The 112850-nt window shown below is 69.5% G+C and carries 105 protein-coding genes and 3 pseudogenes (1 of these 108 running past the window's edge); 49 read left to right on the forward strand and 59 right to left on the reverse strand.

Translation table 11 applies throughout. The features are described from left to right. The first annotated feature begins 218 nt into the window (after positions 1–218). Positions 219–1853: a fucose isomerase gene (locus ACTWQF_RS28760; RefSeq protein ID WP_443282624.1), complete on the forward strand. Its 1635-nt coding sequence runs from the start codon at positions 219–221 to the stop codon at positions 1851–1853. A 35-nt stretch (positions 1854–1888) separates the two neighbouring features. Here ACTWQF_RS28760 and ACTWQF_RS28765 read toward each other — a convergent pair whose 3' ends face one another. Next, positions 1889–2986, reverse strand: coding sequence for a winged helix DNA-binding domain-containing protein (locus ACTWQF_RS28765; RefSeq protein ID WP_443282625.1), 1098 nt, complete (start codon positions 2984–2986; stop codon positions 1889–1891). 263 nt (positions 2987–3249) lie between these two features. Here ACTWQF_RS28765 and ACTWQF_RS28770 point away from each other — a divergent pair, with 263 nt between their 5' ends. Next, entirely contained in the window at positions 3250–4254 is a 1005-nt protein-coding gene (locus tag ACTWQF_RS28770; RefSeq protein WP_443282626.1) for a helix-turn-helix transcriptional regulator, read from the forward strand. A 5-nt stretch (positions 4255–4259) separates the two neighbouring features. On the opposite strand, the gene ACTWQF_RS28775 is transcribed toward ACTWQF_RS28770, so the two are convergent. Then, positions 4260–5042 carry an LmeA family phospholipid-binding protein gene (locus ACTWQF_RS28775; protein WP_443282627.1) on the reverse strand — a complete coding sequence of 261 codons (783 nt, stop codon included), beginning with the start codon at positions 5040–5042 and terminating at the stop codon, positions 4260–4262. A 599-nt stretch (positions 5043–5641) separates the two neighbouring features. Then, complete coding sequence (locus ACTWQF_RS28780; protein ID WP_443282628.1) at positions 5642–6577, reverse strand: LysR family transcriptional regulator; 936 nt, start codon at positions 6575–6577, stop codon at positions 5642–5644. A gap of 83 nt (positions 6578–6660) precedes the next feature. Here ACTWQF_RS28780 and ACTWQF_RS28785 point away from each other — a divergent pair, with 83 nt between their 5' ends. The 3 genes from ACTWQF_RS28785 (at position 6661) to ACTWQF_RS28795 (ending at position 8958) form a co-directional block, all read left to right on the forward strand. Beyond that, positions 6661–7590: a DMT family transporter gene (locus tag ACTWQF_RS28785; protein WP_443282629.1), complete on the forward strand. Its 930-nt coding sequence runs from the start codon at positions 6661–6663 to the stop codon at positions 7588–7590. Then, on the forward strand, positions 7560–8063 hold the full coding sequence (locus tag ACTWQF_RS28790; RefSeq protein WP_443282630.1) for a YbaK/EbsC family protein: 504 nt from the start codon (positions 7560–7562) through the stop codon (positions 8061–8063). Before ACTWQF_RS28785 ends, ACTWQF_RS28790 begins: the two co-directional genes overlap by 31 nt. A gap of 253 nt (positions 8064–8316) precedes the next feature. Further along, the gene (locus ACTWQF_RS28795) at positions 8317–8958 is read left to right on the forward strand and encodes a flavin reductase family protein (protein ID WP_443282631.1); all 642 of its coding nucleotides are present in this window, start codon (positions 8317–8319) and stop codon (positions 8956–8958) included. Positions 8959–9189: 231 nt separating this feature from the next. Here ACTWQF_RS28795 and ACTWQF_RS28800 read toward each other — a convergent pair whose 3' ends face one another. The 4 genes from ACTWQF_RS28800 to ACTWQF_RS28815 form a co-directional block, all read right to left on the reverse strand. Continuing rightward, on the reverse strand, positions 9190–10170 hold the full coding sequence (locus ACTWQF_RS28800) for an immunity 49 family protein (protein WP_443282632.1): 981 nt from the start codon (positions 10168–10170) through the stop codon (positions 9190–9192). A gap of 82 nt (positions 10171–10252) precedes the next feature. Continuing rightward, entirely contained in the window at positions 10253–10495 is a 243-nt protein-coding gene (locus ACTWQF_RS28805) for a transposase (RefSeq protein ID WP_443282633.1), read from the reverse strand. Positions 10496–10538: 43 nt separating this feature from the next. Then, positions 10539–11228 carry a DUF899 domain-containing protein gene (locus ACTWQF_RS28810; protein WP_443282634.1) on the reverse strand — a complete coding sequence of 230 codons (690 nt, stop codon included), beginning with the start codon at positions 11226–11228 and terminating at the stop codon, positions 10539–10541. 229 nt (positions 11229–11457) lie between these two features. Next, entirely contained in the window at positions 11458–11880 is a 423-nt protein-coding gene (locus ACTWQF_RS28815; RefSeq protein WP_443282635.1) for an arsenate reductase ArsC, read from the reverse strand. A 94-nt stretch (positions 11881–11974) separates the two neighbouring features. Here ACTWQF_RS28815 and ACTWQF_RS28820 point away from each other — a divergent pair, with 94 nt between their 5' ends. The 4 genes from ACTWQF_RS28820 (at position 11975) to ACTWQF_RS28835 (ending at position 14632) form a co-directional block, all read left to right on the forward strand. After that, positions 11975–12283 carry an ArsR/SmtB family transcription factor gene (locus ACTWQF_RS28820; RefSeq protein ID WP_443282636.1) on the forward strand — a complete coding sequence of 103 codons (309 nt, stop codon included), beginning with the start codon at positions 11975–11977 and terminating at the stop codon, positions 12281–12283. After that, positions 12280–13380 (forward strand): ACR3 family arsenite efflux transporter, encoded by a 1101-nt coding sequence (gene arsB / locus ACTWQF_RS28825; protein ID WP_443282637.1) that lies wholly within the window; start codon positions 12280–12282, stop codon positions 13378–13380. The genes ACTWQF_RS28820 and arsB overlap by 4 nt, the downstream gene beginning before the upstream one ends. A 54-nt stretch (positions 13381–13434) precedes the next feature. Then, positions 13435–13776, forward strand: a complete 342-nt coding sequence (locus tag ACTWQF_RS28830; RefSeq protein ID WP_443282638.1) for an STAS domain-containing protein — start codon at positions 13435–13437, stop codon at positions 13774–13776. 61 nt (positions 13777–13837) lie between these two features. Next, complete coding sequence (locus tag ACTWQF_RS28835) at positions 13838–14632, forward strand: ABC transporter permease (protein WP_443282639.1); 795 nt, start codon at positions 13838–13840, stop codon at positions 14630–14632. Between the two features lie 34 nt (positions 14633–14666). Here ACTWQF_RS28835 and ACTWQF_RS28840 read toward each other — a convergent pair whose 3' ends face one another. After that, entirely contained in the window at positions 14667–15854 is a 1188-nt protein-coding gene (locus tag ACTWQF_RS28840) for a GTP-binding protein (protein ID WP_443282640.1), read from the reverse strand. A 69-nt stretch (positions 15855–15923) separates the two neighbouring features. Beyond that, positions 15924–16637, reverse strand: a complete 714-nt coding sequence (gene aztA, locus ACTWQF_RS28845) for a zinc ABC transporter ATP-binding protein AztA (RefSeq protein WP_443282641.1) — start codon at positions 16635–16637, stop codon at positions 15924–15926. Between the two features lie 49 nt (positions 16638–16686). On the opposite strand from aztA, the gene aztB reads away from it, so the two are divergent. The 5 genes from aztB to ACTWQF_RS28870 all read left to right on the forward strand — a co-directional run bounded on the left by aztB (position 16687) and on the right by ACTWQF_RS28870 (position 21595). Next, positions 16687–17565 carry a zinc ABC transporter permease AztB gene (gene aztB, locus ACTWQF_RS28850; RefSeq protein WP_443282642.1) on the forward strand — a complete coding sequence of 293 codons (879 nt, stop codon included), beginning with the start codon at positions 16687–16689 and terminating at the stop codon, positions 17563–17565. Further along, complete coding sequence (locus ACTWQF_RS28855; RefSeq protein ID WP_443282643.1) at positions 17562–18797, forward strand: hypothetical protein; 1236 nt, start codon at positions 17562–17564, stop codon at positions 18795–18797. Before aztB ends, ACTWQF_RS28855 begins: the two co-directional genes overlap by 4 nt. Before the next feature lie 8 nt (positions 18798–18805). Continuing rightward, on the forward strand, positions 18806–19747 hold the full coding sequence (gene aztC, locus ACTWQF_RS28860) for a zinc ABC transporter substrate-binding protein AztC (protein WP_443282644.1): 942 nt from the start codon (positions 18806–18808) through the stop codon (positions 19745–19747). 89 nt (positions 19748–19836) lie between these two features. Continuing rightward, complete coding sequence (aztD, locus tag ACTWQF_RS28865) at positions 19837–21027, forward strand: zinc metallochaperone AztD (RefSeq protein WP_443282645.1); 1191 nt, start codon at positions 19837–19839, stop codon at positions 21025–21027. A 253-nt stretch (positions 21028–21280) separates the two neighbouring features. Then, a complete protein-coding gene (locus ACTWQF_RS28870) occupies positions 21281–21595 on the forward strand; it encodes a DUF1330 domain-containing protein (RefSeq protein ID WP_443282646.1) in 315 nt (104 codons plus the stop codon). Here the strand turns inward: ACTWQF_RS28870 and ACTWQF_RS28875 are convergent. The 6 genes from ACTWQF_RS28875 to ACTWQF_RS28900 all read right to left on the reverse strand — a co-directional run bounded on the left by ACTWQF_RS28875 (position 21592) and on the right by ACTWQF_RS28900 (position 26569). Then, positions 21592–21798 (reverse strand): hypothetical protein, encoded by a 207-nt coding sequence (locus ACTWQF_RS28875; RefSeq protein WP_443282647.1) that lies wholly within the window; start codon positions 21796–21798, stop codon positions 21592–21594. The genes ACTWQF_RS28870 and ACTWQF_RS28875 overlap by 4 nt on opposite strands. A gap of 81 nt (positions 21799–21879) precedes the next feature. Continuing rightward, positions 21880–22137 (reverse strand): hypothetical protein, encoded by a 258-nt coding sequence (locus tag ACTWQF_RS28880; RefSeq protein WP_443282648.1) that lies wholly within the window; start codon positions 22135–22137, stop codon positions 21880–21882. Positions 22138–22411: 274 nt separating this feature from the next. Then, entirely contained in the window at positions 22412–23362 is a 951-nt protein-coding gene (locus tag ACTWQF_RS28885; RefSeq protein ID WP_443282649.1) for a tocopherol cyclase family protein, read from the reverse strand. 2 nt (positions 23363–23364) lie between these two features. Continuing rightward, on the reverse strand, positions 23365–24450 hold the full coding sequence (locus ACTWQF_RS28890) for a polyprenyl synthetase family protein (RefSeq protein WP_443282650.1): 1086 nt from the start codon (positions 24448–24450) through the stop codon (positions 23365–23367). Continuing rightward, positions 24447–25547 (reverse strand): prenyltransferase, encoded by a 1101-nt coding sequence (locus ACTWQF_RS28895; protein ID WP_443282651.1) that lies wholly within the window; start codon positions 25545–25547, stop codon positions 24447–24449. The genes ACTWQF_RS28890 and ACTWQF_RS28895 overlap by 4 nt, the downstream gene beginning before the upstream one ends. After that, on the reverse strand, positions 25544–26569 hold the full coding sequence (locus ACTWQF_RS28900; RefSeq protein WP_443282736.1) for a methyltransferase: 1026 nt from the start codon (positions 26567–26569) through the stop codon (positions 25544–25546). Before ACTWQF_RS28900 ends, ACTWQF_RS28895 begins: the two co-directional genes overlap by 4 nt. Positions 26570–26912: 343 nt before the next feature. Between ACTWQF_RS28900 and hppD the strand changes: the two genes are divergently transcribed. The 3 genes from hppD (at position 26913) to ACTWQF_RS28915 (ending at position 30241) form a co-directional block, all read left to right on the forward strand. Continuing rightward, on the forward strand, positions 26913–28073 hold the full coding sequence (gene hppD / locus ACTWQF_RS28905; protein ID WP_443282652.1) for a 4-hydroxyphenylpyruvate dioxygenase: 1161 nt from the start codon (positions 26913–26915) through the stop codon (positions 28071–28073). A 114-nt stretch (positions 28074–28187) separates the two neighbouring features. Next, complete coding sequence (locus tag ACTWQF_RS28910) at positions 28188–28937, forward strand: demethylmenaquinone methyltransferase (protein WP_443282653.1); 750 nt, start codon at positions 28188–28190, stop codon at positions 28935–28937. Beyond that, positions 28934–30241 (forward strand): geranylgeranyl reductase family protein, encoded by a 1308-nt coding sequence (locus ACTWQF_RS28915; protein ID WP_443282654.1) that lies wholly within the window; start codon positions 28934–28936, stop codon positions 30239–30241. The genes ACTWQF_RS28910 and ACTWQF_RS28915 overlap by 4 nt, the downstream gene beginning before the upstream one ends. Positions 30242–30335: 94 nt before the next feature. Here ACTWQF_RS28915 and ACTWQF_RS28920 read toward each other — a convergent pair whose 3' ends face one another. The 5 genes and pseudogenes from ACTWQF_RS28920 to ACTWQF_RS28940 form a co-directional block, all read right to left on the reverse strand. Further along, positions 30336–31031 (reverse strand): hypothetical protein, encoded by a 696-nt coding sequence (locus ACTWQF_RS28920; RefSeq protein ID WP_443282655.1) that lies wholly within the window; start codon positions 31029–31031, stop codon positions 30336–30338. A 259-nt stretch (positions 31032–31290) separates the two neighbouring features. Then, entirely contained in the window at positions 31291–32385 is a 1095-nt protein-coding gene (locus ACTWQF_RS28925) for a hypothetical protein (protein WP_443282656.1), read from the reverse strand. Continuing rightward, positions 32382–32627: a hypothetical protein gene (locus ACTWQF_RS28930; protein WP_443282743.1), complete on the reverse strand. Its 246-nt coding sequence runs from the start codon at positions 32625–32627 to the stop codon at positions 32382–32384. The genes ACTWQF_RS28925 and ACTWQF_RS28930 overlap by 4 nt, the downstream gene beginning before the upstream one ends. A gap of 213 nt (positions 32628–32840) precedes the next feature. After that, positions 32841–32996: pseudogene (locus tag ACTWQF_RS28935) on the reverse strand (SAM-dependent methyltransferase); the annotation flags it as partial. A gap of 199 nt (positions 32997–33195) precedes the next feature. Beyond that, positions 33196–33624 carry an SRPBCC family protein gene (locus ACTWQF_RS28940; RefSeq protein ID WP_443282657.1) on the reverse strand — a complete coding sequence of 143 codons (429 nt, stop codon included), beginning with the start codon at positions 33622–33624 and terminating at the stop codon, positions 33196–33198. A 219-nt stretch (positions 33625–33843) separates the two neighbouring features. On the opposite strand from ACTWQF_RS28940, the gene ACTWQF_RS28945 reads away from it, so the two are divergent. Continuing rightward, positions 33844–34335, forward strand: a complete 492-nt coding sequence (locus ACTWQF_RS28945; protein ID WP_443282658.1) for an HIT family protein — start codon at positions 33844–33846, stop codon at positions 34333–34335. Between the two features lie 105 nt (positions 34336–34440). Continuing rightward, entirely contained in the window at positions 34441–35649 is a 1209-nt protein-coding gene (locus tag ACTWQF_RS28950) for an MFS transporter (RefSeq protein WP_443282659.1), read from the forward strand. A gap of 169 nt (positions 35650–35818) precedes the next feature. Here the strand turns inward: ACTWQF_RS28950 and ACTWQF_RS28955 are convergent, their stop codons facing one another. Then, the gene (locus ACTWQF_RS28955) at positions 35819–36223 is read right to left on the reverse strand and encodes a winged helix-turn-helix transcriptional regulator (protein WP_443282660.1); all 405 of its coding nucleotides are present in this window, start codon (positions 36221–36223) and stop codon (positions 35819–35821) included. Between the two features lie 61 nt (positions 36224–36284). Between ACTWQF_RS28955 and ACTWQF_RS28960 the strand changes: the two genes are divergently transcribed. The 9 genes and pseudogenes from ACTWQF_RS28960 to ACTWQF_RS29000 all read left to right on the forward strand — a co-directional run bounded on the left by ACTWQF_RS28960 (position 36285) and on the right by ACTWQF_RS29000 (position 48852). Then, positions 36285–37142 carry an MBL fold metallo-hydrolase gene (locus ACTWQF_RS28960; protein WP_443282661.1) on the forward strand — a complete coding sequence of 286 codons (858 nt, stop codon included), beginning with the start codon at positions 36285–36287 and terminating at the stop codon, positions 37140–37142. 375 nt (positions 37143–37517) lie between these two features. After that, positions 37518–38692, forward strand: a pseudogene (locus ACTWQF_RS28965) (Gfo/Idh/MocA family protein). Further along, positions 38689–39747 (forward strand): PmoA family protein, encoded by a 1059-nt coding sequence (locus ACTWQF_RS28970; RefSeq protein WP_443282662.1) that lies wholly within the window; start codon positions 38689–38691, stop codon positions 39745–39747. Before ACTWQF_RS28965 ends, ACTWQF_RS28970 begins: the two are co-directional and overlap by 4 nt. Positions 39748–39957: 210 nt before the next feature. Then, complete coding sequence (locus ACTWQF_RS28975) at positions 39958–41214, forward strand: ADP-dependent glucokinase/phosphofructokinase (RefSeq protein ID WP_443282663.1); 1257 nt, start codon at positions 39958–39960, stop codon at positions 41212–41214. A gap of 342 nt (positions 41215–41556) precedes the next feature. Continuing rightward, positions 41557–43065: a hypothetical protein gene (locus ACTWQF_RS28980; RefSeq protein WP_443282664.1), complete on the forward strand. Its 1509-nt coding sequence runs from the start codon at positions 41557–41559 to the stop codon at positions 43063–43065. Between the two features lie 109 nt (positions 43066–43174). Further along, positions 43175–44482, forward strand: coding sequence for an AAA family ATPase (locus ACTWQF_RS28985; RefSeq protein WP_443282665.1), 1308 nt, complete (start codon positions 43175–43177; stop codon positions 44480–44482). A gap of 143 nt (positions 44483–44625) precedes the next feature. Next, on the forward strand, positions 44626–45870 hold the full coding sequence (locus tag ACTWQF_RS28990; RefSeq protein WP_443282738.1) for a vWA domain-containing protein: 1245 nt from the start codon (positions 44626–44628) through the stop codon (positions 45868–45870). 217 nt (positions 45871–46087) lie between these two features. Then, complete coding sequence (locus ACTWQF_RS28995) at positions 46088–47725, forward strand: serine/threonine-protein kinase (protein ID WP_443282666.1); 1638 nt, start codon at positions 46088–46090, stop codon at positions 47723–47725. A 281-nt stretch (positions 47726–48006) separates the two neighbouring features. Beyond that, the gene (locus tag ACTWQF_RS29000) at positions 48007–48852 is read left to right on the forward strand and encodes a hypothetical protein (RefSeq protein WP_443282667.1); all 846 of its coding nucleotides are present in this window, start codon (positions 48007–48009) and stop codon (positions 48850–48852) included. 162 nt (positions 48853–49014) lie between these two features. Here ACTWQF_RS29000 and ACTWQF_RS29005 read toward each other — a convergent pair whose 3' ends face one another. Further along, on the reverse strand, positions 49015–49608 hold the full coding sequence (locus ACTWQF_RS29005) for a hypothetical protein (RefSeq protein ID WP_443282668.1): 594 nt from the start codon (positions 49606–49608) through the stop codon (positions 49015–49017). Between the two features lie 374 nt (positions 49609–49982). Between ACTWQF_RS29005 and ACTWQF_RS29010 the strand changes: the two genes are divergently transcribed. Together ACTWQF_RS29010 and ACTWQF_RS29015 are read left to right on the forward strand one after the other, a co-directional pair. After that, positions 49983–50441: a hypothetical protein gene (locus ACTWQF_RS29010; RefSeq protein ID WP_443282669.1), complete on the forward strand. Its 459-nt coding sequence runs from the start codon at positions 49983–49985 to the stop codon at positions 50439–50441. After that, entirely contained in the window at positions 50438–50872 is a 435-nt protein-coding gene (locus ACTWQF_RS29015) for a MerR family DNA-binding protein (RefSeq protein WP_443282670.1), read from the forward strand. Before ACTWQF_RS29010 ends, ACTWQF_RS29015 begins: the two co-directional genes overlap by 4 nt. 98 nt (positions 50873–50970) lie before the next feature. Here ACTWQF_RS29015 and ACTWQF_RS29020 read toward each other — a convergent pair whose 3' ends face one another. Both ACTWQF_RS29020 and ACTWQF_RS29025 read right to left on the reverse strand, forming a co-directional pair. Beyond that, positions 50971–51327 (reverse strand): hypothetical protein, encoded by a 357-nt coding sequence (locus ACTWQF_RS29020; RefSeq protein ID WP_443282671.1) that lies wholly within the window; start codon positions 51325–51327, stop codon positions 50971–50973. Between the two features lie 10 nt (positions 51328–51337). Then, positions 51338–51448 (reverse strand): annotated as a pseudogene (locus tag ACTWQF_RS29025) (cytidine deaminase); the annotation flags it as partial. A gap of 74 nt (positions 51449–51522) precedes the next feature. Between ACTWQF_RS29025 and ACTWQF_RS29030 the strand changes: the two are divergent. Further along, on the forward strand, positions 51523–52317 hold the full coding sequence (locus tag ACTWQF_RS29030) for a class I SAM-dependent methyltransferase (RefSeq protein ID WP_443282672.1): 795 nt from the start codon (positions 51523–51525) through the stop codon (positions 52315–52317). A 59-nt stretch (positions 52318–52376) separates the two neighbouring features. On the opposite strand, the gene ACTWQF_RS29035 is transcribed toward ACTWQF_RS29030, so the two are convergent. Further along, positions 52377–53276 carry an alpha/beta fold hydrolase gene (locus ACTWQF_RS29035; protein ID WP_443282673.1) on the reverse strand — a complete coding sequence of 300 codons (900 nt, stop codon included), beginning with the start codon at positions 53274–53276 and terminating at the stop codon, positions 52377–52379. 85 nt (positions 53277–53361) lie between these two features. Between ACTWQF_RS29035 and ACTWQF_RS29040 the strand changes: the two genes are divergently transcribed. Next, the gene (locus ACTWQF_RS29040; RefSeq protein ID WP_443282674.1) at positions 53362–53937 is read left to right on the forward strand and encodes a CGNR zinc finger domain-containing protein; all 576 of its coding nucleotides are present in this window, start codon (positions 53362–53364) and stop codon (positions 53935–53937) included. A 178-nt stretch (positions 53938–54115) separates the two neighbouring features. Here ACTWQF_RS29040 and ACTWQF_RS29045 read toward each other — a convergent pair whose 3' ends face one another. The 5 genes from ACTWQF_RS29045 to ACTWQF_RS29065 all read right to left on the reverse strand — a co-directional run bounded on the left by ACTWQF_RS29045 (position 54116) and on the right by ACTWQF_RS29065 (position 57972). Beyond that, positions 54116–54490, reverse strand: a complete 375-nt coding sequence (locus ACTWQF_RS29045) for a hypothetical protein (protein ID WP_443282675.1) — start codon at positions 54488–54490, stop codon at positions 54116–54118. 189 nt (positions 54491–54679) lie between these two features. Then, positions 54680–54985 (reverse strand): SCO5918 family protein, encoded by a 306-nt coding sequence (locus ACTWQF_RS29050; RefSeq protein WP_443282676.1) that lies wholly within the window; start codon positions 54983–54985, stop codon positions 54680–54682. A 112-nt stretch (positions 54986–55097) separates the two neighbouring features. Then, positions 55098–56606 (reverse strand): DEAD/DEAH box helicase, encoded by a 1509-nt coding sequence (locus ACTWQF_RS29055; protein WP_443282677.1) that lies wholly within the window; start codon positions 56604–56606, stop codon positions 55098–55100. 378 nt (positions 56607–56984) lie between these two features. Beyond that, positions 56985–57188, reverse strand: a complete 204-nt coding sequence (locus ACTWQF_RS29060; RefSeq protein ID WP_443282678.1) for a cold-shock protein — start codon at positions 57186–57188, stop codon at positions 56985–56987. Positions 57189–57615: 427 nt separating this feature from the next. After that, the gene (locus ACTWQF_RS29065; protein WP_443282679.1) at positions 57616–57972 is read right to left on the reverse strand and encodes a MerR family transcriptional regulator; all 357 of its coding nucleotides are present in this window, start codon (positions 57970–57972) and stop codon (positions 57616–57618) included. A gap of 764 nt (positions 57973–58736) precedes the next feature. On the opposite strand from ACTWQF_RS29065, the gene ACTWQF_RS29070 reads away from it, so the two are divergent. Continuing rightward, positions 58737–59177, forward strand: coding sequence for a hypothetical protein (locus tag ACTWQF_RS29070; protein WP_443282680.1), 441 nt, complete (start codon positions 58737–58739; stop codon positions 59175–59177). Between the two features lie 326 nt (positions 59178–59503). Here ACTWQF_RS29070 and ACTWQF_RS29075 read toward each other — a convergent pair whose 3' ends face one another. From ACTWQF_RS29075 to ACTWQF_RS29130, 12 genes are all read right to left on the reverse strand, one after another. After that, entirely contained in the window at positions 59504–60970 is a 1467-nt protein-coding gene (locus ACTWQF_RS29075) for an amino acid permease (protein ID WP_443282681.1), read from the reverse strand. Between the two features lie 365 nt (positions 60971–61335). Next, positions 61336–62964: a PucR family transcriptional regulator gene (locus ACTWQF_RS29080; RefSeq protein WP_443282682.1), complete on the reverse strand. Its 1629-nt coding sequence runs from the start codon at positions 62962–62964 to the stop codon at positions 61336–61338. A 186-nt stretch (positions 62965–63150) separates the two neighbouring features. Further along, a complete protein-coding gene (locus tag ACTWQF_RS29085; RefSeq protein WP_443282683.1) occupies positions 63151–63315 on the reverse strand; it encodes a hypothetical protein in 165 nt (54 codons plus the stop codon). 65 nt (positions 63316–63380) lie between these two features. Continuing rightward, positions 63381–64259 carry a quinone oxidoreductase family protein gene (locus tag ACTWQF_RS29090; RefSeq protein WP_443282684.1) on the reverse strand — a complete coding sequence of 293 codons (879 nt, stop codon included), beginning with the start codon at positions 64257–64259 and terminating at the stop codon, positions 63381–63383. Positions 64260–64295: 36 nt separating this feature from the next. Continuing rightward, positions 64296–65249 (reverse strand): MFS transporter, encoded by a 954-nt coding sequence (locus ACTWQF_RS29095; protein ID WP_443282685.1) that lies wholly within the window; start codon positions 65247–65249, stop codon positions 64296–64298. Beyond that, complete coding sequence (locus tag ACTWQF_RS29100) at positions 65227–65481, reverse strand: hypothetical protein (protein WP_443282686.1); 255 nt, start codon at positions 65479–65481, stop codon at positions 65227–65229. The genes ACTWQF_RS29095 and ACTWQF_RS29100 overlap by 23 nt, the downstream gene beginning before the upstream one ends. 177 nt (positions 65482–65658) lie before the next feature. Beyond that, the gene (locus tag ACTWQF_RS29105; RefSeq protein WP_443282687.1) at positions 65659–66399 is read right to left on the reverse strand and encodes a VOC family protein; all 741 of its coding nucleotides are present in this window, start codon (positions 66397–66399) and stop codon (positions 65659–65661) included. A 527-nt stretch (positions 66400–66926) separates the two neighbouring features. Next, positions 66927–67682: a hypothetical protein gene (locus ACTWQF_RS29110; protein ID WP_443282688.1), complete on the reverse strand. Its 756-nt coding sequence runs from the start codon at positions 67680–67682 to the stop codon at positions 66927–66929. Positions 67683–67855: 173 nt separating this feature from the next. After that, positions 67856–68473, reverse strand: a complete 618-nt coding sequence (locus ACTWQF_RS29115) for a hypothetical protein (protein ID WP_443282689.1) — start codon at positions 68471–68473, stop codon at positions 67856–67858. A 117-nt stretch (positions 68474–68590) separates the two neighbouring features. Next, the gene (locus ACTWQF_RS29120; protein WP_443282690.1) at positions 68591–68869 is read right to left on the reverse strand and encodes a hypothetical protein; all 279 of its coding nucleotides are present in this window, start codon (positions 68867–68869) and stop codon (positions 68591–68593) included. Between the two features lie 86 nt (positions 68870–68955). Beyond that, a complete protein-coding gene (locus ACTWQF_RS29125; RefSeq protein WP_443282691.1) occupies positions 68956–69384 on the reverse strand; it encodes a hypothetical protein in 429 nt (142 codons plus the stop codon). A 242-nt stretch (positions 69385–69626) separates the two neighbouring features. Then, positions 69627–69890, reverse strand: a complete 264-nt coding sequence (locus ACTWQF_RS29130; RefSeq protein WP_443282692.1) for a hypothetical protein — start codon at positions 69888–69890, stop codon at positions 69627–69629. 142 nt (positions 69891–70032) lie between these two features. On the opposite strand from ACTWQF_RS29130, the gene ACTWQF_RS29135 reads away from it, so the two are divergent. Then, positions 70033–70209, forward strand: a complete 177-nt coding sequence (locus ACTWQF_RS29135; RefSeq protein ID WP_443282693.1) for a hypothetical protein — start codon at positions 70033–70035, stop codon at positions 70207–70209. Between the two features lie 292 nt (positions 70210–70501). On the opposite strand, the gene ACTWQF_RS29140 is transcribed toward ACTWQF_RS29135, so the two are convergent. Continuing rightward, the gene (locus ACTWQF_RS29140) at positions 70502–71326 is read right to left on the reverse strand and encodes a methyltransferase domain-containing protein (protein WP_443282694.1); all 825 of its coding nucleotides are present in this window, start codon (positions 71324–71326) and stop codon (positions 70502–70504) included. A gap of 525 nt (positions 71327–71851) precedes the next feature. Between ACTWQF_RS29140 and ACTWQF_RS29145 the strand changes: the two genes are divergently transcribed. Beyond that, entirely contained in the window at positions 71852–72532 is a 681-nt protein-coding gene (locus ACTWQF_RS29145) for a DUF899 family protein (RefSeq protein ID WP_443282695.1), read from the forward strand. A 111-nt stretch (positions 72533–72643) separates the two neighbouring features. Here the strand turns inward: ACTWQF_RS29145 and ACTWQF_RS29150 are convergent, their stop codons facing one another. Together ACTWQF_RS29150 and ACTWQF_RS29155 are read right to left on the reverse strand one after the other, a co-directional pair. Then, on the reverse strand, positions 72644–73501 hold the full coding sequence (locus tag ACTWQF_RS29150; protein ID WP_443282696.1) for a maleylpyruvate isomerase family mycothiol-dependent enzyme: 858 nt from the start codon (positions 73499–73501) through the stop codon (positions 72644–72646). 221 nt (positions 73502–73722) lie between these two features. After that, positions 73723–74499: a GntR family transcriptional regulator gene (locus ACTWQF_RS29155; protein ID WP_443282697.1), complete on the reverse strand. Its 777-nt coding sequence runs from the start codon at positions 74497–74499 to the stop codon at positions 73723–73725. 129 nt (positions 74500–74628) lie between these two features. Between ACTWQF_RS29155 and ACTWQF_RS29160 the strand changes: the two genes are divergently transcribed. The 4 genes from ACTWQF_RS29160 (at position 74629) to ACTWQF_RS29175 (ending at position 79176) form a co-directional block, all read left to right on the forward strand. Beyond that, the gene (locus ACTWQF_RS29160; protein WP_443282698.1) at positions 74629–75951 is read left to right on the forward strand and encodes an MFS transporter; all 1323 of its coding nucleotides are present in this window, start codon (positions 74629–74631) and stop codon (positions 75949–75951) included. A 71-nt stretch (positions 75952–76022) separates the two neighbouring features. Beyond that, positions 76023–77321 (forward strand): L-fuconate dehydratase, encoded by a 1299-nt coding sequence (locus tag ACTWQF_RS29165; RefSeq protein WP_443282699.1) that lies wholly within the window; start codon positions 76023–76025, stop codon positions 77319–77321. A 59-nt stretch (positions 77322–77380) separates the two neighbouring features. Continuing rightward, complete coding sequence (locus ACTWQF_RS29170) at positions 77381–78409, forward strand: zinc-dependent alcohol dehydrogenase (protein WP_443282700.1); 1029 nt, start codon at positions 77381–77383, stop codon at positions 78407–78409. After that, positions 78406–79176 (forward strand): SDR family oxidoreductase, encoded by a 771-nt coding sequence (locus ACTWQF_RS29175; protein WP_443282701.1) that lies wholly within the window; start codon positions 78406–78408, stop codon positions 79174–79176. Before ACTWQF_RS29170 ends, ACTWQF_RS29175 begins: the two co-directional genes overlap by 4 nt. Before the next feature lie 323 nt (positions 79177–79499). Here ACTWQF_RS29175 and ACTWQF_RS29180 read toward each other — a convergent pair whose 3' ends face one another. Next, a complete protein-coding gene (locus ACTWQF_RS29180; RefSeq protein WP_443282702.1) occupies positions 79500–80990 on the reverse strand; it encodes an arabinose isomerase in 1491 nt (496 codons plus the stop codon). A gap of 56 nt (positions 80991–81046) precedes the next feature. Continuing rightward, the gene (locus tag ACTWQF_RS29185; RefSeq protein WP_443282703.1) at positions 81047–82420 is read right to left on the reverse strand and encodes an MFS transporter; all 1374 of its coding nucleotides are present in this window, start codon (positions 82418–82420) and stop codon (positions 81047–81049) included. A gap of 293 nt (positions 82421–82713) precedes the next feature. Here ACTWQF_RS29185 and ACTWQF_RS29190 point away from each other — a divergent pair, with 293 nt between their 5' ends. After that, positions 82714–86814 carry a glycosyl hydrolase gene (locus ACTWQF_RS29190; RefSeq protein WP_443282704.1) on the forward strand — a complete coding sequence of 1367 codons (4101 nt, stop codon included), beginning with the start codon at positions 82714–82716 and terminating at the stop codon, positions 86812–86814. Positions 86815–86844: 30 nt separating this feature from the next. On the opposite strand, the gene ACTWQF_RS29195 is transcribed toward ACTWQF_RS29190, so the two are convergent. The 3 genes from ACTWQF_RS29195 to ACTWQF_RS29205 all read right to left on the reverse strand — a co-directional run bounded on the left by ACTWQF_RS29195 (position 86845) and on the right by ACTWQF_RS29205 (position 90818). Continuing rightward, positions 86845–87837, reverse strand: a complete 993-nt coding sequence (locus ACTWQF_RS29195; RefSeq protein WP_443282740.1) for a LacI family DNA-binding transcriptional regulator — start codon at positions 87835–87837, stop codon at positions 86845–86847. A gap of 250 nt (positions 87838–88087) precedes the next feature. Next, positions 88088–89662 carry a sodium/proline symporter PutP gene (putP, locus tag ACTWQF_RS29200; RefSeq protein ID WP_443282705.1) on the reverse strand — a complete coding sequence of 525 codons (1575 nt, stop codon included), beginning with the start codon at positions 89660–89662 and terminating at the stop codon, positions 88088–88090. A gap of 463 nt (positions 89663–90125) precedes the next feature. After that, complete coding sequence (locus tag ACTWQF_RS29205; protein WP_443282706.1) at positions 90126–90818, reverse strand: haloacid dehalogenase type II; 693 nt, start codon at positions 90816–90818, stop codon at positions 90126–90128. Here ACTWQF_RS29205 and ACTWQF_RS29210 point away from each other — a divergent pair. Next, positions 90804–91451, forward strand: a complete 648-nt coding sequence (locus ACTWQF_RS29210; protein WP_443282707.1) for a CGNR zinc finger domain-containing protein — start codon at positions 90804–90806, stop codon at positions 91449–91451. The two genes, ACTWQF_RS29205 and ACTWQF_RS29210, sit on opposite strands and share 15 nt — an antisense overlap. Positions 91452–91466: 15 nt before the next feature. Here the strand turns inward: ACTWQF_RS29210 and ACTWQF_RS29215 are convergent, their stop codons facing one another. The 5 genes from ACTWQF_RS29215 to ACTWQF_RS29235 are packed head-to-tail and all read right to left on the reverse strand — an operon-like array spanning position 91467 to position 97471. Continuing rightward, positions 91467–92894, reverse strand: coding sequence for an MATE family efflux transporter (locus ACTWQF_RS29215; protein WP_443282708.1), 1428 nt, complete (start codon positions 92892–92894; stop codon positions 91467–91469). An 8-nt stretch (positions 92895–92902) separates the two neighbouring features. After that, positions 92903–93928, reverse strand: a complete 1026-nt coding sequence (locus ACTWQF_RS29220) for a cysteine synthase family protein (protein WP_443282709.1) — start codon at positions 93926–93928, stop codon at positions 92903–92905. A gap of 39 nt (positions 93929–93967) precedes the next feature. Beyond that, a complete protein-coding gene (locus ACTWQF_RS29225) occupies positions 93968–95395 on the reverse strand; it encodes a Y4yA family PLP-dependent enzyme (protein ID WP_443282741.1) in 1428 nt (475 codons plus the stop codon). A 23-nt stretch (positions 95396–95418) separates the two neighbouring features. Next, positions 95419–96444: an ornithine cyclodeaminase family protein gene (locus tag ACTWQF_RS29230; RefSeq protein ID WP_443282710.1), complete on the reverse strand. Its 1026-nt coding sequence runs from the start codon at positions 96442–96444 to the stop codon at positions 95419–95421. 31 nt (positions 96445–96475) lie between these two features. Then, a complete protein-coding gene (locus tag ACTWQF_RS29235; protein ID WP_443282711.1) occupies positions 96476–97471 on the reverse strand; it encodes a TauD/TfdA family dioxygenase in 996 nt (331 codons plus the stop codon). Between the two features lie 305 nt (positions 97472–97776). On the opposite strand from ACTWQF_RS29235, the gene ACTWQF_RS29240 reads away from it, so the two are divergent. The 4 genes from ACTWQF_RS29240 to ACTWQF_RS29255 are packed head-to-tail and all read left to right on the forward strand — an operon-like array spanning position 97777 to position 102738. Then, positions 97777–99315, forward strand: coding sequence for an ABC transporter substrate-binding protein (locus ACTWQF_RS29240; RefSeq protein ID WP_443282712.1), 1539 nt, complete (start codon positions 97777–97779; stop codon positions 99313–99315). After that, positions 99312–100337, forward strand: coding sequence for an ABC transporter permease (locus ACTWQF_RS29245; protein ID WP_443282713.1), 1026 nt, complete (start codon positions 99312–99314; stop codon positions 100335–100337). The genes ACTWQF_RS29240 and ACTWQF_RS29245 overlap by 4 nt, the downstream gene beginning before the upstream one ends. Next, the gene (locus ACTWQF_RS29250; RefSeq protein WP_443282714.1) at positions 100334–101182 is read left to right on the forward strand and encodes an ABC transporter permease; all 849 of its coding nucleotides are present in this window, start codon (positions 100334–100336) and stop codon (positions 101180–101182) included. The genes ACTWQF_RS29245 and ACTWQF_RS29250 overlap by 4 nt, the downstream gene beginning before the upstream one ends. After that, a complete protein-coding gene (locus ACTWQF_RS29255; RefSeq protein WP_443282715.1) occupies positions 101179–102738 on the forward strand; it encodes an ABC transporter ATP-binding protein in 1560 nt (519 codons plus the stop codon). Before ACTWQF_RS29250 ends, ACTWQF_RS29255 begins: the two co-directional genes overlap by 4 nt. A 93-nt stretch (positions 102739–102831) precedes the next feature. Here the strand turns inward: ACTWQF_RS29255 and ACTWQF_RS29260 are convergent, their stop codons facing one another. After that, complete coding sequence (locus tag ACTWQF_RS29260) at positions 102832–103401, reverse strand: hypothetical protein (protein WP_443282716.1); 570 nt, start codon at positions 103399–103401, stop codon at positions 102832–102834. Positions 103402–103604: 203 nt separating this feature from the next. On the opposite strand from ACTWQF_RS29260, the gene ACTWQF_RS29265 reads away from it, so the two are divergent. Then, positions 103605–104147, forward strand: coding sequence for a hypothetical protein (locus tag ACTWQF_RS29265; RefSeq protein WP_443282717.1), 543 nt, complete (start codon positions 103605–103607; stop codon positions 104145–104147). Positions 104148–104462: 315 nt separating this feature from the next. Here the strand turns inward: ACTWQF_RS29265 and ACTWQF_RS29270 are convergent, their stop codons facing one another. Beyond that, positions 104463–105239: a sulfite exporter TauE/SafE family protein gene (locus tag ACTWQF_RS29270; protein WP_443282718.1), complete on the reverse strand. Its 777-nt coding sequence runs from the start codon at positions 105237–105239 to the stop codon at positions 104463–104465. A 407-nt stretch (positions 105240–105646) separates the two neighbouring features. Further along, positions 105647–106684 (reverse strand): D-alanine--D-alanine ligase family protein, encoded by a 1038-nt coding sequence (locus ACTWQF_RS29275; RefSeq protein WP_443282719.1) that lies wholly within the window; start codon positions 106682–106684, stop codon positions 105647–105649. Positions 106685–107052: 368 nt separating this feature from the next. Between ACTWQF_RS29275 and ACTWQF_RS29280 the strand changes: the two genes are divergently transcribed. Beyond that, the gene (locus ACTWQF_RS29280) at positions 107053–108453 is read left to right on the forward strand and encodes an alpha/beta fold hydrolase (RefSeq protein WP_443282720.1); all 1401 of its coding nucleotides are present in this window, start codon (positions 107053–107055) and stop codon (positions 108451–108453) included. A gap of 160 nt (positions 108454–108613) precedes the next feature. Here the strand turns inward: ACTWQF_RS29280 and ACTWQF_RS29285 are convergent, their stop codons facing one another. Beyond that, positions 108614–110281 carry a PucR family transcriptional regulator gene (locus ACTWQF_RS29285; RefSeq protein ID WP_443282721.1) on the reverse strand — a complete coding sequence of 556 codons (1668 nt, stop codon included), beginning with the start codon at positions 110279–110281 and terminating at the stop codon, positions 108614–108616. 281 nt (positions 110282–110562) lie between these two features. Between ACTWQF_RS29285 and ACTWQF_RS29290 the strand changes: the two genes are divergently transcribed. Next, complete coding sequence (locus ACTWQF_RS29290) at positions 110563–111828, forward strand: aspartate aminotransferase family protein (RefSeq protein ID WP_443282742.1); 1266 nt, start codon at positions 110563–110565, stop codon at positions 111826–111828. Further along, on the forward strand, positions 111825–112850 hold the beginning of the coding sequence (locus tag ACTWQF_RS29295) for an FAD-binding and (Fe-S)-binding domain-containing protein (protein WP_443282722.1). It continues 1869 nt past the right edge of the window; only the first 1026 of its 2895 coding nucleotides appear in the window; the start codon lies at positions 111825–111827; the stop codon falls past the right edge of the window. The genes ACTWQF_RS29290 and ACTWQF_RS29295 overlap by 4 nt, the downstream gene beginning before the upstream one ends.

Raw genomic sequence — 112850 nt, forward strand, 5'->3', positions numbered from 1 at the left:
TCCTACGCCTGTCCGGCGAGGACCGGGGGTTTGGGGGCGGAGCCCCCAACAACGGGAGAGGGCCCAGGGCTGGGCCCTCTAGCCACCGCCGCCCCCAACCCACCCGTCAGAGGGTTGGGCCCTCAAGCCACCGCCGCCCCCACCCACCCCTCAGAGGGCTGGGCCCTCAAGCATTGGAGGCGGCGTGAACCAGGCCCGCATGACGTAGGGAGACCGCGATGACAACGTACCGCCTGCCCCAGCTCGCCCGGCGGCCTGCCGCCGAGCCGCACACCGTATACACCGTGGCCAGCGGCGACCTGCGGCCGGCCGCAAACGTCACCTGCTGGCCCACTCAGGAGAAGCTGGAGAGCGACCTGGCCGCGGCCCTCACAAATCTCGGCTGGAAGGCCCGCCGTGGGCACCAGGTCGACCCGGACAAGGGACATGGCTTCATCGACAGCCAGCGGGCCGGTATCGAGGTCTTCAAGACCCTGCCCGAGGACGCCCCGCTGATCGTCGTCGAGGCGGTCTGGCAGTACAGCCACCATGTCCTCGCCGGTCTGCGCAGCCACCGGGGACCGATCCTGATCGTGGCCAACTGGAGCGGTGAATTCCCCGGCCTGGTCGGCCTGTTGAACCTCGCGGGCAGCCTCACGAAGGCGGGACGGGACTACTCCGTCCTGTGGAGCGCCGATTTCACCGACGACTGGGCACGCGAGGGTCTGCGTACGTGGCTGGAGACCGGGACCGTCACCCACGACACCAGCCACGTGAGGCCCCTGCCGCCCCTGCCACAGGATTCCGAGACGGAACTGGGCGTGGCCCTCGCGCGGCAGCTGGCCGAGGAGAAGGCGATCATCGGCGTGTTCGACGAGGGCTGCATGGGCATGTACAACGCCATCATCGACGACGAGCTGCTCAACCCGCTCGGCATCTACAAGGAACGCCTGTCGCAGAGCGCCCTCGTCGCCGAGATGGGGAAGGTCTCCGACGAGGAGGCCCAGGCGGTCCGTTCCTGGCTCGACAGCGCTGGAATGACCTTCCACACCGGCACCGACGAGGCAACCGAACTCACCGACGCGCAGCTGGTCAGCCAGTTCAAGATGTACATTGCCGCGCTGCGGATCGCCGACGACTTCGGGCTGGACGCGGTCGGTATCCAGTACCAGCAGGGCCTCAAGGACACCGTCCCCGCGAGCGACCTCGCCGAGGGCCTGCTCAACAACGTCCGGCGCCCGCCGGTCCGCAGCCGCGACGGTGCCCGCGAGCTCTACGCGGGCGCGCCGCTGCCGCACTTCAACGAGGTGGACGAGGGCGTCGCTGTCGACTCCCTGGTCACCAACCGCGTCTGGACCGCGATGGGCCTCGACCCGGCCACCACGCTGCACGACATCCGCTGGGGAGAGGAGTACGAAGGGCGCTTCGTCTGGGTCTTCGAGATCTCAGGCTCGGTGCCCGCTTCCCACAACGGCGGCTACGACAAGTCGTACAGCATGCGCCAGCCCCCGATGTTCTTCCCCCTCGGCGGCGGCACCCTCAGCGGTGTGTCCAAGCCCGGGGAGATCGTCTGGTCGCGGGTGTTCCTGATGGACGGCCGTCTGCATGTCGACCTCGGCCGCGCCACCTCGGTCGAGCTGCCCGAGGAGGAGACCCGGCGCCGGCTCGACGCCACCAACAACCAGTGGCCGATCATGCACGCGGTCCTGCACGGCGTCACCCGCGACCAATTCATGGCCCGCCACCGCGCCAATCACCTCAACGTCGCCTTCGCACCTGACGCGACGACCGCCGACAAGGCCCTGCGCGCCAAGGCGGCGCTCTTCGCCGAGTTGGGCGTCGAGGTGCACCTGTGCGGCGACGTCCTGCTGTAGCCGTATCCCGGGGACCGGACCTCGCCGTGGATCGCTCAGCGGGCAGACGCGGCGATCCGTACGCGGTGGCTCTCGTTGTCGGAGAGGAACGACGCCAGTTCCCGTCCCTGTTCGGCGACGGCGGTGCGGTCGGCTCTGGAGAAGCGGTGCAGCGGGGCGACGGTCACGGTTCCGGACTCGACGGTCCAGGTCGCGGCGACCCGGCCGTCGACCAGGACGACGCGAGCGCCGGCGACCGACAGGCCGCGATGGGCGTCGTCGATGATCCGGCTGCGGTCGTGGTAACCGAGCAGCGCGTTGTCGAACGCCGGCAGGAACCGCACCGGGGCGGGAGTGCCGGGGTCGGGACGCGGCCCGTCGGGGAGGTCCAGCAGTTCGCGGCCTTGCTCGTCGCGGAAGGCGACCAGCTCCTCCCGTATCGCGGCGACCGCGGCCGGCAGTCCGGCGAGACCGCACCAGGCGCGCAGGTCGGCCGAGGCGGCCGGACCGAACGCGGCCAGATAGCGTCGTACCAGCGTCTGCCCCACAGGATCGGAGCCGTCAGCGGCCGGCGGGGCGATCTCGCGCCCCAGCCAGGAGGAGAGCAGGACGTTGCGCACTCCCGCCTTGGTACGCCACAGCCCGCGCGGCGGCAGTTGGACCATCGGGAGGGCGGAGACCAGCAATTCGCCCAGGGCCCGCGGCTCCGGCGCCGGCCAGCGGTCGCCCAGCGCCCGCGCGAGTTCGGTCATCGAGCGGGGCTTGCCGTCGGCCATCACCGCCCGCCCTGCTGCGGCGAGTTCGTCGAGATCCACCCCTTCGAGCTCGCGACGGTAGACCCCGAGCACCCGCTGGCGCAGCATGGGATCGTGGCGGGCGCGCCAGGCCAACGCGTCGTCACCGGTGACGAGATGGACGGTGCGGCGCATCAGATGGGTCCGCACAACGCTCCGCCCGGTCAGGAGGTCAGAGAGGACTGACGGGTCGAACCCGCGCAGCCGCGCCCAGAGTCCGACGAACGGTTCCTGCGGTTCCTGTGCTTGCAGCCCGCCGAGGTGTGCGACGGCGTCGAGGGCAGGCATGTCGGCGCGGTCGAGGAGCAACTGCCGGGCGAGCGTCGCGCGGTTGAGCGCCCGGGCGTCGAGAACGGTCACCGGATCACCACGTCGTGCCCGTCGGCCGACTGGGGGAGCGCCGCTCGTGAGAGGGGCCGGCCCCGGGTGTATGCGCTGACGATGTCCATGGCTCCTGCCTCTCGGTTCCTCTTGTCCGGGCGGCTGGGCGGTTTCAGCCCGGTCCGGCGGTCCACAAGGCGTGAGGACGATCACATGGATCGGCTTGTCCGGCCCTGCTCGGTGAGCACAGTCGCAGCAGAAGCGGTCACGTTGTGGCCGCTTTTCGGGGCACCATGGGGATCATGCAGAAGACCTCAGCGCGGCTGCTGTCGTTGCTCTCGCTGCTCCAGGTGCGCCGGGACTGGCCGGGGGCTTTGCTGGCCGAGCGGCTGTGTGTCAGCCCGCGCACTGTGCGCCGCGATGTCGACCGCCTGCGGGAACTCGGCTACCCGATCATGGCGAGCAAGGGCCCCGACGGCGGATACCGGCTCGGTGCCGGTACGGAGCTGCCCCCGTTGCTGTTCGACGACGAGCAGGCCGTCGCCCTCGCTGTCGCACTGCAGAGCGCCGCCGGCACCGGTGCCGGCATCGAGGAAGCCGCGGCTCGCGCGCTGAACACCGTGCGGCAGGTGATGCCCGCACGGTTGCGCCACCGGATCGACACCCTCCAGGTGACCGCCGTGGGGCGGCCCACGGCCCGGCCGACCCCGCAGGTGGACAGCAGAGTGCTCATGGCGCTCAGCGCTGCCGTCCACGCTCGCGAAGTGCTGCGCTTCGACTACGCCTCGGCCTCCCCGTCGGGAGCCGGTCAGGACAGCACCGGACCTCCACCTCGCCGGGCGCAGCCCCACCACCTCGTCACCTGGAGTGGACGCTGGTACCTCGTGGCCTGGGACCTCGACCGTGAGGACTGGCGCATTTTCCGCGCCGACCGGATCTCCCCGCGTACCCCCACGGGGCCCCGCTTCACTCCGCGCGAGGTGCCCGGAGGCGAGGTGGCCGCCTTCGTGGCCGACAGGTTTCAGGGCTCCGACGGCCCGGACGACTGGCCCTGCCGCGGCGAGGTGATCCTCGATCTGCCTGCCGCTGCCGTATCCCGTTACGTCCACGACGGACTCGTCGAGGAACTCGGCCCGGACCGCTGCCGACTCGTCCTGGGCTCGTGGTCATGGCCCGGCCTGGCCGCCACCATCGGCAGGTTCGACGCCGACATCGAGGTCGTCGGCCCGCCTGAGCTCAGACACGCCTTCGCGCACCTGGCCCGCCGCTACGCCGACGCCTCGGCCGGCGGCCCCACCGGGGTGTGACCGGCTCAGGCGTCCCGGCTCTTGGTGTCCCCGGCCCCGTGCCCGGAGGAGGTGTCCGTGTCCGTGCCGCCGGAGGCGTGCAGGATGCTGGGGGAGAACCGGAAGCTGAGGGCGAGCCCGTCGCGGGTGGCTTCGGCACCGGTGGGCCGCACACCCTTGGGCAGCGGGCCGAGACCGACGGTGCGCGGGCCGAGCTGGTCGGCGAACTGGTCCATGCCGGGCAGCGAGGTGAGTGTACTGATCTTCATCTGCTGACCCATGACGCGGACGCTGTCCGGGGTGACGGTCAGGCCGTTCGGGGCGGCCTTCACCGTGTTCAGCACGGTCATGGGGATTCCGAGGCCGCCCACGGGGCCGGAGAGCGTGAGGTGGCTGCCGTCCGTGCCGGGCTTCATCCCGCGCACCTGTTTCGGCAACTTCTTGGCGATCTCGTCGTAGCCCACGGTGACGGTGGCCGACCCCGAAGTGGCGCTGCCGTCGGTGGACACCCCATGCAGGGAGGCGTCGACGCCGAAGGACGTCCCCTCGTGCTGGACTCTGTCGGCGCTGATGCGGAGCGTGCCGACCCGGCCGGTCAGGGTCTTCAAGCCGGCCAGCGGGTCCGTGAGCTCCGCCTGCACCCCGGTGGCCTTACCACCCAGCCGGCGCTGGGCCTCTTCGGCTGCGCGCTCCTGGGCCTTGTGTTCGACCAGGGCGTTGGCGCCGCCGCCCGCTGCGACGACGGCAGCAAGCGCAGCGGTGGGGACGAGGACGGTACGGCGGATCTTCATGGGGGGTGGTACTCCCATCTGGGACAGGCTGCCGGGGCCGTGGCGCCTTGGCACCGGCCCGGCCAGGACCGGGCCCGCAGCGGTTGCGCAGCGGGCGCGGGCGGTCGAGGGGCTCGGGGATCGCTGTGGGGACCGACAGCGGCGTCGGTGTCGGCATCCGGCGTCATGGGCGGAAACCGTCGCCGGGTGAGCCCGTGGCCCTGCCCGGCGGAGTGCCGGAACGCCGGGCCCGGCGGGCCGGCGTCGCACCTGTGCGCCGGCTTTCGGGTCCGCAACCGGTGGCTGCCGGAGCGAAAGGGGCACTTCGGGCGAGTATGCCATGGCATGGGCCCCACACCATGCGGGCTGCGTCACACGGCCCGGCACCCGTTCCGGTGCGGCACCGACCGCCTACGGAACGTGGCGGGTGGGCAAGCACGGCAGTGGGAGACGCGCTCCGTCAGGGGCGCGGGGAACTGCTCCCCCTGGGGGCACCTCCCAGCGGTAGCTGGGGGACTCCGGCCGGGAGGCGCCCCCACCCAGCCACAACGGGCCCGCAGTCCGCACGCAGCGGGTACGGGCAACCCCTTTCCGGAACAAGGGAGGGGCGGGCCAAGATCCGCCGGCCGCCCCCGCGATCACGGGCGCCCTGCGGTCCCCGGGGCGGTTTCCGGGCCGTCGCCGCTGACGGCTGCCGCTGCGCGCAGCAGCTCGGCGAGGACAATGCGTACCGCCTTGCGAGCTGCGTGTTCGGGCCGATGGAGTGCGTCGACGTGGCGGCGGGCGTGGACGCCGGAGAGGGGCCTGAGGACCACCGCGGGGTGCGGGCGTGCAGTCCAGCGGGGCATCAACGCGATGCCGCCGCCTGCGGCCACCACCTCGGACACCACGGCGAACTCGTTGATGCGGTGGGCGATATGGAGCCGCCGGTCGGCAGCGGCTGCGACGGCCTCGACGGTGGCCATCAGCGGGAAGCCGTCATGGACGGTGATCCAGGGCTGGTCGGCCACGTCGTGCGGGGTCAGGCGGGCCTTGTCCGTCAGCGGATGGCCGACGGGCAGCGCGATGTCGAGGGGCTCGTGCAGCAGGGGCGTGGCCGACACGGTCTTCGGCCAGGCCGGTGAGTGGTCGAGCCGGTGGCCGAGGACGATGTCGTAGTCGTGGGCCAGCGGCGGGAAGTCCTCCTGGGAGACGTCTTCGTCGGCGAGCGCGATGCGAGGTGCCCCGGGGAAGGCAAGGCCACGCACGAGGCGGGGCCACAGACCGGCGGCGGCGCTGTGGAAGGCCGCGACCGACACCACACCGTCCGGCTGGTCGAGGAACTCCTCCACGGCGTGCCGGGCGCGGGCCAGGGCCGTCTCGACGTCGATCGCTGCGGCGGCCAAAGCCCGTCCGGCGGGCGTGAGTACGAGCCTCCGGCCCTCGCGCTCGGTGAGTGGGACGCGGACCGATCGCTGCAGCAGTCTCAACTGCTGGGAGACTGCCGACGGCGTGACCATGAGCGCCTCTGCCACCGCGGTGACGCTGCCCAGTTCGCCCAGCTCTCGCAGAACACGCAGCTGCCTCTCGTCCATGGAAGACATTGTAGCTTTGCTACATCGATGATTGAGTAGGTGGTACTTGGCTTCACTGTCCTGGTCAGGGCAGCGTTGTGGGCATGCCTGAAGCACGTCGTACCGATGTGGTGCTGTTGCTGGTCGCGCTGGTGTGGGGCTCCAGCTATCTGACGGCGAAGTCCGCCGCTGAAGCCGCCCCTGTTCTGGTGGTGCTGTTCCTGCGCTACCTGCTCTCGGCCCTGGCCGGCATCCCCCTCGTATTCGCCGCCACTTCCCGTCCGCGCCCCCGGTGGACGCGGGAGGAGATCAGGCTCGGGGTGATCCTGGGTGTGTCCCAAGCGGCCGTCCTGGTCCTGGAGATGTACGGCGTGGCACACACCAGCGCCGCCAATGCGGGGCTGCTCATCAGCCTGACTCTCGTGATCACCCCGCTGCTGGACCGCACGGGCCACGGCCGGCTGCCGCCGCGGTTCTTTCTCGCCGCAGGCTTGTGCGTGCTGGCGGTCGGCCTGTTGACGTCCGGCCATGGCCTCGACGCACCGGGCATCGGCGACCTGCTGATACTGGCCGCGGCTGTGGTCCGCGCAGCTCACGTCGCCCTCGTTGGACGGCTCACCACCGGCCGCGCCCTGCGCCCGCTCCAACTGACAGCCGTCCAGACGTCGGTGGGGTCGATGCTGTTCCTCGCGCCTGCTGCAGCAGACCTGCGTGTGCTGGAGGGCGCCGGTGCCGCAACCTGGCTCCAGCTGGCCTATCTCGCCCTCTTCTGCAGCCTCTTCGCCTTTCTCGCCCAGACCTGGGCCGTCCAACGCAGCTCCGCCAGCCGCGCCAGTCTGCTGCTGGGCACCGAACCCGTCTGGGCTGTCGCCGTCGGCCTTGCACTGGGAGGCGAACACCTCACCGTCTCCACCGCCTTCGGCGCACTCCTGATGGTGACCGGCACCTACTGGGGCCAGGTCATCGAACGCTCCCACCGCACCCGCAAGGAAGGGAACGCCCTATGTCCCACGACGACACATACCGCCGTCTGATCTCCCTGCTCGACGACACCGCGACCCCCTACCGGCTCATCGACCACGTCCCCGAGGGCACCACCGAGACGGTGAGCGCGCTCCGCGGCCATCCCGTCTCCCAGGCCGCCAAATGCCTTGTCCTGCGGGTCAAACTCGACCGGCGCACCACGCGCCATGTGCTCGTCGTCGTCCCTGGCGACCGGCGCGTCGACCTGGATGCCGTCCGCGGGTTGTTCGCCGCCCGCTACGTCGGCGTCAGCGATGCGGCCACCGCCGAACGCCTGGCTCGGGCGGTGCCCGGCACGGTGCTGCCCTTCAGCTTCGATCCCGACCTCGAACTCGTGGCCGACCCGGAGGTCGTCACCCAGCCACAGCTCTACTTCAACGCCGCGCGCCTGGACCGGTCACTGGCCATCGCGGGCCCGGACTACGAGAGGCTCGCGCAGCCCCGAGTGGAGAAGATCGCCGGGCCACCGGCATCGGCCGGATAGCGGTCGTGTTGCGCAATGCTCCCGGGCAGCTGTAGTTGGCCAAGCTCGGGCTGAATGCGGAAGACGTCGAACGGGAGGTCTTGTCCGACTGCCGGATCCTGCTCGCAGCGGAGAAGCGCGCCTGCCTCACCGTGCCGCCGGTCGCGAGCCGCCCAGTGCGGCGTCCGATTCCCGCCGGAACGGGAGGAGATGAGGGACCACAGTGGTGCGCGGTCCGTCCGAGTGAGCGGGCGGCCTAGGGAAAGGCGGGGACGTGCACAAGGCCGTTGATGTGAAGGTGCTCTATTTCGGGACGCCGGTGGTATTGATCGGTTCACGGAACGAGGACGGGTCGGCGAACGTGGCGCCGATGTCCTCGGCATGGTGGCTCGGCGACTCCTGCATGCTGGGGATGGGTGACGACTCCCAGACGACGGCGAACCTGCGGCGTGAACGCGAGTGCGTGCTGAACCTGGCGTCCTCGTCGATGGCCGACACCGTCGACCGGCTGGCACTGCTCACCGGCAGCAAAGAGATCGCGGACTACCGCCTCCGGCAGGGTTATCGGTACGAGCCCGACAAGTTCGCGGTAGCCGGACTGACCGAGCAGGCCGCCGAACTGGTCCGGGCCCCACGTGTGCTGGAGTGCCCGATCCAGCTGGAGTGCGTCGTCGAGGCGCACTACCCGTTCGGTACTCCGGAGCCGATCGCCACCGCGTTCCAGGTGAGGGTGGTGCGAGTCCACATCGAGGAGGAACTGGTCATCCCCGGCACGCACTACATCGATCCGGTCGCCTGGGACCCGCTGATCATGAAGTTCTGCGAGTTCTTCGGCGAAGGCCGAAACGTGCGCCCCTCGCGGCTCGCCGAAGGCTGGAACATGCCGCACGCGTTGCGGGATGCGGCGGTCCACTAGGCCGTGTCTTTCGGATCATCGCGAAAGACACGGCCTGAGGCTCGGCGCCGTCGGGGCTACCGGGGTCGCAGGGCGTGGAGATCCGGCAGATGGCGTTCGCCGACGTGGGGCAGGGTGGTCTTCCGTCCTTGGCTATCGCACAGACGTACGCGCTGCCTCGGTGGGGACGAGTCCGTCTCCACGACGATGTCCTGGATGTCGGGCCAGGCCCACTTCCGCACCCCGGGTGGCCTACTTGGCGGCCCAGCAGCCCAAGTTGTTCCGGTTCCCCTCCGCCGCCCGGCGCGGCGCGTCCGGCGATCCCAGCAGACCGTACGGCAGATACCCGGACCGGACACCGAGTTCCCACCCATGGACCTGGACGGCGAGGCAAGCCAGGGCGAGGGTGCCGAGGGGGAGGAGGGACCGGGGCGCGGGATCACCGGAATCGGCCTCGACGCTCTCCCGGTACGCGACCAGCCGGGCGACGAGGGCGTCCTCGAAGGCGTGCTGGTCGTCGTCGAGGAGTACGCGGAGCAGCTGCTGGTCCGCGCTCAGCGCGTCGCCGACCTCGTCGAGCCGCCGGGCGGCCTCCGTGCGCTCCCCGGCGTCCGGCTTGCGCAGCGGAACCGTAGGCCAGTCGCGGGGCAGATGCCCGGCCGCCTCGGTGAGATAGGGGCACAGGGCGTCCATGGCGGCGAGGTCGGCGGGGTCGGAGACGGAGGTGTACCGGTTGTAGGGCACGCCGTCACGGATGGCGGGCGCGTAGTCGCCGCGCAGCAGCGGCCCGGTGTCCCACACATGCCCGCTGACGACACACATCTCGAACATGTCGAGCCAGGTCCGCGCGGTGGGCGCCTCCTGGACGACGTCCCGGAAGGTGATGGGCCCGTCCCCGAACTCGTCGTCGTCCGGGTCCGTGCTGATCCGCTCCCCGACGAGGGGGAACCGGAGTTCCTGGTCCCCGTCCGGGAAGCACATGATGCTCAGCACTCCGTGCACACACTCCGCGGCGGTGACGGCGACCGTGCCGGCCGCAGCGTCGAGCCCCGGCTCCGTCACCGTTCGCGCGGCGACATGGTCGAGCAGTTCGTCCGCCATGGCCCGGATCAGCGTCGGCGAGATGCTGCCGTACCGCAGCGAGTGCCACCGCGTGTAGGCCCGCCCGTCGATGTCGTCGAGCGCCTCGGCCAACCGCTGCTCGCCGACCTGATGGCATTTCACATTCCGCACGTACCCGTCCCTCCATGCACTCCACGACTGGACGAAGCACGTTATCAACGGGCACTGACAGCACTAGGAGGCTTTGTTTGGATCATCTCGCGGACCAGAGAAAGATGCCCGCAATGTGTAGTCCGGCTAGGTAGATGGTCGCGGTCTTCTCATAGCGGGTGGCGAGGCCGCGCCACCGCTTGAGGCGGTTGATGCACTGCTCGACGGCGTTGCGCTGCTTGTAGGCAATCGCGATCACCTCTCGGTGGTCCCGCCACCGGCCACCCCGCTGCGGCGTCCGGTCCGGGAGTAACGGTTCGATCCGCGCCCACTGCGCGTCGGTCAACGGCGCACCCGGACCAACGGCGAGCTGAAACCGACGAAACTGCCTAGACGGTGTCCGGGCCGTAGAGCGCGGCGATGTCTTTGGCGGTGGCCCACCGGCTGTAGGTGGGCGCCTGCGGCCAACCGTCGGGCGAGTCCTGCCACTCCTCCTGCCGCCCGTACGGCAACAGGTCGATCAGCGCGAAGGTGTGACTGAGCTGCTCGGTGCCACGGCCGTTGGTGTGCCAGGTGCGATAAACGGTGTCGCCATCGCGCAAGAACACGTTGATGGCGAATCCTCCGCCGGGCGGTGCGCCGACGTCGGCACCGAACGGGCTGTTCGCGGTGGAATACCAGGCCATTTTGTTCCCGACCCGCCGCTTGTAAGCGAGTGCCTCGTCGATCGGGCTCTGGGTGACGATGACGAACCGGGCATCGTAGTTGTCCAGGAACTCCAACCGTGTGAACTGCGAGGTGAACCCCGTGCAGCCCGGGCACTGCCACTGCTTGCCGGGGAACCACATGTGGTTGTAGACGATCAGCTGCCTCTTGCCTTCGAAGATGTCCGCCAGCCGAACCGGTCCGTCCTCGCCCTCGAGGGTGTAGTCGGGCATCCTGACCATCGGCAGACGGCGGCGCTGGGCGGCGATCGCGTCGAGTTCGCGGGTCGCGGCCTTCTCCCGAACACGCAGTGCTTCGAGCTGACGCTGCCAGGTGTCGGCGTCGACGACGGGCGGTAGTGCGTTGGTGCTCATGGTCCCTCACTGATCATGTGCGCAGCTTGCGGTGTGTAGGTGTAGACCCCGCCCGGTCGTCGAACTCATCGGTGGCCGGCCATTCCGATCGGAAAAGCCGCGGAACGAGAACCCGCATAGTCGCCCCCCGGAGCGCGCCCACGCGGCGGAGCCGCATATCAACACAGCCCCGCGCCCCCTGCGGGGCGCAGCTCCTATGGCAGGCACGCATGGCAAGCCGCTGTCTTGCTTACGGCCTGTCCTGGGTGATTTCGGCGATCAGGTCATCGACCAGGGTCTTGATCCAGTCGCGGATCGGGCGGACGGCTTCGACGCCCTGACCTGCGGGGTCGTCCAGTTTCCAGTCCAGGTAGCGCTTCCCCGGAAAGACCGGGCAGACATCACCGCAGCCCATCGTGATGCACACGTCGGACTCCTTGACCGCATCGGCGGTCAGCACCTTCGGGGTCTCGGCGGAGATGTCGATACCGACCTCCCGCATGGCCTCGACAACCGCGGGATTGACCTGGTCGGCGGGTGCGGAGCCGGCGGAGCGGACCTCGACACGGTCGCCCGCGAGGTGGGTCAGCCAGGCGGCGGCCATCTGGGAGCGGCCGGCGTTGTGGACGCAGACGAACAGGACGGACGGCTTGGAGCCGGAGGTCTCGGGCATGGAGCTGCTCTCTCGTCGGCCGGCGGGCGGCTCCTGCCACCCCTGACATCACCCCGCGCGGTATCAGCGGCAGATGATGTGAGAATATCAGCGCATGCTGACTTCAGCCGAACCTGATGTGATCCGGGTGCTGGGCGACCCGCTCCGGTGGCAGATCGTGAACCTGCTGGCGCGGGAGACGCTGTGCACCACGCACCTGGTCGAGGAGACCGGCGCGAAGCAGACGAACCTGTCGAACCACATGAAGGTGCTGCGCGAAGCGGGCCTGGTGGAGACCGAGCCGTGCGGCCGCTTCACCTACTACAAGCTCAAGCCCGAGGTGCTGGCCCGTCTGTCCGGGCAGTTCGCCCAGCTCGCCGAGTCCGCCCGTGGCGCTGCCGAGAACAAGAGGGCCTGCCCGTGACCACGACCGATCCCGCCGCCCAGACCGCCCCGGACCCGGCGGGGGATGATTCGGTCGTCAAGAAACTCTCCACGCTCGACCGCTACCTGGCGGTGTGGATCGTGCTGGCCATGGCCGTCGGTCTGGGTCTGGGCCGGGTCGTCCCGGGGCTGGGGGACGCCCTGGCGGCGTTGGAGATCGGCGGCATCTCGCTGCCGATCGCGATCGGCCTGCTGGTGATGATGTACCCGGTGCTGGCCAAGGTCCGCTACGACAAGCTGGACGTGGTCACCGGCGACCGGAAACTGATGGTTTCCTCGCTGGTCATCAACTGGCTCGTCGGCCCGGCGGTGATGTTCGCGCTGGCGTGGACCTTCTTGCCGGACCTCCCCGAGTACCGCACCGGGTTGATCATCGTCGGGCTCGCCCGCTGCATCGCCATGGTGATCATCTGGAACGACCTGGCCTGCGGCGACAGGGAAGCAGCGGCCGTCCTGGTCGCCCTCAACAGCGTCTTCCAGGCGCTCGCCTTCGGACTGCTGGGCTGGTTCTACCTCGACCTGCTGCCCCAGTGGCTCGGCCTGGGCAACGGGCAGGGCCTGGAGGTGTCCGTGTGGCATATCGCGCTGAACGTGGTCATCTTCCTCGGCGTCCCGCTGCTGGCCGGGTTCCTCACCCGGCGCCTCGGTGAGAGGAAGGTGGGCCGGGCCGTCTACGAGAACCGTCTGTTGCCGAGGCTCGGGCCGTGGGCGCTGTACGGGCTGCTGTTCACGATCGTCGTTCTCTTCGCCCTGCAGGGGAAGACGATCACCTCGCAGCCGCTGGACGTGGCCCGGATCGCGCTGCCGCTGCTGGTGTACTTCGCGGTGATGTTCTTCGGCACCTTCGCCCTGGGCAAGGGCCTGGGGATGGCCTACGACCGTACGGCGACGCTGGCGTTCACCGCTGCGGGCAACAACTTCGAGCTGGCCATCGCGGTGGCCATCGCCACCTTCGGTGTCACCTCCGGGCAGGCCCTGTCCGGGGTGGTGGGCCCGCTCATCGAGGTTCCCGTGCTCGTCGGGCTGGTCTACGTCTCCCTGGCCTGGCGGCGGAAGTTCTCTCTCCGCACCGGGTGAACCCACAGTGCGACGATAGAAGCAGGGAGCAGGCCGATCGATGAGGAGGCCGCTATGGCAGGCGGGTTCCACTTCACCTTGGCGCCACGGCCGACCGTGTCCGTGACGATGATCGACGGACGGCGCGCCGAGCTCGTCTTCGCCGGTGATCTCGGTGCCGAAGTACTCCGGGAACTGGAGGAACAGCTGAGCGACCCGCGACTGCTCACGGCGCGTGAGTGGGTGGTGGACATGAGCGGAGTCACCCGGCTCGACCTCGCGTGTGCCTACGCCCTCCTCCGTGCGGCTGTCGAACGTCCTGAGACCGCGAAGCTCGTGGTTCACGGGGCACGGCGCGACGTTCAACGGACTCTGCGCCATGCCGGCATCGACCGGCTCCAGGCTTTCCCCGAGTGAGTGAGCGGGCGCTCCTCACCGTCGGATGCCCGGATCGGACGACCGGAAGATAACCTGCACCATGCAGCTGAGTGCAGCCTCCCTCCTGCCGGTCAACGCGACGCTTGCCGGGCTGCTCGTCGCGCTCCTCCTCGCGGCAGCCGGAGCGGCCGCCCTCTTCCATCTCTCCCCGGACGGCGTGCGTACCCACCGCGCCCGGCAGATCCTGTTCGCCGGTACGCGGGGTGCGCTCCAACTCGCGGCCGTTTCCGTGGTCATCGTCTGGGTGGTCCGCTCCCGGGTCGCGACCGTCGCCTTCCTGATGCTGATGCTGGGCGTGGCCGTACGGACCGCCGGTCGCCGCATCACCCGCGACCGGACATGGTGGACGACGGCCCTGCCCCTCACCTCGAGCGTGCTGCCGGTCATGGCGGCGCTCCTGGCCACCGGCCTGATTCCCCTCGACGGCATCGTGCTGATCCCGGTCACCGGCATCCTCATCGGCGGCGCGCTGAGCGCGACCGTGCTGGCAGGGCGCCGCGCCCTGGACGAACTGAGACTGCGGCACGGCGAGGTGGAATCGGGCCTGGCGCTGGGCCTCACCGAGCGGGACGCCCGGATGGAAATAGCGCGCCCCGCCGCCTCCGAAGCGTTGATCCCCGGCCTTGACCAGACCCGCACAGTCGGACTGGTGACCCTCCCAGGAGCCTTTGTCGGCATGCTCCTCGGCGGCGCCGGCCCCCTCGCCGCGGGCGCCGTCCAACTGTTCGTCCTCGTCGCGCTGCTGGCGGTCCAGGCCGTGGCGGTGGCACTCACCACCGAACTCATCGCCCGCGGCCAACTGCGCCCTCCCCCGCAGGAGCCCGACCAGTCGTGACGCACACACATCCCGCACTCGCCGGGAGGGCGGATCAGAGCAGATCGTTGTCGGTGAAGAAGGGGTCCTCGGCGCCGAGCCAGTGCTCCTGCCCCAGTGCCAGCTCCTCGTCGGTCAGCAATGCCGCGTCCAGGGCTTCGCGGATCCGGGAAGCGTCCAGGTCGAGGCCGGTGAAGGTGATCTCGTTGCGGCGCTCTCCGAAGTAGTCGTCCCAGAACCAGGAGGCGGCCGTACGCCGCTGTGCCGACACGGCCTCCCACAGCTGCGGCCTGTCCGCCTCCAGCCATGGGCCCGCTTCCCGCAGCTCCAGGTGGGCACCGGCCGAACGCCAGGTCACCACGGAGTCGGGGCGGTTGGCCAGCCACAGATGCCCATGGCCGCGTACGACCCCGAGCAGCGCGACGGAAAGGGCCTCGGCCAGCCGTCCGGGATGCACCGGGTGGCGGGCCCGCCACAGGACGGAGCCCACACCGTGGCTGGTGCCGTCTCGCACATGCGGCACCGCCACAGGGTCCAGGCGGGCCCGCCACATCTCCTGAGGGTCGTACGACACCGGCCGCAGAGCGGCGGACGGCAGCCCCGCCGGTTCGGCACCGTCGTGGGTCACCACCCCGGCGCGGCCGTTGAGGTGCCGGATCAACGAGGCGACCCCGGGTGCGAGCCGCCCCTCCGTGCCGGCAGGCGAGCGCACCACGACGGTGTCCGCCATCTCCACCTGCGCAGCCGCGGCCTCGGCCCGGGTCACGGGCTCGCTCGCCGTCCAGCCGTTCCATCTGCGCACCGCCCGGTGAACGCAGCTGATGTCCGCCATGAAGGAGCTCGGATCGACACTGGTCAGCACGGGACCCGCGACGTAGTGGGTGCCGAGCGAGCCGGTCGCTGTCCTGTCGCGCCACAGCTCCAGCACGAAGGGCAGCGTGTCGAGGTGCTCGGGCAGCGCCAGGACGACGGCGTGAGGGCGGTGCGGCGCGCGCCCGATCGAGAGCAGGTCCTCACGGACGATCACCGCAGGTGCGCCGGTCGCCCCGCGCGACGCGACGTCCCGAATACGCGCGTCCGTCCCACGCAGCAGCCGCTGGACGACCGGATACCCCTCCGGCCTGTTCTGCAGCGAGACGGCCAGGGCCAGGGCGTTCGGTGAAGCGTGCAGCACCTGGTCCACCAGGGCGCCGCGCGCCTCGGGGGAGTTGCCGGACACCACGCTCAGAAGGATCTCGGGCACGTTCTCTCCGTCAAGGGCTGTGGCTGTGGCTGTGCTGGGGGTGTGGTGCCGGGGCGGCGGCGGGGCGGGTCATGGTGCCTCCGGGAAGTCCCAGACCCGTCGCAGTGTGCTGTCGGTGAGGACATCCTTCGGCTTCCCCTCCTCGATGAGCCGCCCTTCCTGAAGCAGCAGGCAGTGGTCGGATTCCCGGGCCGCGTGGAGGTCGTGAGTGGCCTGGACCACCGTCACCCCCTCGGCCGCGGCGGCGCCGAGCACGGTGGAGATGCTCTCCCGCGCCGCCATGTCGAGGCCCGTCGTCGGCTCGTCCAGCAGGAAGAGCTCGGCCTCCTGGGCGAACCCCTGGGCGACGAGCGCCCGTTGACGCTGCCCGCCCGAGAGCTCGCCGAGCTGTCGTTCGGCCAGGTCGAGGATGCCGAGCCGGTCCATGCTGTCGCGCACGACGGAGCGGTCCCGGGCTGTGAGCCGCCGCCAGGCGCCGCGGTGCGCCCATCGGCCCATCGTCACCGTTTCCCGGACGGTGAGCGGGAGGGTGTCGGCAACCGCGCTGCGCTGCACGACGAAGCACGGGCGGGAGGTGCTCCTCCTCTCGATGGAGCCGGAGGTGAGTGGGCGTACCCCCGCCAGCACGCTCAGGAGCGTGGACTTCCCCGAGCCGTTCGGCCCGACGACGGCGGTGGTCGCCGACCGGGGGATGGACGCGGTGAGTTGGCGCAGCACCGGACGCCGGGGATATCCGGCGGCGACGTCGCGCAGCGTGACCTCGTACGGCCTGGGATGTGGCATGTCCTCCCCTTGTTGTTATGACAATCGTTTTCACTATAGGCTCCCGGCCATGGAGTGGTTGACCGGCCCGTTCGAAGTGGCCTTTGTCCAGCGGGCCTTGTGGAGCGGGATCCTGGTTTCGCTGATCTGCGCCACCACGGGCACGTGGGTGGTGCTGCGAGGCATGACCTTTCTCGGCGACGCCATGGCGCACGGGATGCTGCCCGGCGTCGCCGTCGCCTCCCTTTGCGGAGGCAACCTGCTGATCGGTGCCGCGGTGAGCGCCGGCGTGATGGCCTGTGGGGTGACGGCTCTCGGGCGCTCGCCCCGGCTCTCCCAGGACACCGGGATCGGCCTGCTGTTCGTGGGCATGCTGTCGCTGGGCGTGATCATCGTCTCCCGGTCGCAGTCCTTCGCGGTGGACCTCACCGGATTCCTCTTCGGCGATGTGCTCGCGGTGCGGGAGCAGGACCTGGTCGGCCTCGCCGTGGCGCTCTGTGCAGCCGTACTCGTGTCCGTGCTGGGGTACCGCTCATTCCTTGCCCTCGTCTTCGACGAGCGGAAGGCGCACACCCTCGGCCTGCGCCCTCGCCTGGCGCACGCGGCCCTGCTCGGGCTCGTCACGCTGGCCGTCGTCACGTCGTTCCACGTGGTCGGCACGCTGCTGGTCTTCGGGCTGCTGATCGCCCCACCGGCGGCGGCGCTGCCGTGGTCCCGGCGGATTCCGGCGGTGATGTGCGGTGCGGCGCTGTTCGGTGTGGCTGCGACCTTTACCGGGCTCCTTCTCTCCTGGCACCTCGGTACGGCTGCCGGAGCGACGATCGCCGCGGTCGCCGTCCTGCTGTTCTTCCTCTCCGTGCTCGTTTCCAGGATCCGGAATCGCCGAGTGGAGTACGCGCAGCCCACCCCCGCAGTCGAACAGCGAAGGGAATACGAGCACTCATCATGATCTGGAACCGAAAGAAGGCCGGGCCGGCCTCCGCCGCGGTCCTCTCCCTGGGGCTGCTGCTCGCGGGCTGTGCCGACCAGGGCGGCGACCCGGGCAAGGAGAGAAAGAAGTCCGCGTCGTCTTCGAAGCCGCACGGGTATGTCGCCGGAGCGGAAGAGGCCGCGGAGCAGCAGTCCCGCCTCGTACTGGCAGACAGCGAGAGCGGCACTCTCAAAATTCTCGATCTCATCGAGGGGAAGACCAAGCCGCTGGGCAGGACGGCCAAGGGTGCGGAACTGGTCACCGACGGCCGGTTCGCCTACGCCAATTCGCGCAGCGGCTCCAAGGTTTTCGACAGCGGCGCGTGGATGGTCGACCACGGAGACCACATCCACTATTACCGGGCCAAGGCGCACGGCCTCGGCACGGTTCGGGGCAAGAAGACGGAACACGTCTACAGCAGTCCGTGGCTGACGGCCTTCACCTTCACTGACGGCACGGCGCGGCTGGTGGACCATGCGCGGCTGGAAAAGGGCCGTATCAGTTCCACCGCGACCCTCGACGAGGTCGATCGGGGCCCCGTCGTTCCCTTCAAGGAGAATGCTCTCGTTCCGGTCGCCGGGCCCGGCGGGGACTCCGTCGTGGAGGTACGCGATCGGAAGGGCAGGAAGAAAACCTCCCTCGACGCGGAGTGCCCGGAACTCCGCGGTGCCGCGGTGACGCGGACCGGTGTCGTCTTCGGATGTGCCGACGGAGCGCTGTTCGTGACGGAAAAACAGGGGAAACCCCGCGCGGAGAAGATCCCCTTCGGCCGGAAGGTGCCCGACAAGGAGCGCCCGGACTCCTTTCGCAGCCGCTCGCTCGGCACCACGCTGACAGCGCGAGCTGGCGACAAGGGCGTGTGGGTCCTGAACGTGGCCGAGCGCGACTGGAAGCTGATCGAGACCGGACCGGCGGCAGCGGTGAACAGCGCGGGAGAGGGAACGCCGCTCCTGGTGCTGGACGACTCCGGCACGTTGAAGGGGTACGAGATATCCGACGGGAAGGAGATCGCGAGTAAAAGGATCCTTTCCGGGTCGTCAAGCGCGAAGAACACCTCCCGCGCGGTCATCGAAGTCGATGCCAACCGCGCCTACGTCAATGACGTAGCGGCCAAGAAGGTGTACGAGATCGATTACAACGACGATCTCCGCAAGGCCCGTTCCTTCTCCCTGGACTTCGCGCCCTCCGAGATGGTGGAGACAGGACGTTGAGGGCCGCCATGAGCACCGAGCCCCCGGACAGACGCAGTACGGCAGCAGGCGTCCTCCTGCTCGTCTGCGTAATGCTTGCCGGCCTGACGGGATGCTTCGGCACCAAGGAGGGGCGTCCCACCGTGGTGGTCACCACCAACATTCTGGGCGACGTCACACGCAAGGTCGTCGGCGACGAGGCCGACGTGAAAGTACTCATGAAGCCGAACGCGGACCCGCACTCCTTCGGTGTCTCAGCCGCCGAGGCCGCCCAGATCGAGAGCGCCGACCTGGTCGTCTACAACGGCCTGGGCCTGGAAGAGAACGTGCTGCGTCATGTGCAGGCGGCCAAGGAATCGGACGTGCCCACGCTCGGCGTCGCCGACGCGGTGGAACCCCTCGCTTACAGAACGGACGAGACGGCGGGAAAGCCCGACCCGCACTTCTGGACCGACCCCTCCCGGGTACGCAAAGCGGTCGGGATCATCGGTACCGCAGTCGCCGAACATGTCGACGGGGTCGACAAAGGCGCCGTCAAGGCCCAAGCCACTTCTTACGGGAAGAAGGTCGGGCAACTCGGCGCGTGGATGAAGCAGCGCTTCGACACGATTCCGAAGAACGGGCGGAAGCTGGTGACCAACCACCATGTGTTCGGGTATCTGGCCCGGCGATTCGATTTCCAGGTGGTCGGCACGGTGATTCCGAGCGGCACGACTCTGGCTTCGCCCAGCGCTGCCGACATGAAGTCGCTCACCACCACCATCGAGAAGGCCGGAGTCAAGGCGATCTTCGTCGACTCCTCACAGCCGGACCGTTTGGCACGTGTACTCAAGAAGGAGAGCAAGGTCGAGGTGGCCGTGATCCCGCTCTTCTCCGAGTCCCTCACGGAAAAGGGCAAGGGTGCCGCCACATACCTGCAGATGATGCGCTCCAACACGAAGGCGATAGTGCGAGGACTCGCCAAGCCCTGAGGGACTCGCCAAGCCCTGGCGCCACGAACAGAACAACACGCCGGTCCGCCGACCTCGGTTCGGCGGGCGAAGAAAGGAAGTAAGAGGCCATGAGCAGCAGTTCGCGCGTCCGCAGAGCGGCGACCTTCTCCGCGTTCCTTTTCACCTCGGTCGTCATGACGGCTTGCGGTGCGGAGGACACCGACAAGACGTCGTCCGCGAAGAACGAGGGAAAGCAGTCCGCCGCAGCGGTCAAGGACCCGCTCGCCGTCACACACGACGGCGGGATATACGTACTCCACGGTGAATCCCTCAAGGTCGTCAAGGACGTGCCGCTCAAGGGATACAACCGGGTGAACCCGGCAGGTGACGACAAGCACGTCATGGTGTCTACGTCGAAGGGTTTCCGGGTGCTCGACACGGCCCGGCAGAAGCTGACGGAGACCGAGTTCAAGGGAGCGGAGCCCGGCCATGTGGTGCAGCACGCCGGGAAGACGATGCTTTTCACCGACGGCACGGGCAAAGTGAGGATCTTCGACCCGGCCGAACTTGACAAGCCCGAGCCGAAGGTCGATACCTACACCTCGGCCTCCCCGCATCACGGTGTCGCTGTCGAGTTGGAGAACGGCGAACTCGTCACCACCCTGGGCACCGCCAAGAAGCGCAAGGGCATCCTCGTGCTCGATAAGAAGCGCAAGGAGATCACGCGGAACGAGAAATGCCCCGAGGTGCACGGCGAGGCAACTGCCAAGGACGAGGCGGTGGTCATCGGCTGCGAGAACGGCGTTCTCCTCTACAAGGACGGGAAGATCACCAAGATCGACAGCCCCACCGAGTACGGAAGGATCGGCAACCAGAAGGGCTCGGAGAAGTCCCACATCGTTCTCGGCGACTACAAGCAGGACCGGGAAGCCGAACTCGAACGTCCCGAAAAGGTTTCCCTGATCAACACCAAGACGGGCAAGCTGAGCCTCGTCGACCTGGGCACCAGCTACAGCTTCAGGTCCCTTGCCCGCGGCCCGAAGGGCGAGGCCCTGGTGCTGGGCACGGACGGGAAGATCCATGTCATCGACCCCGAGGCGGGCAAGGTCAGCAAGACCCTCCCGGTCGTGGACAAGTGGCGCGAGCCCTTGGACTGGCAGCAGGCGCGCCCGGAGATCTTCGTACGTGACGAGACGGCCTTCGTCACCGACCCCGAGCAGAAGAAGCTCTACGCGGTCGATCTGAACTCCGGGAAGAAGAAGGCGACCGGCACCTTCGACAAGAAGCCGAACGAGATCACCGGAGTCGTGACCGAGTAGCCGGCACGCCGCGCCCAGGCCGCCCGGTGGGGGCACGGATTTCCGACAGCGCAACTCGACGGGGTGCCCAACTGTCGGCACCACCGCCGCACCGCGGCGGAAGCGGAAGAGGGGCGGCTTCGACGGGGGCCGCCCCTCCGGGTGACCAGACGTCCTGGGCTTGTTCGCCGTCTGATCAACTGCTGTGATCATCTCGGGTGAGGTGAAGAGTCTTCGCCTGTACACGCGGTGTCCAAAGGAAATGGAGAACCCCATGGGCGCTTATGCCATCGTCAACGTCGATGTGCTCGACGAAGAGGCCGGACTGGCGTACGCGTCCGTGGCCCAGAAATCCATCCTCAGCCACGGCGGCCGTTACCTGGTCGCGGGCCCCACGCCAGAGCCCGTCGAAGGCACTTGGGACTCCTCCCGGATCGTGGTCATCGAGTTTCCCGACATGGACCGGATGCGGGAGTGGTACGACTCTCCCGAGTACCGGCGGGCCCGGGAGATACGAGAGGGCAAGGTCCGGGTGGGGATGCTGTTCGTCGAGGGCGCGCCGCCCGAGGGCTTCGCCCTCCCGGCCTAGGTGGTCCGGGCGAGCGCGGTGGCGACCGTCGCGGCGATGGGCAGGCCCGTGTGGTCTTCGATCCCTCCCCACTGCCCGTTCGGGTTGACCTCCAGGAATACCCATCCTTCCGCGGTGATGAGGAAGTCGAAGGCCCCGAACCGCAGTTGCGGCGCTCCCATCAGCGCCGTGACCCCGCACCGCACCTCATCGGGTACCGGCACGACTTCGTATGGCAGTGCCGGATAGTCCGACCGCCAGTCGAGCCGGGCGGCATCGCCGGCCCCATGGATTGCTGCCGCTCGTCAGGAGTCTTCGGGCTCCAGCTCGAACGTGAAGTAGATGCTCAGCGTGTAGGGCTCGTCCTCGTCGTGAAAGTAGTCCCACGAGACGTCCACCAGGAAGACGTTGTGATCCCCGACCCACTCCTGGGCCTTCCTGAAGGCTCCCGCGGCAGTTGTGGCAGGGAACAGCTTCCTGGCGATGGGATGCACCTGGGACTCGGCGTCCGAGTCGTCGAAGTCTTCCGGAACGTCGAGGCAGAGGTCAGGATCGAGCTCCATGGACTGCGCCCTTCCAGTCGGCTACCGGTACGAGTCGCGACAGAGGCTGATCCTCTGAGCAAGACGCCCGGTAGGACCGCAGCACACCCGGGAGGGTTGCTCTTGCGACTAAGGGGCTGCGTTTGCGTGCCCCGAAGCGGGGGCGCGGGGCTGGAATCACCGCTCCCTGAGAGTTGCGGGCTCCACCAACACGACCAGGGACTCCGGCAGACACGCGTTGCCGCGCGTCACCGCCCCGAGGCCGACGTTCCCGTTGTGAGCGCCGGCCTCCCACTCAAGAAGAGTGGGGTGCTCGGCCCCTCTCCAGGCTGGCGAGGCGGGAGGTTCCCGCGTACAGCGGCTTGCCGTCGCGGTCGACCTCCAGCCGGATCTCGCCCGTCAAGTGCTGCTCGGAGCAGCCGAGACGGTGCGGAGTCACCGAGGGGATGGGCAGCCTCAAGAGCGGGTCGCCCGCTCCCTCGCCGGTCAGACGCACCCGGTGGCGTAGGCCGACGGCCGTAACGTACCAGCGGTCGGCCCGCACGCCGCCCCGGACGACTGCCGCTGGCGGAAACAGATCGATGCGGCTGCCCCCGAGATCCAGCACGAGGCCGCCCACGGGCACCGTGCAGCGCCCCCTCCCCAGCAGACCTCCGGCGAAGGCCACCCCGACGTCGGGGCGGTCGAAGCCCTGGGCCTGGCCCCACCACCAGGCGGGCGGAAAGCCGCGTCCCCAGGACTTCTCGGCGTATACCTGGCAGCCCGTCAGTTCCCAGCGCTCGTCCCCCAGCCGCGCGGCACCCTCGGCCCGGGCGTCGAAGAGGTAGGGGTGCCAGTAGTGATTGAGCCATGGCACCAACGAGAAGAGCCCGGCAGCGGGCAGCAGGGTACGACGCCGGGTGCGGGGAAGCAGGGCCACCTCCAGATCCACGTCCGCCAGGGAGACCTTCAACCGGTCCCGTACGAAGGAGAACGCGGGCGCCGCATGGATGCCGAAGCGGTCGCTGTCCGCCCATGCGCCGTCGAGCGTCGCGGACCGTACGAGTGAGAGGGGACTCGCGGCTGCGACCACTGTTCCCCAGGAGCGGCCGTGCCGCTGGTTGATCCCACAGGCGACCAGCAGCACCCGGCGCAGCGCCGTATCGGTGAATCGCCAGAGGTAGCCCTCCATCAGCGACCGGTGCGAGGGAAGCGGGTCTCCCCAGGGCAGGTCTGCGCCGGTGCCACGCCACCACGTGCGCAGCATCTCTAGGAGCCCCGCCGCGTCAGATAGGCGGCCATGGCGGCGAACCGCCCGCGCACGTCGGCGGGCATGGGCACCGCCGCGAGCATCCGAAGTGCCAGTTCCCTCTGGTGTTCCGCTTCCCTGCGGGTGGCCTCCTCCCCACCGGCCTCGCCGATCAGCCCCAGGGCCTCGGGCAGGACCTGCCGGGTGAGGGGGGTGTCCTCACGGGTCAGCAGCTCCCGCAGGCGCGCGGCAGCGGGCGTATCCCCCGTGAGTGCGAGGAGCACCGGAATCGTCTTCCGCGCCAGGAGAAGGTCGTTGCCGACAGGCTTGCCCGTGCGCCGCTGATCACCCCACAGACCGAGGATGTCGTCGGCGCACTGGAACGCCACGCCCATATGGCGGCCGAAGGCGGCAAAGCGTGCCACCTGCCGCGGTCGGCCGCCCGCGAGCAGGGCCCCCAACGCCGCCGCGCAGGCCAGCAGCGCTCCCGTCTTGCCCTTGGCGGCAGCCCGGTACTCGGCGACCGATACCGCATCCGGACCGGCCCAGGGCCGCTGGACGAAGCTGAGGTCCCTCACCTGCCCGTACATGGTGGCGAGGAGCGCGCGGTTGAGCAGTGCGGCCCCCGCGGCCGAGCGGTCGTCGCGCCGCCGCAGCAGAGCCTCCATGGCCAGCACGTGGAGACTGTCACCCGCCAGCAGGGCCGGGCCGACCCCGAACCGCTTCCACAGCGTGGGCCTGCCGCGGCGGGTGGCGTCCCCGTCCGTGATGTCGTCGTGGACCAGCGTGAAGTTGTGCACCAGCTCGATCGCGACGGCTCCCGGTACGGCACGCTCGGACGGTGCGCCCAGTGCCTCGGCGGCGAGATACGTCAGGGCGGGCCGTACCGCCTTCCCGCTGTCCGGCCCTGCTCCGGACGCGGCTCCTGCCCCGTCCGCCGCGCCTGTGTGCTGCCACCCGAACTGATAGGCGCCTGCCGGAGCCAGCGGGCCGGGCAGGCGGCTGACGGCTTCCCGAAGCGCGGGCTGCGTCCGCCGGCGGGCGTGCTCGCACAACTGCTGGGCAACCCGGATGTCGGAGGGAGTCGCCCCCGCCGCGGTGGTCATGCCCGCTCTGCCTGCCCTTCGACCGGAGCAGGCCCTCCGGGCCGCGCGTACGCTGCCGGCCGACGGCGGGCAGCCAGTGCCGTACGCGTCAGCCACCACGCGAACACGACGGTGGTGCCGACCGCGATGGTGACCCACGGGGCGGGCGCCGGGCTGCCCCGCAGCGAGAGGTCTGCCAGGAGCGCGACCATGGTGCCGCAGGTGGTCAGCGGCAGCTGCATGGACGCCCAGAACGTGACGTTGTCCGCCCTGCGCCGCTCCGCCATCGCCCCGGTGCGCAGAGCGTGGAGTACGTGGAGTCCGGCCGGAGCACAGGCCAGCTGAGCCACCGCAACCACGAGCGGCAGCTCTCCCGCTGCGGCCAGGACCAGTACTCCGGCGTACAGCACGCCCTGACCCGTGGCGTACAGGCGGGTCAGTCTGCGGGGACCGAGGGCCGACGCGAGCGTGCGTTTGCCGACGAGCCGGTCGCCCTCGATGTCGGCGAGGTTCATGATCAGGCAGCGCAGCACCTGGAGTACACAGACGAGCGCTGTGCACCACAGCAGCAGCGGCGAGAGCGAACCGGACTGCAGCAGCGCGGCCAGCACCGGCCCCATGCCGTACAGCACGCCCGCGCACGTCACTTCCCCAAGGGCGTGGTAGTTCAGCCGGAGCGGCGGCGCCGTGTAGAACCACGCCAGAGCCATCAGCGCGACGGCCAGGAGCCGGGTGGCCGGCGTCGGCATCGCGGCGGTCAGCGCGATACCGGCGAAGAGGGTCACGAAGGCGGAGGCGAGGCTCACCGTGGGGCTGAGCAACCCGTCGACCAGGGTGCGGCTACCGCCCGTCCAGGAAGTGGGGGAGGGGTTGGCCCGGTCGGCTTCCAGGTCGAAGTACTCGTTGCAGAAGTGCGTCATCAGATGGGTCGACCAGGCGAAGCCCAGCGTGAGCAGATACCAGGGGAGCGAGAAGCCCCCGCTCGCATGGACGGCCAGCGTGACGCCGAAGCCGGTCACCATCATGCTCTGGAAGAGGAACTTGACGCGGGCCAGCTGAAGGAAGGCGGCCAAAGTTCCCGGGGCCGCGGACGCGCCGGTCGGCTCCGGCGGGCTCATGGGGCCTCTTTGGTGGCCACGATGATTCCGTGAGGCGTCCAGCCGGGTACGGGGAAGCGCTCGACGGCTCCGAATCCGGCCTCCCGCAGACACCGCTCGTGCAGCCGCCAGGGATAGATCATGCCGCCCTCGGCGGGCAGCGCGGCGAAGTAGACGCTGTCCAGGGCCGCGACGAGCGGGCCGTCGCCCTCGTCGTTCGACATGGAGTTGAAGATGACCACCCGGCCGCCCGGGTCGAGCGCGGCGTGCGCCTTGCGCAGCAGCGCCGTGTTCTGCTCCGGTGTCCAGATGACGAGCTGATGGGCGAACAGCACACAGTCCATGCCCGTGGGGAACGGATCGACGAACATGTCGCACGGCTGGACGAAGACCCGTTCGGACAGTCCGGCCCGAGCGATGCGGGCTGCCGTCATTCCGGCCGAGGTCGGGATCTCCAGCACGGTGACCTCGAGGGCGGGATTGTGCCGGGCCAGCGCGATGGCGTTGACCGCGTCACCGCCGCCGCAGTCGAGCAGCCGACGCGTGTGCGTGAGATCCAGTGTGTGGACCAGATGGGTGTTGGCCAGCTCGGACCAGGACTTCATATAGCGGTAGAAGACCGACTCCAGTCGCGGGTTGCCGCTCAGCCGCCGGTAGAGGTCGGGCTGGTCCCCGGGGATGCGGCGCAGGCCCACGTTGCTGTTCCGCCGCAGCGATTCGGCGAAGTCGGCCTGCCCCTCGTACACGATCTCCTGCTCGAAGGCGACGGTGTCGCTGATCTTCTGCCAGGTGCCGTCAGCGCGCAGTGACGCCACGAGGTCGGCGATGCGGTAGTGAGAGCCCTCCTTGACGGTCAGACCGAGCGCGGTGCACCCCAGCAGCAGGATCGCGCAGGCCCGCTCCTGAAGTCCGAGCTGTTCGCGGATCTCCACCTCCGGCAGGGGGCCCCGCTCCGCCAGAAGGTCGACCAGCCCCAGCTCGCAGGCCGCGCTCAGGTACTGGAAGGCGGCGTGGCCGAAGAGGACGAACGACAGGCGGTCCATCGTCAGTGGGGGGACCGACGGGGCGGAGACGTGGCCAGCAGCGCTCGGCCGCGTGGTCGTCGAGGAGGTCACGTGGAGCCCTTCTTCTTCGTGGTCCGGGTCATCGGGAGGCACGCACAGCAGGGACCGAATTCCACGGCCCGGCAAACAATTGCAACCAGAAGCCATCGCTAATCACCCGCTGGGCCTGCGGCGTCAAACATTCACTTGGCTGAGTGACGGCACCTCGCTGACACCCTCGTGGTGACCGGTATGCCGCCCGGTGGAACGTACGGTCGGTGCATGCGGTCGCATACCGCCCGGCATCTCCACGCCGCCTGACGCAGTGCAAAGGACCACGAACATGGAACTCCAGGCCACGGTTCCCGCAGGTGAGATGTCGCAGCCCCGGACGGAATCCACCGGAAACCGCCCATGCGACCTTCTGGGTATCGACCACATTCGGCTCTGCGTCGGTAATGCCAGGCAGGCGGCGCACTTCTACGTCAACGCCTTCGCCATGGAGGTGACTGCCTATCGGGGAAACGAGACCTCGCACAACGGGCTCTCGGAGTATCTGCTCAGCTCGGGAGAGGTGCGTTTTCTCCTCACTGGTGGCGCGTCCCCGGACAGCACCGCCGCACGGTGGGCCGCAGCTCACGGGGACGGGGTCAGCGATGTCGCGCTTCAGGTGCGCAACCTCGAGGAGGGCCTGGCGTACGCGGCCGCGGCCGGGGCGACCGTGCTCGAAGAGCCCACGGTGCATGCCGACGAATTCGGCCAGGTCCGGACCGCCGCGATCGCCACGTACGGGGAACTGCGGCACACCCTGGTGGAGCGCGACTCCTACGAGGGGCTCTTCATGCCCGGTTTCGGCCCACCGCCCGTCGTTCCCGCCCCCTCCTCGCCGCCGCTTTTCCACCAGGTGGACCACACCGTCGGCTGTGTGGAGTTCGGCCTCATGGACAGATGGGTGGACTTCTACCGGCGCGTGCTGGGCTTCTCCACGATGGCCGAGTTCGTCGGGAAGGACATCGCGACCGAATACTCCGCGCTGATGAGCAAGGTCGTCGCCGACGGCACGGGAAAGGTCAAGCTTCCGCTGAACGAGCCCGCGCCGGGAAAGAAGCGGTCCCAGATCGACGAATACCTCCAGTACCACCGCGGGCCGGGCGTCCAGCACATCGCGCTGGAAACCCACGACATTCTGGCCGCCACCGACGCCCTGCGGGCTGCGGGAGTGGATTTCCTGGCGACCCCGGACGCGTACTACGACGATCCCGAACTCCGGGCCCGGATCGGGGAAGTCCGCGTGGACGTCGCCGAGCTGCGTGAGCGCGGCGTACTCGTGGACCGGGACGAGGACGGGTATCTGTTGCAGATCTTCACCCGCCCTCTCGTCGACCGACCGACGTTCTTCATCGAACTGATCGAACGGCACGGCAGCCAGGGCTTCGGCAAGGGCAACTTCAAGGCCCTCTTCGAAGCGGTCGAGCGGGAGCAGGACCGGCGGGGAAACCTCTAGCCGCGCCGCTTGCTGCGCTTGCTGCGGGGACGGGCGTACGAACCGCCGTACGGACGTGCCGGGCCTGCCGGACCTGCCGGCTGTGTCAAACGCTGACGAACCAAGGAGCTGCGGATGAGCCGTGCGACCCTCGCGAAGGACCCGGACGAGGTCACTCGTATGTTCGACGAAGCCGCCGGCCGCTACGACCGGACCAACACCCTGCTCTCCGGTGGCCAGGACAAGCTATGGCGTGCCCGCACCCGTGCAGCGCTCGCGCTCGCGCCGGGCGAAAGGTGCCTGGACGTCGCCTGCGGCACCGGGGTCTCCACCGAGGAACTCGCCCAGTCCGGCGCCACGGTCATCGGAATCGACCGGTCGCCCGGAATGGTGGCCTGCGGTGCCGCCCGCTCCCTCGACCTGCGGGTCGGGGACGCGTTGGCGCTGCCCTTCGAGGCGGCCACATTCGACGCGGTGACCATCATGTTCGGGCTGCGCAACGTGGTCGACCCCGGCGCGGCCCTGCGGGAGATGGCACGGGTGACCCGGCCCGGTGGACGGCTCGTCGTCTGTGAGTTCAGCCATCCCACCTGGACACCTTTCCGCACCGTGTACCTGCGGTATCTGATGGGCGGCCTGCCCTGGATCGCCGACCGGATCTCCAGCAACCCCGATGCGTACACCTACCTGTCCGACACCATCCGCGCCTGGCACGACCAGCGCTCACTCGCTGCCCTGATCCGCGAGGCGGGGTGGACGCGGGTCGCCTGGCGCAACCTGACCGGCGGCATCGTCGCGCTGCACCGCGCCCTCGCCCCGGCCGAGGAGCCCGCGCCCCAGGACACGCACAGGTACGAGCAGCGGCACGAGGAGTCCCCCGTATGACGGGGCCGGACCGGGCAGCCCAGGTGATCGTCGTGGGAGCGGGACCGGCCGGATCGACGGCCGCCTACCACCTGGCCCGCCAAGGGGTGGAGGTGGCTGTCCTGGAGAAGTCCGGCTTTCCCCGGGAGAAGGTCTGCGGAGACGGGCTGACACCGCGGGCCGTACGGCACCTCGTACGGATGGGCATCGACACCTCCGCTCCCGGGTGGAGCCGCAACCGCGGACTGCGGTTCGTCTCGCGCGGGGTCACCCTGGAGGTGGACTGGCCGGAGAGCAACAGCTTTCCGGGCTACGGCCTCACCCGCATCCGCCACGACTTCGACCAGCTCCTCGCCGAACGCGCCGTCGCCGCCGGTGCCGTACTGCATACGGAGACCAAGGTGACGGCACCGTTGCGGGATGCGGCGGGCCGTATCACCGGTGTCAGTGCGGACTGCGGGCCTGACGGGGTGCCACGCGACCTGTATGCGCCCGTGGTGATCGCGGCCGACGGTGTCGCTGGGCGGCTCGGCCTCGCCATGGGCGTCACCCGGCTGGGGAGCCGCCCCGTGGGTACGGCCGTTCGCCGCTACTACCGCAGCCCCGCCAAACACCTGGACCCGTATCTGGAGTCGTGGCTGGACCTGCGCCGTCCCGACGGCCACATCCTGCCCGGATACAGCTGGATCTTCCCGCTCGGCGACGGCAGGGTCAACGTGGGTCTCGGGGTCCTCAACGACTCCCGCACCGGCACCACCGACGTCCGTAAAATGCTGGCTCCCTGGCTGGAGCGGACTCCGCAGGAGTGGGGACTGCGCGGGGAGGAGCACGCGGACGGACCGCTGCGCGGCGCGGCACTGCCCATGGGGTTCAACCGGCTGCCGCACCACCACGAGGGACTCCTGCTCATCGGCGACGCGGGCGGCATGGTCAACCCGTGCAACGGCGAAGGCATCGCGTACGCCATGGAAGCCGGAGAACTCGTCGCCGACATCGTGGCCCAGGCCGTGAGCCGCCCCGCAGGCCACTCCCGGCACCGGATGCTGGAACAGTACCCCCGGGAGATCGCCACTCGGCTGGGCCGCTACTACCGGCTGGGCCGCGTCTTCTCCTCCCTCATGGCCCGCCCGCTGTTCACCTCGCTCGTCACCCAGAACGCGGTGAAGTCGCCCCGCGTCATGGGCGCCATGGTGCGGCTGCTGTCGAACCTGTCCGACCGCCCCGGGGCCGACGCGGTGGATCACCTGGTCAACACCCTGGTACGGGTGATTCCCGGGGACAAGGAGCTCAGGCGCGGCGCCCACGGGGCCGGCGCAGAGCGCTGACGCGAAAGAGCCGCGCCTCAATGGAATTTGCCCGAGAGCGCCTCCCGCTTCGCGTGACCCGCTCCGCGGCCGCGGTCGTCGCGCTGCCTCATCGTCAGCTGTCGGGGAGCACGACGGCGAACAGTCGCTCCGTGCCGTGCCGCTCGAAGTCTCCCTCGTCCTGCATGTCCATCTTCACCGGCGGCTCCAGGCCACGCAGGTCGGCGAGGATCGCTTCGTCCGACAGGCCGGATATCGCCGCGGCGAGGTCCGCATCGTCCGTGCCGCGCAGCTCGGCGACCGGGGTCCCGGTGGCCTTCACGTCCTGGTCCCAGACCGATTCGCAGGGGAAACGTATGTCGAAGTCGTCTGCCTCGGATTCCGCGTTGGCGAGGGCGTCGCGGGCGTAGTCGACGAGGAACTCCGGGAGGGAGCGGGCGCAGTACACCCAGGTGTTGAAGAAGTCCGCTGACTGGGAGAACACCGCGCCCCAGGCGCCGGTTCCGGGGTCCCGGTCGACGAAGAAGGTGTCACCGGTGGCCAGTTGGAGGATGACGCGGGCCGTCTCGCCGGGCCCCCATGACCACTCGCTGCCGATGGCGTTGCGGCCCGGGTCCAGCACCAGCTGGTCGTACTTCCCCATCCGGATGCCCGTCGTTGCCCGCAGTACGGCCCGGATGTCGTCGGGCAGCGACGGCTCGGCGGCGGTCAGCTCGGCGTCCGTGGCGCCGGGCTCCAGCGTGAAGACATCGGGCAGGCGCCGTTCCAGCTCGCGCAATGCCTCGATCGCGTCGTGCGCGGTGACGGTCATCGTCGTCCCCCTCGTTCGATGCGGCACCCGGGGGAGCATACGGACCACCTCCAACACGCCCCCGCACCGGAGGACGCCCGGGCGGTCGGCCCCACCGGTCAGGTCTCCAGGTCGCTCGTCGGCGACAGGACGCGAACTGACGCAACTCGAACGCGTCACGTATCGGCGCTCTCCCGAAGGAACGGGCCGACTACGACGCCACTACGGCCGCATCGACCGGTTCCACTGGGCCGAGCGCTCACGGGTAGCCTCGCGGCTCTTACGGCATGCTTCGTGGGGGTGTGGGACTGGGACCCGGTCTGGGCGCAGGGTTCGCCGGCGGGATCGGTTCGGCGGGCGTGGGGTCGGTTTCCCAGGGCCGCAGGGGCATGGCGGTGTTGAGGAACTCCTGGTTCTTCATTGCCCATTCCGGCATCGGATTCTCGGGGTTGAGCTTTCCCCAGTTGTTGTTCTTCTCCCTCTCACCCAGAGCTTTCTCCCACTGTGCCAGGTCGCTGCCCTGGTACAGCTGGGTGAGCATCGGCACGTCGTAGCGGATGTTGTAGTGCCCTCGCCCTTTGTCCTCGGTGACCTTGGAATACGCGCCCATGATCGCGGCGATGTACCGGATCGACCCCTCATCGGTGCGGAGCAGCGACTCCCGTTCCGACACGCTCCTGCGCGGGAGATATCCCCGTTCCTCGACCTGATTGACGAGGGGAAAGTCGACGTGCACCTTGCCCGGCCCGAAGGACGCCTGCTTCACTATGCGGCCGATCCCCGAGCCGGCGAGATTCTGGGCGGGGATCGCCTTCACGTTCTCCATTGCCTCCCAGGCGATCGCGGCGGCAATCGCCTGCGGGGAGATGTTCCATTTCCGCGCTTCCTTGATGATGGTTTCCCTGTGCGCGTCCATCCAGCTCAGCACCGCGTCTTCCTCGCGGGTGAACGGTGTGCCGTCGGGATGCCGCCGCCCGGCGCGGGGCAGGAAGTTGGCGTCCCAGAGTTCGATGGACAGGTTCGCCGGGTCGCCAGGAGGCGGCTGGCCCGGCTGGGGCGTGGGCGTGGCGGTCTCGGGCAGCTCCCAGTAGGTGCCCGAAACCGTGCACAGCTTTGCACCGCTGCGCTGCTGCTGCATCGCCTGCACCCGGCTCTGACGTGTTTGCAGCTCGGTCGCCTGGTCCCGGACCCGCCGCGCGACCTCGCGGAGCCGTAACGCGGGGGAGGTGTCGATATCGAGCCTGACGATTTCCTCCCACAGGTCCCCGGCGAGTTGTTCGAGCAAGAACGCGGCCCGTGCGTGTCTGCTCACCAGGTGGTCGAAAGCCGGCTGTTTGACACCGGAGAAGTTGGGATTGCCCGCCGGGTAGGTCACGGCTTCCCCGGCATGGTCTCGAGCTTCGCCTTGGCGTCCTGCACCGCCTTGGCCAGCTGGGTCTGTAATTCGCGCTGGTCGGCACGTACGGTGTCATGGAAGCGCCGGGCGACCGGCCCGACCCAGGCATCATCGTCCATGGCACTGCAGGACGCTTGCAGTGCGTGCCAGCAGTCGTCCGAAAGTCGCTGGATGCGGGCCACTGTGCGCTGTGCCTCGCGGTACGCGTAGTCGTCGGTCATGTGGTGTCCCCTCCCCCTGTTCTCCCTGTTTCTCAAGTTATGTCCGACGTGACCGCGCGTCATCCAGTGCTGGTTTGACTCGGGAATCAACTTTGGCGGTATGCCGGGGGAGAGGGAGAGCGGGAGGCCGCCGACCGTCGGGCCGCCGGCAGCGCAGCGTGGGCGGTCGGCCGCCAACCGGCTCCGACACGAGGGGATACCAGCGGAGGGATCCGCTTCGCCGGTCAGCCTCGCGAGGTCGTCGATCGGCCACCGGTAGGCCGTCGCCACTTTGTGGTCGAACGCCGTGACCGGCTCACCCTCCGACTCGAAGAAGCCGAGCAAGAGATGGCCGCCAGACGCGAGTACCCGGCGGAACTCGGCGAAGTGCTGAACGTGAACTCGGCCGCCCCGAACCGTCGCAGACCTGCGCAATCGCGAGCAGCTCCTCTCCGGGGGCGCGGGACGATCTGATGCGCGGCTTCCTCTCACGTGACAGTCCCCTTCGCCCGCGCGCCCGGGTGAGCGCCGTGGGGCGAGAGTGAGCCGGCCGTGGGCACTGACTCTCGCCCCATGCGGGGCAATACGCTCAGTTGGGGGCCAGAGCCTCGGCGGATTCCAGCAGCTCCTTCAGCCGGGCCAGGTCGGCGGCGACCAGGCCGGCGTCACGCTCGAAGTCGGCGTCGCTCATCTCCGGCTGTCGGCGAAGGGTGAACACCACCTCGCTCCCCGTGCCGTCGGCGATCACGCGGACCGGGTTGTAGATGGTCTCCCCGGAGGGCAGCGTGACGTCGTGGTCGAGCACGCCCAGCTCGTTACGGGGCGCGAAGGTGACCACGACCCGCCCCATGAGAGAGGACTCCGCGACCCATTGAGCGTCGATCTTCTCGATGGAGCTTCCCAGCCCCTGGGCCCACGAGGGCACGTTGGCCGGGTCCGACGCGTAGGCGTAGACATCGTCGACGGGGCAGTCGATACGGACGCTGAGGTGACGGGATTCCTTGCCTGTGCTGTTCATGGCGCTGACGGTAACGGGCCACCGTCACCGTCCTCTTGAACGAATCGGACTCGCAGCTCCACCGGACGGATCCCGGCGAGGCACCCGTCCTGACCCCACCGAATGTTTCTCCAACACGATCTCCAACGGCATGCCGACACGCTGGCGTCGCCGTCGGACTGTTCCGGTCATGTTTGTCGCGTACGGACCCGGATGACTCACCGCCATACGATTTCTGCCATGACGGCAACCAGTTGTTATACGTGCGCCCAGGAAGCCCGCTTCGACGATCTGCCACTGCGCGAGCGCATCGTCGTGGACCAGCATTGGCGGGTGGCCCATGCTTTCGACACGGCACTTCCCGGGTGGCTGGTGCTGGTGCCTCGTCGCCATGTCACGGCCATCCATGAGCTCACCGACGCGGAGGCCGAGACGCTCGGAATGTGGCAGGTCAGGCTGTCTCGGGCTCTGCGCGATGTGACTGGGTGCGTCAAGACCTACGTTGCGCAGTTCGCCGAGGTCGAAGGGTTCGCCCATGTGCACTTCCACGTCGTACCGCGGATGAGCGACCTTCCCCAGGAACTGCGCGGACCTCGTGTTTTCGGGTTGCTCCGGCAGCCCGAACGGCAACAGGTGTCTGGCGACGTTATCGATGAGACGGTGCAGTCCCTACGCACCAACCTGCTTTCCGACCCCCACACTGCGTCCAATGCGGCACTTGGGACTGGCTGAGGAACGGCCAACTGGTCGGTGGGTCGCGATCGTATGTACGTTGAACCGGCTCGGTCGTGAGGCGGGCGGCACAGGTGTGACGGGTGAGGGGCGGGAAGGCGCCGTATGGCCACGAGGCGACCGGTTCCATGGCACAGGTCGGCGGTGCTCGGGGCCCTGATGTTGGCCGCCTTCACGTTCAACACTGCGGAGAACCTGCCGATCGGCCTCCTGGAGCTCATCTCCGAGGACCTGCGGGTCTCTGTGTCAGCGGTCGGCTACCTGGTCACCGGTTACGGCGTGACCGTCGCCGTGGCGTCCCTGCCGCTGGCCTACGTCACGCGGGCCATGCCCCGACGTCATGTCCTTACAGGACTGCTGGCCGCGCTCGTCATGTCCAGCATGGTCGCGGCGGTGTCCACCTCCTACTGGCCGCTGCTCGCGGCGCGGCTGCTGACCGCGCTCGCCCAGGCGCTGTTCTGGGCCGTGATGGGGCCGGTGGCGGTGAGCCTCTTCCCGCCCGAGGCCCGCGGGCATGTGGTCGGGGCGCTGTCCGTCGCCGGTTCGCTCGCCCTCGTGGCCGGTGTCCCCGCCGGGACCTGGCTGGGTCAGCAGAGCGACTGGCCAGTTCCAGTCGCGGTGTTGGCGGGTCTGGGGCTCACCTCCCTCGTGACGATCGCCGTCCTGCTGCCGACCTCGCGTCCGGAAGAAGGGCACGCCGCCTACGGAACCGATCCCGACGCCCGCCGGTTCGGGACCGTCCTGGCGGCCGGGACCCTGTCCGCCACGGGGGCGTTCGCGGGATACACCTACATCGTGAAGTTCCTGGGCGACGTGAGCGGGTTCGCCCGCAGCACGGTCAGCGCCCTGCTTCTGGCTTTCGGCGTTGCGTGTCTGGCCGGGGTGAGCATCACCGGGGCGCTGCTGAACCGCTTCCCGTACTCCGCACTGATCGCTGCCGTGGCCACGCAGGCGGCGGGCATGCTCGGCCTGTACGCGGCCGGCACCGATCCCGTGGCTGCGGTGGTGTTCCTTGTGCTGGTCGGCGGAGCACTCGGGCCGGTGTTCATGGCCACCCAGAACGCGATGCTGCGCTGTGCACCGGGCCGCACGGACATCGCACTCGCGGCCAACTCCGGTGCCTACAACGCCGGTATCGCGGCGGGCGCCGCGGTCGGGGGACTGGTCCTGCCGCTCACCGGCGTGCGGGGCACCTTCCTCGTGGGCGGCCTGTTGACCGTCGCAGCCTGCGCGGTGCTGCTCTGCGAGCGGCTGCTGCCTGAGGGGCGTCGTCGTCATAATGCCATGGCCACATCAGGAGTGAGGCAAGCGTGACGGCGCCATTGTGAGCGGGGCGGGTCCCGGGCGGTCGGGCCGCGCCCCTGCCCAGAGCGCTCGGGCTGTCGGTGCTCCTCCAAAGCTCTTCGAGTAGGGGGTGCCCACAAGGCGCAGGGTGGCAAGCGCAGCCCCCCATGCCGGGTACGCAAGAGCCGCCGAAAAAGCCCTAGCTAGCCGCGTCCCGCCGCGCCGCGCCCCACTCCCACAGGCTCCGCACCACCGGTTCCAGCGCCCGGCCCTGGGCCGTCAGGATGTAGCGGACCCGCGGAGGCCAGCCGGGGGTGCGGTGGCGCTCGACAACGGCCGCACTGGTCAACTGGGCCAGCCGGTCGGAGAGGACCTTGTCCGAGAGGGCGGGCAGTGCGGCGGACAGCTCGGAGTATGTGGCCTCACCACGGCGTAGGAACTCGCGGAGTACCAGCGGCGTCCATCGGCCCGCCAGCGCGGCAAGGGTGATGTCGACGGGGCAGCGCGGTTCGTGGCCCGGCGGAACGAGGGCGCTGTCCGGACAGTCGGCCAGCGGGCCGCCACTGCCGCCCGGCCGTGCGTGTCCAACTGTTTGGTGAGTCACGAAAGCCTCTCCTAGCGTCCGTCGTGAACAGCCCGCCCGCTTCTCTCCAGGGGGCCCAGCCATGCGCATCCACCACCTCAACTGCGGTTCTCTCCGGGAGATTCCGCCGCTCGGCGAAGAGCCTGCGGTAGGTGTCACGAACCGCGAACCGGCCGCCGTCTGCCATTGCCTGCTCATCGACACAGGCGAGGACGGACTGGTCCTGGTCGACACCGGCCTCGGCACCGCCGACCGGCAGCACCCCGAAGGGCGGCTGGGCGCGGACTGGGTGGCCTACGCCCAGCCTGCGCTGGACCCCGAGGAGAGCGCGCTGCGGCAGATCGTCCGCCTCGGGTACGCGCCGCAGGACGTACGGCACATCGTCCTCACCCACCTGCATCGCGACCACACGGGAGGGCTGCCGGACTTCCCTCACGCACGGGTGCACGTGCACCCCGACGAGTACCTGGCCGTCACGGACCCCGCGGTACCGCACCACAGGCACAGCCTCGACCGCTTCATGCAGGCCCACCGGGCGCACGGCCCACTGCTGACGCCCGCACCCGTGGAGGAGCGCCCAGAGTGGTTCGGCTTCCGGGGAGTGGCGCGCCCGCAGGGCCCGGCGTGCGAGCTGCTGCTTGTGCCGCTGCCCGGCCACTCCGCGGGACACGCGGGTGTCGCCGTACGCGACGGCGACGGCAGGTGGCTGCTGCACGCGGGCGACGCATACATGTATCACGGCGAGATCGAGCACACCCCGCCCCTCTCCCACCCCGTTCTCGAACCGGTCCAGCAGGGAGCGCAGACCGACGCCGCGGGTCGCCTCGCAGCCCGCGACCGACTGCGTGACCTCCGCCGCGACCACGCGGAAGAGGTCACCGTCTTCAGTGCGCACGACCCCTGGGAGCTGGCCCGCCTCGCCACCCTCGCGGGCGGTTGATCCTCGACGGAGCCTGTCCTGAACGCCGACCGAGCCGGGGCAGCAGAGGGCTGCGCAGGGCTGCACCCCACCGGTTTTTCCCAGGTGTGTCGGCGGAGTTGGCAGGTGGTGCCGGCGCACGGACAGGCCGGGACTGGAGGGGCGGACGGGACGGGAGGGGCGGGGGTGCCGCAGGCAACGGTGCCGAACACCAAGGGAGTTGAGTCGTTTCAATCTCTAGTTGCCCAGGTCTTGTTCTGTGTTGAGGCCGGGCCTAGTGTCCCTCGGGGGGGAAAGCGCTTTCTGTCTCCGCATCACCTTCCGTGCCGCCTGCTTCCGTGCTGCTCCGTGCTCCTCCGTGCCTTGCCTCTCTGTCTCACAAGGAGCCGCTCCCGTATGCCCGTTGAGACTCCTCCGGTCCGTGCCGCCGTCATCGGTGTCGGCGCGATCGTGACCGACAGCCACCTGCCCGCGCTGCGCGCGCACGCCGGCCGGGTGCGTCTTGTCGCCGCGGTCGATGTGGACGAGAGACGGCTCGCCGCCTTCCGTGACCAGGCCGGAGGGCATGTCGCCGGATACCGCGACACTGCCCGGATGCTCGCCGCCGAGCGCCCCGATCTGGTGCTGATCGGCACGCCGCCCTCGCTGCACACCGCCCAGGTGCGCGCCGCGCTGGAGGCCGGTGCCTGGATGCTGTGCGAGAAGCCGCTGTGCCTCTCGCTCGCCGAGTACGACGAGATCGCCGCCGCCGAGCGGCGGTACGGGGAAGAGCACGCCGACGGGGGTGGCGGGCGGCGCGCGGGCGGACCGTACGCCGCGGTCGTCTTCCAGCACCGCTACGGCTCCGGCGCCGTCCACGCCCGTGAACTGCTGGCCGCCGGGGAGTTGGGCCGCCCGCTGGTCGCGCACTGTCAGACGACCTGGTACCGCGACGCCGCCTACTACGGCGTCCCCTGGCGCGGCCGCTGGAGCACCGAGGGCGGCGGCCCGACGGTGGGGCACAGCATCCACCAGATGGATCTGCTGCTGCATCTGCTGGGCGACTGGAGCGAGATCCGGGCGATGGCCGGCCGACTGGTGCACGACGTGGAGAGCGAGGATGTCTCCACGACCCTCGTGCGGTTCGCGAGCGGCGCCATGGCGACCGTCGTCAACAGCGTGCTCAGCCCCGATGAAGTCAGCCGCATTCGTATCGACTGCGCCGACGCCACCGTGGAGTTGACCCACCTGTACGGGCACCGTAACGACGACTGGGTGTACACCCCGGCTCTGCATGTGGTTGACGGCGGGTCGCGTACTGTCCGCTGGCGCACGCCCGCGCGGCGGACGTGCCGAGCTCGCATGCCGCCCAGCTCGGCGACTTCCTGGACGCGTGGGAGAAGGGGGGGGTCCGGCCGCCCGGCAGCGGCCACGACGCGCGCCGCACTCTCGAACTCACCGCCGCTCTCTACAAGTCGGCCTTCACCGGCCGGCCTGTCCGCGCGGGCGAGATCACTCCTGGCGATCCCTACTACCGCGCCATGCACGGCAACCACCCCGAATGGGCCCCGAAGGAGCGGACCGACCAGTGACGAGCGCACCCACCGACGCAACCGGAACCGCGGCCCCGAACGCGACCGTACCGACAGCCGAAGCCGGGACCGTAGCCGCCGCCACGCACAGCATCACGGCCCCGGCCCACGCCCCGGGGAACGCGGCCGGCCCTCTCACCGTCACCCACGTCCACGGCGAACGCGTCAGTGTGCGTGCTGCGAACGGCAGCGAGCTGATGGCGTACGTCTACGCCCCCGATCCGGACCCGTTCGAGTCCCGGAAGCCGTACGCGCACCCGCTGCGGACCCTCGGCGGGCGTCTGGTGACCGGCTACCGGCCCAACGACCACCGGTGGCACAAGGGCCTTCAGATGACGGCCAGCCACCTGTCAGGGCAGAACTTCTGGGGCGGCAACTCCTATGTGCACGGAGAGGGCTATCTGCCGTTGCCTGACCGGGTGGGCTCCATGCGGCACGACGGCTTCGACGCGCTCGAGGCGACCGACGCCTCGATGGACTTCACCGAGCGGCTCACCTGGGTGGAGAACGGCGGCGGCCAGTGGGCGCGCGAGACGCGCTCCGTCGTGCTGCACTCGGTGGACACCGCGGCCGGCGCCTATGCCCTGGACTGGTCGATCGAGCTGACCAACATCCGCAGCGAGCCGCTGCACTTCGGCTCACCCACCACGCGCGGCCGTGAGATGGCCGGGTACACCGGCCTGCACTGGCGGGGGCCCCGTGCCTTCACCGGAGGCCAGGTGCTGACCCGGGGCGGGCCCAGCAGCGACGAGGCCATGATGGGGCAGCCCGCCGCCGAGCACCCCTGGCTCGGCTTCGTCGGCGAGCACGATGACGTGGACGGACACGCGACCCTCGTCTTCGCGCACGCGCCCGAGAACACCGAGTCGGTGCACGCCTCGCACTGGTTCGTCCGCTCCCGTCCGACGCCCACCGTCGCCTTCTCCTGGGCGTTCTACGAGGAGTTCGAGCTGCCTCCTGGCGAGAGCTTCCGCTACCGCTACCGCGTCGTGGTCGCCGACGGGGCATGGGACGCGGACCGCATCGAGAAGCAGCTGTCCGCACTGCCCTGGTGACGGCACCGGGCGGCCAGTCCCTCCTTTGTGCCGGTCAGGGCGTTGCCCCTGCCGGACGGTTGCGGGGTGCGCTGTTCGTGCCCCAAAAGACGTTCTCAGGGCTGGAATTCGGCTACGGATCGACGGTCGCGGCAGCGATGTTCGTTACCGAGGTGCTCATCGCCGCCGGATTCGGGCTGTTCATCGTCCGTCGGCTGGGGGAGGGGGACTATGCTCAACGGCTTTGCCCTGCTGGACACGTACAGCGGATGGCGCGACACCTACACGCGGCTGGCCCACCAGGTCACCGCGGACGCATTACGGGCGCACACCGTACTGACCGGAAACAGCGCCTGCGTCGACGGGCTCTGGCGGATCGACGCCCGGCTGCTGGCCGCGATGGCGCACGCCGCGGCGTCCCCGCCCGCCGACGAGGAGGAAGCCCGGGGACGGGACCTGCTCACCGAGATCCTGGGCCGGGTGGAGGCCGCCCGCGGAGGTGAACTCGTCCGCCACTGGCCGGGCGGGCCCCGGTGGCTCACGGCGCTGCTCGGCCGACCAGGCCGGTACCAGCTCGGCGGCACAGGCCCGCAGGTCTCCTGGGCCCTGGCCACGGTCGGGGCTCCATCTGTGCTGGCCTTGGCCGACCGCAGCCCCGAACAACTGGCGGTGATCGACCCCCGCACCGGGCTCTGCCAGTCGGACACCGTGGTGCCCGCCGGATCGGTCACTCCGTCCGGACACCCGACCAAACAACCGCACTGCGTCCTGGAGTTCACGGCAGGCACCCGCTACGGCCAGGGCGCCGTGCTGCGCTCGACCCGGATCATCGTGCGCTTCGGTGACGAGCCGATCGAGCAGGACGAGGACTTCGCGGCACTGACGCCCCGGCTGCCGGGCGTGCGGGCCGGTCTGCTGTCGGGCCTCAACGGGCCGCCGGACGGCGACCTGGCCTCCCGGAACTGGCTCGTCGGCCTCGGGCGCGACTGGGCAGCGGCAGGAATCCCCGTCGTCCATCACGAACTCGCCGAGTTCTCCTCCCCGCAACGGCTGCGCGAGGCCCTGGACCTGCGCGTGGCGACCTCCGTCGGACTCAGCCTGTCCGAGCTGTATTCGCTGAATGAGCGGCGCGGCGATCCCCGGCTGCTCGCCCGCGACATCGCCGAGTGGACCGGAGCCCTCCGGGTCGTCGTCCACGCCGACGACTGGGCGCTAGCCGTGCACCGGAACCAGCAGACGGACCCGGCCGGAGCGCTGCTCGTCGGCAGCCTGCTCGCCGGGGCCCGCGCCCGGGCCGGGCGTCCGGTCGCCGAGCTGGTGCCGCCGCCCGACGCCGAGTTCACGGCCGACCGGCCGACGGGCGGCCCGCTCGGCGACGGCTGGCGGGCGACCAGCGTCCCATCCCCCCATCTGCGCAGACCCGCGGCGACCGTGGGCCTCGGCGACACCTTCGTCGCCGGCCTGCTGCTTGCCGAGAGCCTGCCCTGACCAGCGCCCGGCCCCCGATCCGCCGGCCATGCCGGAGGGCGACGAACCGGCCAGGCTCCTCATCCGGTTGGAGGTCTGCGCTGGTCACGCGCTGCCAAGAGGCATGAGGAAATCGCGGAGGTGTTCCAGGAGGGCGTCGGGGCGCTCCTCGGGGATGAAGTGACCGCACTCGGGGATCTCGGCGCCGCGACCAGCTGGGCCCACCCGAAAAGACTGCTCAGGTCCGCACGGCCGATCCAAGTGGACTGACTGACAGCTCCTGTTCGGGATGGTTAGGATGCCGGTGATGAAGAACTTCTCCTCGTACGGATTGGGGGAATCGTTCGCGCAAGGTGAGTGCTGATGGCACATCACTTCGCGAACACGATTCCGGCCCGCTTGTCGATGTGGCAGCGCGTGCGCGAGTACGCCGTGCCACCGTCCATGATCGAGACAGCGACCACACGGCGTGCGGTCGGTGACTGGGCGGGGGCTTGCGCCGCCACCCGGATCGATGTCGATCTCGATCTGCGCGCCGTGCGCGACCGCCACGGCACCGATCTCGTCACCCACCTCCGTGCAGATCTGCGTCGACTGGCGCCGGATCTGCTCCGCTGGCACATGCCCCGGATCGCCCCCGACGGGCGGCTCCGGCCCGGCCTCACCATCTCGCTGGCCTGCTACCGGGGCTTCGGCACCACGCCGCTGCAGCTGGTGGTGCGGACACCGCCGGCCTGGGCGGACGCCGGACAGCGGATATCCCTCGCCTTGTGGGAGGGCTCCGGGAACGACGCCCCCGGACACCATCCGCACCCACACCCTGACCGGCGTTTCCGGCTCGACCTGCACCGGCACCTCTGGGACTCCGGGCGGAGCGGCGAACTGGCGCGGCGGTGCGGTGCGGGCGGGGCATCGTCCACAGCGCCGCCGGACCGGCCCAACGCACCCGGCCGGCCAGTCATGCTGGATCGTACCGATCGGCCTACCCTCCACGATTCCGCGTGGGCGGTGGGAAGTTGGGCCACCGAGGCGGAGTTGCTGTTGCGGGCCGAGGGGCGCCCTCGTGGGGCCTTCACCGTGCGGCTCGGTGCGCGGAGTCGCGCTGTGCTCGAACTCGTCGCCCCCGACGACAGCCATGCCCCTACGTTCCGGCCGCTGTGGGAGGCGCTGCCGCCACAGGAGGTCGCGGCGCTTCCGGTGCTACCGGAGGCGGCGGCCCGGGTCCTTCCGGATCTGGAACTGCTGCGGACCGGGCTGGTCGTGGCCGAACGGCTGCACCCGCTCGTCGCCGCAGCACTGGCGGCCTCCGGCTCGGCGGCGCCCGGCTCGGCACCGGTGGCCGGTCCCGCCCCCGAGCCCGGCGATCCGCATCGGGTGGAGTGCCGGGGCGAGGTCCACCGGATCGCGCTGCGGGACGGGGCGCTGACGGCGATCGATCACGACCCGGACCAACTGCGCCGGGAGGAGCTGCTGGTGGCGCTCGGCGGGCCGGCGCTGCCCTGTCTGCGGGCGATCGACGCGGTGCACCGCAATCCCGAGGCACTGCCCGCGGTTCGGGAGCGGCTCGGCCACGGGGACGTCGCCGGGGCGCTGGACGTGGTCGAGGGGCTGCTCGGTCCCGGTGCGGTCCTGCGCGACGGGCCGCTCCGCGAGGAACTGGAGTCGGCCGCGGCCCGCCGTATCGACCATGGGCTCTTCCGCTCGGGACTGGTCGCCGTCCACCCCGCTGCCGGTGCGGTAGGGGCGGGGAACGCCTCGGGCGTGGGGCACGCGGATACGGGTCACCGACCCCGACTCGACCGCCGTACGCCTCCCGCAATGCGCCGCAAGCGGAGCAGCCGGGCCCGGCCCCGCACCGGCCTGACCTGCTGACCGGCTGCCCCCTCCGAAGTCCTTCCCCGCACTGCGCAATCCGCAGCGCACACCCATACGACATCCGGGACGGGCCGCCCGTTCCCTTATCCCACCCCAGGTGATGCTCATGACCACCAGCACTCTCCTTTCCGCCTCCGTCCCGGCCGCCGGCACGCCCGCATCCACCCCCGTCGACGCATCCGGAACCGGCACCCATCTCGCCCTCGCCGACGATCTCCTGACCCTCCTGCGGACGACCACCACCGAGCCGCGCCCCGACGAGCAGCTCGAAGCGCTCACCCTGGCCGTCGCGGCCGACCTGCCCGTGCTGCTCTGGGGCGAGCCGGGCATCGGCAAGACCGCGGCCCTGACCCAGCTCGCCACCTCCCTCGACCTGCCGCTGACCACCGTGATCGCCAGCGTCCACGAGCCGTCCGACTTCTCCGGGCTGCCCATCGTGGGCGATGACCCGGCGGTGCAGGGGGTGCCGATGGCGCCGCCGCAGTGGGCCGTGGAACTCGTTCGGGCCGGGCGGGGGCTGCTCTTCCTGGACGAGCTCTCCACCGCCACCCCGGCCGTCCAGGCCGCGCTGCTCCGGGTCGTCCTGGAGCGGAGGGTCGGTGCGCTGCAACTGCCGCCGGGGGTACGGATCGTGGCCGCCGCCAATCCGCGCGCGTCGGCAGCGGACGGATGGGAGCTGAGTCCGCCGCTTGCCAACCGGTTCGTGCATCTGCACTGGGCGCACGACCGGGAGGTGGTGGTGCGCGGGCTGGGCGGGGTCTGGCCCCGGGCGCAGCTGCCCCGGTTGGTGCGGGAGCAGCTGCCGGAGGCGGTGGCTTTCGCCCGGCGCGCGGTCTGCGGCTTCCTGGAAGTCCGGCCGACGCTGATCCACCGGCTGCCGAGCACCGAGACGCGGCGCGGCGGAGCCTGGCCCTCGCCCCGGAGCTGGGAGGCCGCGTTGACCCTGCTGGCCTTCGGCACGGCGGCCTCCGTCTCCCGGGAGGTACTGGCGCTGCTGGTGCGGGGCGCGGTGGGGGACGGGCCCGGGCTCGAACTCCTCGCCCATCTGGACCGGATGGACCTGCCGGACCCGGAGTCGCTGCTGGCCGATCCGGCCTCCGCCGAACTGCCGGAGCGGGGCGATCTGCGTCAGGCGGCGCTGGAGGCGGTGGTGGCTGCCGTCGGGGCGCGGCCGGAGCGGGAGCGGTGGGAGGCGGGCTGGGCGGTGCTTGTCCGGGCGCTGGAGACCGGCGCCCCCGACCTGCTGGTCGCCCCGGCGACGGCGCTGGCCGCGCTGCGACGCGACGACTGGGACGTGCCGGAGACGGTGGAGCGGCTGACCGGGGTGGTCGGTCTCGCCCGGCGTACTGACCGGTCGGTCGGGCGGACTAGGGCGTCGGCCGACGCCGGGCGGGCGACGGGGGCTCGCCGATGACGGGGGCCGCCAAGCGCCCCGGGCCGCACCCGCTGCCGCGCCCGATGTCCCGGCCCGCGCCGCCGCGCCCGGCGCCGACCACCGCGCCGAGGCCGTCGGCCGGCTCCGGCGGACCGGCCGGCCGCCCCGGACTCCCGCTGGACATGGAGAAGTTGCTGGTCGCCCGGCTGCACGCGGTGAAGGTTCGTCCCTATCTGGCCGACGCCCTCTTCGCGCTGCACGTGGTGGAGGACCGGTCGGTGCCGACGATGGCGGTGGACGTGCACTGGCGCTGCTACGTCTCTCCCGGCTTCGTGGCACGCACCCCGGTGGAGGAGCTGGCGGGCGTCTGGGTGCACGAGGTCTCCCACCTGCTCCGGGACCACCATGGGCGGGGCGAGCGGTATGCACGGGAGCACGAGCAGCACGGCCCGGGCGAGAGGAGCGAGACGGGGGTCCCCCCGGCCGACGGCCGGGGGAGGCTGCGGCGGAACATCGCGGCCGACTTCGAGATCAACGACGACATCTACGGTGACGGTCTGCCCCTGCCTGCCGGGGCGGCACTGCCGTCGCTGTTGGGGCTGCCCGACGGGCTGCTGATGGAGGAGTACCTGCGTACGGCGTCGATGTCCGGGCTCGCAGTGGACCTGGCCTGGCTGGACTGCGGCAGTGGTGCCGACGGGCAGGACCGGCCGTGGGAGCTGGGGCCCGACGGGGCACACGGGCTGAGCAGGCAACAGCGGGACGCGGTCCGCTTCCGGGTCGCCGAGGGGATCAAGGGCAGGCCGGGCAACGCGCCCGAGGGGTGGCGCCGATGGGCGGACGAGGCGTTCCATCCACCGCAGCCGTGGCGGCAGTTGCTGGGAGCTGCGGTGCGCTCGGCGGCGGGTGCGCCGGGGGTGGGCGAGGACCACAGCTACCGGCGTCCGTCCCGCCGCTCGGCCAGTGTCCCCGGGGTGCTGCTGCCGAGCCTGCGCCGTACGCCGCCCCGGGTCTGCGTGGTGATCGACACCTCCGGCTCGGTGAGCGACGCCGAGCTGGGCAGCGCGCTGCTGGAGGTGGCGGCGATCTTGCGGGCGGTGGGCGGGCGGCGAGACCTGGTCTCGGTGATCTCCTGCGACGCGGCGGCCGGGGTCGCCGTCCCGCTCTGCCGGGCCGAGAACATCGAACTGATCGGTGGTGGTGGGACGGATCTGCGCTCGGGCTTCGCTCGGGCGCTCCGCTCCCGTCCACGCCCGGACGTGATCGTCGCCCTGACGGACGGTCAGACACCATGGCCGTCCGCTCAGCCGCCGTGCCGCACCGTCGTGGGTCTCTTCCCCCGCCCCGCCCGCGCCGTGGACGAGGAGAACCCCGACTACGTCCCGGACGCACCGCCGCCCTGGGCGCGTGTCGTCGCCATCAGCTGAGAAAGCACAGTGGCGCCGTATCCAGGTCAGGAGCAGGAGCAGGAGCAGGAGCAGGAGCAGGAGCCGTCCACGTACTGCGGTTTGTCATGGATCGATGAAGTTGATGCATGGAATCGATGGAGGTGGAGCATGAATGGACCATTTTGTGGAGCGAGTGCCTTTAGTCTTCTTGCGGGGTTGATGGTGTGGGTCCTCGTATCGATGGTGGGGGGCTTGGGTGGATCCTCGGCAGCCCAGCGACCCGTGCCGCGTCGGCAAGTACCGGCTGGTGGGGCGGCTTGGCGAAGGTGGCATGGGGCAGGTGTATTTCGGTCGTTCCCCCGGGGGACGTCCGGTCGCGGTGAAGCTGATCCGGTACGAATACGCGCACCGTGAGCGATTCCGCGCCCGATTCGCCCGCGAGGTCGAGGCCGCCCGCAGGGTCGGGGGATTCCATACCGCATTGGTCATCGACGCCGATCCCGACGCCGATCCACCGTGGATGGTCACCGCCTACATCCCCGGCCCTTCCCTGCATGGTGCCGTCACCGCACACGGTCCGCTCGACGCGCAGGCCGTACGAACTCTGGGCGCCGGGCTCGCCGAGGGGTTGGCCGCAATCCACGCCTGCGGGCTGGTGCATCGAGATCTCAAGCCCGGCAACGTCATTCTGGCCGCCGACGGTCCGAGAATCATCGACTTCGGTATTGCCAGCACGCAGGACGCCAACAAGATGACCGCGACCGGCGCTGTCCTGGGAACTTACGCCTACATGTCCCCGGAACAGGTGAACGGGCATCCGCCCGAACCCGCCAGCGACGTTTTCGCCCTTGGCGCGGTCCTGGGATTCGCGGCCACCGGTCATAGCCCTTTCGACGGCGAGACAACCGCCGCCATCCTTCGTCGAATCACCAGCGAGCCACCCGACCTACGCGATATTGCCGTGGAACGCGGGGATCGCGACTTGATCGTCGCTTGCCTGGCAAAAGACCCCGCAGCCCGGCCGCCTCTCGCTGAGGTTCTCGCCCGGCTGGCAGGGCCCTGGCCGAGTGCCGACTGGCTTCCTCCCGCCGTGATGAACATGATCGCCTCCAGGGAGGCCGAGTCCACCGGCGCCCTGGCCTCGGAGGAGAAGGAATCAGACCATCGGCTTCACGGACAAACCACGGTGGACCCACCTTCGGGAAGTAGGATTCCGCGCCGGGTCGTCCTGTTCGCCGGGCTCGTGGCATCCCTGGGCGCCGTCGTGGCCGGGGTGATGTTCCTCATTCCCCCGGAATCCGACAAGGCGTCAGCCGTTCCTTCAGCACCCGCCAAGTCGTCGTCGATTCTTCCGGAGTCCGCCAAGCCGTCGGTTCTCCCGGAGTCCGCCAAGCCGTCGATTCTCCCGGAGTCCATCAAGCCGTCGGCGCAACGCGGGCGCACCGTCACCGACGATGGCCGGGCATTCGGGCCCGGCGGATGGAGTCAGTTCACCGTGACGGTCGATCCGGCCAACGCCGGCGTGCGGCTGACACGCCGCCTCGACTCCAGCGTGTCCGGGCAGAGCGCGTCAATCTCCGTGAACGGCAAAAAGACGGAGCAGTGGGTACCTAGGGATGGAGCTCTTACCGTCTGGGTGGATCAGACTGTCGTGCTGCCGAGGTCATCCACGAACGGCAGGAGAATTCTCACCGTCAGGAACACGTTCGCGTCTTCGACAAAAGATTTCAACGAGTTCACCTACTTCGTGGAGCAGAAGATCGACGGCGCCTGGCGCCTCACCGATGTGGTCGACATCGGACCCAGTAGCCTCGCCGACGAAAAGGCGCATAGATACCGCATCAAGAAGATGACATGGGAGGGTACGCGCACGTTCAGTTATCGGCGTGGATGACTGGTGGTCTGCGAGTTGGTCGGGATGGGCGGGAAGGCCGCTCCCCCCTCCACACCGCCAAGGTCCCGGCGAAGCGCTCGACCGGCTGCGGTCGGGCCGCTTCCGGGGAAGACCGCCTCCGCAGCCACGGTGTTCTCGACGCCGTCGAATGAACCCGGTCCGGCCAACTCGGGTCACTCACCTCACCAACCAGCCTGAGCGAGGGCGATACGAGGTCACGGCCCACCCTGCGGAACAGGGACCGTCCGGTCGGGGTCCCCTCCCGTACGGAAGCGGCTAGCGTGGTTCCGAGCAACTGGGACGAGGACGGGGAGGCAGGGACGATGACGCTGTCGCCGTCGCGGCTGCCGAGCAAGGTCAACCTGCTGCCGCAGGGTTACGGGAGCCTGTCGCGCGGTATTCCGCCCGCGCAGCCCGGCACCCTGTTCGTCATGGGCGTCAACGGCGGCATGAGCATGGCTCCCGATGCCGCTTTCCCTCTCGTGTTCGGCCGCAACGAACCCGAAGTCCATGTCTGCGTCGCGCCGGACGATGCGCACGTCAGCCGCAGGCACGGCTACATCACGCGGGAGTACTCGCGGTGGGTGCTGAACAACACCGGGAGGCTGGCCATCCGGCTCCCGGGGGCCCGCCTGGTGCTGGGCGGCGACCGGGTCGAGCTCGCGTCCGGGTTCACCCCCCTGTTCATCGTCGGGCCGAAACGGGAGCACCTGCTGGAGGTGCGTATCGCCACGCCGGCGCCGGGCGCAGGGGATGACGGTGTGCGCGAGGCCGCCACGCACGAGGGCGATGTGTGGGACCTGACCGCGACCGAGAAGCTGGTCCTGATCTGCCTCGCCCAGCGCTATCTGCGCAACGACCCCCAGCCGCAACCTCTCACCTGGGCCGAGGTCGCGGCCGAACTGACCGATCTGCGCCCGAGAGAGAACTGGACCCGGGGGCGGGCGGCACGCGTCGTCGCCTGCGTACGGACAAGGCTCAGCTGCACGGTGCCCGGGCTCATGGAAGACGAAATCCCCCAGCCCGTCGGCAATGCGCTCAACCACAACCTGATCACCGAACTCCTCGTGACCACAACCCTCGTCAAATCCGACCTGGCCCTCCTGGAGGGCGACGGACAGCACTGAGGGCCGGACCGAGGGCGCAACGGATGCGGCGGTCGGTGCGGCAGCGAAAGCAGTTGTGGCGGTGCGGGCACCGCCACAACTGCATGGCGACAAGAGAGCATCCCACTGGGCTGTGCGCCTCGCGTGGGCTGTGGGCTGTGGACTCTGCGCAGTACCAGGAATTCAGGCGGGGCGGAAATGCACCGAACGAGCCTGCTTGTGTCCCTTGTTGAAGCGCCCGACCGGCGGAAGCCAGACCAGGATAAGTGCGACGAGGCCGAAAATGATGGCGAGGAAGCTGGTCAGGAACAAGCTGTTGGGCGGCTGGTCGCCCAGAATGAGGGTGTGCGGCAGGATGAACTGGACGACCGCCATCACAGTGATCAGCACTCGCGCCCAGGTCGCGCCCGTACGCAGGACGAAGACGGTGAACAGCAGGAGGCATGCCGCGACAAAGATCGCGATGCCGGCCCGTGCCGATATCGTGTCCTGAAGGCTGCTTACGGCCTCGTTCCAGATGGGCCCGGACATGTCCTTGATCTCCGAGGCACTGGTCCCGGCAGGCAGCCCGACCGCATCCGGGTTGTCGTCCATGGCCTGGCGCAGATAATCGTCGGCGAAGTCCTTTCCACCCGCGTAGACAATGAACGCGCCGATGAGGGAACAGAGCGCCGACAGCGCGGTGATGAGCGACACGACGACCACGAAGGCCGGACGTCTCGGTGGCGCGGGCGGGGCAGCGGGCGCCCCCTGCGCAGAGGGGTAGGGCTGCTGCATGGGGTGGGGGTAACTCACGGCGGAATGCTCCTTGGGAGGCTTGGCGCCCCAGTAGGTTTGCGGGTGCGAGGATCCTTACATAGCCGCCGGTCTCCAAACCGCCTTTTCTGTGAAAGTAATCGGCAGAAAACTCCACGCTCCCTCTCGAACAATTTGCCTCCGCGACAATGTGCTCGGACGACGTGCAGCGACCGCGACCGGGGTGATTCGGATCGTGCCCCTGCGCGGGCCGGTGTCTGCATGGTGGCTGATCAGCCGTTTGACGTCTGCGACCTGCACGACCATTCGCAATGCTGGGAATCGCTCAGGAGGGCTTCCGTCGCTCGCGTCGTGGGCTTGACCCTGCACCGCGGTGCAGGGTGCACGTTGTCGGCATGACCCACTCACCCCTCCCGAACCGCCGCCGGTGGACCGACCCCGTCCGGATCGGCGCCCTGTACGACCTCGCTGTCGCCCTCGTGTTCGCGACTCCATGGACTGCCCGGCTCACCATCGACGGACTCCGAGCCGCGCACACCGCACTCGACCTACCGGGCCGAGCCCCTGGCGGTTTCGGGCCGGAGCACCTGTTGTTCGTCACCTTCTTCGGCGTCTTGGTGACGATGTGGGCAGTGGTGCGTCTGGTGCGCGGAGATACGGTGACCACCGCTGCTGACACCGTTGGACGGGCGGCCTTCGCACTACTGATGATGGACGCTCTGGCCGCAGGCGTGACTCCCGTGCTGGTGGTCTTCCTCGTGATCGAGATCGGTTTCCTCTTTGCGCAAGGGTGGACGCTGGTCCGGGCACGGCGAGCGCGCGACCACCGCACCCGGGAGACTGTGACCCCATGACACCGACCGACGTCGCCCGCGCCGCCGGCGTGCGGCTCAGCACCGTCCGCTACTACGAGCGCCGCGGGTTCCTCTCCCCCGAGCGAGACCCGCACTCCGGCTACCGCCGCTACTCGCAGGGCGACGTCCGCCGCATCCGCTTCGTACAGCGGGCGCAGCGGCTGGGGTTCGGTATGGGGGAGATCGCGGCGTTCCTGGCGCTCTCCCAGGAGGGCCTCGTCCCGTCCTCGCGTCTGCGCGCCGTCGCCGACGCCAAGCTCGCGGACCTCGATGAGCGCATCGCCGACCTCACCCGCATGCGCGCGGCCCTCGCGGCGCTGGCCGGGGGCGCCGTGGACGGCGACTGCGTGTGCCCCGTCGAGGCAGCACTGACCGGTAGTACGACCCGGGACCAGGCCGTCCCGGCCAATGACCACGGAGTGCCATGGTGACCCCGACAGCGTCCCGCGAAGCTGGAGCTCGCGCGCGCGGCCGACCAGTAACGTCCGCCTCAACGGTAGTTGCGGGACAAGCTCCGGGTTGCGCAGCATCAACCCCGGGCCGCGGTGGCGGCGCCCGGCTGGGAGCCGGACGCCGGCACCGCTACGTCAGGCCGGAGAGGTGACCGCTCGGCCGAGGTGCCGGGCGAAGAACCGGACCGTGAGCCGACCGGTCCTTCGGCGCCGATCTCCGGAAGTTCCTGAAGGGCGTCCAGGGTCGCCTGCCACTCGGGTACGGCGCGCTCCGCAAGGTGGGCGTTGTAGCGGACGACGATCGGGCCGACTGGCTCGCCCGCCGCCATCGCCCGCTGCATCACGGCGATTTCCTGCTCGTCGTGCGCCGTGTGCGGCCGGTCGCCGAGCCCGGGCGCGTCGATGACGGCGACGTGGAAGCCGGAGCCGGTCACGAGGCGCGATTTACTCGGCCGCCAATTGGTGGTCGGCCCCGACATAGCTTTGAGGCAGCAAGTCGGTGACAAGGACAGTTCGGATGCGGTCGTCTTCGCCGACGATGACCTTGAGGGCGGGAGATCTCTTCAGCCCATAGCGATCAGCCGTTCGTGAGGCTGTTCAGTCGGGTGGGAGCCCGACATAGTGCCCTCATGACCGTGGGCTTCAGTGGTGAAGTGGCCGAGTACTACGCAAAATTCAGGCGAGGCTATCCCGAACAGGTCCTCGACTTCCTGCAGGAGTACTTTGCGCTGTCTCCGGAAGACAGCGTCCTTGACCTCGGATGTGGCACGGGACAACTTGCCATTCCGCTCGCGCCACGGGTACGGGCGGTAATCGGCATGGACCCGGAACCCGACATGCTGCGCCTGGCTCGCAAGGCGGCCGGTGAGCGCGGAGTCCGCAACGCCACCTGGGTGCTCGGTGCCGACACCGATGTCCCTTCCCTCGGCGCACTGCTGGGACATAAGTCATCGCTCGCGATGACCGTCGTGGGACAGGCCCTCCACTGGATGCGGCACGACGAGCTGTTCCGCGGCCTCCTTCCGTCCTTCCGCGTAGGCGGAGGCATCGCCGTGATCTCGAATGGGACACCGCTGTGGCTGCAGGACTCGGCCTGGTCACGTGGTCTGCGTACCTGGCTGGAACGCCACTTCGACACCGAACTGACCGCGTCCTGCGGAACCGCTGACTGGGATCGGCTCCGGTATGCACAGTCACTCGAAGACGCCGGCTTTTCAGACCTGCGAAGCACCACGGTCTCCTACACCGCCGAGCTGACTATCGACCAGGTCATCGGCGGTCTCTACTCCGCCATTCCCGCAGAGCAACTACCGACTGCCGAGAACCGGCCGGCATTCGAGGACGGCATCCGGGCGGCACTGCCTCACGACGAGCCTTTTCCCGAGCACGTCCACGTCTCCGTACTCGTCGGCCGGGTCGGCTGAACGGACGCGCTCATTGCCGCGTCCTACGAATCCCGCGCAGATGCGAGGGGCTCTTTCGCTCATCTCCAGGTGCGGTGGAGGAAGTCGGCGATGAGGGGAGCGATCTCGGGAAGGTTTTCCTCCAGAGCGAAGTGGCCGGTGTCGAAGAGGTGGAGCTCGGCGTCGGGCAGGTCGCGCAGGTAGGCGCGGGCGCCGGGTTCGGGGAAGAAGGGATCGTTGCGGCCCCAGGTGATGAGGGTGGGCGGGGTGTGCTCGCGGAGCCAGGTCTGCCACTGGGGGTACAGCGCGAGGTTGGAGTGGTAGTCGAAGGCCAGATCGAGCTGCGGCTGAGTGCGGCCGGGCCGGTCGAGGAAGTGCTGGTCGAGGGTCCAGCCGTCGGGGGCGATGAGGCGGGGGTCGCTTGTGCCGCCTTCGTACTGGGCCCGGGTGGCAGAGAGGGTCAGCAGGCTCCGGACGGTGTCCTCGGCGCCCGGGGTTTCCGGGCGCATGGCGATGAAGTCGCGGGCATCGGCTGAGAGGCCCTCGGTGTACGCGTTGCCGTTCTGGACGACGAGGCCGGCGATCCATTCGGGATGGCGGGTCGCCAGACGGAATCCGACAGGTGCGCCGAAGTCGAAGACGTACATCACGAACCGGCTCAGGGTGAGCTGCTGGATGAACCCTTCGGCGACATCGGCGAGCCGGTCGAAGGTATAGGCGAACGTGCCGCCCGTGGTGGCGGATTGCGGGGCGTCGCTGTGACCGAAGCCCGGGTAGTCGGGGGCGATGAGGCGGTAATGCGCGCCGAGGCTGTCCATGAGCCGTCGGAACTGGTGCGAGGCCGACGGAAAGCCGTGCAGGAGCAGCAGCACCGGGGCCTCGGCCAGGCCCTCGGACGGTGTCGACTCGCGGTAGAAGATCCGCACACCGTCGACCTCGACATGGCGGTGGAGTATCCGGGGGACAGCGGGGATCCTCATGTCACATGCCTCCTAGCGGCGATCAGGCATTAGTTCTAGCCGCCACGGCGCTAATGCGTCAATCGGCAGGAGTAGCATTAGGCCCATGCATGGTCTCGAGCCGCTGACCGGAGAGCCACTCGCCCTCGACCTGGTCAACACACGGCCTCTCACTGCGGACGGCCCGGTCGACCTCCTAGCCGACTCCGCCGGGCTGCGGTCCTGGCTGGCTCTGCAGGCGGACCGGCTCCCTGACCCGGGTGCCGGGCGTGAAGCTGTCGACGCGGCCGATGTGAGAGCCGTCCACGCGGTACGCGCCCACGCAACCGCTGCAATCAACCAGGCCCGGCAAGGTAAGCGCCCACCGGAAGCCGCGCTGCGCGCACTCAACGAAGCCCAATCCGCCGCACCCGCCATCAACCATGTGGCCTGGGACGGCACTGCGGTCACCGTCACCCGGCACCGTACCGGCTCCCTGGGCGCCCGCACTGCCGCCCTGCTCGCCGAAGCCGCTGCCGATCTGCTCGCCGACCCGGCCGTCGGGACGATCCGGGAATGCGAGGCCGACGACTGCGTCATGCTGTTCCTGCCCGCCCATCCACGCCGCCGCTGGTGCTCGGCCGCCCGGTGCGGCAACCGAGCCCGCGTCGCCCGCTACTACCAGCGGCACAAAGCCACCTGACGGCCCCGCACAACCCGGCGATGGCCTGCCCCCCGGGCCCACGCGCTGATGAGCTCGTCGGTGACCCACCGTCCGACGTCGGCGGGGTAGGGCGCCGCCAAGTACAAGGGTGATGTGCAGGAAACCATCGTCGATCGCGTACCGGCCGACGCGAATCGGAGCGCACGGCGCGGGTCGCTCACTGGTCGGAGTAGCTGAGGTCCCCCATGGTCCAGGCGCTCACGTCCTTGATGGCGATCCGGTACATCCCGCCCGTTTCAGGAATGCCAACGGTCCCCTGGAGGATCCTGGCGACATGGAAGTGCAGGTAGGAGGGCGACTTGGGGCCACGAGGCTCCGTGCTTTCCGGTACCGCCATGAAAGTTCCGGCGAACGGGGCGAGCCGGTCCGAGTCCCTCAAGACCTCGGCCACTCGCTGCCTCCACACCGTCTCGGGAGCCAACCGCCCCGTGATGACAGCGCCGTGGACCACGACGGTGAGAGACATCTGATTGGTTTGCTCCGACTCCACCATGGCGGCGATATCGACGAGCAGCTCGTCAGCATTCGACATGGGTGCTGATGCTATAAGGCCGCGTACCGGGTCCGCGACGGGCAGGGACTCGCGCCGCTCCGGGGAGGCGAGTGGAGCATCGCCACGGGCGCTGCTCCGTCCCGATGTGGATACGTACCACGCCCCGGCGGCGTCATGTGACACCACCGGGGTCATGCCTGAGGCCCGGGCGCCTGCGCCCCCGGGTGGTCAAGCCTGCGGCGTGGTTCCCAGCAGTGCCGCCGCCGTCTGCTGGGGGGTGAGAACGGCCTCGGGCGCGGTGACAGCGCCGTGGCAGGTGAAGCCGAGCCGGGTCAGTGCCCTGCCCATTTCCTCGGCAGTGAAGTCGCGGCGGTCCTGCCTGGTGACCACTTCCCCGACCTGCTTGACAGGGAAGGTGCGGCGGCCGATGGTCACGGACGCCCCTGAGACGGTTTCGGGCTTGATGCCCTTCATGGCCTCCAGTACGTCGCTCTTGAGCAGGTAGAAAGCAGAGTTGGCGATGACGCAGCGCATAGTGCCTCAACAGGGTAGAAGGGGGAGCTTCGGAAGGGGCTGACTGTCTGGGACGGTCGGCGGGCGAGGACACCCCCGGTGTGGACGTTCTCGTCGAGCACGGCGGAACACGTCATGCGGCGATACCGGAGGACGGGCGACGGCGTCCTCGGGCAGGCCCGCCCCGCCGCCCACGCTGCGCGGAGGAGCCGGTGCGCTTGGGGCGCTCGGCGACCGGTGCGGCGATAGTGACGGGTACGCCAGGGGGCTGCTGGGCGCCGGTGATACGGCTCAGTTCGGCCTCGCCCGAGCGCACCTTGGCCACCTGCGCCGTGATTCCGGCGTCGGCCATCAGGCGGTTCACGCTGCGGCGCTGGTCCGGAACGACCAGGGTGACGACGGTGCCGGACTCACCGGCGCGGGCGGTGCGACCGCCGCGGTGCAGATAGTCCTTGTGGTCATTGGGCGGATCGACGTTGACGACGAGGTCGAGGTTGTCGACATGGATGCCACGAGCCGCGACATTGGTGGCCACCAGGACCGTGACGTGCCCGGTCTTGAACTGGGCGAGGGTGCGAGTGCGCTGGGACTGGGACTTTCCGCCGTGCAGCGCCGAGGCGCGTACGCCGACGGCCAGCAGCCGCTTGGTCAGCCGGTCCACCGCGTGCTTGGTGTCCAGGAACATGAGCACCCGCCCGTCCCGGGCGGCGATCTCCATGGCGGTGGCCTGCTTGTCGGCGTCGTGCACATGCAGCACGTGATGTTCCATCGTGGTGACCGCAGCCGCGGAGGGATCGACGGAGTGGACCACCGGATCGGTCAGATAGCGGCGGACCAAGCGGTCGACGTTCCGGTCGAGGGTGGCGGAGAAGAGCAGCCGCTGCCCCTCCGGCCTTACCTGGTCGAGCAGTTGGGTCACCTGGGGCATGAAGCCCATGTCCGCCATCTGGTCCGCTTCGTCCAGGACGGTGATGGCGACCTGGTCCAGCCTGCAGTCGCCCCGCTCGATGAGGTCCTTGAGCCTTCCGGGTGTCGCAATGACGACCTCGGCCCCCGCGCGCAGCGCGCTTGCCTGACGGCCGATCGACAAGCCGCCGACCACGGCGGTGAGCCGCAGTTGGAGCGACCGGGCGTAGGGAGTGAGCGCGTCGGTCACCTGCTGTGCCAGTTCCCGGGTGGGTACGAGGACGAGGGCCAGCGGCTGCCGGGACTCGGCTCGTTGCCCCGCGGTACGGGCCAGCAGGGCGAGACCGAAGGCAAGCGTCTTACCCGAGCCTGTGCGCCCGCGGCCCAGGACGTCCCGGCCGGCCAGCGAGTTCGGCAGTGTCGCCGCCTGGATCGGGAACGGCACGGTCACGCCTTCGGAGCTGAGCGCGGCACGCAGACGGTCGGGCAGGTCCAGATCGGAGAACTTCTCGACGGCCGGAAGCGGCGGGGTGCTGGTGACCGGGAGTGCGAACTCCATGGGCCGGGAGGGGGAACGATGCCCTTGACCGCCCGATCGCCCGGCCGTGGCCGAACGGGACGGAGCACTCTTGCGGGCCGTCCCCAGCGGACGGCCGCGGCCACCCCGTCCGGAGCCGCCGCCGGCGCCCGTACGGGGGCGGTTGGAGCTGTCGTTCGTGCGGGTGGAGCGATTCATACGGAACCTTCCTCGGTGCGGCACGCATCGAGGGAATTCCTCCAGCAGCGGTGAGCTGCATGAGTATTCGCAAGAACGAGCCGGAGAAAAAGACAAAGAAAACCGGGCCGCAGTGGCAGCCGGTTCTTTTCGGAAAAAGTAGCGGCGAATTGGAACGGGTGGCGGCGAATGGGCCGGAGAAAAGGCACTCGCCCTTCGGCCCGTAAGGGCCGGGAGCAGGATTCCGCCTTGCCGAAGACTTGGTAATTCGGCAGACGACGCTGCCGTTGATCCGCCGCGCACGGAGCCCGTCGAAGACGAGGGGCACGGTCAAGGGGACGAGCTGGGGGCGCGTACGCGCGGTGCACCCCAGCTGTCTGGTACGCGTCGACGTCGGCGTCAGGCAGGAACGATGTTCTCGGCCTGAAGGCCCTTCTGGCCCTGCGTGATGTCGAAGTTCACCTTCTGGCCTTCCTGAAGCTCGCGGAACCCGGAGGCGGCGATGTTCGAGTAGTGGGCGAACACATCAGCGCCGCCACCGTCCTGCTCGATGAAGCCGAAGCCCTTTTCCGCGTTGAACCACTTCACGGTGCCAGCTGCCATTGAATCTCCCTCGGGGGCAGTGACCGGAATCCGCACCTTGCGAAACCGGAGTCGCTGCGATGATCTCCCCTCCGGAAACACCGGAAATGAAAAGTACGCTCGCTGATGAGCGGCGAAAGAGAATGTGATATCTCTGGGAACCACAACTGCAACTGCCATCAGCGTAGCACGGTCGAGCCGGAGACCGCGGTTGGTGCCCGCTGCGGACCTCGGGGGGAGAAATCCTGTCTGCTCATTTTCGGCATTTCTGCAACGGCCGGAAGAGATTCTTGCCTCCGGTCGGCAGCAGTGCTGTCACCGCGGGCTGAGACGTCGGCGAGTACGGTGACCGCCTGAGCCGGTTCCGGGACGACGAGTAACGGTCGGCCCGGCCGGGGGCGAGTGAGGTGACACCGGTCACCACTGCGGGCTGTCGAGGCAGCCGTCGTCAGGCGTCGGTCTTCGCCTCGGACGGGGTGTCGCAGGAGTGCCGCCGGCGCAGTTGTTCGTTGATGCGGTTGGCTTCCTCGAGTTGGTCTTCGAGGAGGATGATGCGGCAGGCCGCCTCGATCGGGGTGCCCTGATCGACGAGCTCACGGGCCCGGGCGGCGAGGCGCAGCTGGTAGCGGGAGTAGCGGCGGTGCCCGCCCTCCGAGCGGAGCGGAACGATCAGGCGGGCCTCGCCGACGGCCCGCAGAAAGGCGGGGCTGATGCCGAGCATTTCGGCGGCCCGGCCCATGGTGAAGGCGGGGTAGTCGTCGTCATCGAGCCTGCCGGCGGGGCTGGAAGGGTTGTCTGCGGCCACTGACACCTTTCGGAAACGCGTCGAGGGGCCCTGGTGCGATGCGGTGCCAGGGCCCCGAAGGGATCAACACCATCTACCGGCGCTGCGCTGCGCCGGTCTTCTCTTTTCCCGCCACCGCTCCGGGAGGGCGGGCGCGGGGATCGCGGCTACGGACCGGGGACCGCCTGCTCCGAAAGCAGAGCACTGCTCTCGCCCCCGAGCGCTGCTCCCGTCACCGTGTTCCAACCCGCAACTGCGCGCGGCTCCTTGGGCCGTCCAGCCCGGCAGTCAGTGGTGGAGCACCCGACATCCGACCCCATCGCTTGGCTTCCCATCCACGATTGCTTGACCTGCAAGTGCGGCAGTTCGTCACCCGCCGAACCTCTCTGATCTTCACAGCTACGCGAAAAACTCTAACCCGCACGCCCCTTCATGTCTTACTCCCGCGAGTGCAGATTTCCTCCCCGGCCCGCTTCGTCCGCTCCGGCCGAAGCGCTCTCGGGCGCGGATCTTTGCCCGATCGAGGGACGTGGGGGGCGTTCGCCCCCTTCCCCGCGCGGTGCACCCCGAAGATGCGGGCCATGACACGAATTTCGCTGCGTGCCCTGGTTCGTCTCACCGTCCCGGCTCTCCTGTCCGTCCAAGCGGTTCTGACCACGGGCGGAACCGCCGACGCCCAGCACAGCTGCCGTCCTGCGGACTGTGGCGGCTCGGTTATCGTCGCGCCGCTTTCCCAGGCCCCGCCGAGCCAGGGCCCGTGCACCAGTCCGGAGAAGGCCGTCTGCATGATCAGGGGCGAGACGCCGCAGCAGCGCCGGGAGTCCCGCGAGACGCGGATGCGCTACCACGCCCTGCTCGGGGAGATGGACCGGACGGAATGCGAGATGCGGGCCCGCGGGTATACGGAGGAGGAGATCGCCCGGCGGCTGGTTGCGATGCGCAACGAGGCCAAGGACATCACCCGCGCCGGCATGAGCCCCGAGCAGGTTGCGAAGCTTGAGGAGCGCAACCGCGAGAAGTACGGCAACCCGCTGGGCCCGACGGCTGATCAGCTGTACGCCAAGTACGGCTCCTGGAAGGCGGTCAGCGACGCCGCGACCCGTTCCAGCAGGGCCGTGGACACCGAGCTCGGCCTGGAGTACCGGCCGTGCCCCTGCGAGCCGGAACAGGGCACGGATACTCCGGCCGGTATCGCGGGCAACGCTGCGGCCGCCGAAGCGCACTGACTGTCCGAGTCGACGACTCTCGTCAGCACTGGCTCCCGTAAGTCCGACGGCTCGCCGACCGGCAGTCGCCGGCCGGCTCGGCTACGCTTCCCTCGCGTTCACCGCCGCATTCATGCGTGCCTTCGGCCTGCCACCGTCCCGCTTCGCCGGGAGCAGCGCGGGCAGGGCGGGCGGCGTCCCCGTGCCAGCCGCATCGGCCGATCTGGCGAAGCCCCGGTCGGCCGACAGGCGAAGCGGGCGGATGGGGCTGCAGGGCAACGGGAAGCGGCCCTCCATGCTCCCGAAGTCGGCGGGAGCATGGAGGGCCGTAGGGCATTCCGCGGCGGCTACTGGGGCGCGACCGCCTTCTCGGTTTCCTTTCGGCGGGCGCGGTCCCGGACCAAGGAGATCGCGATCACGAGTGCGGCGACGAGCAGCGAGAGCAGTACCTGGCTCCGGCCGCCGCCCTCCTTGTCATCGGTGAGCATGTAGAGGAGCACGAACGAGATCATCCCGATCGTCGCCCACGTCAGATACGGGAACAGCCACATCTTGACGACGAGCTTCTCCGGGCTCTCGCGCAGGATGATCCCCCGCATCCGCAGTTGCGAGAAGCAGATGACCAGCCATACGAACAGCGCGACCGCGCCCGAGGAGTTCAGCAGGAACTGGAAGACCGTGTCGGGCCACAGGTAGTTGAAGGCAACCGCGACGAAGCCGAAGGCCACCGAGGCCAGGATCGCGGTCTGCGGGACACCGCCGGCGTTCGTGCGTACGAAGGACTGTGGGGCGTCGCCGCGCTGCCCGAGGGAGAAGGCCATCCGGGAGGCGGTGTAGAGCCCGGAGTTGAGACAGGACAGCACGGCGGTCAGCACGATGAAGTTCATGATCTGCCCGGCGTGCGGGATGCCGATCGTGTCGAGGGCCGCCACGTACGAGCCGTGCTTCTTGATCGCGGGGTCGTTCCACGGCAGCAGGGAGACCACGACGAGGATCGAGCCGACGTAGAACACGCCGACCCGCCAGATCACGCTTCGGGTGGCCTTGGCGACCGCCCGCCGCGCGTCAGGGGCCTCACCGGCGGCGAGGGTGACGATCTCGCTGCCCATGAAGGAGAAGACGACCAGCAGGATGCCGGTGAGGATCGTGCCGGGCCCGTTGGGCAGGAAACCGCCGTGCTCGGTGAGATTGGCGAAACCTGTCGCGGCATGGTCGGAGCCGGGCAGCACACCGAAGATCGCCAGGCCGCCGATGACGATGAAGGCCGAGATGGCGACGACCTTGATGCCCGCGAACCAGAACTCGAACTCGCCGAACGAGCCGACCGAGGCCAGGTTCGTGACCGTGAGGACCACCATCACGATCAGTGCCCAGGCCCACTGCGGTACGGCCGGCACCCACCCCTCGAGGATCTCGGCACCCGCGGTCGCCTCGACGGCGAGCACCACGACCCAGAAGAACCAGTACAGCCAGCCGATCGAGAACCCGGCCCAGCGACCGAGTGCCCGGTCCCGGTCCGCGTAGGCGGAGAAGGAGCCGGAGGACGGGTTGGCCGCGGCCATCTCGCCGAGCATCCGCATCACGAAGACGACCAGGGCGCCGACCAGTACGTACGACACCAGGATGCCGGGTCCGGCGGCGGCGATACCGGAGGCGGAGCCCACGAAGAGACCGGCGCCGATCACCCCGCCGATGGCGATCATCGACAGATGGCGGTTCTTGAGACCGGCCCGCAGACCTGCCTGCTCCGGAGGCTGGTCACTCGTGGGCGGAGTGGTGTCGGGGGGCAGTGAATCGAGTGGACGTGTTGTCATGTCGACATCCATTGAGTGGTTGGGAGGGCCATGGGGGAGCGGCTGCCTGGGTCGACGGATGGACGGCCCGACGGATCGCCGGATTGCTTCGGTGGGGGTCGAGCAGGCCGGGTATGCGCAGGGCAGAGGCGTCATGGTCCTGACGATTCCCGAAGCGTCACGGCGTGGAGCGGTCTGCGGATGCCGCGGTGACGTGGGCGACACCGCAGGTCCGTAGCATCGCGCCAGCTCCTTGTGGGAGGTGAGCCGCGTCACTCGCGGAAATGGATTTGCGCAAGCGTATGGGGGGTCATGGGGCGAGGTGTTTGTTCCCTAGGACAAAGTCGTCCTCGATGGCTGTCCGGCCGACCAAAGCGGAGTCAGGGTCACGTGGTGGGCGGCAGTCGCAGCTGGAGCATGGCCAGCAGACGCTGGTCGGGACGGCTCAGGTCGAGACCGGTCAGCTCCTCGGCCCGGCGCAAGCGGTAGCGCAGCGTGTTGGGATGCACATGCAGCTGGGTGGCGGCCGCCCGAACGTCACCGAAGGAATTCAGATAGGCCAGCAGGGACTCGGCCAGTCGGCCCTGGTGCCGGCTGTCGTGCGCCACCAGGTCGGTCAGCCGCGGATCACGGATCTCGGGGTGGGCGGAGAGCAGCGTCAGCATCTCGCTGACCAGCACTTCCGCCTGGATGTCCGGCAGCGCGGCGACGGCGGTGGACACATCGGCGCTCAGCATGGCATCGAGGATGCGGTCGGCCTCCCGGCGTGACTCGGGGACACTGCCGAGCCCCGACACCAGGCAGCCGACCGAGCCGCGCATCGGCAGGCCCAGATGGCGGCGTGCGGCATCGATGATCTCCTGGCCCCAGCCCCGCAGCGTGACCGTGTCGATGCTGCGCGGCAGTTGAGGCAGCAGCACATAGATACGGGAATCGAGCTGGGTGACCAGCGCACTGCGATGCCGCGCTGCGATGTGCACCGAGATCAGGTTGGCCAGCTCGGTATGGGTCAGCTCCGGTGCGGCGACCACTTCCGCGGTCCCGTACGAGAAGCCCAGGACGGCGGCCGGTCGCGCCGCGTCGAGGCCCAGGTGGTTGGCCAGCGGCTGCGACCCGGTGCTCCCTTCCAGCAATCCGGCGAGCAGGGTCCGGGTGAGGGCCAGGTCCTCCGAGATCTCCCGGCGGCGGCGTACCAGGTGGTGCGCGGCGACCCGGGCGGCGCCCAGCAGTGCCTGCTCCGAGTGCTCGGACAGCGGCGTCGAGCCCTCCTGCACCCAGATGGTGCCCAGCTGTCGGTCCCCTGACCGGACGGCCACCGCGAGCCGGCGGCGGATCCCCAGCTCGGGGTGGCTCGCGATACCGATCACCTCGTCGCTGGAGTGCAGATGCTGGAACACACCCCACTCGCGCAGCTTCGCGAGGTACGCCTCCGGGCCCTGCCAGCCCAGGATGGAGCGCCGCCGCAGGTCGTCTATCTCGTCCGAGTCGGTGGAGCGGGAGTAGGCCAGCACCCGGTTGGCGGCGTCCTCGATGCTGACGATGCCGCCGGTGAGGATGGCGGTGGTCTGGGCGAGCGAGAACAGATCGCCCTCCTCGGCCCCTTCCGCCGGGTGGCCCGGCGCATCGTGGAGGGCGGCGCGGGCCAGCGCGTTCACCTGCTCCCAGCGTGCTTCGTTGCGCAGTGAGAGCAGGGCCACCCCGGCTTCGGTCGCGGTTTCGGTGAGGATCGCGGCCTGTCCGGGACCGTCCAGCTTGACCACAGCGGCGGCGGCACCGTCGCGCCCGGCGCCCCGTAGCGCGGGACAGGCGGCTCGGCCACGGGCACCGATGACGAGGACCAGCTCGCCGGGACGGGAGGTCGGCGGGTCCTCCGGGTCGAGCAGGTCGACCCCGCGGATCTCGACGTCCAGCCCGGCGGGAGCGGCCTGCACCTCGACCAGCGAGTCACCCAGGGCCATCAGCAACTGGCGCAGGCTGATGCCGGCTGGGGGCGGAGGTACCGCGGCCGGAACCATGATCGTCGCCTTTGCTGTGAGCCACGCGGGATTCCGATGCTATCCGGCCGGAACACCGAGCCCCCATACGGAGCGGACGGTCCCCGTCCCACCGCACAGAGTCACGGCAGCCGCGGAGCCGGTTCGTCGGAATCCGAAGGCGCCGACAAGCCGTTCCTGCGTACCAAGCATGAGCTGCATGCACCTTCAGACGTTCGGCAGCCGCAGCCGCAGCCGAACGCCGCCCCTGGGGCCACCGGCCTGGGCGACGTCCTCGACGGGCTGCTGGAGACAGCCCCGCAGACGGCGGCCCTGTCGACGGCGGTGGCCGCCTACGTGCAGGCGGCCACCGGCAATTCGCTCAGTTCTCAACGAGGAATCTCACGACGTAGCACGAGCCACTCGTCGGGGGCGTCGGCGAAGGGGCAGGAGGCGCTTCAGAAGGTGATGAGGATCTTGCCGAGGAGACCGCCGGCTTCGAAGCGTTCGTGCGCGGTGCGGATGTCGGTGAGTGGGTAGCGGTCCGCGATCCGCAAACGTATCTCGTGGGCGTCGACCAGCTCGGCGAGCTGGGCGAGATCGACGGCGTTCTCCTGGACGTAGCTCTTGCATGCGCCGGGCACGTCGGGCAGGGGTTGGTCGGCGATGGAGACGTACCGTCCGCCGGGGGCGAGCGCGGCGGATGCATCGATGCCGGCGGTGTCGAGGATGACCGGGTAGCGACCGTTGGGCAGGTCGTCCGAGCGGTGCCAGACGTGCTGGACGCCCAACTCCAGAGCGGCATGTTCGTGTTCGGGGCGGGAGACCAGGCCGTCGACGTGGGCGCCCGTCCAGTGGGCGAGTTGGACGGCCAGGCCGCCAACCGCCCCGGCGGCCCCGATGACAAGGATGTGCTCGGCGGCCGTCAGCTCGGCGGTGCGCAGGGCCTGCAGGGCGGTTACCCCGGCCAGGGGCAGGGCCGCCGCGTCCGACAACGGCACAGAGACCGGTGCGGCGGTGACAAGGTGGCCGGGCAGGGCAACCAGATCCGCCCAAGTGCCGCGGCCGGTGGCGATCTGTGCGGACATGGCGATCACCTCATCGCCCACCTGACGGGCGGGGTCGTTGCTGGCGATGACCCGGCCGGAGATGTCCCAGCCGAGCGTGGCCGGCAGCGGAGGGCCAACCTGCCAGGCGCGGGTCTTCCAGTCCACCGGGTTGAGGCTGCTGGCCGTGGTGCGGATGAGGACTTCGCCGGCGGCGAGGGTGGGTTCGGCAACCTCGCGGACGGCCAGGACGTCGGGCCCGCCGTGGCGGTCGATCTGAATGGCGTGCATGGTCAGAAGGGACCTTCCAGGCTGAGGGGTGGTGGTTCAAGCGGCGGTGGAGACCGCGGCGTTGTTGGTAAGGGGAGCGGTCGGGGTGCGGGGCAGGATCAGGTAGGTCAGGCCCAGGCCGGTCAGGCTCAGCACGGCGCCGGCCAGGCCGGTCCAGCGCAGCGCGCCCGCGGCCACGATGACCCCGCCGAGAGCGGAGCCGGCAGCGGCGCCGAGGTTGAAGGCACCGACGTTGGCCGAGACGGCCAGGGTCGGTGCGGTGCCGGCGTGGCGCAGGATCAGGCCCTGCAGCGGGGCGATGGTGGCGGTGGCGAGCAGGCCCAGGAACAGGACCGCAAGCACGGCAGTGGGCTGCCAGGCGGCGGCGAACGGCATGGCCACCAGCACGCCGGTCAACCCGCCGAACACCCCGCGCACGGTTGCGGACATGGACTTGTCGGTCAGCTTGCCGGCGGCCAGGTTGCCCAGGAAGCTCCCGGCGCCGTAGGCGAGTAGCAGAGCGGAGACGGCGGCCGGGGAGAAGCCGGCGATGCGAGTGAGCAACGGTGCGACGTAGGTGAAGACCACGGCGACGCCGGAGAAGCCGACCGCGGTGGTGGCAATGGCCAGCAGCACCGGCTTGCGGGTCACCACGCGCAATTCGTCGCGCAGGCTCGTAGCGGGCGCCTGCTGGCGCGGCAGCACCAGCGCCAGCAGGGCGACGGCGGCCAGGGTGAGTGCGGTCAGCACCGCGAAGGGGGCACGCCACCCGGCGGTGTGTCCCAGCAACGAGCCCAGTGGCACGCCGAGCAAGGTGGCCACGGTGAAACCGGAGGTCACGGTGGCAATCGCCGAGCCGGTCTTGTGCTCGGGCACCACGCTGGTGGCCATCACCAGCGCCAGCGCCAGGAACGCGGCGTGGCTGAGCGAGGAGACCACCCGCCCGGCCAGCAGCATCCCGAACGAGGGGGCCAAGGCGCTGAGCGCGCTACCCGCGGCGAACAGCAGCATCAGCGCGATCGCCAGGCCCTTGCGGGGGCAGCCGCGCGGTTGCCATGGTCACCACGGGGCCGCCGATCACCACGCCGAGCGCGTAGGCGGTCACCGCCTGTCCGGCGGTGCCCTGCGAAACCTGGAGGTCCGCGCCTACTTCGGGCAGCATGCCCGCGACCAGATACTCCGACGTACCGACAACGAAGACGCTCGCGCACAAGGCCGCGAGCGAAGCAAAACTCTTACTCATGTGGGGAAAGCTAGAGTCTCACATCGGTGTCAGAGTCAAGCGGCGTTTCCGCCCCCGCCGCCCCCGCCGCCCCGCCGACGTCACCGGACGCGCGAAAGGCGCTGGCCCCCGCCTCCGCACGGTAATGACCACGACCGCCCCGTGTGCACGGGTCCGGGGTGTCGTCAATGTTCCGCGTCACCCCGGGGCGAGGACGTCGAACTCGTTGCCCTCCGGGTCGACGAGGCACGTCCACGGCACGTCGCCCTGGCCGAGGTCGATGTCGGTGGCGCCGAGAGCCCGCAGCCGGGCCACCTCCGCGGCTTGATCGTCACCGGGGTACGGCCGGAGGTCGAGATGAACGCGGTTCTTCACGGTCTTGGCGTCGGGTGTGCGGAGGAGCTTGAGATACGGGCCGACGCCCTTGGCGGAGCGCAGCATCGCATGATCGTCGGTGACCTCATGCAGGGTCCAGTCCATCGCCTCGTCCCAGAATCGGGCCATGGCCCGCGGATCGGTGCAGTCGGCCACGATCGCGGCGATCGGCCCGGTGTCGCGGTAGATCTCCCGAGGCTCCGCCACACAGAACTCGTTGCCGTCCGGGTCGGCCAGGACCGTCCAAGGGACGTCGACTTGGCCCACGTTGACGGGCTTCGCCCCGAGATCCCTCAGGCGCGCGACCAGCTCCGCCTGATGGGCCGCAGAGGTGCTGGCGAGGTCGAGGTGCACACGGTTCTTCACCGTCTTGGGATCCGGGACGGTAATGATGTCGATGCAGACGGCGGCGGGGTCGGGATAGGCGAAGCCCTCGGGTTCGAGGTTGGTCACCACGCCGGGTTCCTCGACGGAGGTACTCCAGCCGAGCGCCTCCGCCCAGAACCGGCCGAGCGCGGAATCGTCCCGAGCATTCATCGCAATCTGAACAAGCCGTATCGCCATGCCCGCGATCCTATGCACTCCGCCCTGCAGCGACATAGGTAGTTACCGCCCTTTCCCGGCCTGGGCAAGACGACCTCGGGTCTTGCATTCGCCGGCGAGTACCACCGCCGCGAGCTCGCGGAGAAGGGAGAAGCGTGTAGCGCATGAAGGTCCCTTGTATCGGTGTTCTATCGGTGTTCTCAGGAATGCGTAACGACGTTTCCGGCGCCTCGCTGGCCGGCGCGGAGGGGCCGAGGACACCGTTGCGGCCGGCCCCGCCGGAGACTCCGTAGGACGGACACCGCCACGGAAGCACCCGAAGGTGAGGAACCGGCCGGTGAGAGCGTGCCGAGTGCTGCCACAACCAGCAGAAGCTCACCCCCGGCCAGGTCCGGGAGGTCCATGAGGCGGGAGTGCTCGCCTGATCTGCACGCCAAAGGCGGGCCGAACGCGATTGCCTCGCAGGGCGTGGGGCCGGTAGCGAGGGGTGCCATCGGGTTCCGCTCCGCCTACGCATCCAGGAGGTCATCCCGGAAGCGCGGCCGCTCTCACTGGGGTTGGGTCAGGCGGACGTACCCGTACGGATTGAAGAACAGGTCGTCCTCCTCGTAGCGGTCGCACATGCCGGTGCGCAGCAATCGGCGGGGGGCGTCCTCGGTCATCCGGTAGCCGGCGCCGTCCTCGATCTCCTCCGCGCGGGGATCGGTGAGCAGATAGATCGCGAGTGTGTCCAATTGCGCGACCAGATCAGACACACCTTCTCCGGTCAGTTGCTCCTCGTCGACCTCGATCTCCACCTCAGGCGCGCCGAGAAGGTGCATACCGCAGCTGTAGAGCACTTGACCGTCGTAGATCGGCCGCTTCACCCAGGCGCTGACAAGGGCACTGGCCAGGTCCTCGTCCTTGGCATCGGCCGCTCGGTCGGCCAGCGCGAGCCATCGGGCGCGGCCGTGCGTGATGCCGCTGCTCTCGTTCTTCACCGCAGCGGCACCGGACCGCAGCAGGGCGGCCGTCGCCGCCAGCAACCGCCGCGAAGTGTCGGCCGCCAGTTCCCGCATCATCGGCGCGGACAGCAAGTAGCCGACGGTGTCGTGGGACTCCACTGCGGTCCAGTCCGCCTCGTCGAACGACGCCGCTGCCATACATGCTTCGAACGCCTCCGGCATCTGAGGATCGGGTTCGGCCTCGGAGTACTCACCGTCGAGCACGAACCCGCCGAAACCGGTGGCGATCTGTTCCATTTCCGAAAGGCCCAGCCCGGAGCCGAGTACGCACAGCACATGCCGGGGTATCGCTTCACTCATCCCCAGAGGCTATCGACAACGATCTACGCTACGCGCCGGTTCACCGAAGTAACGGGAGGCCGATACGCCTGACACCGTCGCGTCTGCCCTGCCGTCAGGCCGCGCGTAGGTCCGGAGGGCCCGCGCGGCTCAGGCTGCGCGGGCCGTTCACCGGACAGGCCGACGCGCGACGGTCAGTCAGAGCCCGTACGCGGCCGGGTCTGCACCTCGCCGAAGCCTTCCATCTCGTCCCAGTTGAGCTGGGTGATGGTTTCGGTCGAAGTCCGGCTGAAGGTGAGCAGACGGCCGTCGCCGCTCCCGGACACCTTTTCCCAGCCATCGAAGTCCCTGGTCAGCTTGGTGTCCCAGGTGGCAAACCGATAGCTGGCGGCGGCGATCGACTCGGTGGGCGGCTCGCCGTCCGAGCAGTATTGGCCGAAGTCGGCGATGGCCGCGACCGTGCCTCCGAACGCCTTGAGCTTCAGGCTCTGGCACGGATCGGTGGCGGTCTTGTAGATCAGGTGCGGTGTGCTCCACTTCTTGGACTCGGGGCTGTAGTGCTGCTCCACGAGCCCTCGCCCCTCGTCGTAGTACATGCCGACGCGTCGTCCATCGTCCAGCGTGACGACATCGTCGAACTTGGAGCTCCGGTCCCTGGCGTCCGCGGCTTCCGTCGCGCTCGCCGAGGAACCGGGGGAGTCCTTCTTGGGTGCTTCCCCCGCCTGTGCGGTGGCCTGGACGAACACCGCGGAGCCCGCCAATACGACAGCGGCACCGGCCAGACCCACCGCACGTCCCCCGCGTTTGGTCATACGCAAATCGCAACTCCTTTGTCGAGTAGGCCCGTTGGTCGATTCCCAGGGTGTTCGTTTTCGTACACGGCACCGAGGGCTCCGGACCATCTGATGCGGGGTTGTGACAGGGGGAGGTCAGGCCGCATCGGGGCGGCGGATCCTGCGGGTGATCTGGCGCCACACGGTTCGGCGGCGTTCGGATGTGACGGGTTGGGACTCGGGTGCGGGTTCGCGTTCGGGTTCGGGTTCCGGTTCGGATTCGGGGGGCCCCATGGTTTCGGGGTGCTCCGTGGGTTCGGAGGGCTCAGTGAGTTCGTTGGACTTGCGGGGTTTGGGCGCGGAAGCAGGGGGTGTGGTGCGGTTGGCTTCGGCGCGTGCGAGCGCGGCGATGGCCCGGAAAGGGTCGGTAGGCATGGCTCTCCTGCGGCAGACGTGATGAACCGGAGCGGTCGCCGCCCGGAGCACGGTGAGTCGAGTGGGCTCCGGACAGGCGGGTCCGGTCAGCAGCGCAGGATCTGCCGTTGGGTTGCCCGTGGGTGACAGTCTGCGGCGGTGCCGGGAACCGGGTCCGCGGCACCGGCCGGGACAGTCAGCAGACTGCTTGCGGGCGGGGAGTGCACCGCAGCAAGCGGGACGTGGCACAGCCGGGGGGATGTCGAGGTCGCGGGACACACCTTGGCGGAGGAGCCGTGCCCATGGTGATGGCCGCTCGGCGGCGTGGCCATGTCCACCTGGTGACAGGAGGTGCTGTCGGCGGCCGCGACGGGGGTGCGACCGTCGGCGCACCCCCGCTCGTCCGCAGCCAGGTGGGGGCAGCCGAGGGCGAGCAGGGTGAGGAGCAGGACGAGTACGGCCGCCAGGGGCACGGCCGCCCCGTGTGCGCGGGCCCTCACCTGGTGACGGGCCAGGGGCGGCGTTTGAAGGGGCATTCGTGCTCGCCTCCCGCCGTCCCGGTCGTGCTTCTCCTGCCATGGTCGATGCGGTCGGGACGGAGCGGGGTGGCGGTCACCTGTACGGGGGCCGCAATTCACCCGCATCGGCTAATTCCGGCACCTGGCGCCCTTTGTCATCGTGCCCACCCGGCAGTGCCCAGGTCCGTCGGCCACCAGGTGAGCCGTCGCCCTCGGGCTGGAAGCACCGGTCGGCGGGCGATGCAAAACCGTCCCCACGGTCAATTCGCGGAGGCGTTTCCGCTCACCCGGCCGGCCGACGCCTTCGAGACGACCCAGGGGGCGATGGCCATTGGGGTGCGCTCCACGGCATTGAGGAGCGCGACCATCCAATCCAGCACGCCGACACCGGTCGCCACCGTTGTCGACACCTCGTTCGCCGCGGTCGAGACGACAGCTTGCGCGTTCGTCCGAGCGCCAGCCGCAACCTTCTTCGTAGTTCGCGGTACCTGGGTACGCGCCGCAGGCTGCTGGGCGCCGGTCATTGACTCCTATGTGTCCCGTGCTGCTGCAAGTGGTCGTAAATGTTCGGGCGTCCTGGCCGTCGCGGTGCCTCTGGAATTCAGGTAAAAACGCTGCTCCTCGATGTGTACGAGCCGGCGCATCGCTGAACTCAGGAGGAAACCCGTGGAAGAGCACCTTTCGGCAGCGCGGAAGTACGCCAAGCAGGCGGAGGAGTTGGTGGAGGGCATCAGTGAGCCGGGGCAGAAGGCCACGATCTGCGCTCTGTTGGCCATCGCTCATGGAGTGATGGAGGTGGGCTTCGACCTCGACAACGTGAAGAGTGCCATCCAGCGTTCGTGACGGCACTGCCCGCACGCTGGTTCTGCTGTTGGGCCCTCATGTGAGGGCCCAACAGCAGAACCAGCGCACTGGCGGCTGGGCTGGAGGAGTACCGCCTCTCGTGGACGCTCACGCGCCGGACTTCTCGTAGATGCGCAGCCCTGCGTCGATCCCGGAGTCTTCGATGTACGCGGCGAGGGCCACGGCGCCATCGATCGCGAGGGGCCGGCCGTACGGCCGTGATGCCGCTTACCGGAGCCCGACCGACCACAGACCGTCATGCCATTGACAACGGGGCTCTGGTCGGCGGGATTTACTTGCCGGCGGGCCCGCGGTCGGCTTCGGAGGGTCGTCGGCCCCAGGCAGAGATCATCGGTGAGGTGGCGAGATCGAGGCGGCCTGACGCGATGTTGGCGAGGTGCTGCTCGATCTCCTCCTCCGTGGCGAGGCCCGCGGCGGTGAGCTTGTCGCGCACCTGGTGGACGGTGGCCGCCTCGAGGACGTCGCATGCGGGCGAGGTGATCGGGAAGTAGGCGTCGGCCTCGACATCGGCAAGACCGACCTCGCGCAGCAGCCGCGGCAGCTTACGTCCGTAGGCGAGGTCGGCACCGCGCTGCTGCAGCAGCTGACGGAAGCCGCGGCGCAGCCGGTTGGCCAGTTCCTGCTCGGGGCCGTGTTCGTCGGGGCAGATCAGCGGCTGCAGCGCGGGATCGGCGTCCTCGATCAGCAGCCACCCGCCGGGGCGCAGCGCCTGGACCATGGAGCGCAGCGCAGCATCGCGGTCGGCGACATGGACGAGGACGAGGCGCGCGTGGATCAGGTCGAAGGGCCCGGCCGGGGGTTCGTCGAGGGCGACGTCATGTCGGAGCACCTCGACGCCCTCGGCGGTGGCGGTCTCGGTCCAGGACACGTCGATGTCGGTGGCGAGCACGCGCCCGCGGGGCCCGACACGCTGGGCGAGCCAGGCGGGTACGGTCGGCCCACCCGCCCCGACCTCCCAGCACTGCCACCCCTCGTCGATCCCGACCGTCTCGAAGTGCCGGAACGTCGAGCCGTCGAAGAGGGCTGACAGCGCATCGAAGCGTGTACCCGCCTCGACCTGTCGGTTGTCCAGAAGGTACTCCTTGTCCTGGTCCATCTGCCGATCATGCCATGATCGAACCGTTGTGCGGCCGCCGTGGGGTCGGGTCGCGCGAGAGCGCGCGCCTTGATCGCCGACGTCGGATCACCTCGAGCCGCAACAGTCGATCTCGGCCGACGCCGACGTCATCCAACAGCGCAAAAGGGGCCACGGAAAGGCCAGTTCACCTGCGCACCGGCGGGGCTCCCCGCATGCCTCACCCCGGCACGCGTGATCGGCGCTCTCTCCAGCGAACTCACCAGCTGGCCCAGCGACTTCGACCCCACAGCCGCCGGTCTCGTCATCACCGAGGGCCCCGGACCGGAACCCCTGCCTCTACCCCAGCCCAGCTACCGAGGATCACCACGCAGGCACCCGCCCTTGCAATCCATGCCATGACCAGGCGGACCTTCAGATCAACTCGGCCGTGATCGCAGAGACAGGCACTTGTCGTTTCGCTGCCCGGCGAGCGCTGTGCGCAGGCTTACGGTGGTGGGCCAGAGCAGATGGTGGCCACCAGACAGCAGCCAGACCGGGGTATCGATGCGTCAGACCAATCTCACCGGAGAGTCGGCCGAATACGTCAGCGCCCGCGAGGAGCTGCGGCAAGCCGAGATCGAGCTGATGCGTCACCGCGAACGCGTGGCCGACCTGCGTCGCCAGTTGCCGCTGGGCCCTGTCGTCGATGACTACGTGTTCGAAGAGGGCCCTGCTGACCTGCAGGCCGGTGACGCGCCGGCGCAGCCCGTGCGCCTGGGTGAACTGTTCACCCGGCCCGGGCGTGACCTGGTCGTCTACCACCTCATGTACGGCAAGAAGCAGACCGAGCCGTGCCCGATGTGCACGATGTGGCTCGATGGGTTCAACGGAGTGGCCCACCACGTCGCGCAGAACGTCGATCTCGCAGTGGTCGCCGCGGCCGATCTGCCCGCGCTCCGCGCCCACGCCCGGAACCGGAACTGGACGAATCTGCGGCTGCTCAGCGCCGGATCCAGCACCTTCAAATACGACCTGGGCAGCGAGGACGCCGAGGGCAACCAGGACTCGACAGTGTCGGTGTTCACCCGCGACGACAACGGGTCGGTACGCCATTTCTACTCGGTGCACCCCCGGATGTCCGACGACATCGACCAGCGAGGCATCGACCTGCTCAGCCCGGTGTGGCACATCCTCGACCTCACTCGCCGAGGCCGAGACAACTGGGACGCCGCACTCAGCTACTGAACGAAACCGCACCTCCCCAACCGCGGGCCGGGACTCCCTGCGCTCTTGGTGAATGGGAAGGCCGCATCGACCGGTCCATCGCGAACGTGGCCCCGACCGCCTGCCGAGTTTTCAGTAGACGATGGACACGATCCGGCAGGCAGCTTCGGCCAGTTGGCGGTTGCCGTCGATGCGGGTACGGGCCAGTGCGGTGGCCGGCTCGATCGCACGGGTGCAGAGCCGCCATGCGGTCTCCGCGTCCAGGCTGACACGGGCGGCGGGTGGTCCGGCGTCGGGCTCGGCCAGGGACCAGTGGGCCTCGGTCGCGGTGACGGTCCAGGTGCCGCCGGCCGGGCCCTCAACGTGCACCTGGATCTGCGTGCCGACAGAGGCAGGGGTGTCGCGCAGGGTGTGGGGCAGGGCCCGCATGAAGGTGTCCAGAACCACGGACAGAGAGCGCGGGTCGGGATCCGTTTCCTGGCCGGTGGCATGGCGGATCTGCTGGCGATGGGTCCAGAACTCGGTGAAGTCCCGGGCGCTGTCGAGCCACATCGGGGCCGGGTCGATGCCGGCCCAGGACACCCCCAGCGACGGCTTGTGCGGGTCGGCCGTCTCGAAGAAGCGGGAGACCTGGACACCGACCAGGTTCAGGGTGTCGGTCAGTGCGGCGGGGCTGACCCGGCGATGCGCTTCGACCCACTCCTGGTTGATGCGGTGGATGAACGCTTCCAGCGTCTCGCCCGGCGCGAAGACGGGCCCGTGCTGGTGACCGTCGCGGTCACGGCCGAGGCGCCCGTAGTAGTCACCGAGAACGTGGGCGGCCACATCGTGCACGGCCCAGCCCGGCACGGCCTCCTTCTGCCAGTCGGCACGCTCCAACCCCCGCAGGGTGGCCATCAGCGCCGCATGTTCGCGGGCAAACAGTGGGCGGGCATCGATCGACCTGCCGAGCCAGGACGGGTCGGAAACCTCATGGGGCCGGGAGCTCATGCCCACAGCCTGCCAACCGAATGTCCGGCGCACTATCGGATATCTCCGCCGGGCCGAGCCGTATCGACAGGCCGGGCAGATAGGGGACCCCGCAGCCCGCAGCCCGCAGCCCGCAGCCCGCAGCCCGCAGCCCGCAGCCCGCAGCCCGCAGCCCGCAGCCCGCAGCCCGCAGCCCGCAGCCGGGGTCAGCCGAGGAACGTGCCCACGTCCTCGGTGTCGAGTCACTTCACCAGGCGTCTAGGGGGTGTGTCCGGCAGCGTCGGCGGCGTTGCCGTCTTGTCGAATGCCTTGGCGAACCTGTCGAACGCCTTCCGGATGTGGCCGGTCATGGCCTGCTCGGCTTCGTCCGGGTCGCACTCTTTGATTGCCGCGCTGATCCTGCGGTGCTCGGTCACGGTGTTGGCGGTGTCGATGTCTTCCGGGTAGAGCCGGAAGGTGTGCAGGTGGCAGTGGGTCTGTTCGTATGCCTGCTCCGCCACCGGGTTGCCGGTTGCTTTGAGGATCGTCGCGTGGAAGGCGGCGTCGTGTGTCACGAGCTGCTGGCGTATGTCGTGGTGGGAGTCCTGCCCTCCGGCCTCGTTTTCCGGCGCGGCCAGGACCTGTTCGAAGGAGTCGAGCTCACGGTCGAGCAGAGGGCCGGGGTTGCTCAGCCGGTCGACCGCTGCCGCGCGCGCTGCCCATGGTTCGACGAGCAGGCGGAACTCGAACAGTGCGCGCAGGCCGTCGAGGTCGAGCAGCGGGGTGGTGCTGTAGCCGCGCCCCGGCTCGTAGGTGATCAGGTTGTCGCCTTCGAGTCGCTGCAGTGCTTCGCGTACCGGCGTCTGTGAGACCCCGAGGTCGCGGGAGAGGGCGACGATGTTGATGCGGGTGTCGGGCAGCAGCACGCCGTCCATGATCAAGGAGCGCAGCCTGTCATAGACCCCGTTCGCCGCGGGCTTGGCCGCGTTCTTGCGTGGCACGCACACCTCATCGTTCGGGCCGGTGGATAGCTCTGTCACGCGATCGTAACTCCAAGTGGTCTCCTCCGTATCGGGCGGAGGTATTGACAGCGGCTCTATACGATCTACAGGATCAATATAGAGCTTAGCCAAATGCTATACACATCAGTGTCGATGTGAGGACATCACATGGCTGCATCCCCTGTTCGCCAAGACGCTGCGGTTCGACCGCCGCGCACCGCCACCCGTACTCGGTGGATCATCATCTGGCTCGCGTTCGCCGGGCTGACGATCAACTACCTGGACCGGTCCAGCCTCAGCGTGGCGCTGCCTTTCATGGGAGAGGAGTTCCACCTCTCGAACACCCAGAAGGGGCTGGTCTTCGCTGCCTTCTTCTGGGCGTACGACTTCTTCCAGCTCGCCGCCGGCTGGTACGTCGACAAGGTCGGCCCCCGCCGGTCGTTCACGATCGCGGCCATCTGCTGGTCGGTCTTCACCATGGCGACCTCACTGGCCAGGGGCTTCTGGAGCCTGATCACCGCACGGTTCCTCCTCGGCGTCGGTGAGGCTCCCGCGCCGAGCACCTCGGCGAAGGTGGTCGCCACCTGGTTCCCTCAGCGGGAGCGCGCGTTCGCCACCAGCATCTGGGACTCGGGTTCGCGCGTCGGGGCCGTGATCGCACTGCCCGTCGTGACGCTGATCGTGGCGGTGACCTCCTGGCACATGGTCTTCATCGTGATCGGGTGCGTCGGCCTCGTATGGGCCCTTGTGTGGTGGAAGGTGTACCGCAGCCCCGCGGAGCACCCTTGGGCCAACGAGGCGGAGACCGAGTACATCCGGTCCGGTGGCGCCCGCGACGAGGTGAACGACGACGCCGGGGCAGCCTCCCTGCCCTGGAAGTCCCTGTTCCGGTACCGCACCGTGCTCAGCATGATGTTCGGCTTCTTCTGCCTGAACAGCGTGATCTATTTCTTCATCACCTTCTTCCCCGACTACCTGGTCAGCGAGCGTGGCTTCGACCTGCTGCAGCTCGGCTTCTTCGGCGCGATCCCCGGCATCTGCGCCGTCGGCTGCGGATGGCTCGGCGGGCTGACCGCGGACCGGGCCGTGCGCCGTGGGCACTCCGTCGACCGCGTACGCAAGGTGACCATCGTCGGCGGGCTTGTCAGCGGCTCTGTGATCATGTTCGCCGCCGTCGTACCGGAGGCGTGGATGGCGCTCGCGCTGCTGTCCGTCGCCTACTCCGGGCTGACGGTCGCGGGAACCGGCATCTGGTCCCTTCCGGCCGATGTCGCGCCCAGCTCCCGGCACGTCGGGACGATCGGCGGGATGCAGAACTTTGCCTCCAACTTCGCCGGGATTTTGACCCCGATCCTCGTCGGGTACCTCGTCGACCGGACGGGCTCCTACATCTCGGCGCTCGGGGTGATCGGCTGCCTCGCCCTGCTGGGAGCGCTCAACTACCTCTTCGTGCTGGGCAAGGTGCAGCCCATCAAGGTCCGCACCAGCTGACTGCACGACCTCCGCACCGCTCCCCGCCACCCGAGAACCCCACCCGCGATCCTCCGATCCGAAGGAAAACGATGCCCCAGATCACTGCCGTGGACGTCGTCGACGTCCGGTTCCCCACCTCGCTGACGGGCGATGGGTCCGACGCGATGAACAAGGACGGCGACTATTCGGCGACGTACGTCGTACTGCGCACCGACGACCCCGAGCTGGCCGGATACGGCTTCACCTTCACCATCGGCCGGGGCAACGACCTGTGTGTGGACGCGGCCCGGCAGCGTGGCAGGTCGCTGGTGGGCAGGAGCGTCGAGGAGCTCACCGATGACCTGGGCAACACCTACCGTGAGCTGCAGTCGGACTCCCAACTGCGGTGGCTCGGCCCCGACAAGGGCGTGGTGCACCTCGCGCTCGCGGCAGTGATGAACGCGGTCTGGGACCTCGCAGCGCGTCGGGCAGGCGTCCCCCTGTGGCAGCTGCTCGCCGGGATGACGCCCACCGAACTCGTCGACGCCGCCGATATGCGTTACCTGTCGGACGCCCTCACCCGCGAGGAGGCGATCGACCTGCTCACCCGGCTGGCCGACACGCGCGAGGAGCGCACAGCGCAGCTGGAGAAGACCGGCTACCCCTCCTACACCACGTCCGCCGGATGGCTCGGCTACTCCGACGACAAGCTCAGGGCCCTGTGCGAGGAGGCGGTACAGGCGGGATACCGCCATGTGAAGCTGAAGGTCGGCGCGAACCTGGACGACGACATCCGGCGGTGCGCCATCGCCCGGGAGATCATCGGCGAGGACGCCCATCTGATGATCGACGCCAACCAGGTCTGGGACGTGCCCGAGGCCATCGAGTGGGTCCGCGAACTCGCCCGGTTCAAGCCCCTGTGGATCGAGGAACCCACCAGCCCCGACGACGTGCTCGGACACGCTCGGGTGCGCGAGGCGGTGGCCCCGATCGGGGTGGCGACCGGAGAGCACGGCATGAACCGGGTGCTGTTCAAACAGCTCTTCCAGGCCGAGGCGATCGACTACTGCCAGCTGGACTCCTGTCGTCTCGGCAGCGTCAACGAGATCCTCGCCGTGCTCTTCATGGCGGCGAAATACGGCGTGCCGGTGTGCCCGCACGCCGGCGGCGTCGGCCTGTGCGAACTCGTACAGCACCTCTCGGCGTTCGACTTCATCGCCGTCTCGGGCAGCCTCGAAGGACGGGTCACCGAGTTTGTCGACCATCTGCACGAGCACTTCACCGACCCCTGCGTCGTCCGCGACGGGGCGTACGTCCTGCCCCGGCAGCCCGGCTACAGCGCGCGGATGTATGACGCGTCGCTGGCCGAATTCTCCTTCCCGGACGGCACGTACTGGGCCGGACGGTGACGCCTGCGACCGGCCACGCATCCGCCACGGGACGAAGTACGAGAGGAAAGAAGCGGACGATGCACGCAGCTACGTACGTCGGGAACGGGACCATCACCGTCGGGGAGACGGAACCGGCAGCCCCGCCCCTGGCAGGCCATGTGCAGATCGAGGTGGCCTTCACCGGAATCTGTGGCACGGACCTCCACATCCTGCACGGGGCCATGGACGGGCGGGTCACCCTCCCGGCCGTGATCGGACACGAGATGTCCGGGCGGATCGCCGCCATCGGCCAGGGAGTCGAGAGCTGGGCGGTCGGCGATCCGGTGGGCGTGATGCCGCTCGACTGGTGCGGTACGTGCCCCGCCTGCACCGCGGGTCACCAGCACATCTGCCAGAACCTCAACTTCATCGGCATCGACTCGCCGGGATCGCTGCAGACCCGCTGGAACGTACCCGAGAAGGTGCTGGTCCGGCTGCCGGAGTCGCTGCGGCTCGACCATGCGGCACTCCTCGAACCGGTGGCGGTGGCGGTACACGACGTACGGCGCGCCGCACTCCGGCCCGGTGAGAAGGCCGTCGTCATCGGTGGCGGCCCCATAGGACTCCTCATCGCGGTGGTGGCCAGGCACAGGGGGGCGAAGGTGGTCATCGCGGAGCTCGATGCGGCACGGCGGGCGACGGCTGCCGGGCTCGGATTCGAAGTCCTCGATCCCGCAACGGGCGACCAGGCCGCCTGGGTCGAGGAGTGGACGGCGGGCGCAGGTGCGGACGCGGTGTTCGAGGTCTCCGGCTCCGCGGCGGCCGTGCTCGGCGCGGCCTCGCTGGCCCGGGTCAGAGGCCGTCTGGTCATCGTCGCCATCCACCCCCAGCCGCGGCCCGTGGATCTGAAGCAGATCTTCTGGCGGGAGCTGACGGTGCTGGGGGCCCGGGTCTACGAGCGACAGGACTTCGAGACGGCGGTGACCCTGCTCGACAGCGGGGAGATCCCGGCCGACCAGCTCATCACCGGCCAAGTGCCGCTGGCGGACGTGGCGGACGCGTTCCGCCAACTGTCCGAGGGCAAGGCGATGAAGGTGCTCGTCGACTGCGAGGGAGAGAACCGATGACGGACAGTCCGTTCGATCTGACGGGCAAGCTCGCGGTGGTGACCGGGGCCCGGCGCGGCATCGGCAAGGCGATCGCCGAAGCCCTCGCCAATGCCGGAGCCGACATCATCGGAGTGAGTGCCTCCCTGGAGCCCCACGGCAGTGCGGTGGGCGAGGCTGTTACGGCCCACGGAAGGACCTTCACCGCCCGCCAGGCCGACTTCGCCGACCGGACCGAGGTCCGTGCCCTCGGTGCGGAACTCGCCCGCCAGGACCGGCCGGTGGACATCCTGGTGAACAACGCCGGGGCCATCGAGCGGGCGCCGGCGGCCGAGCACCCCGACGACATGTGGGACCGCGTGGTCGAGGTGGATCTCAACGCCCAGTTCGTACTCAGCCGCGAGGTGGGCAAGTCCATGATCGACAGAGGCGTTCAGGGGAGGATCATCTTCATCGCCTCTCTGCTGAGCTTCCAGGGCGGCATGTACGTCCCCGGTTACGCGGCGGCGAAGTCAGGCGTCGCCGGGCTGACGAAGGCGCTGGCCAACGAGTGGGCACCACACGGGATCGGCGTCAACGCCATCGCCCCCGGCTACATCGCCACCGACAACACCCAGGCACTACGCGACGACACCGACCGGTCCCGGTCCATCCTCGAACGCATCCCCGCCGGCCGTTGGGGCCGGGCGGAGGACATCGGCGGGGCGGCGGTGTTCCTCGCCGGCGCCGCGTCGACCTATGTATCAGGAGCGGTGCTGCCGGTCGACGGGGGGTGGCTGGGCCGCTAGGGCTTGCCCGGCGGATCTTGTGTTGCCCGGCGTGGGGGGCTGCGCTTGCCCACCCTGCGCCCTGGGGGTACCCCTGCTCGAAGAGCTTGGGGGAGCAGACTGCCCAAGCTCTTCGAGCAGGGGGACGCGCCCCGTAAGGGGCGCGGGGAACTGCTCCCCTGGGGGCACCTCCCGGCCGGAGGCTGGGGGACTCCGGCCGGGAGGTGCCCCCACCAGCCACAAAGCACCTGCAGCCCGCGCGCTCCGCGCAGTGGCACCCCCTTACCGGCCCAAAAGAGGGGCACCGCAAGACCCGCCGGACACCACCACCGCCGCGGGCCCAGTCACACCGCCCGGAAGTCGATGCCGAGCAGGCTCGCGGCTGCCCTGTAGTCGGCGGCATGGTGGCCGACCGAGAGCGACCAGTGGTGGCCGACGCCGGTGGCGCTCCACTCGTCCACCCACTCACCGGGGTCACGGCCGAAGTCGACGCGGCTGGTGGTGTTGCCGATGCCCAGCAGCGGACCGGGGACGACGGTGCCTTCCGAGGCGATGAAGGACAGGCTGCCGTCGGCGTCCTGCCCCAGTCCCAGGAGCGTGGCGGGACCGTGCTGGACGTCCAGCTCCACGCTGACGCCCCAGCCGCGCTTCCCGTGGTAGACGCCGAGCGAGCGCAGCAGCGGGTTATGGGAACTGACCGCGAGATTGGCCGGGCCGTCGTGGCCCATCTCCACGACTCCGTCCACGAAGTTCAGCGCCTGGATCTCGGTGAACGACCCGCCACCGCCCACGCTTTGGGAGGCGAGCTGTGCCACGGAGGTACGCAACTCGTACTCGCCCGCTGCGGGGATGCCACGAGCGGTCAGTAGTGAGGCGCCGAGGATCATTCCGGCGCCGAGGCGCTCGTGCTGCTCGCCGTCCAGGCCGCGGTGGTAGTAGGCGAGCGTGTCCAGGCCGAAGTCGTCGACGAGGCGGTCGAGGGCGACCGAGACGGTGGCGCCCCAGGCGAAGTCGTCCTCCGCGACGGAGTCGTCGAGGGCGAAGATCTCCCGCGCGAGGGCCATCCGCTCACTTGTCTCGGCGGTGGTCACCTTCTCCACCCGGTGCCGCAGGTCGTCGAACTCCAGCACCTCGACGTGCGAGCCGAACGTGGCGGGCAGCAGCGTCAGGTCGGTAGAGACGTCGAGCATCCCGGGGTAGAGGTGGCCCATCAGGCCGTGTCGGGCTTCCCGCAGCGCTGCCCGTACGTGGGCGGCGCGGATCCACTGCTCGATACGCCGCCAGGCTGATTCCTGGCGCAACCATCCGGACACCGACCGGAACGGGATGCCGGCGCGGCGGAAGACGTTGCCGATCTCGGGGACGGGGCACTGGCCGCAGTAGGCGAGCCAGGCACCGGTGTCGAAGGTGGCGTGGTCCATCTTCTCGGTGGGCTGAAGGTCGATCACCAGCACCGGAGTGTTCGCGCGCTGGGCGATCGGCAGCACCATCGAGGAGGTGAGATAGGTGGTCAGGAAGAGCACGATCAGGTCGCAGTCCGCTTGGCGCAGCTTCTCGGCCGCAGCGGCGCCCTCCTGGGCATCGGAGATGAATCCGGCGTCGGTCACCTCGGTGTCCATCGACTGGAAGCGCCGCGCCACATAGCGGGCCGATTCCTGCAGTTGGGGAAGCAGTCCGGGGAACTGCGGCCAGTACGTACCCAGTCCGCCGGAGACGAGCCCGATGCGGGTGGGGCGTCGCTTGGTCGCCGTCGGGAGCACCCCGGGCGGCGCTGCGGCGCGGTCGTCGGCGGGCTCAGCGGCGGGGGATGCGGAGTCGGTCGTTCTCGGGCGCATCGTCACTCCTCGAACGTGTACGGCGGCGGTGTGAGCGTCGGGGCGTACGCCCGGCGTCAGGGCGTGACGAGTCGGGCTTCCGGCTGGGCAGTGGCGGGAGCGGCCGCTGCGCGGGGCAGGAGTACGCGGATGATGAAGATCCCCACAGCCATGGCGAGGGCCATGCATGCGGTGATCGACCACAGCAGCAGGGAGGGGCTGAACTCCAGAAGCGCGGGCGTGAAGAAGGCCACCAGCGCGAACGTCGCCCGGGAGAGGGCGTAGGTCAGCCCCTGGGAGGTGCCACGGGTGTCGGCCGGAAGAAGGAGTTGCGACCACACCTTGTAATTGGCCTCGCCTGCCAGCGGGTTGGAGAGCTGGTACAGGACGAAGTACGCGATCATCCCGGACAGCACGGCGCCGCCGGTGAAGCTGGGGATGGCGAAGCCGACGACCTGCACCACCGCCGCGACGAGGAACAGCCGGTCGCGCCATGCCGTGTCGGCGAACCGGACGAAGGCCAGGGCCATCGCCAGCTGGACCGGGAGGAAGGCCAGGTTCAGCCCGGTCGCCAGGCTCTGCGAAGCGTCGCTGACGGTGACGAGGAAGTACGTGCCGAACTGCCCGAAGGTGTTGGCGCCGAGCCCCCACGCGACGTAGAAGAGGAAGGTGGCGGCCATCGGCAGCAGGACGGACTTCTTCAACAGGCTTTTCAGCTCGGGGCCGTTCGGCCGTTCCGCCCCCTTGGCGTCGTTCGCGGGGACGGTGGACGGGGAGCCCGGCCCGGACGGCACAGCGGCGCCGTCCGCCGCAGGCGTGTCCGGCGACGCGTTCTCGGTCGGCTCGGCCGACAGCGCCGCAAGCCGCGACCGCAGGACCCAGGTCACCAGGGCCGCGAGGGCGAGATGACCGACGATCAGGCGGGTGCCGAGTTGGCCCATGGTCGAGAGGGCGAAGCCGAGCAGAGTGGTGACGGCGATGCCGACGGACCACATGACCTGGGTGAAGGCGACCAGACGGCCGCGCGCCCAGGCGGGCACCGCCTCCGACACCACGGCCAGCGAAGTCGGCAGGTCGGCACCGGCTGCGAGCCCGGCGACGACGACACCGGTCAGCAGCACCTCGTCGTTCGGTGCCAGGGCGATGGTGAGCGCACCGCAGCTGTAGCAGAGGATGTCCAGGTTGTAGACCCGGCGTCGGCCGAAGAGGTCCGCGAGCCAGCCGCCGACCAGCGAGCCGAGGGCGATACTGAAGGCGACGATCGCGCTGATGGCACCGGCCATCCACACGCCCATCCCGAAGCTCTCCCGCCAGATGGCCAGGCTCACCGAGATGCCGATGAGCAGGCCGGAGTCGAGATAGGACGCCATCCCGGACAGGATGGCCAGTTTCCAGTACCGCCCCGGCAGGCGCTGCCTGGTGGGGGAGGAGGCAATCGGGTCGTTGGCCATGGCTGCGACTCCGTCGTCGAGTGGTCACATGGATGCCGTGCTGCGAGGCAGCGACTGTAAGACTGATTGCAACGTTCCAACAAGACACTGCAAGGCATCGGTGCCAAATGTTCGGAGTGGGCCGTCGGTTGGGGCCGGTGACCCACATGTCCACGCCGTCGTTCCCCCTGTTGCGAGCGGGCCCCTCTGATGTAAAACGTTTTACCCTTGCTCGTCGCGTCGACCCCGCATCCGCGTCGCCCCTCTGGTCTTCCTGATCAACCTCCCGACGTCCGTGGAAGGACCGAACGTCCGTGATCTCCCCCGCACTGCAGCAGCTGTTCGACGAGCCGCCCCGGGACTTCGGTCCCACCCCGCTGTGGTGGTGGTCCGGTGCGCGGGTCACCCGGGACCGGCTGGAATGGCAGATGCGCAGGTTCGTCGAGGGCGGCGTGCACAACCTCGTCGTCATCAACCTGGCGCCGGCCGGTCCGGCCTTCGGCGCACGGGCGGACGACCCGGCCTGGTTCAGCGAGGAGTGGTGGGCCCGTTTCACCGACGCATGCGAGATCGCCCAGGACCTCGGGATGCGGCTGTGGCTCTACGACCAGATCGGATTCTCCGGCGCGAACGTGCAGGGCGGCATCACTCACCGTCACCCGGAGGCGGCCGGGCGGGCGTTGCGTGCGCGCCGCACCAGGATCGTCGGCGGCGACCCGGGGCTGCTCGGGACCGAGAGCGTGATCGGCGCGTACGACCTGGAGACCGGCGAACGCCTCACGGCCGACGGCGCCGAACGGGTCGCGGTGCCGGACGGGACTCAGGTGCAGTTGGTCACGTCGGTGCCGACGGCTTTCGACTACCTCGACCCGCACGCCGTCGGCCTGTTGATCGACACGGTGCACGGCGCATACGAGCGCCGGGTCCCGCAGTACCTCGGCAACGTCATCGCGGGCAGCTTCCAGGACGAACTGCCCGGCACCAACTCCTGGACCGCCCGCTTCCCGCAGGAGTTCCGCAGCCGCCGGGCCTACGACCTGCTGGACCACATACCGGCCCTCTTCACGGCCGAGTTCACGGCCGACCGCGGACATGCGGCCAAGGTGCGCGCCGACTACTACGCCGTACGCGCCGAGCTCACCGAGGAGGCCCTGTTCAAGCCGCTCGGCAGCTGGCACACCGAGCGCGGCATGCTGCTCGGCGCCGACCAGAGCAACCCGGCACGCGCGGGCAACCCAACCCAGGCCACCCAGATCTACACCGACTACTTCCGAACCCACCGCTGGTACAGCGCCGTCGGCAGCGACCACGAGGGCGACTCCAAGGTCCACTCCTCCATGGCCCACCTCTACGGCCACGACCGGGTGTGGATCGAGGCGTTCCACTCCTCCGGGTGGGGCGGCACCCTTGAGGACACCTACGACTGGCTGCTGCCCTTCCTGCGCAGCGGAGCCAACCTCTACAACCCGCACGCCAGCTACTTCGGCACTGCCGGCGGCTGGTTCGAGTGGGCGCCGCCCTCCACGGACTGGCGCCAGCCTTACTGGAAGCACTACCCGGCCTTCTCCCGGGCGGTCGCGCGAATCGCCTCCGTCATGACGTGGGGCACATATGACGCCGAGGTCGCCGTCCTCCACCCGACCACCACCGTGCAGGCGCTGCTGCCGCTGGGGTCTCCGGTCGACCACTTCGGCGACGGCCGGATCGGCGGCACGCACACCGACATCGACGAGACACAGGAGCACTACCTCGGCCTGTGCGGCGCGAACAACTGGTTCCGGACCCGGATCGGTGCGCTGGACCGTGCGGGCATCTCCTTCGACGTCATCGACGACGACTCCGTCCAGCGTGCCGTCCCCGCTGACGGTCGCGTGCGGCTGCCCGAACGGGACCTTCGCTATTCGACGGTGCTGCTGCCGTCGGCGAGCGTGCTGGAGGAGCCCACCGCGCGTCGGCTGATCGCACTGCTCGACAGCGGTGGCCGGGTGGTCGTGGTGGGCCGGGCACCGTCGTCGGCGGCCGGGATGGCAGGCGACGACGCGGTGGTGGCGGCGCTGGCCGCGCACCCGCGGCTGGAGCGCGTGCCCGACGCGGAGACCGCGGCCAAGGCGGTGCGTGGCGCGGCAGGCCATGCGACCGGTGACGTTCCGCTGCTCGTACGGCGCCAGGGCGACATCGGGGCCGCCTTCGTGACCGGCGCGTTCCCCAACGCCAGCGCGTACCGGCTGCGCGAGAGCTCGTCCGGGCCCCAGGACGACCACGACTTCGACCCCGCACGCTACGCCCTTGCCTCCACGGTCCGGGTGAAGGCATCCGTGGCCGAGGCAGAGGTGTGGAACCCGGCTACCGGGACGCGCGAGCCCGCCCGCTTCACCGTCTCCGGCGGCTGCTCGACCATCGAGGTCCCGCTCGACGGGGCGCCCGCCGCGATCGTGGTGTGGCGGGAGGGCGAACCTGCGAACGGTGCGACCGCCTCCCGGCCGCGTACGGTCACGCGGGTCGGCCCCGCCACGGGCGTCGACCTCTCATCTGGCTGGCAGGGCCGACTGGTCCCCACGATGGACAACACCTGGGGCGATATGGCGCTGCCCGCAGGGACCTCGGTGGCCGAGTTGCAGATCTGGACTCTGCGCTGGACGGAAGGGGAGGGCGAGGGGGAGGGTGCAGACGGGTGGCGGCCGGTACGGGCCACGTACGGCAACCGCGTGCGTCATCTGCCGCCGGTGCCCGCCGCCGATGCGCCGCAGCCGCTCGATGTCGACGCCGTCGCCCAAGTGCTCGCCGGAGACCGCCCGCTGGTACCGCCCGGCGACAGCTGGTCCACCGCGCTCCACTCCTCCGGCCGGGGCGCCGCCGATCCCGGCCCCGGAGTGCTGGGTACCAAGGGGCTGATCGGCGAGGAGTTCGTCCGCACGGGCGCTCCCGGTGCCGGAGAGGTGGTCCGGGCCCGCACGATCGTGGCGACGGACCGCCTGGGCGAGGCCGACCTGGTCCTCGGCGCGGCGGCGGCCAAGCGGTGGTGGTGGAACGGCGAGGAACTGCCCGGCGGAGAGGGCTGTCTCGTCTCGTCCCGGCTGCGTCTCGACCGGCGGCTCAACGTCCTCGAGTACGAGCTGGCCGACCCGCAGACGGCGCCGTCCGTCGGGGCGACCGGCGACGACGAGCCGCTGGGCAGCTTCTACTGCCTGACGCGGCCGGGTGGTTTCGCGCCGCGACCGCAGTTCATGCGACTTCCCGCCGCGGCGCGGCCGGACGGCCGGGTCACCTACCGTGCGCAGTTGGACGCCGGGGCCCAGCCGGCGGAGGCGGTGTTGGTGGTGGGCGCGGCGACCGGTGTGACCGTGGTGCTGGACGGCGAGGCTGTGGCACGTCAGGAGAAGGTGGAGTACTACGAGTCCAGCTGGGGCGCGAGCCCCATGTTCTTCCGGCACGAACTGGTGCTGAAACCGGGCGTCCACGTGCTCGAGCTGACGGCGGACAGTGTCCAGGCGGCGGATGTCGTCTTCGCGGATCTGGTGGCCCGTACCGCTTCCGGCACGGTCGCACTGGTCAGCGGTGCCGGCTGGGAAGTGGGCACGGGTGACTGGCGCGGGTGGACGATCGAGCACCCCGGGCGGTGGGCCGAGCTGCAGCCCTGTTACGCCGCCGTCCGGCCGCACCCCCTGCACGGCACCGAGTGGCTGACGGGCACGCCGATGCTCGGCACCCGGGTGGACGCGGTGCGCAGCACGGACGACGTGGTGCCGGCCGCTCAGCGTTTCCGCGCCACACTGCCTGCCGGCACCGAGTCGGTCACGTTGCCGCTGGGCGTCCCGCTCGCGGCAGCGCGTATCGGCGGCGCTTTTCACACCGTCGACGGAGACGAACTGCGCCTCGGCCGCCCACTGCAGGAGGCGGCGGAACTGGAGATCGTCACCTGGCCGACCGCGACGCGGCGCGGCGGAGCGGCACTGACCGGGCCGCTGGTCGTACGGACCGCACCGGCACCGATGCCGCTGGGCGACTGGCGGTCCATGGGTCTGGAAGCCTGGAGCGGCGCGATGGCCTACTCACGCACCGTCGACGTGCCCGCAGGCGGAGTTCCGGTGCTCGACCTGGGCCGGGTGCGGGGCAGCGTGGAGGTCGCCGTCGACGGCGAGCCGGCCGGGGCGGCGTTCTGCGCTCCGTACCGCTTTCCGCTGCCCGGCGCGGCGGGACGCACGGTGCAGATCGAGGTGACGGTCCACAACACCCTGGCGCCCTATCTGCACGAGGCGACACCTACTTCCTGGACGTTCCCCTCCCAACTGGTGTCGGGGTTGATGGGGCCGGTGACGCTGCTGACGGCGGACACAGCGGCGGACACGGGGGAGACGGCGGAGGACACGGGGGAGACGGCGGAGGACACGGGGGAGACGGCGGATACGGAGGACTGAGCGCGGACGGGTCTGGAGCGGCGGCCCGGTTCAGGCGGAGGCGCGGTGTCGTAGGTGCGGGCTGAAGACCCGGGACTCGTGGACATGCTCGCCCTGCGCCTCCACCTCGTCGAGCAGCATGTCAACTGCCGCCCGGCCGAGGTCCTCCACGGGCTGGTGAATCGTCGTCAGCGGCGTCGCGGCGAAGCTTGCCGCATCGAGGTCCCCGTACCCGACCACCCGCACGTCTTCGGGGACCCGGACGCCGCGCTCGGCGAGCCCCCGGCAGAGCCCGACCGCCAGGAAGTCGTTCGTACAGAACACCGCGTCGGGAATGTCGACCAGCTCTCGGGCGATGTCCTCACCGGAGGCCGCTGTCATCTGCTCGGCCGTGATCTGGCTCAACCGGGCCCCGCGCCGGCCGCGGACGGCCTGCCGGGCGCCCTGGTAGCGGTCGGCGCACTGGCGGATCTCCAGCCGGCCGTTGACGACCAGCACATCCCGGGCGCCACCGGCCAGCAGGTGCCGCACCGCCAGGAGACCGCCGGCCACGTCGTCCACCGAGACCGAGCACCCGTCCTCGGCCATGCTCGACCGGTCGGCCAGCACCAGCGGTATCCCGCGCCGCCGCAGCCGGGCGAGCCGTTCCGGATCCGCGGTGAGCGGCACCACGACGACACCCACCGCCCGTTGCTCGACCAGCATGGACAAATAGCCCTGCTCCCGCTCCGGATCGTCGCCGCTGTCGCAGAGGGCCAGCGAGAACCCGTGCTCGTACGCCGCCTCCGCCGCACCCCGGGCGATTCGGGAGTAGAACGAGTTCGCCACGTCGGGGAGAACGAGTCCGAGGGAGGACGCCCGGCCGCTGCGCAGACCGGCAGCGCCCGTATGAGGCACGTAGTCGAGAGCGGCGATGGCCGTCCGGACCCGGGCTGCCGTCTCGGGCTTCACGCGGTCCGGGCGGTTCAACACGTTCGACACCGTGGACACCGAGACGCCGGCAGCCTCTGCCACGTCCTGGATACGGGCGGGACGCGTGGTGATGACGCTCCCCTCCCGTCCGGACCCCCGGAGCCGTGCCCGCGGGCGCGGCGACAATCACCGCGTGCGCACATCCTACGACCGTGCCCAACGCCGGGACCGGCTCGGCGAGGCAACGCTCACGCGGCACTGGCGGAGCTCGCGGCGTCGGTACAGGACGGGCGCGTGGGCTGTGTGGAGCCGTGGGTCAGGCACCAACGGATTGATGCAATAACGCCCGTTGTGTCCAGAGGGTCGCCCTTCAGGCGAGAAATTACCTTCCCGGGCCGTCCATGGGCGATGTGGGGTACGGGGGCCACGGGCCCTGGCTCCCCGGCGTGGCCTGAGGAGTGTCGTTCGCCATCGCGTTGCTCCAGTCGAGAGTCGGGCGGCGTCCGACGAACTTGCCGAAGACCAGTGCCGCCGCGGTGGCGGCGACCACGCCCGGCACCATCTCGTAGATGCCCGATTTCAGGGGGCCGAGGAGCGGGTCGATGTGCTTCCACAGAAGCACAGTCAGGGCACCGGTGAGCATTCCGGCCTTGGCCCCGGCCGCCGTCATCCGTGGCCAGAACAGCGACAGCAGGATCACCGGACCGAAGGCCGCGCCGAATCCCGCCCAGGCGTACGCGACGATGTCGAGGACGCCGCCGCCGCTCAGCGCGATCACATAGGCGATCAGCGCCACGGCCAGCACACTCAGACGTCCGATCAGCAGCAGCGACGTGTCGGAGGCCCGCCGGTTGAGGAACGCCCGGTACAGGTCCTCGGTGAGGGACGTGGCGGAGACCAGCAGTTGGCTGTCCACCGTGGACTTGATCGCGGCCAGCACGCCCACCAGCAGGACCCCTGCGATCCAGGGGGAGGTCAGATGCGCGGACAGCGCGATGGTGACCGTCTCCGGGTTCTTGAGCGGCTTGTCGAGCGCGGCTATCCCGGCAAGCCCGGTGAGTGATGCGCCCGCCAGGACGGCGATCACCCAGCCCACGCCCAGACGGCGGGCCAGCGGTATGTCCCGTGTGCTGCGGATACTCATGAAGCGGGTCAGGATGTGGGGCTGGCCGAAGTAGCCGAGTCCCCAGGCGAGCAGTGAGATCATCGCGACGGCTCCGAGTGGTTCGCCGGCCGTCCACTTCTTGTCGGCGAAGGATGCCTCGGCTCCCGGTTCGAGCAGTGAGGGGGTTATGGCGGTGAGCTGACGCTGCAGCGCGTCGAAGCCGCCGAGGTGCCAGAGGGTGATCGCGGGGAGGGCGACCGCCGTGAGGAGCATCAGCGTGCCCTGTATGGAGTGGCTGACGCTCAAGGCCCGGAAGCCGCCGAGGATGGTGTAGATAACGATCACCACCGTGAAGACGGTGAGCCCCAGCTCGAAGCCGGCGCCGAAGATCTCGTCGGCCAGGAGACCGCAGGCGAGCAGCCCGCTGGCGACGTAGACGGTGAAGAACACGACGGTGACGGTGGCCGAGAGGAGCCGGAGCACCCTGCTCCGGTCCTCGAACCGTTCCTCCAGGTATGCCGGCAGGGTCACGGCACCGACCCGCTCCGTGTAGACCCGCAGGCGAGGCGCGACAAGACGCCAATTGAGATACGTGCCGACGATCAGGCCGGCGGCGATCCAGGTGGCACCGATCCCCGCCGCGTACACGGCTCCTGGCAGCCCCAGAAACAGCCAGCCGGACATGTCGGCGGCTCCGGCGGACAGGGCGGCCACCGGGGCATTGAGTCGACGGCTGCCGACGGTGAAGTCATCAAATGTCGTCGTTTCTCCGTGCGTCACGACGCCGACCATGACCATCGCAATCAGAAAGACTCCGAATGTGACCATGACTGGGACGGTCAGGGCGATCATGTGTTACTCCCTGTGATGCAAAGCGACCGTTGGCAACATGCCGCGTACGTGGCCACACATTCGGGCCGGAGAGGCTGGAGCTTAAGAAGGGGCAGCGCTTACTGGCGAGGGAATGCGACGCCGTACGTCCTCATCGGTTCCGGATCGTGATAAACCAGCAGCTCCAAGCCTTCTTCGGTTCGCCCACCTGCCAACGCGGCTCCATGCGGCCCGTGCTGTCTCGGGCAGACAACTGATCGTTTCGAAGTGCGTGCGTAGTCGTCCCAACGCGTAGGCGTCCCAAGCCTGATCCTCTGGGCTCTGTGCCTGACTGCGTGACGGTGGGTGATTGCGTGCGTAGGGCTCAGCTTTGGCCCGGCGGCGTGTGCAGGAAGAACTCGGACGGACATCCGCGACAGGCTGCGGATGGTGTGCTCGATCAGAGGCGCGTCGTGCCGACGCGGCGGAGTGCCGATCGGCCTCGCTAGCTCGCCGTCAGCGCGGTGACCAGTTCGTCGAGACCGTCGAACCGCCAGTCGAAGGCATCGGAGCTCGCCGGCGGATCCCCGGCCGGTCGCTGGACGTAGGCGGTCCGCATGCCCGTCGCCTGAGCTCCGCGGAGGTCCCAGGCGTGGGCGGCGACCATGAGTACGCGTTCCGGTGGGCATCCGGCGGTGTCGATGGCGAGTTGGTAGACCTCCGGCGCCGGTTTGTAGGCCAGGGCGGCTTCGGCGGACAAGGCTTGGTGCCAGCGCAGCCCGGCATGTGCGTTGAGATGCAGCAGAGCGGTGTGGCTGGCGTGGGAGAGCCCAAGCACGGGGAACCGCTGCGCGAGCCGTTCGAGACCGGCGACGGAGTCGCCCCAGGGAGGCAAGCGCCGGCCCGCTGTGGCCAGCCGGGCGAGGGTCGCCGGATCGGCGAGTCCGGCATGGTCGGCCACCCGCCCCGCAGCCTCCGCGTCGATGATCTCGGTGTTGGCGTACGCGCGGTGCCCTTCCCCGATGCGTTGCTGCTCGAGCTCGACGTGCTGCTGCCACAAGGCGAGCAGCTCGTCGACAGACGCATCGTCGGACGCGGGCACCGCGTCGCGGATTGCCGCTCGCAGCCCGCTGGCTTCGTCGACCAGCGTTCCGAGTACGTCGAAGACGACGGCCTCGATGTCGTGGGTTTCGGGCATGGGTTGCTCCTGTTCGGCGTTGGCGTCACCGGTTCAACAGGTGACGACCTTGTCACCGGCCCCGTCACCGGTCAAGATGGTGACGTGTATTTCGCATTCGTGAGCGGCAACCCAGCCCTCGATCTCGCCGCCACCGTGGGGTCTCGCCGAGACGAGCCCATCGACGCCCTGGCGGCGCCAGCAGACCTCGAGCGGTGGGTGGCCGAATGTGAGGAGCTCCCCGACCGTGTGACCGCGGACTTCGCAACCTTCGAGTTCGCGCTGTCACTGCGAGAAGCGATCTACCGCCTTGCTCTCGATCGCGTGCTCGATCGGCCCTTCGACCCACGCGGCCTCAAGATCGTCAACGGCACGGCGGCCGGGCCGGTCCCCACGATCGAGCTCAGCGACGCAGGGCTGCGTATGTCGGGAGACCTCCGCGCGGCACTCGCTCAAATAGCCAGAAGCGCTATTGCCGTGCTCGCCGATCCCCACGCCTGTCTCAAGGAGTGCGGTCGCACTGGCTGCACTCGCATCTATCTCGACCGCTCGCGCGGCGCCCGGCGTACCTGGTGCGGAATGGACGAGTGCGGCAACCGCGTCAAGGCCGCGGCTTATCGGGCCCGCAGACGAGCCCGACCGCAGAGTCAGTGATGGGACCGGGCGGGATCAGGTTGCCGGAACGGTCTCGGTCGAGGTGAACCGGGCGTTGAGCGCGGTGCCGTAGCGGCGCAGGAGCAGGACGGCGGTGGCGGCGAGGCCCGCGAGGAGGCCGAGCCAGATGCCGAGCGTGTCGAACCCGGCTGCAAAGGCGAGCAGCCAGGCAGCGGGCAGGCCGATGACCCAGTAGCCGACCAGGGTGATGCGGAAGCCGCTCTTGGTGTCGTCCAGCCCGCGCAGCAGACCGATGCCGATGTTCTGAGCGCAGTCGAAGAACTGCAGGACCATCGTCACCAGCAGCAGATGGGTGGCGATGGAGACGGCCTCGTTGTCACCGGAGCCGCCCTCGAAGAAGGGGGCGAGAACCAGCTTCGGCACTGTCACGTAGATCACCGCGACAAATGCCATGACGGCTCCGGCGCAGGCGAGCGCGGTGTTCTTGATGCGCAGCGCCGCCTGGGGCCGGTCCTGGGCGATCTCCCGGCTGACGTTGATGGAGGCGGCGTGGGAGAGGCCGACCGCCACCTGGAAGACGATGTAGACGAGCTGGTTGACGGCGGTGTGCGCGGCCAGCGCGGCGCTGCCGAACGAGCCGGCCATCAGCGTGGTGACGGAGAAGAATCCGGCCTCGGACCCGTAGGTCGCCGCGATGGGTATGCCGAGGGCGATCAGGCGGCGGACGGTGGCCGGGTCCGCCTTGAGGATGTTGAGGCTCAGCAGGGGCGCGAGGACCGGGTCGCGGCGGGTGAACAGGTAGAGGGCGAAGAAGGACAGCAGGTAGACAAGCGAGGTGGCCACACCCACGCCGGGCAGTCCCAGCTTCGGCATGCCCCAGGTGCCGTGGATGAGAACCCAGTTCACGCCGGCGTTGACGGCCACGGAGGCGATGGTGATCTGCAGCAGGGCCTGGGGGCGGCGCATGCCGACCGTGAACTGCCGGAGGGACTGGAACCACAGGCACGGCAGCAGCCCCGGGGCGAGCGCGAGCAGCATGTGCTGGGCGTTCCGCGCTACCGATGCCTCCTGGCCGAGGAGGGTGAGGGCCTGTCCGATCAGCAGCATGAGGACCGCGCCGACCACCCCGGCGAGGGTGGCGACGGCCATGCTCGCCCGGACGATGGTGCGCACCTCCTCGTCACCACCGGCTGCGGTGTCCGGGGCCCCGGTGTCGGTGCCCTTGGCGTTCTCGGCGACCTCGGCACGTGCGGAGGCCGCGGCCACTTGGTTGCCGACCGAGGTGATCAGGCCGACACCCATGGTGCGCAGCTGGTTGAAGATGACGATGGCCAGCCCTCCCGCGGCCAGGTCCGCGGCACCGAGCATGCCCATCATCACGGTGTCGGTGGTCGTCAGCGCCACTTGGGCCAGCTGCGTCAGGACGAGGGGGACGGCGAGCGTGGCCAGAGCACGGCTGTCGCGGAGGAGGGTGGTCAGCATGATGGGCATCAGATCCTGCGGAGTTTTCGGAGGGTCTCGTCGATTTCCCGTTCCACTACCGGGTCGATGAGATCGCGCGCGGTCATCCAGTCGTCGTTGAAGATAGTGTCAAGATATTTCTCGCCGCCATCGTTGATCAGGGCGACCATGGTGCTGCCCGGCGGAAGAGAGGGAAGTCTGGTCAGTGCCTCGTAGACGACTCCGCCGGCCGATCCGCCGATGAGCAGCCCGGTGCGGGCCACGGCCCGGGCTGTGGCGAACGCCTCCACGTCACCGACCTTGACGCCTTCGTCGATCAGGTCGTAGTCGACCAGCGCGCCGATCTCGGCGCCCTCCGGGGTGCCGGTGCCGGACTGGTAGTAGTCGTGAGCGGGGCCCCCGAAGGCGATGGAGCCCTTGGGCTCCACCCCGACGGTGGAGAAACTGGGGACGAGGGTACGCAGCTCCCGGGCGGTGCCGCACAGGCCGCCGCCGGTGCCGACCGCGCCGACGAGCACGTCGATGTTCCCGTCCAGAGCCTCGTGCAGCTCGTGGGCGACCGGGAAGTATCCGACGCCGTTGCTGGGGTTGTTGTGCTGCTCGGTGAAGACGGTGTTGTCCTGGCCTTCGGCCAGCTGCTCGGCCAGTTCTTCGCGGGCGGCGGTCGCCAGCTCCTCCCCGTCGCCCTCGTCGACGTAGAGGAGTTCGGCGCCCATGGCCTTCATGCTGCGCAGCTTGTCGGCCGCGGCATGGCTGTCGACAACGGCGGTGAAGGTGTAGCCGCGTTCGGCGGCGAGGACGGCCAGGCCCAGTCCGGTGTTCCCGGAGGTGGATTCGATGATCCGGCCGCCGGAGCGCAGTTCACCACGTTCTTCGGCATCGACGATCATCTGCCGGGCCATGCGTATCTTCGCGGTACCGGTCGGGTTGAACATCTCCAGTTTGAGCAGCAGACGGCTGCCGGACTCGGTCGTGGCCAACTCCAACAGCGGGGTGCATCCGATGAGTTCGGATACGCGGGAGACCACAGCGGGACGCTGCAGTGCACCGGACATGGCGGACTCCAGTAGGGGGTCGTGGCGTAGCAGGGCCGGTCAGTGGAAGTGGCGGTCCAGACGCCATCGGGGCCTTGCACGGTCCGTGCGGTCGATGACGACTTTGGCGGGCAGCGGCAGGTCGTGGAAGGGCGATTCGTTGGAGTCCATCTGGTATCCGGCCGTGTCGGGATAGACCAGCAGGTCACCGGGGCGGGGAGGACGGGGGAGGCGGATTTTGCGCCAGGAAAGCATGTCCGATTCCAGGCAGGTGGCGGCCCCGACGGCCGCGGCGCACGTCCCGTCCGGCCCTCTCCGCACCGGCTGTTCGTCCTCCGCGGGGTCGAGCGGGGCTTCGTCCCCCGTGCTGTCGAGCAGGACGGGGTCGGGCAGGTACTCGCTGTTGAACCACTGCTCGGAGAGGCTCAGGCTGGTGCCGTTGACCGTGACCAGAAGGTACCCGTCGCGCTCCTTGACCCCCTGCACCTCGAAGACGGTCGCGCCTGCCTGGTGGAGCAGCGCTCTGCCGGGCTCCATCAGCAGCGTGATTCCGCCGTCCTTGAGTATCCCGGACAGCGGTTGCTCGTGCCCGTTCGGGACCAGGGCCAGCAGCTCGCGCAGCGCCTGTGCTCCGGGCGTGGGTGAGTGGTAGGGGTAGAAGTCACCTGCGGAGAACGACTTCTGAGCGTGGTAGTGGCCGCTGTGCTGCTCTGCCAGGTAACGCGTGAAGTGGTGGTCTTCGGTGTAGCTGGTGGGCAGTCCTCCGCCGATACTGATCCGGTCCGCTCCCAGCCCCAGCGCGCGGGCCCGGTAGCAGTGCCCGATCAGCTCGGCCGCGAGATCGGCCCGGGGCTGGAGGGCGTATCCGGACAGGTGGAAGCTGAAGCCTTCCAGCCGTACCGCTTCCGCGCCCCGCGCGCACATCTCCAGCGCGGCCGCCAGTTGCCCTGCGTCCAGGCCGAAGCGGCTGTGGGGCTGCGAGGTGGGAAGGCAGCGCAGCAGGATCCTGGCGGGCCCCGTCCGACCGGTCCCGACGAGGCCGATGAGGGAGTCGAGTTCGTCGAGGGAGTCCACGGCGATCAGTGCCCGGTGCCGTACGGCCAACTCGTGCAGTGCCGCCGCCTTGGCCGGTCCGGTGACCACCAACTGGTCACCGGGTACGCCGTGCCCCAGAGCCTCACGCAGCTCACCCAGGGACGCGACGTCGACCCCGCATCCCGCCGCGGCACACCGCTCGACCCACACGGCGGCTTTGTTGGCCTTCTTCGCGTAGTAGACCTTCCCCTCGACGCCGGTCTCGGCGAACACCGCAAGCGTCGCGCTGAGGTTCGCGTCGAAGGCGTCCGGCAGCAGGAAGTGGAACGGCCCGCCGAAGGCGTATGCCAGCTCGGCCGGAAGGCCGCTGCGCAGCACGGCCTCAGATGCCGGATCGGGCAGAGCGGGCACCGGGGGCGCCGCGGCCGTGTCCGTGTTCCTGCCCGTGTCCATGTCGGCGGGCGGGTTCTGGGTCGTCACTGCCACAGCGTCACCTCGGTGCCCAGCCCCTGCTCCAGCGCGAGATGCGCGAACCGGTGGCCCAGCGCGATGTCGGTGACCACGAGACCGCTGTTGTACGCGAAGACGCGCTCCGCCGGTGACCGGCGCCCGGCCCGGGCGCCGGCCAGTACCTCGGGAAACTCGGCATGAACGGCGGGCAGTTTGCCCTCGGCGTCGGCCATGTCGGTGCCGGTGACGTTCATCTGCGCCTCGCTGGTGGCGATGATGCGGTCAGCGGCATGCAGGGTGGAGGGCGCCAGGCCGTGGCCGACGAGGATGGAGAGCGCACCCGGTTTGAGCCACTCCGCTTCGACGGCGGCGGGCGTGTGGCCGCCGGCGGTGGCCACGATGACGTCCGCATCCCCGGCTGCGGCCCGCACGTCCTGTACGACCTCGACGTCACGGTCGGGGAAGTGACGGTTCAGCTCCGCGCGGACCTCGGCGATGCCTTCCTCGTGGGTACCGAAGAGGAGCAGCCGTTCCAGGCCGGGCAGGACGGTCAGCAGGAAGGGGAGGGCCAGCCTGCCCTGGGTCCCGGTTCCGATGACCAGGGCGGTCCCGGCGTCGGCGGGGGCGAGTTCGCGGGCGAGCAGCGCCGAGACCGCCGGGGTACGCAGCGAGCCGATGCGGGAGCAGTCCATCATCGCCACCGGCAGCCCGGTGACGTCGTCGTACAGGGTCAGGCTCGTGTAGTAGTGCTGCTCGGTGCGGCTCTTGTCCAGGCCGTGCTTGTAGGAGGTCTTGATGGCCACGACCTCACGGTTGCCGTCCCGGCCCAGCATCGCGTAGGCCACCGAGTGCCCGTCGGCAGGCTTCACGGTCAGTTTGCGGGGGTTGTCGGACCGGCCGGCCTGCAGCGTGCGATAGGCGTCCTCGACGGTGGCCACCACGTCGGCCAGGGATATCTCTATACCGGCCAGGTCCGAGGTGGACAGCATGCGCAGCGTCCGGTCCGCCCCTGCCGCGTGGCGCGGAGTTGTCACGTCTGTGGTTTCGCTCATCAGCGAGTCTCCCGAAGGTGTCCGGTCGCGGTCAGTGCGCGTGCGCTTCGAGGGCGGTCTGCCCGTAGCCGTGCTCCTGCTTCTCGGCTGCCGGCCGGGTGCGCCGGTCGGCGACCCGCACGGAGGCGCGCTTGAGCCAGCGGTCGGTACCGTCGTAGCGGGCCGTGAAGGGAACCCGGCCGTGCACGACGAGGTCGTTGTCCACCACCAGGACGTCGCCCGGGTCCAGGCTCACCGCGACGGATACCCGGGCCAGTTCGCTCTCCAGCCGCGCGTAGGCGGCCCGGTAGGTCTCGTCTGCTTCTTCCAGCGGGGTGTAGGCCGGGTCGAAGCGCATCGTCAGTCCCTCGTCGGACTGATGCAGCGTGGGCATCGCGGGAGGCGGCGCGTCCGCGAATCCCTGGGCCTCGGTGTAGGCGTCATCGGGCAGGATCGGTACGAGAGGGCGGCTGAGTGTGGCGATGTCCTCCTCGGCGAGGCGGGTCTTGCGGATGCTCGCCGCGGTGGTGGCGATGTGGTCGTGGTTGCGCATGCATCCCAGCATCAACAGGTGTGCGCGGCCGGGGTGGAAGGCGTCCTCGGTGTGCGGGCTGAGCAGCACGTCGCTGCTGGCGCCGGTCTGCTTCGCCTCATGGCCGGCTGCGGGAACGATGTTGTGCACGAACCGGCCGTCCTGCTGCCCCTCCCAGGCGATCGGGTTGCCCATCACCGAGGCCAGCAGCAGAAGCATGACGTCGTACGCGGCTCCGCTGTGCCCGGCCTCCGCCCAACTGGCCGGTGTGGGGCCCAGTTCGGCATCGTCCACCGGCAGGCCGCGCAGCACGAACAAGCCGTCGTCGGTGTCGACGGGCCGCAGCTGAGCACGCAGGGAGGGGCTGAGTGCGCCCGCCTCCCGTGCCACACATTGGAACAGCGCCTCGGACGCGGATACTTCGCCGCATTCGGAGATGATCCGTTCGGCGGCCGAGCGGAGTTCGTCAACGTGGCGGGCTTCGATCGGACGTACGGGGGCGACCGCCATGCTCATGGCAAAAAGATCCGTTTCTTCGGGTACGACGGACATGAGGGGGTGCGCGCATCCGGCCCGGGTCGGCGAACTGCTCGCTCAGGTACGGCGGGTAGAGGGACGAGCCGCCGGGAGGGACCCGGCCGGGGCGCCAGAGACGCTAGCACGTGTATTAGGTTAGGCAAACCTAAGGCATTGAACGCAGTGTGAAACCTTGGTGGACGGAGCGTATGGCCGCCTCGGCGACTGTTCCCCTCCGACCAGCTCGGTTTAGGGTAGGCAAACCTAAGAGGTCAGTGCCATTTTCGTCTCCTGATAGGACGCACGTGAGCATCAACAGGCGCCAAGTGTTGTGGGGTAGCGGAGCGATAGGAGCGGCAGCGCTCCTGTCGGCCTGTTCCGGCAACGACAGTTCCGCTGGATCCGCAGGGGGAAAGCCGAAGAAGGGCGGCACGCTGCGCATCGGTGCCCTCGGCCGCGCCGGCGCGATCACCCGGGACCCGCACGGCACCCAGGGAAACGAGAGTGACTATCTGATCCTGGCCCTGGTGTACGACACGCTGGCCGTGCCCGGCGCGAAGGAAAACACGGTGCCCCGCCTGGCGTCCGGCTGGAAGCCGTCCAAGGACCTGAAGACCTGGCGGTTCACGCTGGCCAAGGGGGCGACCTTCCACGACGGAAGCCCGGTGACGGCCGAGGACGTGGTCTGGTCCCTCAAGCGGCTGCGCAACACGCCCTCAGGGACGGCCCGGCTGCCCGGAATCAAGGCGAAGAACATCCGGGCCGAAGGCTCGGACACCGTCGTGCTGGTCTCGGACTACGCCAACGCCGAGCTCCCCCTCATGCTCCGCTTCACCACCTTCGTGCTGAAGAAGGGCACCAAGGACAAGGACATCGAAAAGGCGCCGGGCACCGGACCGTTCAAGCTGGACTGGTACAAGGGCGGCAACGCCCGCCTGGTGCGCAACGACAAGTGGTTCAAGCGCGCGCCCTACCTCGACGCCATCGAGGTGAAGATGTTCGAGACCCCGCAGGCGATGGCCAACGCGCTGCTGGCCGGACAGATCGACGTCGCCTCCAACGGCGGGGCGATCGCGGCCCGGACCGCCAAGTCCCGCGGCGACGTCAAGGTCATCCGCCGCCGCGACGACATGGCGATGCCCATCGTCATGCGTACCTCCGACGGCCCCTTCGCCGACCCCAAGGTGCGCGAAGCGATGCGGCTGATCGTGGACCGCGATGCGATGGTCAAGCAGGTTCTCTCCGGCTACGGCACCGTGGCCAACGACGTGATGGGCACCGGCGATCCCGCGTACGACCGGAAGCTGCCCCAGCGGAAGCGCAACGTGAAGAAGGCGAAGAAGCTTCTCAAGGAAGCGAAGTTCGACTTCGACAAGACTTACGAATTGATGACGACAGAGGACATCTCCGGCCTGGCCGAGTCCGCCACCCTGTTCGCCTCCCAGGCACGCGATGCCGGAGTGAAGATCAAGGTCGTCAAGCAGGAGTCCGGCACCTTCTACGAGAAGACCTGGCTCAAGGGCACCCTGTACACCAACTACTGGGGCACCAACGACTCGGTGCTCTTCTACGCCTCCAAGACCCTCACCAGCGGTGCCGGCCAGAACGAGACCGACTGGCACGACGAGGACTTCGACGCGGCCTACCGCAAGGTGATCAAAACCGCGGACCCGAAGGCCCGCACCGCTGCCCTGCAGGAGGTGCAGAAGATCGAGTACGAGCGCTCGGGATACCTCCTGTGGGGCATGGCCGACGGTATCGACCTGGCCGCCTCCAAGGTGCAGGGACTGCCCAAACTCCCGGGCTACGGCCGCGTTCAGCTCGAGAACGTGTGGCTGCGTTGAGCGTCTCCGAAGGCATACGCACCGGCGGCACGGACACCGGCCCGCACAAGGCCGAGCCCGTGCCGCCCGTGCGCGTGCGCCGACGAGGATTCCTGCGAAGCGTCGCCGTATCTGTCGTACACCGCGCGCTGATGCTGCTCGTTCTGGTCGCGCTGGTCTTCGCCGTCGTGGAACTGCTGCCCGGAGACGCCGCGAGCGCCACGTCGGAGCGGGGCGAGAGCGCGGCCGACGTCGCTGCCCGCCGCCATCTGCTGGGTCTTGACCAGCCGTTGTGGCAGCGGTTCTGGGACTGGATGACCGCGCTGCCCACGGGTGACCTGGGCACCTCCGCACGCGGTGAGAAGGTCACCGACCTGCTGTCCTCCCCGTTCCCCAACACCCTCGTGCTGGTCGGAACCGCGCTCGTCCTCACGGTCGCCGCCTCCCTGGCACTCGGCTGCTGGGGAGCTTCACGGCCAGGCGGCCTCCTGGACCGGGTCATCCGGCACGGGTCCACCGCGGCCTTCGCCGTGCCCGAGTTCGTGATCTCCGTCGGCCTGCTGCTCGTACTGTCCCTGTGGACGGGCTGGTTGCCGGCCGTGACCGTGACCGGCGCCGACGGATCGCCCTCCACTTGGACCATGTTCATCATGCCGGTGCTGGCCCTGGTGATCCCGCAGACCGGCTGGAACACCCGGATCGTGCGTGGCGCCCTCGCAGATCAGGCCGCTGCCCCGCATGTGGAGGCGGCCCACTGGGACGGACTGTCCGTGCGCCGGGTCGTCCTGCGGCACGCGCTGCCCGGCGCCGTGCCCGCCATCGCCACCGGCATTGCCACCTCCACCGGAGTGCTTTTCGGAGGAACGGTCGTGGTCGAGACCCTCTTCAACTATCCCGGCATCGGCGTGCTGCTGTCCCAGGCGGTCTCCTCCCGGGACACCCCGCTGATCGCCGGTGTCGCCCTCTGCGCGGGGCTGGCCATCAGCGTCGTGCTGCTCGTCGCCGATCTCATCCGCGCCCGAGTACTGGAGGGCCGGGCATGAGCGCGGCCACCACTCCCGTGCCGGCCGCCGGGCGCCGCTCCCTGGCCCCGGTGCTGCTCCGCGTCGCCCCCGGACTGCTCCTCACCCTCGCCGCTCTGACCGGGCCTTGGCTCGCTGGGCACACCATCGACAAACCGGTCACCGCGGCCTTCGCCGCACCGGGTGGCAGCGCTCCCCTCGGCGGAGACCAGCTCGGCCGGGATGTGCTCAGCCGGCTGCTGCACGGCGGTACAGCGCTGATCGGCAGCGCCCTCCTCGTCGCGACGATCATCATCGTCCTGGCCGTCACGCTCGGCTGCTGCGCGGCACTCAGCCCCCGCCTGCGCAGCGTCGTCGAACGCAGCGCGGACGTCCTGATCCTGCTGCCGGCCCTTCTCGGCATCATGCTCGTCGCGCTGGCCTGGCCGGAGGGCGGACGGTGGGCAGTGAACTGTGCCGCCATCGTCCTCGGCACCCCTTATGCCACCCGCGTCGTCATCAGCGCCGCCGCGCCTCTGGCGAACGCCGGATACGTCGAAGCAGCCACCGCGCGGGGCGAGCGCCTGCCCTACATCGCCGTGCGGGAGCTCCTGCCGAACCTACGGGCCACCGTGCTCGCCCTGTTCGGCCTGCGCTTCGTCGAAGCCGTCTACGTCATCTCCCTCGCCGGCTTCCTGCAACTCGGGCCACAACCACCCGATGCCGACTGGGCGCTGATGATCCGGGAGAACTCCCCAGGCATCCTGCTGAACCCCTGGGCGACCGTCGCACCCAGCATCGCCATCGCCGTCCTGGCCATCAGCGTCAACATCGCCTCCACCACCCTCGCCCCGCATACCGCACGCAAGGCGGTTCTCACTCCATGAGCACCACAGAGTCACGGCCCAGCGGGCCCACGTCGGTCGCGGCCGAAACAGACCTGATCTCCGTCGCCGGACTGGAGATCGCGATCCCGGGCGGCCCGGTGCTGCTCCCCGCCGTAAGCATGACGGCACGCCCCGGCCGCATCACCGCACTCACCGGCCCGTCGGGCTCCGGCAAGAGCACCCTGCTGCGCGCGCTCATCGGGCACGTGCCGGCAGGCGCCCGTATCACCCGCGGCACGGCTGACGTCCTCGGCCATACGATGCACTGCCCCGACCCTCGCGTCGTTCGCGACCTGCGCCGCTCCCACATCGCCTACGTCGGCCAGGACCCCGGCTCCGCACTCAATCCACGTATGACGGTGCACCGGCTCGTCACCGAGACGGCAACGCAGCGGAACGACAAGAAGGTCCGCACGCTTCTGGAAGAGTGCCGCCTGCCCACCGACGACTCCTTCACCGGCCGCCGGCCCACGGCCTTGTCCGGCGGCCAGCAGCGACGCGTCGCCCTCGCCCGTGCGCTGTCCCGTGACCCCCGCGTACTGCTCCTGGACGAGCCCACCGCAGGACTCGACCCCTCCCTCCGGGACCAGATCGGCAGCCTGCTGCGCGAACTCGCCACCTCCCGCGGCATCGCCGTCATCATGGCCTGCCACGACCTCGAACTGGTCGACGCCTGCGCCGACCACACCACACACCTCACGACCTCGGCACCATCCGCGGCGCCCACCGCGCGACAGCCCGCTCAGCAGGACGCCGATATCCCCATGGCCACCGGCGAAGGACTCGCCGCAGGCGAGGTGACCGTGGTCTTCGCACACCATGGCATCGCCCAACCCGCCCTCCACGCCGTCGACTTCACGCTGCCGAACGGCACGATCAGCGGCATCGTCGGACCGTCCGGCTCCGGCAAGACCACCCTGCTCCGCGTCCTGGCAGGACTCCAGAGGCCCGACTCCGCCACCCTCACCCTCGACGGAAGTCCGCTGGCCGACCGCGCCCGCCGTCGCGGACGCGACCAGCTCCGACGCATTCAACTCGTGCCGCAGAACCCGCTCAGCGCACTGAACCCCGCCCACACCGTGGGCAAAGCCCTCACCCGGCCCCTGCGCCTGCACACCGACCTTCCCCGGGAGAAGTTCGGCCGACGCATCCACGAACTCCTGGAACGGGTCGGCCTTTCTGCCGACACCGCCGATCGGTACCCCGCGGAACTATCCGGCGGACAACGCCAACGCGTCTCCATCGCCCGTGCGCTGGCCACGGAGCCCGATTACCTGCTGTGTGACGAGATCACCTCGGCACTCGACCCGCACACCACCGCCGCAATCATGGATCTCCTCACGAGCCTGCGCCGCGAGCGCGGACTGGCAGTCGCGCTGGTCAGCCACGAACACGAACTCATCACCGCCTACAGCGACACCGTCCACATGCTCCAGGACGGCGCCCTGATCGCTCACGGCCCCACCCGCTCCCTCTTCCCCACCGCGGGCCACCCGGCCTCTCCCTCACCACCGTCCCGGGCCGCCGCCCAGGATCACGGTGCAGCAACTCAGTGATCAACTGCCGTACGGCGAGGGCGATGTCGGTACGGCGATTGCCCTTGCAGGCGGGCCATTCCCCGGGGCGAACGGACAGCGCATCCTCGCGGCTCAGGCATCGAAATCGTGAAACCCGTACTCGACGTAGCCCCGGTCGATCAGCTCGTCCTCCAACTCGTCCTCGTCGAGGCCATCGAGGTCCTGCAGGTCGTCGAGAGGGCCGTCGCCGAGCAGCACGTAATCACCCTCCTTCGCGATCTCACCGGCGAGCGGCGGTACGAGAACGCTGTCCCAGTCCACGGTGACCTTGATCGCGTCGTCGAAGTCCCGGGCGAACATCCCGTCGGCCAGCTCTGTCTGCACCTTGTACGGGTCCTCCGCGCCGACGGCGTAGCCGGTCGGCTGGCCCGGTCCGCGGAACGTGATGTCCGGGTAGCCGTCGACTCGGATCGTGATGAACGGGTGGAGGTCGATCGAGCGTTCTTGTTCGCCCCGTTGGTACACGTCCAAGGCCACATCCGCGCCGTACTCGAACAGCAGCCACACGTTGATGGAGTCATCAAGTTCGAGCTCCAGAGCGGACTTGGCCTGGTCGAGGCTGCTGCAGATGTAGTGCGCGTCCTTCCTGGCTCCGCCGGGGGACACGCCGAACCTCAAGTCGTAGAAACTCTTGGGCACCATGCCCGGAAGACTATGCAAGGGGACCGACAACCGGCTGACCCACGCCATGACCCGTCGGCTCACCGGCACGATCACCGCCCCACCTGGTGAAAGCCCCGAAGCCCAGAGGTGCGCTGCTGGTGTGCTGTGGGTATGCCATGGTGCTCGCTATGACGTCTGAGTCGAGCGGTCCACCGCGGCACATCGATACGGGGCGGTGGCTGGTGCAGTTCGCCGACCGCATTCTGGTGGTCTGCCCGGGGTGTGGGGGGCGCGCCCTCGTCGTGCTCAGGCCAGATCTTGAGGCACCTCGGTATTTCAGTGAGCTGATGTTCATGCCGCGCCGTCTCGTGTGCGCCGCGTGCGGGACCACCGACGAATGGGAAGCCGAGGTGCAGGGCGCGGCCCTTGTGGGCGCGGCGTTGGGCGGCACCGAGGATCCGTTCTTCCGGCAGCCGCTGTGGCTGCAGACCCGCTGCGTCGGGCACATCCTGTGGGCGTACAACGAAAGACACATCGATGAGCTGGCCGCCTACGTCCGTGCCGTGCTGCGGCAACAAGTCGCTTCGCCGACGATGGCGATGTTCTCGCGGCTTCCCGTGTGGATGAAGCGGGCCGACAACCGTCCCGAAGTCCTTGCGGGCCTGGGGACGTTGCGGGCTCTCGCCGAACGCTCAGCACCGGCTGAGCGCTCCGATGCCGCGTACCCAAGAGACGACCGGCCGCGTTTGCGCGGGAGCACGTTCTTCCGGGGAGGCCCCTACTAACACGTGTCCGACCAGCCGCCCCAGGGCCGTGCGCAGCAGACCATGCCTGGTGCCGTCCGGATCCGCGACGACGAATGTGCGCCCGAACACCTCATCGCGCGGCTCGCTGACCACTCGGACGTCCTTCGTCACCCACCGTGCAAACCGGCGGTCGATCGCCTCGGGTCCGCCGGGCAGCGCGAGACAGACCTCGCTGGTACGTGGCACCGCCGGGGTCAGGTCGTCGATCTGCCCGCTCCAGAGTGCAAGGTCAGCGCCGTCGCCAAGATCGAAAGCGATGTATCCAGGGGTCTCGAAGCTGGGCTTCCGCAACAGCTAGGCCCACCACTGGTCGTATGCGAGCTTGGTGACCAACCCGACGACGGTGGCCAGGAGGACGACGCGTACGAAACCGCTGCCCCGCTTGAGGGCCATGTGTGCGCCGACGAGGCCGCCTGACATGTTGAAGAGGGCCATCAGCAAGGCGAGCTTCCACAGCACCGTGCCCTGCCAGGCGAACATGGCCAGCGCACCGATGTTGGTGCAGACGTTGACGACCTTGGTGGTGGCCGAGGCGGTGACCATGTCCATGTTGAGGAGGGCCACCAGGGCGATCACCAGGAAGGTGCCGGTGCCGGGGCCGAGCAGCCCGTCGTAGAAGCCGATGCCCACACCCGCCACGCCGAACGTGGTCAGAACGCGCTGTCGGGTGACCACCCCGCCCGGCGTCTGTCCGAACTGCGGGCGCAGCACCACGAACGTCGCGACGCCGAGCAGCAACACCATGATCAGCGGCCGCAGCACGGCGCTGTTCACCCCGGCGGCGAAGAACGCCCCGCCCACCGAGGAGAGCGCGGCCACCACGCCCAGCCGACAGGCCAGCCGCACGTCGACCGGCGCCTTGCGCAGATACGTCGCCGCGGCGGCCCCGGTCCCGACGACGCTCACCGCCTTGTTGGTGCCCAGCGCGTACGCCGGGGACAGGTGGGGGAGTCCGATAAGGAGGGCGGGCAGTTGGAGCAGTCCGCCCCCGCCGACGACCGCGTCGATCCAGCCGGCCATTGCGGCGCCTACGCACAGCACCGCCACGGCGGTGAACGATATGTCATACACGGGTACAGCGGTCCTCGCTGGTAGCGGGTTGGCACGGCGTGTCCCACGTCCAGCGCCGGGAGGCATGCCAAGGGTCGCCCCAGCATCCCAGACGATCATCCGCACCGATCGTCGAGGTCACCATCCGGCGCCTCTTGCAGCCGTAAGCCGGGGCCGCAGTGCGAATCTGTAGCCAGGACCGGTGGCGGGAGCACCGGCAGGTGATCGACGGGTTCTGCACCTGGTTCGGACCGGTGCTCAACCGGGGGGCCGGAGCGGTTCGGGCCGTGGAGGACGGAGACGGTCGACGAACGGCATCGGGTGTTGTCGGTCGACGGCACCTGGGAGCGTCCACCGCGACAGGCCGAGGCCGACGCCGCGCGCGTGATCGACTGGCACGTCGCGGCGGGCTCTATCATCGTCCGGGCTCAGTGCGCCGCGAGGTCCATGAGGCGCTGGACCAGGTCGGGGTAGGTCCAGCCGGCCCCTGTCGCTGCGAGCGGCAGCAGGCTCGCCGTCGTCAGGCCCGGCAGCGCGTTCACTTCGATGCACGTCGGCTCGCCGTCGGCGTCGCAGCGGAAGTCGGTACGCGAGTACGAGTCGCTGCCGAACCCCAGAGCCTGGTGCGCGCGCAGGGCCAGCTCCTGCAGCTGGGAGGCGAAGTCGGTCGGTATCCGCGCAGGGCACACTTCGCGGGCCGCGCCGGGCTGATACTTGGCCGCGTAGTCGAACACCGATGTCGTCAGCTCGATCTCGATCACGGGGAGCACCTCGCCACCGACCACCCCCACGGTGAACTCCCGTCCCGCAAGGAACGGTTCCACCATCAGCTCGATGTCGCCCGGGCGCACCTCGGCTGCAACCTGTACGAGCTGCGAGAGCGAGTCGACACGGTGGACGGACACGCTTGAACCGTCCGCAACCGGTTTGACCACCACCGGTCCGGCCGCCAGCAGCCGCTTCACCCTCAGCGGTACGTCACCCCCACCAGGCCGCCACAGCACCCGCTGAGCCGTCGGCAAACCCGCCGCACCCAGCACCGCCTGTGCCCGCCCCTTGTGCCAGGCCGCCGCACATGCGGCGCTGCCCGCACCGGTGAACCGCACCCCCGCCATCTCCAGCAGCGCCTGCACATGCCCGTCTTCGCCCCAGCCGCCGTGAAGCGCCAGGAACACCGTCTCCGCGCCGCGCAGCAGCTCCAGGACCGGGCCGCCGGTCAGGGCGGCGTGCATGCGGCTCCTCAATTGCTGCCGGTCGGAGAGGGACGGTGGCTCCTTCCCCACCGTGAACTCTCCGACCTCGTCACCAGGTTGCAGCGGCCCCGCCAGGACGGGTACCCCAGCGGCCGGGTCGACCAGCACCACCTCGTGCCCCCGCTCGACCAAAGCCCGGGCGACCGACCCGCCCGAGGCCAGGGAGACATCCCGCTCCGGGCTTTCCCCACCACACAAGACCACAACGCGCATGCCTGACTCCGTCGCCCTTCTCCGGCCTGTTTCGTACCCGCTCCAGAGCCGGCCGTCTCTGGAGCATCACCTGACGTTCGGTGAGCCCTGGGGAGCTGCCGAGTTGAGGCAGCCTAGCGACGGCACTTGGTTTTTCCAAGTTCTGACTTGGGGTGCCCAAGCAACTGTTCGGGGCCGACGAAGCCCGGAATGGGGGTCGGGGGTGCGGGTCACCTAGGGGGCCGTCGTTCCTGTGACGTATGAGGCTGCTGGGGCACGTACCTCGGCGGGTTGATGTGGGCCCCGCTGCGGCCCCACTAGCGTCCCTCCCTATGAATCACCGCAACAGGACCATTGCCGTATCGGTTTCCGTCCTGGTCCTTGCGTCCTTGACAGCATCAGTGACCGCGGCGCTGTCGTCCTCGGATACCGGAGCCTCCGGCAGGGCGTCCGGTGCGATCAGTTGGAAACGGTGCGCGAAAACAGCGGCGTCAGATCCGGTCCGGTGCGGGGCGATCTCCGTACCGGTCGACTGGTCCCGGCCGGGGGCCTCCGAGCGGACCCGCATTCATGTCGCGCGGCTTCCGGCGTCCGACCCCGGGCACCGCATAGGCACGCTCTTCTTCAATCCGGGCGGACCCGGCGAGGGGGAGATCGGATACCTGCTCGACGCGAAGACCAGGAAGCGGTACTTCCCCGCGGCGCTGCGCGAACGGTTCGACATCGTCGCTGTGGAACCGCGGGGCGTCGGCCGCAATACGCCGCTGCACTGTCCGCTGCCCCTCGATACGAAGGTGAGCAGGTTTCCCACCGATCAGTCGAAGGCCGCCGCCCTGGTGCGCAGCAACCAGCGGCTCGGTGCCGACTGCGCCCGGAAGAGCGGCGCGGTCTTCGGGCACTTGGACACCGCGAGCGTCGCCCGGGACATGGATGCGGTACGGGCGGCGCTGGGGGAACGGCAGGTCAGCTTTCTCGGCGTCTCCTACGGCACGATGCTGGCCCAGAGCTACGCCGAACTGTTTCCGCGGCGGGTCCGCACCATGGTCCTGGACGGCGTGGTTGACCGGTCACTGTCCTGGCGCCGGCTCGCCGAGATCGACGCGGTCGCGGTGGAGGACGGCGTGGGGCGGTTCGCGAAGTGGTGCGCCGCGCACACGGACTGTGCCTTGCACGGCCGGGACGTCCCCGCGTTTCTGCGGGCGTTGCAGCACCGGGCCGACGCGGGCCGGATCGTCGACGGCGCGCGTCCGGTCCGCGCCGAGGAGATCGCGCAGGCCGTCAACAACGCGCTGAACATGCCCCCGCTGTATTCCGGCCTCGCGTCCGCCTTGCGGAAGGTCGGTGAAACGCGGAAGTTCGAGCCGCTGGCCGGGTTCACCGCGGCGAAGAACCCCGGATATCCCGCGTACCGGGCGATCATCTGCCAGGACGTGCCGGTACGGGACGGTGCGGCAAAGGCGTTTCCCGACGAGGTCAGGCGACTGCGGGCGCTCGCACCCACCCTGCGCGGGTACTCCGAGTTCTGGGACATCGCGAGCGGCTGTGCGGGCTGGCCGGAACAGAGCAAGTGGAGGCGGCACGCGTGGCGGGTACCGAAGGGATTCCCGCCGGTGCTGCTGCTCTCCGGCTCGCACGACGTCGCCACGCCGCGGCCGTTCGCCGTACGGGTGCACCGCGCTCTGCCGGGCAGTCGGCTGCTGCGCTGGGACGGTGACGGGCACACGGCCTGGGGCAACAGCCCCGGGACGGTCGCCTCCGCGGTCAGGCATCTGACCAGCGGCGGTCGCTGAGTCAGGGAACTTGGCCCAGGCGCAGCGGGAGGTTCTGGAGACGCCAGGCACCGCGGCAGCAGCCCCCAGTCCTGCTGGAGCAATCGCAGCCGGCGGGCAACGGGCGAGCCGGCCCACTCCAGAAGCTTGGCGAGCCGGCCCACTACCCCAAGCGGTTCCCTCAGCGGACTCGCAGCACATCCATTGCCGTCAGCGCCACGTGCAGTTCGGTGCGCTGTTCCCCGGACTCGAGGTCGCAGTCGAGGACGCGTTCAATGGTGCGCAGGCGCTGGTAGAAGGTCTCACGGGACAGGCCGCCGCGGCGTGCGGCGTTGGTCTTGTTGCCTGCGGCTTCCAGGTAGTGGCGGAGGGTGGGCAGCAGGTCGGTGCCGTGCCGGGTGTCGTGATCGAGCAGGCGGCCGAGCTGTCGTTCGGCGTACTCCTGGATCCGGGTGTCCTCGCGGAGTGCGTACAACAGGCAACGCAGGCCGACGTCGGACAGTTCGCGGAAGGAACGGCCCGGGGGGAGAGGCTGATCGGGCGGGGTGGCGTCGGCCACGCGGGCGGCCTCGTGGAAGGAACGGGGGGCATCCGTGAGGTCGTCGGCCTCGGAGCCGACGCTCACGACGGCCTGCGGTGCCAGGTCGAGCACTGCGCTGCTCAGCCGTTCGACCGCAGGCAACCAGGGGCGGGAGGCGCTCAGGGCGAGGAGTACCCCCAGGCGTCCAGGGGCCAGTTCGCCGACGAGTGCCGGGATTCCTGCCGTGCGCAGCTCCTGTGACAGCCGGGTCTCCGGGTTCGCCGTGGCGTTCGCCGTGGTGTCTTCTACGGGGAGGTCCGCCACGACCGCGAGGAAGCGGCTGTTCTCGGTGGGCAGGCCCAGTGCGACCAGCCGGGCGCGGGCGTCTTCGGGGGAGCGGTGGCGCTGCTCGACGAGGTCGCGGAGGGCGTTGCGGTGCGCGGTGCGCTCCCAGGGCGCCTGGTGGATGAGGCGGGCGACGGTCAGGGCCATCGCCGTTCTTTCCAGCACGGTGATGTGCTCCGGCCCGAAAGCCGGCTCGGTGGTGCGGGCGGGCAGCATGGCCACACGGCCCCAGCGTTCGCCCTGGTACTCCACCGGTGCGGCGAGCCAGCCCTCCGGACCGCCCTGGTGGGTACGGTCGCCGGACGGGGTGGCTCTGGACCGCTGCTCCCAGCCGGTGAGGGCCTCCTCCAATGTGGTTCCGGAAGGCTCACAGATCAGCGCCTGGTGGACCAGGTTCTCCAGGACGACCGTGCGGCCGCTCATCTCGGCCGCCGCGCGCACCACGTCCTCGGGCCCCGCGCCGCGCAGCGTCAGGGCGGTGAACGCCTCGTGGATGCGCTGCGTACGGCGCATCGCCTCTGCCTGGTTGCCGAGGATGAGGGCGTGGAGGACCTGGGTGACCTCCAGGAAGTTGACGTCCCGGGCGAGGGTGATCAGTGGGAGACCACGGGCCTGGCAGGCGTCGACGAGGGCTTCGGGCGGGCGGTGGTAGCGCCGGACGAGTTCGATGACCAGGGCTGCCGCTCCGACGCCGGCGAGCTCGTCGACGTACCGGCGCACGCCGGCCGCGTCGCCGGGCAGCGGCATGCCGGTGGTCAGGACGAGTTCGCCGCCCTTGAGGAAGGAGGCCGGGTCCGTCAGTTCGGTGATGTGGACCCAGCGGACCGGCCGGTCGAGGTGGGTGACGCCGGTGACGACCTGGGGCTCTCCCGCGGTCAGGACGGGGAGGGCCAGGACGTCGGCGACGGTGACGGCGCGGACGGGCGCGGAGCTGTCCCGGTCGTCCGGGGCCGGTTGTCGCATCGTCGGGTGGTTCTCGGTCACGGTGTCTCCATGGGGGTCCCCGCGCCCCGGCGGAGCCGATAACTCGGGGGAGTGCCAGGTCACTGTGTCAAGCGGCGCTGACCTGCGCAAGAGGTGCTCCGTCCCGGCCGCTGGGGCACCGGGCGCGGCGTTTGGGCCCTCATGGTTGACACAGTGTCCGAACACCATGCTTCAGCTGGACAGTTCACGCGTTGTCGCGCTCCGGGACAGCCGGGATGCTTGGTATGCCGGAGCAGACCCACTCCGGTACGCAGAGCACGACACACGGCCGGGAGACGACCATGACCGCACTGTCGCCGCACCTTCGCCAGGCCACCCCCGTGGTGGCTGCCCGGGGCGAGGGCGTCCACCTCTACGGCGAAGACGGCCGCCGCTACCTCGACTTCACCGCAGGCATCGGCGTCACCAGCACCGGACACTGCCACCCCAAGGTCGTGGCCGCGGCGCAGGAGCAGGTCGGTACGCTCGTCCACGGCCAGTACACGACGGTCATGCACCAGCCCCTGCGGCGGCTCGTCGACAAGCTGGGCGAGGTACTGCCGGCCGGTCTGGACAGTCTGTTCTTCACCAACTCCGGCAGCGAGGCCGTCGAGTCCGCACTGCGGCTGGCCCGGCAGGCCACCGGCCGGCCCAACGTCCTCGTCTGCCACGGCGGCTTCCACGGCCGTACCGTGGCCGCCGCCTCCATGACCACCTCCGGCACCCGCTTCCGGTCCGGTTTCTCGCCGCTGATGAGCGGCGTGGTCGTCACCCCGTTCCCGTCGGCCTACCGCTACGGCTGGGACGAGGAGGCCGCCACCCGCTTCGCCCTCCAGGAGCTGGACTACACGCTCCAGACGATCTCCCCGCCGGCCGACACGGCTGCGATCATCGTCGAACCGGTCCTCGGAGAGGGCGGCTACGTACCCGCGAACAGCGCCTTCCTGGAGGGACTGCGGGAGCGCGCCGACCGGCACGGCTTCCTGCTGATCCTGGACGAGGTGCAGACGGGCGTGGGCCGCACCGGACGGTTCTGGGGACACGAGCACTTCGGCATCACCCCGGACATCCTCGTCACCGCCAAGGGACTGGCCAGCGGCTTCCCGCTGTCCGGCATCGCGGCCTCCGAGGAGTTGATGGCCAAGGCATGGCCCGGTTCGCAGGGCGGTACGTACGGCGCCAACGCCGTCGCCTGCGCCGCGGCCTGCGCCACCCTCGATGTCGTACGTGACGAGAAGCTCGTCGAGAACGCCGACGCGATGGGCGCACGGCTGCGCCAGGGCCTGCAGGCGGTGGCCGAGCGGACGCCGGCCATCGGCGACGTGCGGGGCCTCGGGCTGATGCTGGGCACCGAGTTCGTCACCGAGGACGGCAGCCCCGACCCCGAGACCGCCGCCGCCGTGCAGCGGGCCGCCGTCGACGAGGGCCTGCTCCTGCTGCTGTGCGGGGCCTGGAACCAGGTCGTGCGGATGATCCCGGCGCTCGTGATCGACGAGACGGCGGTGGACGAGGGCCTCCAGGCGTGGGCGGCCGCGGTCGAGGCCGGCACCTCCGGAGCATCGCGGTGACAACCCGCACCGCCACGGCCCTGGAGGGCCTGGTCGCACGGCTCGCCGGAACCGCTCCCGACCTGAAAGTGGAGACCGGTCCGGGGCCCACCGGCCTCTACGCCTACGACGCCTCCAACTACCGGGTTCCACCGCGGGCCGTGGCCTTCCCCCGCAGCGCCGACGATGTCTGCGCGGTACTGCGGGCCTGCCGGGAGACGGGCGTCCCGGTCACCGCGCGCGGCGGCGGCACCAGCATGGCCGGCAACGCGGTCGGACCGGGTGTCGTCCTGGACTTCTCCCGGTACATGAACCGGATCCTGGACATCGACCCGGAGGCGCGCGCCGCTCGCGTCGAGGCCGGAGTGGTCCTTGACGCGCTGCGGAGCGCGACCGCCTCGCACGGGCTCACCTTCGGCCCCGACCCGTCCTCGCACAGTCGCTGCACCCTCGGCGGGATGATCGGCAACGACGCCTGCGGCAACCGGTCCGTACGCCACGGCCGGACCAGCAGTCACATCGAGTCCCTGGAGCTTGTGACGGCCGACGGCGTACGGGTCGTGGCCGACCGCACCGGCCTGCACGCCGCCGACCCGGACGACTCGGAAGCTCTGCAGTACGTTGCCCGGCTCGAAGCGGACGTACGGCGTCTGATCGACGCCGGTCTGGCGCCGATCCGCACCGAACTCGGCCGCATTCCGCGCCAGGTCTCCGGCTACCAGCTGCACCACCTGCTGCCGGAGCACGGTTTCGACATGGCCCGTGCGCTGGTCGGCACCGAGGGCACCGTCGCGGTCGTCACGGCCGCGACGGTCCGCCTGGTGCCCACCGCACCGGCCTCCGCACTGCTCACCCTCGGCTACGACGATGTCGTCGATGCCGCCGAGGACGTGCCGGAGATCCTGGGCTGGAATCCCACCGCCGTGGAGGGCATGGACGAGGCGATCGTCGCCACCATGCGCGCCCGCCGTGGCCCGGACTCCGTCACCGGCCTGCCCGAGGGCCGCGCCTGGCTGTACGTCGAGCTCGACGGCGACGACGAG

This window comes from Streptomyces sp. 8N114 (assembly GCF_052245835.1).
GTDB lineage: Bacteria > Actinomycetota > Actinomycetes > Streptomycetales > Streptomycetaceae > Streptomyces.

Coding starts and splice junctions, on each gene's coding strand:
- ACTWQF_RS28810 (WP_443282634.1), bottom strand. CDS start 11,228: ATGAGCACCAACGCACTACCGCCCGTCGTCGACGCCGACACCTGGCAG.
- ACTWQF_RS29115 (WP_443282689.1), bottom strand. CDS start 68,473: ATGACCAAACGCGGGGGACGTGCGGTGGGTCTGGCCGGTGCCGCTGTC.
- ACTWQF_RS29170 (WP_443282700.1), top strand. CDS start 77,381: ATGCACGCAGCTACGTACGTCGGGAACGGGACCATCACCGTCGGGGAG.
- ACTWQF_RS28900 (WP_443282736.1), bottom strand. CDS start 26,569: ATGGACCGCCTGTCGTTCGTCCTCTTCGGCCACGCCGCCTTCCAGTAC.
- ACTWQF_RS28870 (WP_443282646.1), top strand. CDS start 21,281: ATGGGCGCTTATGCCATCGTCAACGTCGATGTGCTCGACGAAGAGGCC.
- ACTWQF_RS29040 (WP_443282674.1), top strand. CDS start 53,362: ATGCATGGTCTCGAGCCGCTGACCGGAGAGCCACTCGCCCTCGACCTG.
- ACTWQF_RS29235 (WP_443282711.1), bottom strand. CDS start 97,471: ATGAGCATGGCGGTCGCCCCCGTACGTCCGATCGAAGCCCGCCACGTT.
- putP (WP_443282705.1), bottom strand. CDS start 89,662: ATGATCGCCCTGACCGTCCCAGTCATGGTCACATTCGGAGTCTTTCTG.
- aztD (WP_443282645.1), top strand. CDS start 19,837: ATGAGCAGCAGTTCGCGCGTCCGCAGAGCGGCGACCTTCTCCGCGTTC.
- hppD (WP_443282652.1), top strand. CDS start 26,913: ATGGAACTCCAGGCCACGGTTCCCGCAGGTGAGATGTCGCAGCCCCGG.
- ACTWQF_RS28895 (WP_443282651.1), bottom strand. CDS start 25,547: ATGAGCCCGCCGGAGCCGACCGGCGCGTCCGCGGCCCCGGGAACTTTG.
- ACTWQF_RS28780 (WP_443282628.1), bottom strand. CDS start 6,577: ATGGACGAGAGGCAGCTGCGTGTTCTGCGAGAGCTGGGCGAACTGGGC.
- ACTWQF_RS29055 (WP_443282677.1), bottom strand. CDS start 56,606: ATGAATCGCTCCACCCGCACGAACGACAGCTCCAACCGCCCCCGTACG.
- ACTWQF_RS29080 (WP_443282682.1), bottom strand. CDS start 62,964: ATGGTTCCGGCCGCGGTACCTCCGCCCCCAGCCGGCATCAGCCTGCGC.
- ACTWQF_RS28770 (WP_443282626.1), top strand. CDS start 3,250: ATGCAGAAGACCTCAGCGCGGCTGCTGTCGTTGCTCTCGCTGCTCCAG.
- ACTWQF_RS29230 (WP_443282710.1), bottom strand. CDS start 96,444: ATGAGCGAAACCACAGACGTGACAACTCCGCGCCACGCGGCAGGGGCG.
- ACTWQF_RS28940 (WP_443282657.1), bottom strand. CDS start 33,624: ATGAACAGCACAGGCAAGGAATCCCGTCACCTCAGCGTCCGTATCGAC.
- ACTWQF_RS29180 (WP_443282702.1), bottom strand. CDS start 80,990: ATGCGCCCGAGAACGACCGACTCCGCATCCCCCGCCGCTGAGCCCGCC.
- ACTWQF_RS28960 (WP_443282661.1), top strand. CDS start 36,285: ATGCGCATCCACCACCTCAACTGCGGTTCTCTCCGGGAGATTCCGCCG.
- ACTWQF_RS29225 (WP_443282741.1), bottom strand. CDS start 95,395: ATGGACACGGGCAGGAACACGGACACGGCCGCGGCGCCCCCGGTGCCC.
- ACTWQF_RS28885 (WP_443282649.1), bottom strand. CDS start 23,362: ATGCTGCGCACGTGGTGGCGTGGCACCGGCGCAGACCTGCCCTGGGGA.
- ACTWQF_RS29255 (WP_443282715.1), top strand. CDS start 101,179: ATGAGCACCACAGAGTCACGGCCCAGCGGGCCCACGTCGGTCGCGGCC.
- ACTWQF_RS29175 (WP_443282701.1), top strand. CDS start 78,406: ATGACGGACAGTCCGTTCGATCTGACGGGCAAGCTCGCGGTGGTGACC.
- ACTWQF_RS28930 (WP_443282743.1), bottom strand. CDS start 32,627: ATGACCGACGACTACGCGTACCGCGAGGCACAGCGCACAGTGGCCCGC.
- ACTWQF_RS28975 (WP_443282663.1), top strand. CDS start 39,958: ATGCTCAACGGCTTTGCCCTGCTGGACACGTACAGCGGATGGCGCGAC.
- ACTWQF_RS28915 (WP_443282654.1), top strand. CDS start 28,934: ATGACGGGGCCGGACCGGGCAGCCCAGGTGATCGTCGTGGGAGCGGGA.
- ACTWQF_RS29140 (WP_443282694.1), bottom strand. CDS start 71,326: ATGGACCAGGACAAGGAGTACCTTCTGGACAACCGACAGGTCGAGGCG.
- ACTWQF_RS29250 (WP_443282714.1), top strand. CDS start 100,334: ATGAGCGCGGCCACCACTCCCGTGCCGGCCGCCGGGCGCCGCTCCCTG.
- ACTWQF_RS29035 (WP_443282673.1), bottom strand. CDS start 53,276: ATGAGGATCCCCGCTGTCCCCCGGATACTCCACCGCCATGTCGAGGTC.
- ACTWQF_RS29030 (WP_443282672.1), top strand. CDS start 51,523: ATGACCGTGGGCTTCAGTGGTGAAGTGGCCGAGTACTACGCAAAATTC.
- ACTWQF_RS28980 (WP_443282664.1), top strand. CDS start 41,557: ATGGCACATCACTTCGCGAACACGATTCCGGCCCGCTTGTCGATGTGG.
- ACTWQF_RS28855 (WP_443282643.1), top strand. CDS start 17,562: ATGATCTGGAACCGAAAGAAGGCCGGGCCGGCCTCCGCCGCGGTCCTC.
- ACTWQF_RS29050 (WP_443282676.1), bottom strand. CDS start 54,985: ATGCGCTGCGTCATCGCCAACTCTGCTTTCTACCTGCTCAAGAGCGAC.
- ACTWQF_RS29005 (WP_443282668.1), bottom strand. CDS start 49,608: ATGCAGCAGCCCTACCCCTCTGCGCAGGGGGCGCCCGCTGCCCCGCCC.
- ACTWQF_RS29220 (WP_443282709.1), bottom strand. CDS start 93,928: ATGTCCGGTGCACTGCAGCGTCCCGCTGTGGTCTCCCGCGTATCCGAA.
- ACTWQF_RS28785 (WP_443282629.1), top strand. CDS start 6,661: ATGCCTGAAGCACGTCGTACCGATGTGGTGCTGTTGCTGGTCGCGCTG.
- ACTWQF_RS29130 (WP_443282692.1), bottom strand. CDS start 69,890: ATGACCGGCGCCCAGCAGCCTGCGGCGCGTACCCAGGTACCGCGAACT.
- ACTWQF_RS28880 (WP_443282648.1), bottom strand. CDS start 22,137: ATGGAGCTCGATCCTGACCTCTGCCTCGACGTTCCGGAAGACTTCGAC.
- ACTWQF_RS29100 (WP_443282686.1), bottom strand. CDS start 65,481: ATGAGTAAGAGTTTTGCTTCGCTCGCGGCCTTGTGCGCGAGCGTCTTC.
- ACTWQF_RS29125 (WP_443282691.1), bottom strand. CDS start 69,384: ATGCCCCTTCAAACGCCGCCCCTGGCCCGTCACCAGGTGAGGGCCCGC.
- ACTWQF_RS28910 (WP_443282653.1), top strand. CDS start 28,188: ATGAGCCGTGCGACCCTCGCGAAGGACCCGGACGAGGTCACTCGTATG.
- ACTWQF_RS29160 (WP_443282698.1), top strand. CDS start 74,629: ATGGCTGCATCCCCTGTTCGCCAAGACGCTGCGGTTCGACCGCCGCGC.
- ACTWQF_RS29015 (WP_443282670.1), top strand. CDS start 50,438: ATGACACCGACCGACGTCGCCCGCGCCGCCGGCGTGCGGCTCAGCACC.
- ACTWQF_RS29105 (WP_443282687.1), bottom strand. CDS start 66,399: ATGGCGATACGGCTTGTTCAGATTGCGATGAATGCTCGGGACGATTCC.
- ACTWQF_RS29090 (WP_443282684.1), bottom strand. CDS start 64,259: ATGCACGCCATTCAGATCGACCGCCACGGCGGGCCCGACGTCCTGGCC.
- ACTWQF_RS29150 (WP_443282696.1), bottom strand. CDS start 73,501: ATGAGCTCCCGGCCCCATGAGGTTTCCGACCCGTCCTGGCTCGGCAGG.
- ACTWQF_RS28890 (WP_443282650.1), bottom strand. CDS start 24,450: ATGACCACCGCGGCGGGGGCGACTCCCTCCGACATCCGGGTTGCCCAG.
- ACTWQF_RS29120 (WP_443282690.1), bottom strand. CDS start 68,869: ATGCCTACCGACCCTTTCCGGGCCATCGCCGCGCTCGCACGCGCCGAA.
- ACTWQF_RS29260 (WP_443282716.1), bottom strand. CDS start 103,401: ATGGTGCCCAAGAGTTTCTACGACTTGAGGTTCGGCGTGTCCCCCGGC.
- ACTWQF_RS28950 (WP_443282659.1), top strand. CDS start 34,441: ATGGCCACGAGGCGACCGGTTCCATGGCACAGGTCGGCGGTGCTCGGG.
- aztA (WP_443282641.1), bottom strand. CDS start 16,637: ATGCCACATCCCAGGCCGTACGAGGTCACGCTGCGCGACGTCGCCGCC.
- ACTWQF_RS29045 (WP_443282675.1), bottom strand. CDS start 54,490: ATGTCGAATGCTGACGAGCTGCTCGTCGATATCGCCGCCATGGTGGAG.
- aztB (WP_443282642.1), top strand. CDS start 16,687: ATGGAGTGGTTGACCGGCCCGTTCGAAGTGGCCTTTGTCCAGCGGGCC.
- ACTWQF_RS28985 (WP_443282665.1), top strand. CDS start 43,175: ATGACCACCAGCACTCTCCTTTCCGCCTCCGTCCCGGCCGCCGGCACG.
- ACTWQF_RS28990 (WP_443282738.1), top strand. CDS start 44,626: ATGGAGAAGTTGCTGGTCGCCCGGCTGCACGCGGTGAAGGTTCGTCCC.
- aztC (WP_443282644.1), top strand. CDS start 18,806: ATGAGCACCGAGCCCCCGGACAGACGCAGTACGGCAGCAGGCGTCCTC.
- ACTWQF_RS28815 (WP_443282635.1), bottom strand. CDS start 11,880: ATGCCCGAGACCTCCGGCTCCAAGCCGTCCGTCCTGTTCGTCTGCGTC.
- ACTWQF_RS28835 (WP_443282639.1), top strand. CDS start 13,838: ATGCAGCTGAGTGCAGCCTCCCTCCTGCCGGTCAACGCGACGCTTGCC.
- ACTWQF_RS29165 (WP_443282699.1), top strand. CDS start 76,023: ATGCCCCAGATCACTGCCGTGGACGTCGTCGACGTCCGGTTCCCCACC.
- ACTWQF_RS29060 (WP_443282678.1), bottom strand. CDS start 57,188: ATGGCAGCTGGCACCGTGAAGTGGTTCAACGCGGAAAAGGGCTTCGGC.
- ACTWQF_RS29110 (WP_443282688.1), bottom strand. CDS start 67,682: ATGAGTGAAGCGATACCCCGGCATGTGCTGTGCGTACTCGGCTCCGGG.
- ACTWQF_RS29215 (WP_443282708.1), bottom strand. CDS start 92,894: ATGCTGACCACCCTCCTCCGCGACAGCCGTGCTCTGGCCACGCTCGCC.
- ACTWQF_RS28920 (WP_443282655.1), bottom strand. CDS start 31,031: ATGACCGTCACCGCGCACGACGCGATCGAGGCATTGCGCGAGCTGGAA.
- ACTWQF_RS28760 (WP_443282624.1), top strand. CDS start 219: ATGACAACGTACCGCCTGCCCCAGCTCGCCCGGCGGCCTGCCGCCGAG.
- ACTWQF_RS29185 (WP_443282703.1), bottom strand. CDS start 82,420: ATGGCCAACGACCCGATTGCCTCCTCCCCCACCAGGCAGCGCCTGCCG.
- ACTWQF_RS29010 (WP_443282669.1), top strand. CDS start 49,983: ATGACCCACTCACCCCTCCCGAACCGCCGCCGGTGGACCGACCCCGTC.
- ACTWQF_RS29290 (WP_443282742.1), top strand. CDS start 110,563: ATGACCGCACTGTCGCCGCACCTTCGCCAGGCCACCCCCGTGGTGGCT.
- ACTWQF_RS28790 (WP_443282630.1), top strand. CDS start 7,560: ATGTCCCACGACGACACATACCGCCGTCTGATCTCCCTGCTCGACGAC.
- ACTWQF_RS28830 (WP_443282638.1), top strand. CDS start 13,435: ATGGCAGGCGGGTTCCACTTCACCTTGGCGCCACGGCCGACCGTGTCC.
- ACTWQF_RS29095 (WP_443282685.1), bottom strand. CDS start 65,249: ATGCTGCTGTTCGCCGCGGGTAGCGCGCTCAGCGCCTTGGCCCCCTCG.
- ACTWQF_RS29145 (WP_443282695.1), top strand. CDS start 71,852: ATGCGTCAGACCAATCTCACCGGAGAGTCGGCCGAATACGTCAGCGCC.
- ACTWQF_RS29075 (WP_443282681.1), bottom strand. CDS start 60,970: ATGACAACACGTCCACTCGATTCACTGCCCCCCGACACCACTCCGCCC.
- ACTWQF_RS29205 (WP_443282706.1), bottom strand. CDS start 90,818: ATGCCCGAAACCCACGACATCGAGGCCGTCGTCTTCGACGTACTCGGA.
- ACTWQF_RS29070 (WP_443282680.1), top strand. CDS start 58,737: ATGATCAGGGGCGAGACGCCGCAGCAGCGCCGGGAGTCCCGCGAGACG.
- ACTWQF_RS28775 (WP_443282627.1), bottom strand. CDS start 5,042: ATGGGAGTACCACCCCCCATGAAGATCCGCCGTACCGTCCTCGTCCCC.
- ACTWQF_RS29275 (WP_443282719.1), bottom strand. CDS start 106,684: ATGCGCGTTGTGGTCTTGTGTGGTGGGGAAAGCCCGGAGCGGGATGTC.
- ACTWQF_RS28945 (WP_443282658.1), top strand. CDS start 33,844: ATGACGGCAACCAGTTGTTATACGTGCGCCCAGGAAGCCCGCTTCGAC.
- ACTWQF_RS28820 (WP_443282636.1), top strand. CDS start 11,975: ATGCTGACTTCAGCCGAACCTGATGTGATCCGGGTGCTGGGCGACCCG.